Here is a 115,343-nt window from a genome sequence, read left to right as displayed (position 1 = left end):
TCGACGGCTCGTTCTCCGCGCTCGCGCCCTTCGGCCGGCTCGTCGCCTACGGCATGGCCGGCCGGCGCCCGCCGAAGGCCGTGCAGCCGCCGTCGCTCATGGGCACCAGCCGCGGCGTCATCGGCTTCTGGCTGGCGCACTGCTTCAGCCGCCCGGCGATGCTCGACGACGCGATGAGCGACCTGCTGCAGCTCACCGCCGACGGCGCGCTGGAGCCGGTCGGCGGCGGGCGCTACCCGCTGTCCGCCGTCCGCGAGGCGCACCAGGACATCCTGTCCCGCCGCACCACCGGCAAGCTGGTCCTCGACCCGACCCGCTGACACCGCACCTCACGCACCGTCACCGCCCGGAGGGCCCGTCCCTCCGGGCGGTGGCGCGTCTCCCCCCGACGGGTCACGACCACTACACCGTTCCGCTATCCCCTCCCTAGCGTCCCTGGTGACCACTGCTGGGGGTGTGCAACGTCGCCCGGACCCCGGCGATCACCCGGATCGTCCAGGGGAGACCGTGTCCCGACCGACACCCCGTGCCCGCGCGGCCGCGTTCGCGCTCGGCGCGACCCTGCTCGCCGGCCTCACCGGCTGCGAGTGGCCCGACGTCAGCATGAGCCCCGGTCTCGGCGCCGCCGCGGCCGAGACCACCGAGGCCGCCGACCCCACCGACGAGACCGCCGAGGAGACCGCGGCGGAGGAGAGGGCCGCGGAGGAGACGGCGACGACCGACGAGGTCGCCGTCCCGACGCCGGTGCGCCCCGCCGGGGACCTCGACGCGGGTTCGCTCACCCGCGCGCTCCCGGCCGGCGACCGCACCGTGGTCGTCGACTACTGGACCGCCGACCAGGCCACCACCTGGACCGCCGCCCAGGACAAGACCATCCAGATCGCCGCGCACGTCGAGGGCGGGGACGACGAGACCGAGGTCCTCGTCACCCGCTTCGCCGCCACGACCGACGACGGCACCGCCCGCGTCCTCGCCGCCGAGGACCGGGGCGAGTTCGCGCTCATGCCGCCGTTCAGCTACACCACCGCGCTCACCCTCACCGAGGCCACCCCGGCAGCGACGTCGCTGACCGTCACGGTGCAGTTCGACCTGCTGGTCGAGACCGAGCCCGGCGCCCAGCGCTACTTCCGCCAGACCGTGCTCGACACCCTCGAGCTGCCGCTCCTGCAGGAGGACCCCTCGTGACCCAGCTCGTCGTCCACGGCATGCGGCGGTCCACCGACCGCGTGCAGCTGCTCGCCCGCGGCGGTCAGCAGATCCCCGACATCAGCTCGCTGGTGCCTGCCGAGTTCGGCGGCCCGCAGGACAGCGCCGAGGCGCTGCGCCACGCCACCATCAGCTGCGTCATCCCGGCCTACAACGAGGAGTCGACGATCGCCGACGTCCTCACCTCGCTGCTGTCGCAGACCCGGCCGCCGGACGTCGTCCACGTCGTCATCAACAACACCGACGACGACACCCCGGAGATCGCCGGCCAGTTCGTCGGCGAGCACACCCGCGTGGTCAAGGGCGAGACCTACCGGACCACCGTGCACGTGCACGACATCGGCGAGAACCCCGACAAGAAGGTCGGCGCGCTCAACTACGGCTACTTCGTCAGCCGCGGCTACGACTACATCCTCGGCGTCGACGGCGACACCACCCTCGACCGGCGCTGCGTCGAGTGGCTGGAGAAGGAGATGGTCACCGACCCGCGCATCGGCGGGCTGTCGGCCATCTACACCTTCGACAAGTCCAAGGTGCACGGCGCGATGGCGAAGTTCCTCGTCGCCGGCCAGCGCGCCCAGTTCGCCGGCTTCAACATGGACAACCTCGTCCGCGGCCGGAACATGGCCGTCCTCGGCGGCCAGTGCAGCCTCTTCAGCGTCCGCGCGCTGGAGGCCGTCATGTACCGCCACCACCAGTCCGCCCCGTGGGTGCGCGACTCGGAGGTCGAGGACTCCAAGCTCTCCCTGCAGATCAAGGACGCCGGCTTCAGCACGAAGATCAGCGCTCGGGCCCGCGCGTTCGTGGGGCCGATGACCACGCTGCGCGCGCTGCACGGCCAGCAGGTGAAGTGGAACTTCGGCGGCATCGACCTGCTGTGGCCCGGTCAGCGCGGCGACAGCAAGGGCCAGCCGCTGCACCCGAACCTGCGGCTGCGCTGGTACGAGAACATCTCGATGGTCTTCAACATCGCCGCCCGCATGGGCTTCCTGCTGCTGCTGGCGGCGGCGCTGTCGATCGACGCGTTCGTGTTCAACCCGATCTGGCTGATCCCGCCGGCGGTGGCGACGCTGCTGAACCTGCGGATCGCGCTGGCGATGCACGACAAGAGCGCGACGGACCTCCTCTACGCCGCCCTGGTGGCGCCCGCCGAGCTCTACATGTGGGTGCGGATGGGCCACTTCGTCACCGCGTGGGTGCAGTTCTTCGCCCGCGTGGAGAAGGACAACTGGGCGGCGCAGGCGGCGGCCGAGCGCGGCCGCGGGTCCGCCTACGTCATGCCGGCGGTCTGCGCGGCGGTCACCTTCGCGGTGCTGATCTTCGCCTGGAGCCAGCAGAGCATCGGCGTGCAGTCGGCGATCCTGTCGATCGGCTGGCCGGTCCTCTACCTGCTGACCATCCTGCAGACGGTCTTCATGCTGAAGAAGCTGGTGCGCCGTCAGCGCGGCTTCAGCGTCTGACCTCATGACGCGCGCGAGGGGCCCCGGACCTGCTGGTCCGGGGCCCCTCGTGCGTGCGCGGCCGGGCCGCGGTCAGAACAGGCGCTGCAGCCGCCAGGCCGCGAGGCCGAGGCCGCAGGCGAGCAGCAGGGTGGCCACCCGCACGAACCAGTAGGAGACGTCCTGCGGCTCGGTGGTGTAGCCGATCTGGCTGCCCAGGTCGTCGTAGACCGCCTCGAGCTCGGCGCGGGTGCGGGCCTCGTTGTACTGCCCGCCGGTCTCGTCGGCGATCAGCCGCAGCGCCTCGCGGTCGATCGGCACCGGCGTCCGCTCGCCGCCGATGTCGATGGAGCCGTAGTCGGTGCCGAACGCGATCGTCGACACCGGCACCCCGGCCTCCTGCGCCGCGGAGATCGCCTGGGTGTTCTCCCGGCCGACGGTGTTGTAGCCGTCGGACAGCAGCAGGATCCGCGCCGGGGGCAGCGCCTCCTCCGAGCCGACGTCGAGGGTCGACTGGAAGGTGCTGATCGCGGTCAGCGAGGTGAAGATCGCCTCGCCGATCGCCGTCGCCTCCGACAGCTCCAGGTTCGCGATCGCGCCGCGCACCTGGTCGCGGTCGGTCGTCGGGGTCACCAGCGTGGACGCGGTGCCCGAGAACGACACCAGCCCGAGGTTGATCCGCTCCGGGAGGATGTCGACGAAGTCGCTGGCGGCGTCCTTCATCGCCTCGAACCGGCTGGGCTCGATGTCCTCGGCCTGCATCGACAGCGACACGTCGAGGGCCAGGACGACGGTGGCGGTCTCCCGCGGCACCCGCACCTCGGTGCTCGGCTGCGCGAGCGAGAGCACCAACCCGAGCAGCGAGGCGAGCGTCAGCCCGAACGCGACGTGGCGCACCCACCCGGCCCGCTTGGGCAGCAGGCTCGCGGCGAGCCCCGTCTGGGAGAACCGCGCGGCGTACACCCGCCGGCGCAGCTGCTTGACCACGTACAGCGCCGCGAGGGCGACGACGGGCACGAGGGCGATCAGCCACAGCGGTGACTGGAAACTCACGGGCGGGCCCTCCTGGGGTGCGGGGCGCTCACCGCGAGGCCCCGCCGCTGCCGGCGCGCCGGCGGTCGGCGACGAAACGGACGACGTCCATCAGCCAGTCGCGGTCGGTGCGCAGCTGCAGGTGCCCGGCACCCGCGCGGCGCAGGCCGGCCGCGATGGCCCGCCGCTGCTCGGCGGCGCCGGCGGCGTAGCGGGCCCGGAACTCGGGGTCGCCGGTGGGCACCTCGAGCGTCTGGCCGGACTCGGGGTCGCGGACGGTGAGCAGGCCGACGTCGGGCAGCTCGAGCTCACGCGGGTCGACCACCTCGATGGCGAGCAGCTCGTGCCGGGTGCCGAGGCCGCGCAGCGGACGCTCCCAGTCGGCGGTCTCCCCCGCGTCCGACCCGAGGAAGTCGCTGACCACGACGACCAGTCCGCGGCGGCGCGGCGGGCGGCGCAGGGTCTCCAGCGCCGCGGCGAGGTCGCCGCGGCGGCCGGTGGACGCCCGCGGGGTGGCGACGACGGCGCGCAGCAGCCGGTCGGCGGCGAGCCGGCCGGGCTGCGCCGGGTAGCGGTCGACCCGCTCGCCGGTGGTGACGACGGCGCCGAGCCGGTTGCCGCCGCGCACGGTCAGGTGGCTGACGGCGGCGAGCCCGGCGATGGCCAGGTCGCGCTTGTCGCACAGGCCGGTGCCGAAGTCGAGGCTGGCCGACAGGTCGACCACCGCCCACGTCTCCAGCTCGCGGTCGGCGATCGTCTCGCGCACGTGCGGCACCTGGGTCCGGGCGGTGACCGGCCAGTCCATCCGCCGGACGTCGTCGCCCGGGTGGTAGGTGCGCGAGTCGCCGGCCTCGGTGCCCGACCCGGGGACCAGGCCCAGGTGGTCGCCCTGCAGCAGCCCGTCGAGCCGCCGCCGGACGGTGAGCTCGAGCCGCTGCAGCAGGACGTCGGCCGGGCCCTCGCCGAAGTGCGGCGGGGAGCCGTCGCCGTCGCGGGGGTCGATGCCGGAGCCGGGGGTGCCGGAGCCGGGGGTGCCGGAGCCGGGTGTGCCGGCCGCACCCGCGGCGGGTGCCGAATCCGTCGCCGTCCCGGCTGCACCCTCGGCAGCGGCGGCCTCCGCCGCCCGCGCGCGGCCGCGCCGCAGGATCACGCCTGCGGGGTGCCCGGGGCGTGCCCGTTGCCGGCGGGCGCGCCGGGACCGGGCTGGCCGTTCTGCGCCTGACCGGGTGCCTGACCGAGGGCACGGCCGGGCTGCTGGCCGTTCGGCGGGGCGGGCGGCGGGAACGGCGGGCCGTACTGCGGCGCGCCCTGCGGCGGCCCGTACTGCGCCGCCCCGGGCGGGGGCACCTGCGGGCCGCCGGGCGCGGCCGGCCCGAAGCCGCCGGCGCGCTGGCGCGGGGTGACCTGCGGCAGCGGCACGGTCTGCAGGATCCGCTTGACGACGTGGTCGGCGGGCACGCCGTCGGCCAGCGCGTCGTAGGAGAGCACGAGGCGGTGGCGCAGCACGTCGGCGGTGACGTCGAGGACGTCCTGCGGCAGCACGTAGTCGCGGCCGCGGACCAGGGCGAGCGCGCGGCTGGCGGCGATCAGGCCGAGGGACGCGCGGGGGCTGGCGCCGTAGGACACCCAGGAGGCGACGTCGTCCATGCCGTGGTCGCGCGGCTGGCGGGTGGCGACGACCAGCCGCACGACGTAGTCGACCAGCGCGTGGTGCACGAACACCTGGGAGGCGGTGCGCTGCATGCGTCGCAGGTCGTCGGGGCCGAGGACGGTCTCGGCCACCGGCGGCGTCGAGCCCATCCGGTAGATGATCTCGCGCTCCTCCTCCGGGCTCGGGTAGTCGACGAGCACCTTCATGAGGAAGCGGTCGCGCTGGGCCTCCGGCAGCGGGTAGACGCCCTCGGACTCGATCGGGTTCTGCGTCGCGAGCACGAGGAACGGGTCGGGCAGCTTGTGCGTGACGCCGCCGATGGACACCTGCCGCTCGGCCATGACCTCCAGCAGCGCCGACTGCACCTTCGCCGGCGCGCGGTTGATCTCGTCGGTGAGCACGAAGTTGGCGAACACCGGGCCGAGCTCGGTGTCGAAGGCGTCCTGGCCGGCCTTGTAGATGCGGGTGCCGAGGATGTCGGCGGGCACCAGGTCGGGGGTGAACTGCAGGCGGGCGAACTGCCCGCCGACGACCCGCGCCAGCGTCTCGACGGCGAGGGTCTTCGCGACGCCGGGCACGCCCTCGAGGAGCACGTGGCCGCGGGCCAGCAGCGCCACCAGCATCCGCTCGACCAGCCGGTCCTGGCCGACGATGACCCGCTTGATCTCGAACAGGACCCGCTCCAGCCGCGCGGCGTCGGCCGACGGCGGCACCGGAGCACCGCTCGCGGCGGACGCGCCCGCGGGCTTGTCGAGAGGGGTGCTGGCGGCGGTGGTCACGGGGCTCCCTGGATGCCGGTCCGCGGCCGCCGGGCACCCGTCGTCGGGGTCCCGGAGAGGCCGGTGACGGGCCGCTCGCCCGTCCCGGCGCCAGTGTCCCACCCCGACCTGGCACGCCGTCCGGTTCGGCCGTGCGGCGCCCCGCGCGGCGCGTCCGCCCGGACACGCCGCCGCCCCCGGACGCGCGGAGGCGCCCGGTGCGTCCCCCTGCACCGGGCGCCTCTCGGCTGCTAGCGTGGGCGGTGCGTCGGGCAGCTCCCCCCGTGGCTGCCCGACGCCCCACTCCTCCCCCGGCCGGTGTCCCCCTCCCCGGCCCGGGAAGCCTCCTCGGTCAGGCGGTCGGACGGACCGCGCCGAAGTAGTCGCTGCCGAACCACATGGAGCCGGTCCGGACGACGTCGCCGCTCTGCGGGGCGTGGATCACCCGGCCGTTCCCGATGTACAGCGCGACGTGGTAGATCGACGTGTACGAGCTGCCGGAGCCCCAGAAGACCAGGTCGCCGGGGCGCAGGTCGGCGCGGGCCACCGTGGAGCCGCGGAAGCGCCACCACTGGTCGCGGCTGGTGCCGCCGATCCGGATGCCGGCCTGGGCGTAGGCGTACTCGGTGAGCCCGGAGCAGTCGAAGCCCCAGATGCGGGTGTCCGGCGGGATGCCGTAGCCCGGGCCGTTGCTGCCGCCGCCGCCCCAGCTGTAGGGCAGGCCCTGCTGCGACATCGCGGCGTCGATCGCGGTCTCCACCGCCGACGCCGAGGGCGCGCCGGCGGTGGTGGCCGGCGGCGGCGTCGGGTTGCCCGAGGACGCCGAGCCCGAGCCCGACGACGACGAACCGGACGACGAGCCGGACGAGGGCGTGGTCGCCGACGAGCCCGACGAGGACGAGCGGGACGGCGTGCTGGGCGCGGCGGCTCGCGGGGCGGGCGCCGGCGCCGGTGCCGGGCGGGCGGCGGCCCGCGCAGCAGCGGCCGCGGCGGCCTGGGCGGCCTGCTCGGCGGCGGCCTGCTCGGCCTCCAGCTGCGCGACCTCGAGACCCGCGGCCTCCGCCTGGGCGGCGACGGCGTCGCGCTGCTCGGCGACGGCGGCGCGCTGCTCGCGGGCGGCGGACTCCTGCGCCTGCGCGCCGGACAGCGTGACGGCGGCCTCGGCCTGCAGCGTCTCGGCCTGCGCGGAGGCGACCTGCGCCTGCTCCTGCGCGGCGACGGCCTGCTGCTGCAGCACCTCGAGCTCGCCGACGACGTCGACGCGGTGGCTGCCGGCGGCCTCGAGCAGCGCGGCGCGCTCGATGAGCTGGGCGGGGCCGTCGGCCGACATGAGCGCGGCGGCGCCGGGGGCGGTGGTGCCCTGGATGTAGGTCGTGCGGGCGTAGTCGGCGACCTGCGCGCGGCCCACGGCGACGTCGGCGTCGGCCTGCGCGGCGGCGGCCGTGGCGGCGTCGGCGGCGGCGCGGGCGGCCTCGTAGGCGGCCTGCGTCTCCTCGTAGTCCTGCAGCGCGATCTGCGCGTTCTGGTGCGCCGTCTCGGCGGCGGCCTCGGCCTGCGCGAGCTGGGCGCTCAGCACGCCCACCTGCTGCTCGGCGGCGACCCGCTCGGCCTCGGCGGCGGCGATCTCGGCGTCGCTCGGGGCGGCGGCGGCGGTGCCCGGCGTCAGCCCCAGGACGACCAGGCCGGCGACCGCGGTGCCGGCGGCGCGGATGGCCCAGTGGTGATGTCGCGTGCGCGTACCCGTTCCCACGTGCCGACCCCTCCCGGTGCGCCGGCACGCCGGCCGGCGCTCGCTGTGCGGGCGCCCGGGACCGGACGCCACCCAGGCCGGTCATCGACCGGCCCGGGTGACCTCCGGAGTGATCTGCGGGGGATCTCCCCCCATGGGGGTGGGCCTCAGTTCACCTGGCGGCCTCCGGTGGAGGACCAGAACGGCTCGCGCAGCTTGAACTTCTGGATCTTGCCGGTGGCGGTGCGGGCGAGCTCGTCGCGGAACTCGACCCGCTTGGGCGCCTTGTAGCCGGCCAGCCGGGTGCGGCAGTGGGCGATGATCTCCTCCGCCGTCGCCGTCTCCCCCTCGGCGAGCACGACGAGGGCGGTGACCAGCTCGCCCCACTTCTCGTCGGGGATGCCGATGACGGCGACCTCGGCGACCGCCGGGTGGCTGAACACGGCGTCCTCGACCTCGATCGAGGACACGTTCTCCCCGCCGGTGATGATCACGTCCTTCTTGCGGTCGGAGATCGTGAGGTAGCCGCCGTCGTCCACGCTGCCGCCGTCGCCGGTGTGGAACCAGCCGCCCTCCAGCGCCTCGGCGGAGGCGTCGGGGTTCTCCCAGTAGCCGGCGAGCACGGTGTTGCCGCGGGCCAGCACCTCTCCCGACTCGCTGATCTCGATCCGGGTGCCGAGCGCGGGGACGCCGGCCCGCGACAGCCGCCTGGCCCGCTCCTCGGGGTCGAGGTCGTCGAACTCCGCGCGGGGCCGGTTGACGGTCAGCAGCGGTGCGGTCTCGGTGAGGCCGTAGATCTGGTTGAACTCCCAGCCGAGCTCGGCCTCCACGCGGGCGATGGTCCGCGACGGCGGCGGGGCCCCGGCGACGACGATGCGCACCCGGTCGCGGCCCGGGACCTCGCCGTCCCACTCGGCGGCGGCGTCGAGGACGGCGTTCCACACCGCCGGCGCGCCGGACATCATCGTCACGCCGTGCCGCTCGACCCGGCGCAGGATCTCCGCGCCGTCGACCTTGCGCAGCACCACCTGGCGGGCCCCGACGCCGGCCATCGTGTACGGCAGGCCCCAGCCGTTGCAGTGGAACATCGGCAGCGTGTGCAGGTAGACGTCGCGGTCGCTGACCTGCATGTGCATCCCGAAGGTGACCGCGTTGACCCAGATGTTGCGGTGGGTCATCTGCACGCCCTTGGGCCGCGCCGTCGTCCCGCTCGTGTAGTTGATCGTGGCGGTGGCGTCCTCGTCGGGCTCGGCCCACGGCCGCGGCTCGGCGTCGAAGGCCAGCAGCTGCTCGTACTCCTCGCCGGTGCCGAAGCGGTGCTCGGCCTGCACGCCCTTGAGCGAGGTCTCCAGCTCCGGGTCGACCAGCAGCACCCTCGCGCCGGAGTGCCCGACGATGTAGGAGACCTCCTCGGGGTTGAGCCGGAAGTTCACCGGCACCGCCACCCGCCCCGACGACGGCACGGCGAGCAGGACCTCCAGCAGCCGGGCGGCGTTGTGGCTGACGACCGCCACCCGCTCGCCCTCCCCCACGCCCAGGGCGTCGAGCCCCGCCTGCAGCGCGCGGCCGCGGCGGGCGACGTCGCGCCAGCTCACCTCCCCCAGCGACGGGGCCGGCTGGTCCGGCTCGTCGACGATCCCGACCCGGTCGCCGTAGACGAGCTCGGCGCGGTCGAGGAAGTCGCGGGTGGTCAGGGGCACGCGCATGCCGGGCTCCCGGGTGGCCAGGGCCGACCGCGGTCGGCCGCTCGACGTGGTCGGGGTCACGCTATCCGCTGGCGAGCACCAGCCACGCGGCCACGAGCGTGCCCGCCGTCGCGGCCAGCGCCCGGACGGTGTCCACCCGCAGCAGCCGGGCGAGCACCGCCCGGTCGAAGCCCTGCGCCAGGTGCCTGTGCAACGGCACGGCGAGCAGGCCGGTGACCCCCAGGACGACGCCCAGGCAGACGGCGGCCGCGACCACCCCGGGCACCGGCGCGCCGGCCGGGCGGGCGGCGAGAAGCCACAGCACCGTGACGCCCTGCCCGGCGAACAGCGGCCCGACGACGGCGGTGACCCGCCGCTGGTGCGCCTTCTCGTAGGCGGGGAACGCCCCGGCCGGCACCCGCGCGAACTGCGGGTAGACCAGCGCCCGGACGGTCCACTGGAACCCGGCGTAGGCGGCGGTCAGCGCCAGGTGGACGACGAGGAGGGTCACCGCCGCGTCGTCGTCTTCGGCGTCGTCGTCCTCGGCGTCGTCTTTGTCGTCGTCTTCGGCGGCTTGCCGCGCCAGGCCAGGCTCCGCGCGTCGAGCTCGCGCAGCAGCGGGTCGCCCTCGGCGAGCACCCGCTCGGCCATCGCGACCGCCCCGGCGAGCTGGTCGTCGGACAGCTGGGCGAAGGCCGGCGAGCGGCGGCGGTCGAGCACGTCGTACCAGCGCCCGCCGACCGCGTGGTCGAGCACGATCCGGCCGAAGCAGTGGTCGTTCGTGACCACCCAGCGGCCCTCGCGCGCCCGCCGCGGCAGCTCGTGCAGCACCAGCTCGCGGTAGCGGGCCTCGAGGTCGGCGCGGGTCACGCCGTCCCCAGCAGTCGCGGCAGCGCCGTCGAGATGGGCTCGCGGACGACGAGGTCGGCGAGGTCGTCGTAGGGCGTGGGCTCCGCGTTGACGATGACGACCCGGGCGCCGTGCGCGGCGGCGATCTCCACCAGCCCGGCCACGGGGTACACGACGAGCGAGGTGCCGACGGCGAGGAAGACGTCGCAGTCCGCGGCCGCCTCGGCCGCGGCGGCCAGCACCCGCTCGTCGAGCGCCTGCCCGAAGCTGATGGTGGCCGACTTGAGGATGCCCCCGCAGACGCGGCAGGCCGGGTCGTCCTCGCCGGCGTCGAGGCGGGCCAGGGCGTCGTCCATCGACGTGCGGTCGCCGCAGGACAGGCACTCGACGGCGTGCACCGTGCCGTGCAGCTCGAGCACGGTGCCCGGCGGGGAGCCGGCGGCCTGGTGCAGCCCGTCGACGTTCTGGGTGAGCAGCGCGTGCAGCCGGCCCTGCTCCCCCAGCCGCGCCAGCGCCCGGTGCCCGGCGTTCGGGGCGACGTCGGCGGACCGCATCTCCGCCCGCATGCGCCACGCCTTCCGGCGGATCCCCGGGTCGGCGACGTAGTAGGACAGCGTCACGAGCTTCTCGGCGTCGGGGTCGCGGGTCCAGACGCCGTTCGGGCCGCGGTAGTCGGGGATGCCGCTGTCGGTGGAGATCCCGGCGCCGGTGAGCACGGTGACCCGCCGGGCCTCGGCGAGCCAGCCGGGCAGCGGGTCGGGGACGGCGCCGGTCACGCGCCCACGGTAGGCACGCCCCTCGGGCCGGGCACTTCCGCGGAGATTCACCGGCCCCACCCGGTGCGACACAGGTCACCGGGTGAGGGAAGGGTCGCCTTCCCAGCGGCCCGCGCGCGCCACCTGGGATGATGGAGGATGGCATTCAAGCCCGATGGACTCTCGAGGGTGAGGCGCAAGCAGTGGCAGCCAGCAAGGACAGCTTCGGGGCCCGGTCGACGCTCAGCGTCGACGGCACCGACTACGACATCTACCGGCTCGACGCGGTCGAGGGCGCAGGCAAGCTCCCCTTCTCGCTGAAGGTCCTGCTCGAGAACCTGCTGCGCACCGAGGACGGCGCCGACATCACGGCCGACCACATCCGGGCGCTGGCGAACTGGGACCCGTCGGCCGAGCCCGACCAGGAGATCCAGTTCACGCCGGCCCGCGTGGTCATGCAGGACTTCACCGGCGTCCCCTGCATCGTCGACCTCGCCACGATGCGCGAGGCGATGGCCGACCTCGGCGGCGACCCGAACCGGATCAACCCGCTGGCCCCGGCCGAGCTGGTCATCGACCACTCCGTGATCGCCGACGTCTTCGGCACCCCGGAGAGCTTCGAGCGCAACGTCGAGATCGAGTACGAGCGCAACGGCGAGCGCTACCAGTTCCTGCGCTGGGGCCAGGGCGCGTTCGACGACTTCAAGGTCGTCCCCCCGGGCACCGGCATCGTCCACCAGGTCAACATCGAGCACCTGGCCCGCGTGGTCTTCCCGCGCCAGGAGGGCGACCGCGTCGTCGCCTACCCCGACACCTGCGTCGGCACCGACTCGCACACCACGATGGTCAACGGCCTGGGCGTCCTGGGCTGGGGCGTCGGCGGCATCGAGGCCGAGGCCGCGATGCTCGGCCAGCCGGTCTCGATGCTCATCCCGCGCGTCGTGGGCTTCAAGCTCACCGGCGAGCTCCCCGACGGCTCCACCGCCACCGACCTGGTCCTCACGATCACCGAGATGCTGCGCCAGCACGGCGTCGTCGGGAAGTTCGTCGAGTTCTACGGCGAGGGCGTCTCCGCGGTGCCGCTGGCCAACCGCGCCACGATCGGCAACATGAGCCCGGAGTTCGGCTCCACCGCGGCGATGTTCCCCATCGACGAGGAGACCACCGCCTACCTGCGGCTCACCGGCCGTTCCGAGGAGCAGGTCGCGCTCGTCGAGGCCTACGCCAAGGAGCAGGGCCTCTGGCACGACCCGTCGCGCGAGATCGCCTTCTCCGAGTACCTCGAGCTCGACCTCTCCACGGTCGTCCCGTCCATCGCCGGCCCGAAGCGGCCGCAGGACCGGGTCGCCATCACCGACGCCAAGCACGCCTTCCGCGCGGCGCTCGCCGACTACGTCTCGGCCGACGAGACCGGCGGCGACGACCGCAAGCCTGGTGTCCCGCAGAACACCCAGCCCTTCGGCGTCGAGTCCCGCGTCGACGAGGCGTCGTCGGAGTCCTTCCCGGCCTCCGACCCGGCGACCCCGGCTCCGGGCAGCGAGGGCGGCAACGGCACCGCCGGCCAGCCGCACCACTACGAGGACGACCCGGTCTCCGGCCGCCCCTCGAAGCGGACCCGCGTCGTCATGGAGGACGGCACCGAGACGTTCGTCGACCACGGCTCCGTCGTGATCGCGGCGATCACCTCGTGCACCAACACGTCCAACCCGTCGGTGATGATCGGCGCCGCGCTGCTGGCGAAGAACGCCGTCGAGCGGGGCCTGACCACCAAGCCGTGGGTGAAGACGACGCTGGCCCCCGGGTCGAAGGTCGTCACCGACTACTACGAGAAGGCGCAGCTCACCCCGTACCTGGAGAAGCTCGGCTTCTACCTCGTCGGCTACGGCTGCACCACCTGCATCGGCAACTCGGGCCCGCTGCCGGAGCCGGTCAGCAAGGCGGTCAACGAGGCCGACCTCGCCGTCGTCTCGGTGCTGTCGGGCAACCGCAACTTCGAGGGCCGGATCAACCCCGACGTCAAGATGAACTACCTGGCCTCCCCGCCGCTGGTCATCGCCTACGCGCTGGCCGGCTCGATGGACGTCGACCTCAACAACGACCCGCTGGGCCAGGACGCCGACGGCAACGACGTCTTCCTGCACGACATCTGGCCCTCGCCGCACGAGGTGCAGCGGGTCATCGACGAGGCCGTCTCGGCGGAGATGTTCAGCAACGACTACGCCGACGTCTTCGCCGGCACCGAGCAGTGGCAGGCGCTGCCCACGCCCACCGGCGACACCTTCGAGTGGGACGCGCAGAGCACCTACGTCCGCAAGCCCCCGTACTTCGAGGGCATGCAGGACCAGCCGGCCCCGGTCCAGGACATCACCGGCGCCCGCACCCTGGCGGTGCTCGGCGACTCGGTGACCACCGACCACATCTCCCCCGCCGGCTCGATCAAGGCCGACAGCCCCGCCGGCAAGTACCTGTCCGAGCACGGCGTGCAGCGCCGCGACTTCAACTCCTACGGCTCCCGGCGCGGGAACCACGAGGTGATGATCCGCGGCACCTTCGCCAACATCCGGCTGCGCAACCAGCTGGTGCCCGGCACCGAGGGTGGCGTCACCAAGAACCACCTGACCGGCGAGACGACGACGATCTACGACGCCTCGCAGGCCTACCAGGAGCAGGGCATCCCCCTGGTCGTGCTGGCCGGCAAGGAGTACGGCTCGGGCTCGTCGCGCGACTGGGCCGCGAAGGGGACGGCGCTGCTCGGCGTCAAGGCGGTCATCGCCGAGAGCTACGAGCGGATCCACCGCTCCAACCTCATCGGCATGGGCGTGCTGCCGCTGCAGTTCCCCGAGGGCCAGGACCGGGAGTCGCTCGGCCTGACCGGTGACGAGGAGTTCACGATCACCGGGATCACCGCCCTGAACGACGGCGAGACCCCGCGCACCGTGAAGGTCAAGGCCGGGGACGTCGAGTTTGACGCCCGCGTCCGCATCGACACCCCCGGCGAGGCGAACTACTACCGCAACGGCGGGATCATGCAGTACGTCCTCCGCTCGCTGCGGCAGGGCTGATCCCCCGATGGACCTGGGCCTGGGCGGTCGCGGGTACCTGCTCACCGGCGCGAGCCGGGGGCTGGGCCTGGCGACCGCCCGGGCCCTCGTCGCCGACGGGGCGCGCGTCCTCGTCAGCTCCCGCTCCGCCTCCTCCGTGGACGCCGCCGTCGCCGCGTTGGGCGACGGCGCGTCCGGGGCGGTAGCCGACCTCGCCGACCCCGGTGCCGCCGAGCACCTGGTGACGACGGCGCGCGAGCGGCTCGGCACGGTCGACGGCCTGCTGGTCAGCGTCGGAGGCCCCGCGCCGGGCAGCGTGCTGGAGACGCCGGAGGACGCCTGGCGCGCCGCCGTCGACAGCGTGCTGCTCGGCCCGCTGCGGCTGGTGCGGGCGCTGGTGCCGCACCTGTCCGCCGGCGCCGTCATCGGCTTCGTGCTCTCCACGTCGGTGCGCCAGCCGATCGGGTCCCTCGCGATCTCCAACGGCCTGCGCCCCGGCCTGGCCATGACGGCGAAGGCGCTGTCCGACGAGCTGGGCCCGCGCGGGATCCGGGTGCTCGGGCTGATGCCGGGCACCATCGCCACCGACCGGATCACCGAGATCGAGGCCGCCTCCGGGGACCCGGCCGCCGCGCGGGCCCGCACCGAGCGGAGCATCCCGCTGCGCCGCGTCGGCCAGCCCGAGGAGTTCGGCCGGGTGGCCGCCTTCCTGCTCTCCCCCGCCGCGAGTTACGTCACGGGCACGATGGTCGCCGTCGACGGCGGCGTCCTCCGCACCCCGTGACCGCCGTCCCGGACGCTCCGGCCGACGGCCCCGTCCTCGTCGCGTGCGCGCACGGCACCCGCAACCCCGCGGGGCGCCGGCTGGTGGCCGAGCTGGCGCTCGCCGCGCGCCGGCTGCGTCCCGGCCTGGTCACGACGGCGGCCTTCGTCGACGTGCAGCCGCCGACCGTCGTCGACGTGGTCGCCGGACTCGCCGCGGAGGAACGGCCGGCCGTCGTCGTCCCGCTGCTGCTGTCCGGCGGCTACCACGTGCACGTCGACATCGCGGGCGCGGTGGCCGCGCACGAGTCCGCCGTCGCCGCCCGCCCGCTGGGCCCCGACCCGCGGCTGGCCGAGGTGCTCGCCGACCGGCTGGCCGAGGCCGGCGCCGACCCGCGCGACCCGCTCACCGCCGTCGTGCTGGCCGCGGCCGGGTCGAGCGACCCGCGCTCGGTCGCCGACGTCGGCGACACCGCCGACCTGCTGCAGCGCTCCTGGGCGGGCCCGGTGACCACCGGCTACGGCTCGGCCGCGCAGCCCCCGGTCGCCGACGCGGTGGCCGCCGCGCGGCGGGCCGGCGCCGAACGGGTCGTCGTCGCCTCCTACCTGCTGGCGCCCGGGCACTTCCACGGCAAGCTCGCCGAGGCCGGAGCCGACCTGGTCACCGCTCCCCTGCTGCCCGACGCGCGCATCGCCGCGGTCCTGCTCGACCGCTACGACGCCGCCCTGGGCTGAGGAGCCCCCGTGGACCGGACCGCCGCCATCGCCGCCCTGCTGCGGAGCCGCGGCGCCGACGACGTCCCACACCCCGGCGGCACGCTGAGCGCCCACCTCGAGCGGGTGCAGCGGCGGCTGCTCGCGCTCGGCGCCGGTGAGGACGTCGCGCTGGCCGGCCGCGCGCACGCCGTCTACGGCACCGACGGGTTCGACGTCGTCCTGGTCGACCGCGCGGACCGGCGCCTGGTGGTCGAGGCCGTCGGCGAGCGGGCCGAGGCGCTGGTGTACCGCTACGGCGGCTGCGATCGCCGCCGGACGTGGGACTCCCTCGCCGCCACGCGGACGGCGCACGACCGCTGGACCGGCACGGCGGAGGTGCTGGGCGACGACGACCTCCGCGCGTTCGCCGACCTCAGCCTGGTCAACGAGCTCGACGTCGCCGAGCACGACCCGAGCGTCCTGGACCGGTACGGCGGCCTCCTCCGCCGGCTCGCCGAGAGCTGGCGGCCGGTGCTCGGTCCGGCGGTGTACGCAGAGGCCCGGCGCGTCCTCGGCTGACGCCACCGGGCCGCCTCCCGGGGTGGGAGGCGGCCCGGGACGCGGGGACCGGGGGCTCGCTAGCCGACGGCCCCGGCGACGGCGAGCGCCTCGGCGGCCTCCCGCCGCGACACCCGCACGAGGGTCGCGCTCACGACGGCGGCCGCGGCGAGGAAGCCGGCCGCGACGACGAAGCCGATCCCCCAGCCCTCGACGACCGCGGAGACGTACCCCGGCGTCGCGGGCGGCCCCGCGGGAGCGACGGCCTCGGTGCGCGCCACGCTGACCGCGGTCAGGATGGCCAGTCCGAGGGCCCCGCCGACCTGCTGGCCGGCGTTGAGCAGCGCGCTGGCCACGCCCGCGTCCTCCTGCGGGACACCGGCCACCGCCGCGCTGGTGAGCGCCACGAACGTCAGGCCCATGCCGAGGGCGACCGTCACCAGCGAGGGCAGCACGATCGTGAGGTAGGACGCGGTGGGGTCCAGCCGCAGGCCCAGGACGAGCATGCCGGCCGCGGCCAGCGCCGGGCCGCCGACGAGCAGCGGCCGGGGACCGACCCGCCCGAGCAGCTGCGAGGCGATGCCGGCGCCGACGACGATCGCGACGGTCATCGGGAGGAAGGCGAACCCCGCGCGCAGCGGTGACCAGCCGTTGACCTGCTGCATCCACAGCACGAGGAAGAAGAAGACCGCGAAGATGCCGGCGCCCACGAACAGCGCGCCGAGGTCGGCGCCCAGCACGGAGCGCGACCGGAAGAGCCGGAAGTCGACGAGCGGGTCGGCCGACCGGCGCTGTACGACGACGAAGGCACCCAGCAGCGCGACCGCCAGGGCGAGCATCCCGATCGTCTGCCCGGACGACCAGCCGAAGTCGTTGCCCTTCACCAGCGCGTAGACCAGGGCGACGAGCCCGCCGGTGACCAGGAGGGCACCGGGGACGTCGAAGCCGCGGGCGCGGGCGTCGCGGCTCTCCGGGACCACCCGCAGCGCCCCGACGACGGCCAGGACGGCGACGGGGACGTTGACGAAGAGCACCCAGCGCCAGCTGGCGTACTCGGTGAGGACCCCGCCCAGGATGAGGCCGATCGCGGCCCCGCCGGCGGAGATGGCGGCCCAGATGCCGAGCGCCCGGTTGCGCTCCCGGCCCTCCGCGAAGACGACGGTGAGCAGCGACAGGGCCGAGGGGGCCATGAGTGCGCCCGCGAGGCCCTGCAGCAGCCGCGCGCCGACGAGCAGGCCGAGGTCGCCGGCCAGACCGCCGAGCAGGGAGGCGACGGCGAACAGGGCCGTGCCGATGACGAAGACCCGGCGGCGGCCGAGCCGGTCGGCCAGCTTCCCGCCGAGCAGCAGGAAGCCGCCGAAGGTGAGGGTGTAGCCGGTGACGATCCAGGACAGGTCGGCCTGGCTCGCGACGCCCAGGGCGACCGCGATGTCGGGGAGCGCGACGTTCACGATCGACACGTCGAGCACGACCATGAGCTGGCTGATGGCGAGGACGGCGAGGGCGAGGCCCTTGCGGACCTCCCGCCCGTCGGGATGGCTGAGGGGACCTGGCCCGGGAGGCGAGGCGGTGGCGGTCACGAGGACTCCTGACGATGACTCAACGCTCGTGGAGCGACGACTCAACGACCGTAGAGCGACTGCCGGAGATGGTCAACGCCTGTAGAGTGAATCCGTGACCTCAGCCGGTGCCGAGTCCGTGTCGCGCGAGGAACGCCGCCGCCGGACGGAGTCGGTGATCCTCCAGCAGGCCCGCTGCCTGTTCGCCGAGGAGGGCTTCGAGCGGACGACGATCCGTGCCGTCGCCGGCCTGGCGGGGGTCGACCCCGCCCTGGTGATGCAGTACTTCGGCAACAAGGAGGGCCTCTTCGCCGCGGCGATGGAGGGCGCCCACACCGGGGGGACGGCCCGCACGGCGCCGCGCGCGGAGATCCCGGCCGCCGTCCTGCGGGACCTGCTGGCGAAGTTCGAGTCCACGCCGGACCGCGAGGCCGCCGTCACGCTCCTGCGCAACTTCCTCACCCACCACGAGGCGAAGCGCATCATGCGGGACGAGGTGATGTGCGCGGTCATCGGCGACCTGTCGCGCACGATCGGCGGGCCCGACGCCGAGCTCAAGGCGGCCCTGCTGATGTCGTGCATCGCCGGCATGGCGCTCGGCCGCTACGCCCTGGAGCTGCCCGGGCTCGGCGAGGCCGCGCCCGAGGACATCGAGCGGCTCATGCGCCCGGCGCTGGAGGCCCTCCTCGGCGAACCCGAGTAGCCGGCCCCCACCCGGCGACGCTCTCAGCCGGGATCGGGCCCCGTCGCCGCGGGGCGGTCCGGGTCGGCCGACCACTGCGACCACGAGCCCGGCCACAGCGCCGCCTCGATCCCGGCCTCCGCGAGCGCGGCCACCTCGTGGGCGGCGGTGACGCCCGAGCCGCAGTAGACGCCGACCCGGGTCCCCGGCCGCACCCCGAGCGCGGCGAACCGGCCGGCGAGGTCGGCGCGGAAGGTCCCGTCGGGCGCCAGGTTCGCCGCGGTCGGCGCGCTCACCGCGCCGGGCACGTGCCCGGCCCGCGGGTCCACCGGCTCCACCTCGCCGCGGTAGCGCTCGGGGGCGCGGGCGTCGAGCAGCACGCCGCCGGAGGCGGGCAGCGCGGCCGCCTCGTCGGCGGTCAGCGTGGGCATGCCGCCGCCGGTCAGCACCACGTCGCCGGGCTCCGGGACGACGTCGCCGGTCTCCAGCTCTCCGCCCGCGGCTCCCCACGCATCGAGACCGCCGTCGAGCAGCCGCACGTCGGCCAGCCCGCCCCAGCGCAGCAGCCACCAGGCCCGCGCCGCGGCGAGCCCGCCGGTGGCGTCGTAGGCGACGACGGCGCTGCCGGAGCGGATGCCCCACCGCCGGGCCGCGGCCTGCAGGTCGGCGACCGCGGGCAGCGGGTGCCGGCCCTGCGCGGCGGAGGCCGGCGCGGCCAGCTCGGTGTCGAGGTCGGCGAACACCGCGCCCGGCAGGTGGCCGGCCCGGTACCGCTCACGGCCGTGCGGGTCGCCGAGCGCCCAGCGGACGTCGAGCAGCACCGGGCGCGGGCCGGCCAGCAGGTCGGCGGCCCGCACGAGCACGCTCACCGCGGGGCGGCCAGCAGCCCGCGCAGCTCGGCGGTGAGGGCGTCGCGGGCGTCGCGGCGGCCCAGCCAGGCGGCCGGCGTCGCCTGGAACAGCGTCGTCTTCCAGCGCCCGCCGCCCTCGTCGACGGCGACCAGCGTGTGGATGCTGTGCAGCCCCGGGTCGATGTCGTCCTCGCCGGGCGGGATCATCCCGGCGTGGGCCTGCAGCACCGCGACGCCGCCGGCCACCGCGCGCACCGACCGGACCAGCGCCACGTACCGCGCGGTCGGGTGGCTGCCGAACACGCGCCGCAGGTCCGACGCGATCGACAGCCGGCCGCCCACCGTGGTGCCGTCGTAGCCGACCATGTCGCCGTCGTCGGCGAACACCGCGGCGACCGCCGCCCCGCTGCGCTGGTTCCAGCCCTCGATGAACGCGGCGTACAGCGCGCGGATCTGGGCGTCGTGCGGGTGGGCGGACGTCACGGAACTCCTCCTGGTGCAGCTGGGGCAGGAGGAACGCTAGTTGCTACGCGACGGGGACCGTTCGACGCTCGCCGTCGGCGAACTGCGTCCGGTAGAGGTCGGCGTAGCGCCGCCCGAGCGCCAGCAACTCCTCGTGAGTGCCCGACTCCACGACGCGACCGTCGTCGACCACGAGGATCTGGTCGGCGCTGCGGATCGTGGACAGCCGGTGGGCGATGACCAGCGACGTCCGGCCGGCCAGCGCGGTGTCGAGCGCGTGCTGCACCGCCACCTCCGACTCGCTGTCCAGGTGGGCGGTCGCCTCGTCGAGGATGACGATCCCCGGCGCCTTGAGCAGGACCCGGGCGATCGCCAGCCGCTGCTTCTCCCCGCCCGAGAGCCGGTAGCCGCGGTCGCCGACGACGGTGTCCAGGCCGTCGGGCAGCGAGGCGACCAGCGCGGCGATCCGGGCGCCGGTCAGCGCCGACCACAGCTGCTCCTCGGTGGCGTCGGGCCGCGCGTAGAGCAGGTTGGCGCGGATGGTGTCGTGGAACAGGTGCGCGTCCTGGCTGACGACGCCGATCGCGTCGCGCAGCGAGGCGAGCGTGGCCTGCCGGACGTCGACCCCGCCGACCCGCACGGCACCGCTGGTGACGTCGTAGAGCCGCGGCACCAGGTTGACGACCGTCGACTTCCCGGCTCCGGAGTGCCCGACCAGCGCGACCATCTGCCCGGGCTCGACGCGGAAGGACACGTCGTGCAGCACCGCCGTCGGCCCGCCGTGCTCGGGCAGCGACACGTCCTCCAGCGACGCGAGCGACACGTCGGCGGCGGCCGGGTAGCTGAACGAGACGCCGTCGAACTCGACCGACCGGTCCTCGGCGGGCACCGGGACGGCGTCGGGCGCCTCGGCGATCATCGGCGGCAGGTCGAGCACCTCGAAGACGCGGTCGAAGCTGACCATCGCGCTCATCACGTCGACCCGGACGTTGGACAGCGCGGTCAGCGGCCCGTACAGCCGCGACAGCAACAGGGCCAGCGCGACGACGTCGCCCGGCGACAGCGACCCGTCGAAGGCAAGCCACCCGCCGAGGCCGTAGACGAGCGCGGTGGCCAGCGCCGCGACGAGGGTGAGCGCGGTGAAGAAGGTGCGGCCGTACATGGCCGACAGGACGCCGATGTCGCGCACCCGGGCGGCGCGGCCGCGGAAGCTCTCGGCCTCGGCGTCGGGCCGGCCGAACAGCTTGACCAGAAGGGCGCCCGCGACGTTGAACCGCTCGGTCATCGTCGCGTTCATCGACGCGTTGAGCCCGTAGGACTCCCTGGTGATCTCCTGCAGCCGCCGGCCGATGCGGCGGGCGGGCAGCACGAACAGCGGCACCATGACCAGCGACAGCAGGGTGATCTGCCACGACAGCGTCAACATGACGCCGGCGGTGAGCACCAGGCCGATCACGTTGGACACGACGCCGGACAGGGTCGAGGTGAACGCCTGCTGCGCCCCGACGACGTCGTTGTTCAGGCGGCTGACCAGCGCGCCGGTCTGCGTGCGGGTGAAGAACGCGACCGGCATGCGCTGCACGTGCTCGAAGACGCGGGCGCGCAGGTCGTAGATGACGCCCTCGCCGATCCGCGCGGAGTACCAGCGGGTGGCCACCGAGATGAACGCGTCGACGACGGCGAGACCGGCGATGAACAGCGCGATCCGCACGACGCCGCCCGCGGTGCCGTCGAGCCGGGCGATGCGGTTGACGATGTCGCCGGCCAGCAGCGGGGTGACCACGCCGATGACCGAGGACACCACCACCAGCAGGAGGAACCCGGTGAGCTCCCGCCGGTAGGGCCGGGCGATGCCGAGGATGCGGCGGACGGTGCCCTTGGGCAGCTCGCGCGAGGTGACCGACGGGTCGCGGCGGAACGACCGCATCGCCGCCATGGAGGTCATGGGACTGCTCATGCGGTGACCTCCTCTGCCGGGGACGGGGGACCGGCGGCAGCGTCAACAGCCACCGGTCCCCCGCTGTTCCGGTCGCTCAGCCGCCGGCGAGCTCGGTGAGCCGGCGCACCTGGGCCGCCCGCTCGGCGGCGTCCTGGGTGTCCGGGTCGTTGCGGACCGCCGCGCGCACCAGCGCCGCGGTTTCCCGGACGGCGCCCGCCGGCGGGGCGGTGACCGCCGCGGCCAGGGTGGCCACCGCGCCGTCGAGCTCCGCCGCGGGGACGACGACGTTCGCCAGCCCCCACGACAGCGCCTCCGCCGCCGGTACCGGCCGCCCGGTCACGCACACCTCCAGCGCCCGCGCGTAGCCGACGAGCTCGGCCAGCGCGCTGGTGCCGGTCAGGTCGGGCACGAGCCCCAGCGTCGCCTCGGGCAGCCGGATCGAGGCGTCGTCGGTGAGCACCCGCAGGTCGCAGGCCAGCGCCAGCTGCGCGCCCGCCCCGATCGCGTGGCCCGGCACCGCCGCGATCGACACGATCCCGAGTGACCGCAACCAGCGGAAGCCGGCCTGGTACCCCCGGATGCGCTCCTGCGCCCCGTCGGCGCCCAGCCCGCTCAGCTGGCCGAGCCCACCGGGCGTCGACGGGTCGGTGCTGAACAGGCTGCGGTCGAGCCCGGCGGAGAAGGAGCGGCCCTCGCCCCGCACGACGACGACGCGGACGTCGTCGTCGAGGGAGTCGCCGACCGCCCGGAGCGCCGCCCACGTGGCCGGCGTCTGGGCGTTGAGCTGGTCGGGCCGGTCGAGCGTGACGGTGAGGACGGCGCCGTCCCGGCGGGTGCGGACCCAGCCGTCGGCGTCGGCCGCCGTCACGCGGTCTTCTTGCTGTTCCGGTTGGCGCCGCCACGGCTCCGCAGGGTGGCACCGGACTCCGACAGGAGCCGGTGCACGAACCCGTAGGACCGGTTGGTCGAGGTGGCCAGGGAGCGGATGCTCTCCCCGCCGTCGTAGCGCTTCTTCAGCTCGTCCGCGAGGGACGTGCGGTCGCCCCCGGTGATCCGCTTGCCCTTGCCCAGGTCCGCCGTGCTCGAGTCGGCCATGACTCCCCTCCGTCGCCGCCGTCGCGCCGGCCGGAGCCGGCGTGCCCGGTGCTGGTCCGCGTGGTGCCGCCGTCCCCGTGACGCCGGCCTCCCGGACTGATGATCACCCAGCCCCGGCGACCCGGCCACGCGAATGACAACTTCTACGGCGAGCCGCCCCCGCGCAGGACGGCGGACCGGTCGCGGGGCCGGAGGCTCCCGACCGGGACGCCGTGGCAGGGCTCCACGCACCAGGGGGACGGCACGTGGCCGCGGTGTCGGCCGGTAGGCCGACGAGGTGCTACGCCAGTTCCACCAGGTCGGCGAGGTCCTCGCTCCAGGCGTCCTCGGTGCCGTCGGGCAGCAGGATCACCTTGTCCGGGTCGAGCGCGCGGACGGCGCCCTCGTCGTGGGTGACCAGCACGATCGCGCCGGTGTAGGTGCGCAGCGCCTCGAGGACCTGCTCGCGGCTGGCCGGGTCGAGGTTGTTGGTCGGCTCGTCGAGCAGCAGCACGTTGGCGCCGGAGACGACGAGCGTCGCCATGGCCAGCCGGGTGCGCTCACCGCCGGACAGGGTGCCCGTCCGCTGGTCGACGGTGTCGCCGGAGAAGAGGAAGGCGCCGAGGATCCGCCGCAGCTCGGTGTCGGTGCTGTCGGGCGCGGCCGAGCGCATGTTCTCCAGCAGCGACCGGTCCATGTCGAGGGTCTCGTGCTCCTGCGCGTAGTAGCCGACGCGCAGGCCGTGCCCGGGCCGGACCTCGCCGGTGTCGGGCATCTCGGTGCCGGCCAGCATCCGCAGCAGCGTCGTCTTCCCCGCCCCGTTGAGGCCGAGGACGACGACCCGCGTGCCCCGGTCGACGGCGAGGTCGACGTCGGTGAACACCTCGAGCGAGCCGTAGGACTTGGACAGGCCCTGGGCGGTGAGCGGCGTCTTCCCGCACGGCGACGGCGTCGGGAACCGCAGCTTGGCCACCCGGTCCTGCTGGCGCACCGCCTCCAGGCCGGAGGCCAGCCGGGCGGCCCGCTTGTCCATGCTCTGCGCGGCCTTGGCCTTGGTGGCCTTGGCGCGCATCTTGTCCGCCTGCGCGCTCAGCGCGTCGATCTTGCGCTCGGTGTTGGCGCGCTCCTGCTTGCGACGGCGCTCGTCGGTCTCGCGCTGGGCGAGGTAGGCCTTCCAGCCCAGGTTGTAGACATCGACCGTGGCCCGGTTGGCGTCGAGGTGCCACACCTTGTTGACGACGGCGTCCAGCAGCTCGACGTCGTGGCTGATGACGATCAGGCCGCCCTTGTGCGACGCGAGGAACGTCTTGAGCCAGGCGATCGAGTCGGCGTCGAGGTGGTTGGTCGGCTCGTCGAGCAGCAGCGTCTCGGCGTCGGAGAACAGGATGCGGGCGAGCTCGACGCGGCGCCGCTGACCGCCGGACAGGGTGCGCAGCGGCTGGCCCATGACCCGGTCGGGCAGGCCGAGCGCGGTGCAGATGCGGGCGGCGTCGCTCTCCGCGGCGTACCCGCCGAGCGCGGCGAACTGGTCCTCGAGCCGGCCGTAGCGGCGCACCGCGCGGTCGCGCTCGGCGTCGTCGGCGGGCTCGGCCATGGCCACCTGGGCCTTGACCAGCTGCGCCTTGAGGCTGTCGAGGCCGCGGCCGGAGAGCACCCGGTCGGTGGCGGTGATGTCGAGGTCGCCGCTGCGCGGGTCCTGCGGCAGGTAGCCGATCTCGCCGGTGACGTCCACCTTGCCCGCGTGCGGCAGCCGCTCCCCGGAGAGCGTGGTGAGCGTGGTGGTCTTGCCGGCGCCGTTGCGCCCGACCAGGCCGATGCGGTCACCGGCCTGCACCCGCAGGCTGATGTCGCTCAGCAGGATGCGGGCGCCGGCGCGCAGCTCCAGGCCGGTCGTCGTGATCACTGATCCCAGGGTAGGCGCTCCGCGGACGGATCCCGAGCGGATTGCCGGGTGACGTCCACAGCAGCTCTCCGTGTCCACAGCCGGGGTGAGATCGGTTCCGCGGACGCCGGGAGCAGGTCACCATCCGGGCATGAGCACGCCGACCTGGGCACCGCCCTGTCCCGTCTGCGGCACCCCGGCCGTCCCGGCGCCCGCGGCGTGCCCCGTCTGCGGGCTGCCGGCGGTGGCGCAGGCTGCCACGGTGGTGGCCCGGATGGGTGCCACGATCGACGCGTTCGCCCGCGAGCGGGACGCGCTGCTCGCCACGCTGCGCGCGTCGGCCCGCCCGGCGACGACGCCCGCGCCGGTGCCGCCGCCCGTGACGGCGCCGCCCCCGGTCGTGTTCCCGGCCGTCCGCCGGCCGGGCCCCGTCCCGCCGGTGCCGTTCCCCCCGGCGCCCCCGCACCTCCCGCCGCACGTCCCGGCCGCGGCGGGCCCCCTGGCACCTCCTCCCCCGCTGCCCCCGCGGCGCCGGCTCAGTCCGCAGCAGGTGCTGCTCGGCCTGGGCGCCCTGCTGGTGGTCGCGGCCGGCGTGGCCTTCGTCGCGGTCGCCTGGACCCGGCTGGGCGTCGGCTTCCAGGCCGCGGTCATGGCCACGGTCACCGCGGCCGCGGTGGCGACGTCGGCGTGGGCGGCGCGGCGCGGGCTGCGGGCCACCGAGGAGGCGCTGGCCGCCGCCGGCGCGGCGCTGCTCGCCGTCGACCTGGCCGCCGCGCACGCGCTGGGGCTGGGCGGCGCCGACGCGGTGCCGCTGCGGCTGTGGGCCGGGCTGTCGTGCGTCGCCGTCGCGGCGGTCGCCCTGGCCGCCGGCCGGGCCACCCGCAGCACCGTCACGTGGCCGCTCGTCGCGCTGCTCGCGGTCCAGCCGGCCGGCTGGCTGCTGCTGCCCGGCGGGCTGGACCAGGCACCCGCGGCGGTCGCCGTGCTGCTCGGCACGGCGCTGCTCGACGTCGCCCTGCTGCTGGTCCTGCGCCCGGAGCTGCGCCGGGTCGCCGCCGTGTTCGCCGCCCTCGTCGCCGCGGCGGGGGTCCTGCTCGGCGTCCCGCTGGCCTGGTCCGGCGACCCGGCCGACTCGTGGGCCGCCACCGCCGTCCTCGCTCTCGCGGCGGGCGGCGCGGTCGCCCTGCTGCGCGAGCCGCGGCTCGCACCGCGCCTGCCGGAGCCGGACGTCACGGCTCCGGTCGCGGCGGGCGTCGCGGCCCTCGCGCTGACCGGATCGCTCACCGGCGCCGGCCTCGTGGGCACCGTGCTGGCCGGCGGGCTAGGCCTGGTGCTGCTCACCGCGGCGGCGCCGGCCTCGGTGACCGGCCCGCTCGCGGGCGCGCTGCCGGCGGCCGGCGCCGTGCTGGCCGGTGGCGGCGCCGCGGTGCTGGCCGACGGGGGCCAGAACGCGCCCCTCGCGCTGCTCGTGCTCGCCGCGGCGGTGCCGGCCGGCCTGGCCGCGGTGCTGCGGCCGGCGCTCCGGCCGGCCACCACCTCGGTCGCGCTCGCCGCCCCGGCCCTCGCCGCGCTGGTCGCGTGGGAGGGCGGCCTGCTCGGCGCGGTGCCCGCCGCGCTGCTGGTCGCGCTCGTCGGCGCCGCCGCCTTCGCGGTCGCCGCGCCGCGCGCCGGGCACCCCGAGGAGTGGGCCGCGGCGGTCACCGGGACGCTGGCCGGCGCGGTCGCGGGCCTGGTCACCGTGGAGGCCGGCGCCTGGGGGCAGACGGCGGTCGACCTCGCCGTCGTCGGCGCGGCGGCGGGCTGCTACGCGGTCGTCGCGCGGCGCCGCCCGGTGGCCGTGCTGGCGGTGGCCGACCTGGTCGCGGCCGGCTGGATCGCCGCGGCGGGCGCCGAGATCACCACGCCGGAGGTCTACACGCTGCCCGCCGCCGCGGGACTGCTGCTCCTCGCCGTCCCGGCGCTGCGCACCGGCGCCGCCTCGTGGGCGGCCGAGGGCCCGGCGGTGGCCGTCGCGCTGCTGCCCTCGGCGGTGGTGGTGGTCGACGAGCCGACGGCGCTCCGCCTGGCGCTGGTGGTGGCCGCCGCGGCCGGGCTGACCGTCGGCGGCGCGCTCACCCACCGGCAGGCGCCCTTCCTCGTGGGAGCAGGGGCGCTGGTCCTGGTGGTGCTCGGCCGGCTGGCGCCCTACGCACCGCTGGTCCCCCGCTGGGTCACGCTGGCCACCGCGGGGCTGCTGCTCCTCGTCGTCGGCGCCACCTACGAGCGGCGCCGCCAGCAGGCGCGGGAGGCGGTGGCCTGGGTCGCGCAGATGCGCTGACCTGCCCCTAGCGTGGGGAGCGCAGGGCGAGCGGAGGGGGACGGGGATGACCGGCGCACCGCCGCCACCGCTCCCCTACGCCGGCCCGCCCGCCCCCGCGGCCGGAGGCCCGGCACCCGCGGCCGGAGGCCCCGCTGCCCCGTCCCTGGAGTCCCGGCTGCGCCCGCCGCAGGTCCTCCTCGGCGTCGGGGTGGTGCTGCTCGTGGCGGCCGGCCTGGCCGGCCCGTCGCTGGCCGGTGGGGCCGCCCGCCTCGGCCTGCTGCTGCTGGCCCTGGTCGCCGGGTGCGCCTCGGCCTGGGCCGCACGGGCGCGGCTGCGCAGCACGGAGGAGGCGTGCGCGGCCGCCGCCGCGGCGCTGGCCCTCACCGGGGCCGCGTCCGGCGACCGGCCGCTGGACGGCGGCCCGCTGGCGGCGCTGGTGGTGGCGGGCGTGTTCGTCTGCCTGCGGGTGCTGCTCCCCCACCCGCTGAGCTGGCCGCTCGCGGCGTGGGCCGCCGTGCAGGTGGCCGCCCTCCGCTCGGTGGACCTGGCGCCCGCCGGGGTGCCCCGCACCGCGCTGCTGCTCGGCGTCACGCTGGCCGGGCTCGCGGTCGCCCTCACCGCGCGGCGGCCGCTGGCCCGCGTCGCCCTGGTCACCACCGCGCCGTGGTTCGCCGCGGGCGTGACCGGCGGACTGGTCACCGCGACCGGCGCGGAGGGTCCGGCCCGCTGGGTGTCGGCCGCGCTCACCGTCGCCACGGCGGCCGCCCTCCTGCCGGTCCGGCTGGAGCGGGCGGTCGAGCCGCTGCTCGGGCCGCCGCGGCTGGTGCCGGTGGTCAGCGGGCTGGTCGCGGGCGGGGCGGTCGCGGCGGCGCTGTCCACCGACGGTCCCGTGCCGCTGCCGCTGGCCGGCTGGCTCGGCGTGCTGCTGATGAGCGTCGCCGCCGCGCTGCTGACCGGCTGGCGCCGCGGGCTGCTGCTGCCCGCCGCGTACGCCGCCGGGGGCGTCCTCGTGGTGGCGGCGGTGGCCCAGCTGGTCGCGGCCGCGCGGTGGCAGGCGCTGGTCGTGCTCCTGGTGCTCACCGCGCTGCCCGCCGCCGGGGTCGCCGCAGTGCGCCGCGACGAGCGCCCGCAGGCGGTGCCCTCGGCCGTCGCGTGCCTGGCGGGGGCCGCGCTGCTGGCGATCCCGGCGGGGCTGCTGTCCGCGGGCGCCTCCGCGGCGGCGCTGACCGGCCTCTACGCCGTCACGCTGGCGGCGCGCCCCGGCATGGCCGCCGACCTGCGCGGGCCCACCGGCACGGTCGGCGCGCTCGCGGCGGCGGCCGCCCTCGTCGTGGTCGCCGCCCGCGCCGACTGGGGCGCGCTCGCCGTGCACCTGGCCGTGCAGGGCGCGCTGACCTGCGGCTGGGCAGCGTTCCTCACCCGCGCGCGGGGGGACGAGCGGGAGGAGCGGGCGGTCTGGCGCACGGGCGCGGCGGAGCTGGTGGCCGCCGCGTGGACCGGAGCCGCGCTGACCGGCGCGCCCGCGCTCGAGGCCTGGACCCTGCCGGCCGCCGCGGGGCTGTGGCTGGCCGCCGGCCCGCGGCTGCTCGACGGGCCGTCCTGGCCGGCGTGGGGCCCGGGCCTGGTGGTGGCGGCCGCGCCGTCGACGGTCGCGGCGGTCCTCGCGCCGGGCGCGCTGCGGCCGGTGCTCGTGCTGGTGGCCGCGGCGGTCGCCATGGCGCTCGGCGCCCGCACGGCGGTGCGGGCGCCCCTGCTCACCGGTGCGGTCACCGCGGTGGCGCTGGCCGCGGGGCTCGCCGTCCTCGCGCTGCCGCTGCCGGTCGTGGCCGCGCTCGCGGTGGGCGCGGTGCTGCTGGCGCTCGGCGCGCGGCGGGAGCTGCGGCCGGTCGCGGGCTTCGGGGCGCGGCTGTCGGAGATGCGCTGAGGGTCAGGCGCCGAAGAGGCACTCGGCGCCCACCGGCCGGTAGCCCGCGCTGAGGAAGGCACGCAGCGAGGCGGTGTTGGCCGGCGCCACCTGCGCCCACAGCGGCGCCCCGCCGGGCACCAGTGACGGCGCGGCGGCCACCAGCGCGGTGCCCAGCCCGCGCCCGCGGGCGGCCGGGTCGACCTCCACGCTGACCTCCCACCGCCGGGCCACCCCGCGGCCGAGCACCAGCACGGCGCACCCGTCGGGCGTCGTCCACACGCGCACGTCGGTGCGGTGCAGCAGCGCGCGGTCCACGCGCGGGTGGTCGACCTCGGCCGGCACCAGCTCGATCCCCGGCCCCGCGGCGGCCGGCGCGGGCGCCACCAGGACCGCGTCGAGCACGCCCGGCTCGACGCCGGTGCGGTCCGCCAGCGCGGCGAGGAACCGGGCGCCCAGCGGCGCGGCGAGCGGGTCGTGCGCCGTCCGCGCGGTCACCCAGTCCGGGTCGACGTCGGCGGCCACCACGTGCCACGCCGTCCCACCGACGACGACTGCCCGCGCCCCGGGGGGCGCGGGCAGTGTCACGACGCTCGCGTCGGCCGGCGGGTCGTACCCGCCGGCGAGACGAGTGAGGAGATCGGCGAGGCTGCCGTTCAGACCCGGAAGCCGAGCGCGCGCAGCTGCTCGCGCCCGTCGTCGGTGATCTTGTCCGGGCCCCACGGCGGCATCCAGACCCAGTTGATCCGGATGTCGTCGACGAGGCCGGGGCCGGGGCCACCGGTGAGCGCCTGACGCGCCTGGTCCTCGATGACGTCGGTCAGCGGGCAGGCCGCCGAGGTCAGCGTCATGTCCAGGATCGCCACGTTGTCGTCGTCGACGTCGATGCCGTAGACGAGGCCCAGGTCGACGACGTTGACACCCAGCTCGGGGTCGACGACATCGCGCATGGCCTCCTCGACGTCCTCCAGCAGCGCCGACTTGTACGGCGGCAGCTCCGGGGTCGCGTCGGCGGTGGATCCGGCGGCGGGCTCGGTGGGGAGCCCGGTGGTGGGCTCGGTGGTCTCGCTCATGCCTGTCCTCCAGCGGGGGTCGCGGCCAGCGCGCGGGCCGAGGCGTCCTTGAGGGCCATCCAGCTCATCAGGGCGCACTTGATGCGGGCGGGGTACTTCGACACCCCGGCGAAGGCGATCGCGTCCTCGAGCTCGTCCTCCAGGCCCTCGGCCACGGTGGTGTCGCCCTTGGACTGCATGAGCGTCATGAACGAGTCGCCGGTGGCGAGCGCGTCGGTGACCGACCGGCCGACGACGAGGTCGTACATCGCCGAGACCGAGGCCTGGCTGATGGAGCAGCCCATGCCCTCGTAGGACACGTCGGCGATCGTCTCGCCGTCGAGGTGCACCCGCAGCGTCACCTCGTCCCCGCAGGTCGGGTTGACGTGGTGCACCTCGGCCTCGAACGGGTCGCGCAGCCCGCGCCCGTGGGGGTTCCGGTAGTGGTCCAGGATGATGTCCTGGTACATCGACTGCAGCTGCATCAGGCGGTTGCCTCCTCCGGCGTCACTCCGAAGAAACGCTGCGCGGCCCGCACACCTTCCACGAGCGCGTCGACGTCGTCGTAGCCGGTGTGCACGTAGAAGGTGGCCCGGGTGGTGGCCGGCACGCCGTAGCGGCGGACCACCGGCCACGCGCAGTGGTGGCCCACCCGGACGGCGATGCCGAGGTCGTCGAGGACCTGGCCGACGTCGTGCGGGTGGATGCCCTCCACGGTGAAGGAGACCGCGCCGCCGCGGGCGACGGTGTCCGGCGGGCCGATCACCGTGACGCCCGGGATCGCCTGCAGCTGCTCGAGGGCGTAGGCGGTGAGCGCCTCCTCGTGCGCCTGCACCTTCTCCATGCCGAGCGCCTGCAGGTAGTCGACGGCGGCTCCGAGGCCCACGACCTGCGCGGTCATCGGGACGCCGGCCTCGAAGCGCTGCGGCGGCGGCATGAAGGTGCTGCCCTCCATGCGCACGACCTCGATCATCGAGCCGCCCGTCATGAACGGCGGCAGCGCGTCGAGGACGTCGTAGCGGCCCCACAGCACGCCGACGCCGGTGGGCCCGAGCATCTTGTGGCCGGAGAACACGAGGAAGTCCGCGCCGAGCGCGGCGACGTCGACCGGCTGGTGCGGCACCGACTGGGCGCCGTCGACCAGCACCAGGGCGCCGACCTCGCGCGCCCGGGCCACGATCGGCTCGAGCGGGTTGATCGTGCCGAGGATGTTCGACTGCTGGGTGACCGCGACCAGCTTGGTCCGCTCGGTGACCACGGTGTCGAGGTCGGAGAGGTCGAGCCGGCCGTCGTCGGTGAGCCCGAGCCACCGCAGGGTGGCGCCGGTGCGCTCGCACAACTGCTGCCAGGGCACCAGGTTCGCGTGGTGCTCCATCTCGGTCACGACGATCTCGTCGCCCTGGCCGACGGCGTACCGGCGGAAGGACGGCTCCTTGGCCGTGGCGGCGTTGGACAGTGCGTACGCGACGGTGTTGACCGCGTCGGTCGTGTTGCGGGTGAACACGACCTCCTCGACGGCGGCACCGATGAACCCGGCGATCGTCGCCCGGGCCGCCTCGTAGAGGCCGGTGGCCTCCTCGGCGAGCTGGTGGGCGCCGCGGTGCGGGGCGGCGTTGTGGTTCTCGTAGAAGTCGCGCTCGGCGTCGAGGACGCTGCGGGGCTTCTGCGAGGTGGCCCCGGAGTCGAGGTAGACCAGCCGCTTCCCGTCGCGCACGGTGCGCGACAGGATCGGGAAGTCCGCCCGGATCGCCTCGACGTCCAGTGGCAGGGGCGTGTGCGCCCCGGCACCGGGACGCGAGACGGTCTGGGTCATGCCTTCGCGGTCTCCTTCGAGTCCTTCACGTAGGCCGCGTAGCCCTCGGCCTCGAGCTTGTCGGCCAGCTCCTTGCCGCCCTCGTCGACGACGCGGCCGCCCACGAACACGTGCACGAAGTCCGGCTGGATGTAGCGCAGGATCCGCGTGTAGTGGGTGATCAGCAGGACGCCGACGTCACCCTCGCCGCGGGTGCGGTTGACGCCCTCGGACACGATCCGCAGCGCGTCGACGTCGAGGCCGGAGTCGGTCTCGTCGAGGATCGCCATCTTCGGCTTGAGCAGCCGCATCTGCAGGATCTCGTGGCGCTTCTTCTCACCGCCGGAGAAGCCCTCGTTGACGTTGCGCTCGGCGAACGCCGGGTCCATCTCCAGGGCCGACATCTCGTCGCGGACGTCCTTGACCCAGGTGCGCAGCTTCGGCGCCTCGCCCTTGACGGCGGTGGCGGCGGTGCGCAGGAAGTTCGACACCGAGACGCCGGGGACCTCGACCGGGTACTGCATGGCCAGGAACAGGCCGGCGCGGGCGCGCTCGTCGACGCTCATCGCGAGGACGTCCTCGCCGTCGAGGGTCACCGTGCCGCCGGTGATCGTGTACTTCGGGTGCCCGGCGATCGAGTAGGCGAGCGTGGACTTGCCCGACCCGTTGGGGCCCATGATCGCGTGGGTCTCGCCCGACCGGACGGTCAGGTCGACGCCGCGGAGGATCTCCTTGGCGTCGTCGCCCTCACCGACCGTGACGTGCAGGTCGCGGATCTCCAGAACCGACACTTCTTCTCTCGCTCCTCAGTTGCCGGACGCCAGGGGCAGGCGGCCGTCGGCGTCGATGTCGACGAGCACGTCCTCCCCCTCCACGCGCACCGGGTAGACGTCGACCGGCTCGGTGGCCGGCAGGTTGGTGGGCTCGCCGGTGCGCAGGTCGAAGCAGGACCCGTGCAGCCAGCACTCGATCGTGGGGGCGCCGTCGAAGGTCTCGACGTCGCCCTCGGACAGGGGCACCTCGGCGTGGGAGCAGAGGTCCTGCAGCGCGTAGACCTGCCCCTCGAACCGGACGACGGCGACGTCGACGTCGGCGAGCTCGACGCGGAGCGCGCCGTCCTCGGGGACCTCGGAGAGGCCGCAGACCCGCTCGAACGCCATCGGTCAGGCCACCTCGACCGGCTGCTCGTCGAGACCGGGCAGGGCGCCCAGGCGCGTCTCGATGGAGCGCATGAGCCGGTCCTGCAGCGCGTCGACGCCGATGTGCTGGACGACGTCGGCGAAGAAGCCGCGCACGACCAGGCGGCGAGCGGTCTCGGCGTCGATGCCGCGCGAGCAGAGGTAGAACAGCTGCTCGTCGTCGAACCGGCCGGTGGCGCTGGCGTGGCCGGCGCCGACGATCTCGCCGGTCTCGATCTCCAGGTTGGGCACCGAGTCGGCGCGGGCGCCGTCGGTGAGCACCAGGTTGCGGTTGAGCTCGTAGGTGTCGGTGCCGGTGGCCGCCGGGCGGATCCGGACGTCCCCGACCCACACCGTGCGCGCGCCCTCGCCCTGCAGCGCGCCCTTGTAGAGCACGTTGCTGGTGCAGTTCGGGACGGCGTGGTCGACCCAGAGCCGGTGCTCCTGGTGCTGCGTCTCGTCGGAGAAGTAGACGCCGAAGAGCTCCGCGGTGCCGCCGGGACCGGCGTACTGCACGTTGCTGACCAGCCGGACGAGGTCCCCGCCGAGGGTGACCACGACCTGCTTGTAGCTCGCGTCGCGGCCGACGACGGCGTCGAACTGGCCGCCGTGCACTGCGCCGGGCGCCCAGTCCTGCACGGACACGACGGTCACCTGCGCGCCGTCGCCGACGAGCACGGACACGCCGCCGGCGTAGCGGGCGAGGCCCGTGTGGTCGAGGACGACGGTCGCCTTCGCGAACGCGCCGACCTCGACGACGAGCTGGCCCCACACGACGTCGTCGGACCCGGTGCCGGCCAGGCCCAGGGTGAGCGGGCGGTCGAGCTGCGCCTCGGCGGCCACCCGGACCACCGCGGCACCGCCGCTGCGCTGGCGGGCGAGCGCGGCGAGCCGGTCGACCGGCTCGGGCAGGCCCTTGAGCAGCGGGTCGTCGGCGTCGACGCTGGTGAGCTCGGCGCCCTCGGGCAGGTCGGTCGTCCAGGCCAGGTGCGCGTCGGACGCGGCGCCGTCGAGCAGCGCGCGGACGCGGCGCATCGGGGTGAACCGCCACTCCTCCTCGCGGCCGGTGACCGCGCCGAAGGCGTCGGGGTCGGTCGAGGTGAAGCGCTCGGCCGGCGAGCCGGTCGGGGTGGTGCCGCCGTGCGAGTGCGCCCCGGGGGCGGCCTGCCCGGCGGTGCCGGTGCCGGCCGCGGGGACCGCCGGCGGGCCCGCCTGGGTGCCCACCCCCTCGCCGAACAGCTCGCCGGCGAGGGTGGCGGACTCCGTGGTCAGACCGGTGGTGCTGGGGGTGTTCGGGTCGGTCATCAGCCGACGGCACCTTCCATCTGCAGCTCGATGAGCCGGTTGAGCTCGAGGGCGTACTCCATGGGCAGCTCGCGGGCGATCGGCTCGACGAAGCCGCGCACGACCATCGCCATCGCCTCGTCCTCGGACAGGCCGCGGCTCATCAGGTAGAAGAGCTGGTCCTCGCTGACCCGGGAGACGGTCGCCTCGTGGCCCATGGCGACGTCGTCCTCGCGGACGTCGACGTAGGGGTAGGTGTCCGACCGGCTGATGGTGTCGACGAGCAGCGCGTCGCACTTGACCGTCGACTTCGAGCCGTGGGCGCCCTCGTCGATCTGCACGAGGCCGCGGTAGGAGGTGCGGCCGCCGCCGCGGGCCACCGACTTCGACACGATGGTCGAGGAGGTGTTGGGGGCCGCGTGCACCATCTTGGCGCCGGCGTCCTGGTGCTGGCCCTCGCCCGCGAAGGCGATGGACAGGACCTCGCCCTTGGCGTGCTCGCCGGTCATCCAGACGGCCGGGTACTTCATGGTGACCTTGGAGCCGAGGTTGCCGTCGATCCACTCCATGGTCGCGCCCTCGTGGGCGATCGCCCGCTTGGTGACCAGGTTGTAGACGTTGTTCGACCAGTTCTGGATGGTCGTGTACCGGCAGCGCGCGTTCTTCTTGACGATGATCTCGACGACCGCGGAGTGCAGCGAGTCCGACTTGTAGATCGGCGCGGTGCAGCCCTCGACGTAGTGCACGTAGGCGCCCTCGTCGACGATGATCAGCGTCCGCTCGAACTGGCCCATGTTCTCGGTGTTGATCCGGAAGTAGGCCTGCAGCGGGATCTCGACGTGCACGCCCTTCGGCACGTAGATGAACGAGCCACCGGACCAGGTCGCGGTGTTCAGCGCGGCGAACTTGTTGTCGCCGGACGGGATGACCGAGCCGAAGTACTCCTTGAAGAGGTCCTCGTGCTCCTTGAGAGCGGTGTCGGTGTCCAGGAAGAGGACGCCCTGCTCCTCGAGGTCCTCGCGGATCTTGTGGTAGACGACCTCGGACTCGTACTGGGCCGCGACGCCGGCGATCAGCCGCTGCTTCTCCGCCTCGGGGATGCCCAGCTTGTCGTAGGTGTTCTTGATGTCCTCGGGCAGCTCGTCCCACGAGGTCGCCTGGGCCTCGGTCGAGCGCACGAAGTACTTGATGTTCTGGAAGTCGATCCCCGACAGGTCCGAGCCCCAGTCGGGCATCGGCTTGCGGTCGAAGAGCTTGAGCGCCTTGAGGCGGCGCTCGAGCATCCACTCGGGCTCGTTCTTGCGCGCCGAGATGTCCCGGACGACGTCCTCGTCCAGGCCGCGGCGGGCGGAGGCCCCGGCGACGTCGGCGTCGGCCCAGCCGTACTGGTAGCGGCCGAGCTGCTCGATCTGCTCGTCCTGCGTCAGCGGCGTGCCGGTCACCGGCTGCTGGGTGCTGGTCATGCGGGCGTCCTCTCCCGGTCGCTCGTGGGGGTGCTGCGTGCGGTGCTGGTGGACGGGGCGGTGCGCGGGACCCGCGCTGCTCGCTCACCGGGTACAGGGCTCGCGGGGATCGATCTGTTCCCCGCGCGGGTGTGGTCCCGGACGCCGTGGGGCGGCCCGGGGATGTGGGTGGTGCAGACGCCGTCGCCGTGGGCGATCGTCGCCAGCCGCTGCACGTGGGTACCCACGAGCCGGCCGATCACCGCGGTCTCGGCCTCGCACAGCTGCGGGAACTCCGCGGCCACGTGCGCCACCGGGCAGTGGTGCTGGCACAGCTGCCCGCCGCTGGCGATCGCGGAGGCCGAGGCAGCGTAGCCCTCGGCGGTCAGCGCCCCGGCCAGGGCCCGGGCCCGCTCGACCGGCGCCCCGCTGGTGCGGGCGACGGCGTCGGAGGCCCGCCGCTCCAGGCCCGCGAGCTGGGCCTCGGCCACGGCGCGGACGGCGTCGGGCCCGCCCGAGGCGGCGACGTACCGCAGCGCGGTGAGCGCCAGGTCGTCGTAGGCGTGCGCGAAGCCCGAGCGGCCGGCGTCGGTGAGGTGGAAGCGCCGGGCGGGCCGGCCCCTCCCCCGCTGCGTGCCGGGCGCCGCCCGCTCCTCCACGCGCCCGCGGGCGGCGAGCGCGTCGAGGTGACGACGGACGGCGGCGGCGCTCACGCCCAGCCGCGCGGCCAGCTCGCTCGCGGTCTGCGGACCGTGCTCGAGCAGCAGCGCGGTCACGCGGTCACGGGTGCGGACGTCGTCGGCCCGCACCGCCCCCGCCTGTCCCGCGCTGGTTTCCACAACACGATTGTGTCCTATTTCCGGACGCCCGCAAGGAAGGCCGCCCTAAGTCACCCGGCCCCTGACCGCGCAGGTCAGGGGCCGGGTGAGGCAGATCACCAGCGGGTCGTCAGGCCTGGCCGGCCGGGACGGCCGCCTCCTCGACGCGGAGGTCGAGCGCGCCGTCCCGGGCGTCGACGACGACGGTCCGGCCGGGGCCGACGCGGCCGTCGAGCAGCAGCCGGGCGAGGGCGTTGTCGACCTCGCGCTGGATGGCCCGGCGCAGCGGGCGGGCGCCGAACTGCGGCTCGTACCCGCGGTCGGCGATCCAGGCGACGGCGTCGTCGGTGAACTCGACCGCGATGTCCTGGGCCGCCAGCCGGCGCCGCGTCTCGTCGAGCAGCAGCCGGGTGATCTGCTGCAGCTGCTCGCTCTCCAGCTGCTGGAAGACCACGATCTCGTCGATCCGGTTGAGGAACTCCGGGCGGAAGGACTCCCGCAGCCGCCGCATGAGCCGCTCGCGCAGCCCGGCGTCGGCCGCCGCGGCGTCCCCGGTGCCGAAGCCGAGCGGGGCGTTGCGGCCCTGGATCAGCTCCGACCCCAGGTTGCTGGTCATGACCAGCACGGTGTTCGTGAAGTCGACCGTGCGGCCCTGGGAGTCGGTGAGCCGGCCGTCGTCGAGCACCTGCAGCAGGGTGTTGAAGACGTCGGGGTGCGCCTTCTCGATCTCGTCGAGCAGCACCACCGAGTAGGGCCGGCGGCGGACCGCCTCGGTGAGCTGGCCGGCGTCCTCGTAGCCGACGTAGCCGGGCGGGGAGCCGACCAGGCGGCTGACGGTGTGCCGCTCCTGGAACTCGCTCATGTCCAGCCGGACCATCCGGTCCTCGTCGCCGAACAGCGCCTCGGCCAGGGCCCGGGCCAGCTCGGTCTTGCCGACGCCGGTGGGGCCGAGGAACAGGAAGCTGCCGATCGGCCGGTCGGGGTCGCCGAGGCCGACGCGGGAGCGCCGGACCGCCTCGGAGACGACGGCCACGGCGTCGTCCTGGCCGACCACCCGCTGGTGCAGGTGCTCCTCCAGGGCGAGCAGCCGCTGCATCTCCTCCTGGGTCAGCTGGGCGACCGGGATGCCGGTCTGCCGCGAGACGACCTCGGCGATGTCGTCGACGCCGACCTCGGGCACGCCGGGCTGCCCGCCGCCGCGCGCCTCCTCGAGGCGGGCCTGCGCCGCCGTGAGCTGGTCGCGCAGCTCGGAGGCGCGCTCGTACTGCTCGGCCGCGACCGCCTGGTCCTTCTCCCGCTGCAGCCGGTCCACCTCCTGCTCGAGGCCGCGCAGGTCGGTCGGCGGGGTCTTGACCCGCCGGCGCACCCGGGCTCCGGCCTGGTCGATGAGGTCGATCGCCTTGTCCGGCAGGTGCCGGTCGGTCACGTAGCGGTCGGACAGCTCGACGGCGGCCCGGACGGCGTCGTCGGTGAAGCGCACCTGGTGGTGGGCCTCGTAGCGGTCCCGCAGGCCGCAGAGGATCTGCACCGTGTCCTCGACCGTGGGCTCGGACACGAGGATCGGCTGGAAGCGGCGCTCGAGCGCGGCGTCCTTCTCGATGTTGCGCCGGTACTCGTCGAGCGTCGTCGCGCCGACGATGTGGAGCTCGCCGCGGGCCAGGGCCGGCTTGAGCATGTTGCCCGCGCCGCCGGAGCCCTCGGACGCGCCCGCGCCGACGACGGTGTGCAGCTCGTCGATGAAGACGATCACCTCGTCGGAGTGCTCGCGGATCTCGTCCATGACCTTCTTCAGCCGCTCCTCGAAGTCGCCGCGGTAGCGGGTGCCGGCCACCAGGCCGGTGAGGTCGAGCTCGACGAGGCGCTTGCCGCGCAGCGTCTCGGGCACGTCGCCCTCGACGATCTGGGCGGCGATGCCCTCGACGATCGCGGTCTTGCCGACGCCGGCCTCGCCGATGAGCACCGGGTTGTTCTTGCGGCGCCGGGAGAGGACCTCGACGGTCTGCTCGATCTCGGACTCGCGGCCGATCACCGGGTCGATCTGACCGTTGCGGGCCATGGCGGTGAGGTCGCGGCCGTACTCGTCGAGGGTCGGGGTGCTCGACGGTGCCGACGGCCCCGTCCCGCCCTGGCCGGGCCGCCCGCCGCCGGGGGCGCCGCCGCCGGTGGCCGCCTGCTGCAGCGCCTCGGGGGTGACGCCGCGCTCGCGCAGCACCCGCCCGCCGGGCGACTCCGGGTTCACCGCGAGGGCGAACAGCAGGTGCTCCGGGCCGATGTAGGTCGAGCCGAGGGCGCGCGAGACGCGGTGCGCGTCGAGCAGCGCCCGCTTGGCGGCCGGGGTGAGCGAGGGCGCCTCGTCGAGGGGCTCGCCGCGGCGCAGCTGCTCGTCGAGGGCGGCGCGCAGCCGGTCGGGGTCGGTGCCCGAGCGCGCCAGCAGGGTGCGGGTGGTCTCGTCGGCGGTCATCGCCCACAGCAGGTGCTCGGTGTCGAGGTCGGCGCTGCCGGTGGCCACGGCCTGGTGCGCCGCGGCGTTCACCAGCTCGCGGGCCTGCTGGCTGAGGAACTGCGTGATGTCGACCCGCTGCCGCGGCGCGCGCTGCTCGCCGCCGAGGTACCGGGAGAAGAAGTCGTCGAACGGGCTCCCGTAGGGGCCCGGGAAGAACGGGCTGGTCATACCTCACGTCCAAGGGGAGTCGGGGAGGTCGGTGGGGCTCCGGTACCCGCGGAGGCGGTACCGGTACCGGCGCACCGACACCAGGACGGCGTCCCCGCCGCCTGCGTCCTGTCCAGCGCGAGCGCGGGCCCGCCGCTTCCCCGCTCCGCTCCGCCCTGAGCGAACCGGGCGGCCCGCCCGGCGCGGCTAGCATCGGGCCGTGCAGGTCCTGCCCCGCTCGTTCTCCCCCGCCGTCATCAGCCGCCTGGCGCTGGCGAACGTGGTCGCCAACGGCGCGATCGTCGTCACCGGCGGGGTGGTCCGGCTGACCGGATCGGGCCTCGGCTGCCCCACCTGGCCGCGGTGCACCGAGGAGAGCTTCGTCACGACGCCGGAGATGGCCGGCCACGGCCTGATCGAGTTCGGCAACCGGCTGCTCACCTTCGTGCTGACCGCCGTCGCGGTGGCCACGCTGGTCGCGGTGTGGCGCTCGGTCCGGCGCGACCTGCGCCCGCTGGCGGTGCTCACCTTCCTCGGCATCCCGGTGCAGGCGGCGATCGGCGGCGTCACGGTGCTGACCGGGCTGAACCCGTGGACGGTCGCCGTCCACTTCCTCGTGTCGACCGTGCTCGTGGCGCTGGCGACGGTGCTGTGGCTGCGCTCCCGGGAGCCCGGCGTGGGGCAGCCGCTGGTGCGCCGCCCCTTCGCCCTGCTGGTGGGCGGGATCGCCGCGGTGACCGGCGTCGTGCTGGTGCTCGGCACGATCGTCACCGGCTCCGGGCCGCACAGCGGCGACGTCGACGACGACGACGTGCCGACCGGCGACCGGATGGGCTTCGACCCGGAGACCGTGAGCCAGCTGCACGCCGACGCGGTGTTCCTGCTCGTCGGCCTGACCATCGCCCTGCTCGTGGCCCTGTACGCCACCGACGCCCCGGGCCGCGTGCGCCGGGCCGCGCGCGACCTGCTGGTCGTGCAGCTGCTGCAGGGCGTCGTCGGCTTCGTCCAGTACTTCACGCACCTGCCGGTGGCGCTCGTGCTGCTGCACATGCTCGGCGCGGTGCTGACCACGGTGTTCACGGCGCGGCTGGTCTGGTCGGTCCGCGGCCCGGCCAGCGAGCAGCCCCTGGACGCCCCCTCCGCCCAGGTCCCGGCCGCCCGCTGAGCCGCCGCCCGCTGAGCCGCCGCCCGCCGACCCGCCGGGCCGGTGAGGAGCGCCGGGCGGTCGTCACCGCACCCCGGATGACGACCTCCCGGCGCACCTCGCTTCCCGGCGTCAGCCGTGCAGGCGCGCGGTCCAGACCTCGCCGTCCAGCGTGACGACGTAGGCGGTCCGGCCGACGACCTCCATCGACGTCGGTCGGTCGAACGGCCCGGCCACCGGCGCGAGGCCGCCGTCCCGGGTGACCCGCAGCAGCTGCCCGGTATCCGGGTCGGCCGGTGAGCCCTCGATGTTGCCCTCGGTGAACTCGCCCTGCGACAGGGCGAGGACGCCGCCCCAGCCGCGCTCGACGTCGACCAGCAGCCGCCCGCCCGAGGCGACCTCGCGGACGTCGTCGTCCCCCGGCCGGAAGGCGACCACCCGGCCGTTCTCCGGCAGGTGCGGGATCGGCCCGGCCAGCGCGAGCAGGACCCGGTGCCCGGAGGCGGACAGGCCCGTCGGGACGACGTTGCCGAGGGCCAGTACCTCCCTGACGCCGCCGTCGAGGGTCACGTGCAGCACCCGGTTGTGGTGTCCGTCGGTGACGAGGAAGCCGCCGTGCCAGGACTCCATCGCGTACTGGACGCCGGTGGGGACCTCGATCTCGAAGCCCTCCGGTGGGTTCGCCTGCGACCAGGTGCCGATGTCGGCGACGACGGTGCAGGTGTGCGGGCCGTCGACGCGGTACACGCCGACGACGTCGTCCCCGCCGAGGTCGGCGCCGACGAGCGTGACCAGGACGTAGGCGGTGCCGCCCAGGAAGTCGACGTCCATGGCCCCGCCCGGGCCGACCTCCGGCAGCAGGGGCGGCAGGCAGTCCGCGACCGGAGTGGTCGCGCCGGTGCGGCGGTCGATGCGGGTCAGCTCGCCGGAGGCGGGTTCGGTGACATAGAGGTCGCCGCCCGGGCCGATCGCGCTGCCCGAGCCGCCGCCGTCCAGGCCGGTCACGAGCAGCTGGGGCTGGACCGTCGCGGCCGGCGGTGCCGCGCCTGCCGCGCCGGGCGCGGCCACCCCCAGGAGCAGCAGTGCGGCGCCGGCACCGATCACGCGTCGTGGAGTCCCCACGGTGGTCCCCTCTCCCGAGGCGGTCCCCCGCGGCGCGGCGGGGTGACGGGTCGTCACCCCGAACCGCCGCGCACCGGAGGGCCGGTCTACTCCCCCGCCGGGCCTCCGGGCGCCGCCGCCGCCGTCGTGCCCGCGGTCCCCGGCACGGCGGCACGGCTCGTGACCGGATTCAGACGCGCCGCGAACCGGGACACGACGGGGCCCCGGTAGCCAGCGAGCCCGGACCCAGGCGGGTCCGGGCTCGCGGCCGAGCGGGGAGTGTCAGACGAGGACGTCGATGGCGATGGCGATCGACAGCAGCGTCATGTGCGTGATCGACACCGAGAACAGCTTCATCGGCCGGTCGGGCACGCCGGCGCGGATGCGGTCGAGCCACTGGTGGGACTCGGCCACGTACCAGGCGCCGAGCAGCCCGCCACCGATGGCGAAGGCCCAGTCGAGGACCGGCGTGATCGACCCCATGAGCAGGGTGGCACCGAGGGTCGCCCAGGCCCACGCGACCGACTGCCGGCCGACGCTCTCCGGCCCCGCGACCACCGACAGCATCGGGACGCCCGCGCGGGCGTAGTCCTCACGGAAGCGGCTGGCCAGCGCCCAGAAGTGCGGCATCTGCCAGCAGAAGACGACGGCGAAGAAGGCCAGCGCCGGCCAGTCGAGCGAGCCGGTCACCGCGGCCCAGCCGATGAGCACCGGCGCCGCGCCCGGGAACGCCCCGAACACCGTGTTGTGCCGGGTCCGGCGCTTGAGCACCATCGTGTAGACGACGGAGTAGGCCAGGATCGCGACGGCGGCCAGCGCGGTGGCCAGCGGCGTGGTGGCCACCCACAGCAGGGTCAGCGACGCCGCGGCGAGCACCAGGCCGAACACCAGCGCCGCCCGCGGCGACACCACGCCCGACGGGATGGGCCGGTTCGCGGTGCGCGACATGAGCCGGTCGATGTCGCGGTCGTACCAGCAGTTGAACGTGTTGGCCGCGCCCGCGGCGAACATCCCGCCGACCATCGTGGCGCCCACGAGCCGCCAGGACGGCCAGCCGTCGGCGGCCATCATCATCGCCGGCAGCGTGGTGACGAGCAGCAGCTCGACGAGCTTGGGCTTGGTCAGCGCGACGTAGGCACCCACCAGGCCGGTGAGCCGGCGGGCGGAGACGGCCGGTCGCTCGGCGAGCGCCGTCACCTGGTGGCCTCGACCGCGTGCGCGCACGGGCGGCAGGGCACCACCGGGCACGAAGACAGCACGGGGGTCCCTTCGAACCGTGGATGAACGGACCCACTGTAGCCCTCGGGCACGCCCTGGACCGGGCGGGATGACTAGGGTCTGATCACGTTGACGCCGCGCGGACAGCGGGTAGGGCCGTCGCCGACGACGGAGGGTCTCGGGCCATCGCCGCCCCGGGGACACCCGGGCCCAGCCGACCACCGCGCCCGCGTCGCCCGCCCGGGAGCACGGGACACCGGTCCCCGGACGGCCCCGCAACGGCCGATCCTCGAGGAGACAGCGCCCGACATGAGCAGCGACACCAGGAGCACGGAGTCCGAGGCCCCGGCCGAGGCCGCCACCGACTCGCCCACCGGCGACCCGCGCCAGCCGCACCCCACGCTGCCGGAGGACCTCGGCGACCTCGACCGCCGGGCGATCGACACCGCGCGCGTCCTCGCGATGGACGCGGTGCAGAAGGTCGGCAACGGCCACCCCGGCACCGCGATGAGCATGGCGCCCACCGCCTACCTGCTCTTCCACAAGTGGCTGCAGCACGACCCGACCGACCCGAACTGGGTCGCCCGCGACCGCTTCGTGCTCTCGATGGGCCACTCCAGCCTGACGCTCTACGTGCAGCTGTTCCTGTCCGGCTACGGCCTGGAGGTCGAGGACCTGCAGGCGCTGCGCACCTGGGGCTCGAAGACCCCGGGCCACCCGGAGGTCAACCACACCCCCGGCGTCGAGACCACCACCGGCCCGCTCGGCCAGGGCGTGGGCAACGCCGTCGGCATGGCCATGGCCGCCCGCCGCGAGCGCGGCCTGCTCGACCCCGACGCCCCCGAGGGGGAGAGCCTGTTCGACCACACCATCTGGGCCTTCGCCTCCGACGGCGACCTGGAGGAGGGCGTCAGCGGCGAGGCCTCGTCGCTGGCCGGCACCCAGCAGCTCGGCAACCTGGTCCTCGTCTACGACGACAACCGGATCTCCATCGAGGACGACACGACCGTCGCCTTCACCGAGGACGTCGGCAAGCGCTACGAGGCCTACGGCTGGCACGTCCAGCGCGTCGACGACGGCGAGGACCTGGCCGCGATCGACGCCGCGTTCGCCGCGGCCAAGGCCGAGACCTCGCGCCCGTCGATCATCGTGCTGCGGACGATCATCGCCTGGCCCGCCCCGAACAAGCAGAACACCGGCGCCTCCCACGGCTCGGCGCTCGGCGACGACGAGGTGCGCGCCACCAAGGAGGTCCTCGGCTTCGACCCCGAGCGCACCTTCCAGGTCGACGACGACGTCCTCGCCCACGCCCGCTCCGTCGTCGAGAAGGGCCGGCAGGCGCACGCCGAGTGGCAGCAGCGCTTCGACGCCTGGGCGCAGGCCAACCCGGAGGGCGCCGACCTGCTGGCCCGCATGCGCGAGCGCCGGCTGCCCGAGGGCTGGGCCGACGTGCTGCCCACCTTCGACGCCGACCCCAAGGGCGTGGCCACCCGCAAGGCCTCGGGCAAGGTGCTCGCCGCGCTCTACCCGGCGCTGCCGGAGCTGTGGGGCGGCTCGGCCGACCTCGCGGAGAGCAACAACACCGCCGTCGAGGGCGAGCCGTCGTTCCTGCCCGCCGACCGCCAGACCAAGATGTGGAGCGGCGGCCCCTACGGGCGCACCCTGCACTTCGGCGTCCGCGAGCACGCGATGGGCGCGATCATGAACGGCATCGCGCTGCACGGCGGCACCCGCGTCTACGGCGGCACGTTCCTCACCTTCAGCGACTACATGCGCGGCGCCGTCCGCCTGGCCGCGCTCATGCAGCTGCCGGTCACCTACGTGTGGACGCACGACTCGATCGGCCTGGGCGAGGACGGCCCGACCCACCAGCCGATCGAGCACTTCGCCGCGCTGCGCGCGATCCCGGGCCTCGACGTCGTCCGCCCGGCCGACGCCAACGAGGTCTCGGTCGCCTGGCGCACGATCCTCGAGAACAACGACCGGCCCGCCGGCATCCTGCTGTCGCGGCAGAACCTGCCGGTGTTCGACCGGGGCGAGTTCGCCTCCGCGGAGGGCACCGCGCGCGGCGCCTACGTGCTGGCCGACGCCTCGAACGGGCAGCCCGAGGTGATCCTGCTGGGCACCGGCTCGGAGGTGCAGATCGCCGTCGCCGCCCGGGAGCGGCTGGAGGCCGACGGCGTCCCGACCCGCGTGGTCAGCGTGCCGTGCGTCGAGTGGTTCGCCGACCAGGACCAGGCGTACAAGGACGAGGTGCTCCCGCCCTCGGTCCGCGCCCGCGTCAGCGTCGAGGCCGGCGTGCCGCTGGGCTGGCGCGAGTTCGTCGGTGACGCCGGCCGCATCGTGGGCCTGACCCACTACGGCGCCAGCGCGGCGTACTCGGTGCTCTACGAGGAGTTCGGCCTGACCGACGAGGCCGTCGTCGCCGCCGCCCGGGAGAGCATGGAGGCCGCCCGTTCCGGGAACGCCGTCCCCGCCGGCCCGGTTGCAGCCACCGGCGGGCTCCCCCACCCCACCGGCGACCGCTGAGGCCCCGGCCCGGTTCCAACGGAAGGCACTGACATGGCACAGAACGAGAACCTGGCGCAGCTGTCGCAGGCGGGCGTCGCCGTCTGGCTCGACGACCTCTCGCGCGACCGCATCCGCAGCGGCAACCTGCAGTCGCTGGTCGACGAGCGCTCCGTCGTCGGCGTCACCACCAACCCGACGATCTTCGCCGCGGCGATCAGCGGGTCGGACTCCTACGACGACCAGGTGCACGCCCTCGCCGTGCGCAAGGTCAGCGTCGAGGAGGCGCTGCGGACCATCACCGCCGCCGACGTCCGCGACGCCTGCGACCTGCTCGCCCCGGTCGCCCAGCGGCAGCCCGGCGACGGCCGCGTGTCGCTGGAGGTGGCGCCGGGCCTGGCCCACGACACCGACGCGACGGCCGCGGAGGCGGCCCACCTGTGGTGGCTCGTCGACCGGCCGAACCTGTTCATCAAGATCCCGGCCACCGAGGCGGGCCTGGCGGCCATCACGACGTCGATCGCCCGGGGCATCAGCGTCAACGTCACCCTCATCTTCAGCCTCGAGCGGTACCGCGCCGTCATGGACGCCTACCTCTCCGGCCTGGAGCAGCGGCTGGCCGACGACGCCGACGCCGACCTGACCCAGATCGCCTCGGTCGCGTCGTTCTTCGTCTCCCGCGTGGACACCGAGATCGACAAGCGGCTGGAGAAGGCCGGCGCCGACCAGCTCAAGGGCAAGGCGGCGCTCGCCAACGCCCAGCTGGCCTACCAGGCCTACGAGGAGGTCTTCTCCTCCGACCGCTGGAAGGCCCTGGAGGCCAAGGGCGCCCGCCCGCAGCGGCCGCTGTGGGCCTCGACCGGCGTCAAGGACCCGTCCCTCCCGGACACCCTCTACGTCAGCGAGCTCATCGCCCCCGGCACCGTCAACACGATGCCGGAGAAGACGCTGCAGGCCTACGCCGACCACGGCGCCGCGGGCACCCCGGTGCAGCAGACCTACGACGACGCGGCCGCGGTCATGAAGTCCGTCGCGGACGCCGGCGTGGACCTCGACGACGTCTTCCGCGTCCTCGAGGAGGAGGGCGTGCAGAAGTTCGTCGACTCCTGGGACGAGCTCACCGCCTCGGTGAAGAGCGAGCTCGAGGACAAGGCGTGACGCTGCTGTCCCAGCACCCCCTCGACGCAGACTCCTTCGACGCGCTCGGCTGACAGTCCGCCCGGCCGGCACAGCGGTGCCGGCCGGGCGGCTGCGTCCCCCACAGGAGGGCACATGATCCCCAACCCGCTGCGCGACCCGCGGGACCGGCGGCTGCCCCGCGTCCCGGAGCCCTGCGCGCTCGTCGTCTTCGGCATCACCGGCGACCTGGCCCGCAAGAAGCTGCTCCCCGCGGTGTACGACCTGGCCAACCGCGGCCTGCTCCCCACCAACTTCGCCCTGCTCGGCTTCGCCCGCCGGGACTGGGGCGACCAGGACTTCGCCGAGCTCGCCCGCGACGCCGCCCGCAACGCCGCCCGCACCCCGTGGCGGGAGGAGGTGTGGGAGCGCCTGGCGGGCAGCGTCCGCTTCGTGCAGGGCTCCTTCGACGACGACAACGCCTTCGACGAGCTCGCCGCCGCGCTCGGCGACCTCGAGAGCAGCCACGGCATCGGCGGCAACGCCGCGTTCTACCTCTCCATCCCGCCGTCGATGTTCCCGGTCGTGCTCAAGCAGATGGAGCGCACCGGCATGGCCGAGAGCACGCCGGACCGGTGGCGCCGCGTCGTCGTCGAGAAGCCGTTCGGCACCGACCTGGCCTCCAGCCGCGAGCTCAACGAGCTGGTCGACTCGGTGTTCAGCGCCGAGGACGTCTTCCGCATCGACCACTACCTGGGCAAGGAGACCGTCCAGAACCTGATGGCGCTGCGGTTCGCCAACGAGCTGTTCGAGCCGGTCTGGAACGGCCACCACGTCGACTCGGTGCAGATCACCATGGCCGAGGACGTCGGCATCGGCGGCCGCGCGGGCTTCTACGAGAAGACCGGCGCCGCCCGCGACGTGCTGCAGAACCACCTGCTCCAGCTCCTGGCGCTCACCGCCATGGAGGAGCCGGTCGAGTTCTCCGCAGACGAGATCCGCACCGAGAAGCTCAAGGTGCTGCGCGCGGTGTCGCTGCCCGAGGACATGCGCCGCTTCGCCGTGCGCGGCCAGTACGAGCAGGGCTGGCTGGCCGGGCAGCGGGCCAAGGGCTACCGGCAGGAGGAGGGGGTCGACGGCGAGTCGCTCACCGAGACCTACGCCGCCGTCCGCCTCGGCGTGGAGACCCGCCGCTGGGCCGGCGTCCCGTTCTACCTGCGCACCGGCAAGCGGCTGCCGCGCCGGGTCACCGAGATCGCGCTGGTGTTCAAGCGGGCCCCGCACCTGCCCTTCGCCGACACCGACACCGAGGAGCTGGGCAACAACCAGCTCGTCGTGCGCGTGCAGCCCGACGAGGGCGTGACCCTCAAGTTCGGCTCGAAGGTGCCCGGCAGCGTGATGGAGGTCCGGGACGTGTCCATGGACTTCCTCTACGGCGAGCAGTTCACCGAGACCAGCCCCGAGGCCTACGAGCGGCTGCTGCTCGACGTGCTGCTGGGCGACGCGACGCTGTTCCCGCGCAACGCCGAGGTCGAGGCCTCCTGGGCGGTCATCGACCCGCTCGAGGAGTTCTGGGCCGGGACCACGCCGGAGCCCTACCGGGCCGGCGAGTGGGGGCCGCGCGCGGCCGACGACATGCTCGCCGCCGAGGGCCGCCGGTGGCGGCGTCCGTGAGCGGCACCCGACAGGAGGGAACCCCGTGACGACCCTGTGGGACACCACCGGCTCGGCCGTGGTGAAGGAGCTGGCCGCCCAGCGGCGGACCGGCGGCGCGGTGCTCTCGGGCGTCGCGCTGACCCTGGTCGTCGTCGCCGACGAGGCCCGGGTCGCCGAGGCCGAGGAGGCCGCGGCCGGGGCGTCCGAGCAGCACCCCTGCCGGATCCTGGTCGTGGTGCGCCGGCAGATCGACGCGCCGGTCCCCCGCCTGGACGCCGAGGTGACGATCGGCGGGCGCCTGGGCCCCGGCGAGGCCGTGGTCATGCGCATGTACGGCCGGCTCGCGCTGCACGCGGAGTCGGTCGTGCTGCCGCTGCTGGCCGCCGACGCCCCGGTGGTCACCTGGTGGCACAGCGACCCGCCGTCGCGGCTGACCACCGACGCGCTCGCCGTGATCGCCGACCGGCGGATCACCGACAGCGCCTCGGCGGCCGACCAGCTCGCCGCGCTGCGCACCCGGGCGCAGGACTACGCCCCGGGTGACACCGACCTGGCCTGGACGCGCGCCACCGGCTGGCGCGCCACGCTCACCTCGGCGCTGGACTCCGTCCACGGCCGCCGCGGCGACGCCATCCGGGTGCTCGGCGGCCGGATCGAGGGCGATCCGGGCGCGGCCACCGCCCAGCTGCTGGCCGGCTGGGTCGAGTCGCGGGCGGGCGCCCGGCTGGAGGTCGTCCCGTCCGCCCGTCACTCGGGCCCGAGCGGCATCGACTCGGTGGTGCTGCAGCTCGACCAGGACGAGGAGGTGCGGGTGCACGCCGACCGCCGCGGCGGCGCGGTGATCAGCCAGCCCTACCGCTCCGACGCCACGATGGCGCTGCCCGACCGCTCGCTGGGCGACCTGCTCGGCGAGGAGCTGCGGCGCCTGGACCCCGACGAGCCCTACGCCGAGGCGCTGGAGGTCACCACCGGCGTCGGCGGGCTGGCCGGCCGCGCGTCGGTGCGCTCGCACGTCTGGGTCGACCCGGCGGAGCCGCACGGCGCCGCGGCCCCGGCCGCGCAGGTCGGCGACGGCAGCCCGCACGGCGAGGCGCCGACCGTCCCGGCCGACTCCGAGGGCGCCGACGAGGTGGCCGAGCACGGCGAGCACGACACCCCCGACCCGACGGCGCCCGAGAGCCGGCCGGAGCAGCCCGAGGAGTCCGAGTCCGGGGCGGTCCGGTGACCCTCACCCCCGGCGACCGGATCGTCGAGCGGCTGGCGGAGACCACCGAGGGCCCGGTGCCCGACGTCGTGGTCGAACCGGACGCCGAGATGCTGGCGCGGGCCGCGGCCTCGGCGCTGGTGGCGCGGCTGGCCGCCGCCCAGGCGGTGCACGGGACGGCGTCGGTGGTGCTCACCGGCGGCGGCGTGGGCACCGCGGTGCTGCGGCACGTGGCGGAGCTGGCGCAGGAGCCCGCGCCCGGTCAGGACGTGGACTGGACCGCCGTCGACGTCTGGTGGGGCGACGAGCGCTTCGTCCCCGCCGACGACGACGAGCGGAACGAGAAGGGCGCCCGCGGGGCGCTGCTCGACCGGGTCGGCGTGCCGGCCGGACGGGTGCACGCGATGCCCGCCTCCGACGCCGGCTTCACCGAGCCCGAGGAGGCGGCCGAGTGGTACGCCGGGACGCTGGCCGACGCCGCCCGCGACGCCGGCGCCGACGGCCCGCTGCCCCGGTTCGACGTGCTGCTGCTGGGGATGGGCCCCGAGGGCCACGTGGCGTCGATCTTCCCCGGCTCCCCCGCCGTCGCCGACGAGCGGCCGGTGGTGGCGGTGCGCGACTGCCCGAAGCCGCCGCCGACCCGGGTGAGCCTGGGCTTCTCCGCGATCAGCGCCGCCGAGGAGGTCTGGCTGCTGGTGTCCGGGGAGGGCAAGGCGGAGGCGGTGGCGCGGGCCCTGGGCGGCGCCGACCGCAGCGAGGTCCCGGCCGCGGGCGTCCGCGGGCGGCAGGCCACGCGCTGGCTGCTCGACGCCGGCGCGGCCGGGCAGCTCCCCGGAGCCGGGGAGTAGGAACGGGCGCCCGGCGCCGCCCGCGGGCGGCGCCGGGCCGGGGCTCAGGCGCCGCGGCGGGCCCGGAGCTTGGCGAGGGCCTCCTCGAGGAGGGCGTCGCCGTCGGCGTCGCTGCGCCGCTCGCGCACGTAGGCGAGGTGGGTCTTGTAGGGCTCGGTGCGCGGCGCCGGGGGCGGCGCCGCCGAGTCCTGGCCGGCGGGGAGGCCGCAGCGCGGGCAGTCCCACAGCTCGGGCACCTCGGCGTCGGCGGCGAAGGCCACCCGCGTCTCGTGGCCCTGGCTGCACCAGTAGCCGATCCGCAGTCGCGGCGCTGCCTCGCCGCGCTCGGCCTCTCCCATCGGACCCGCACCGACCCGCGTACCCCGGATCGCGTTCCCACCAGCCACGAGCGCCCCCCTCAGGACCGTGCTGCACGCGGTGCGGGACGCACCGCCCGGGCAGTCTATGGCCTCGGGGGTGTTCCCTCGATCACGATTTCGCGGCGGAGGTGGGGCCTCGCGGCCTCAGACCTTGAGCAGGATCCCCAGGGTCACGATGCAGACCACCCAGATGACGCCGGTGAAGACCGTCAGGCGGTTGAGGTTCTTCTCGACCACCGAGGAGCCGGCCAGCTGGGAGGAGACGGCGCCGCCGAACATCGAGGATAGGCCGCCGCCCTTGCCCCGGTGCAGCAGGATCAGCACCACGAGCAGCACGCTGGTGAGGACCAGCAGCACGTTGAGGACGAGCTCGACCATGGCACCAGCGTAACCGGTGGCCTCCCGGCCTCCGGTCAGCGCACGCCCGCGGTGGCCAGGTCGTAGCCGACGTAGGGGCGCATGACGACGGCGTTGCGCAGCCGCTGGCCCGCCAGCAGCTGCACGCGGGACTCCACGAGCGGCACGTAGGCGCCGGTGGCCCGGGCGGCCGTGGCGACGTCGCGCCAGGCGGTGGCGGCGGCCGCGGGGTCGGCCGCCGGGTCGGACGCGGCGCGGGCGGCGTCCACGGCGGCCGACAGGGCCGGGTCGGTGAGCCGCGCGTAGTTGGTGTTGCCGACCAGGCTCACCGAGCGGCCGTCGACCAGCGGCACGAGGAACGAGCCCGGCGTCGGGAAGTCGGCGGTCCAGGTGGCCAGCACGATGCCGTAGCCGTTGCGCGCCACGTTGTCGGGGCTGCCGACGTCGGTGGCGTAGAAGCTGGCCGCCGGCAGCGGGCGCACCTCGGCGGTGATGCCGACCTCGGCGAGCTGGGTCGCGACGGTCTCGGCCACCGCCACGCTGGCCTCCGCGTCGGGCACCGCGAGCACGGTGCGGAAGCCGTCGGGTTGCCCGCAGGCGGCCAGGGCATCGCGCGCCGCGGCGACGTCGGCGCCCGGGTCCTCCTCCTCGGGGCCGGCGGGCAGCGCGGCCGGCCACAGCCTCGAGGTGCGCACCGCGCGCTCCGGGCCGCCGGCGACCTCCTGCACGGCGGTGCGGTCGATCGCGGCGGCCACGGCGGCGCGGCAGTTCGGGTCGGTCATCGGGGCGACGTCGGTGGGCAGCGCCAGCAGCCGGACGGCGCCGCTGGGGACGTCGTCGACCCGGTCGGTCAGCGGCACCTCTCCCCCGGCCCCCTCGGCGAGCCGCGCGCCGGTGGCGAGGTGGACGCCCGAGCCGGAGATGTCCAGGTCGGCGGAGCCGGCGAGCAGGGCCTGGTCGCGCTCCAGGCTCGACAGCCCGGTGCGGACCACGACGCGGTCGGGCAGCGCGGTGCGCACCCCGTCGGTGGCCGGGTCCCACTGCGGGTTGCGGTCGAGCACGATGCCGGTCTCGGCGTCGACGGTGGTGACCGCGTACGGGCCGGAGGAGACCGGGTCGGCGCCGTAGGCCGCGCCCGTGTCGTTCTCGATCGGCACCGGGCTGCTCGAGGGCAGCGCCAGGACGTAGGGGAAGTCGGGGCGGGCGGTGCGCAGCCGGAAGACGATCGTCGCGTCGTCGGGGGTCTCGATCGCGGCCAGCGAGAGCTTCGCCGGGTCCTCGTCCTGGTAGGGCCCCGCATAGGGGTTGGCCGGGTCGTCGAGCAGCTCGACGGTGTAGGTGGGCCCGCCGACGATGACGTCGGAGGCGAAGGACCGCTCGATGCCGTACTTGACGTCGCGGGAGGTGATCGCCCGGCCGTTCTCGAACCGCGCGCCCTGCCGGAGGGTGAACGTCCAGGTCAGGCCACCGTCGGGGGTGCTGCCGAGGTCGGTGGCGAGGTCGGGAGCGAGGTCGGCGGTGGCGCCGGGCTCGGAGGAGTAGGTGACCAGCGTGCGGGCGTAGAGCCGCATGAGGTTCCACACGCCCGGCCGGTAGGAGCGCTGCGGGTCGAGGCTGTCGATCTCCCCCGCGACCACGCGCAGGGTGCCGCCGGTCTCCTCCGACGGCGAGCGCACGTCCTGCACGCCGGCGTCGGGCCCGTCACCGAGGACGGGGACGCCGGCGTCGCCGTCCCCGCCGCCGCTGCAGCTCACCGCGACGGCGACCACGAGGAGGACGACCAGCGCCAGGCCGAGGACGCGGCCGGCGGTGCCGGTGAGCCACCCCGGCAGCCGGGAGGACCGGGGCGGTCGCTGCGGCGTGCTGCCCACCCACCCCACCCCCGCTCGGCCGCCGGGGCTGCTGCTCAGCTGCTCCCGGCGGCGGTCCGACAGATCCGCGCGAACTCGTCGGCGTCGAGGCTCGCGCCTCCGACGAGTGCACCGTCGACGTCCGGCCCGGCCAGGATCCCGGCCGTGTTGGCGGCCTTCACCGACCCGCCGTAGAGGATACGGACGACGGCGGCCGTGGCCGCTCCGAAACGCCCGTCGAGGCGCGACCGGAGTGCGGCGCACACCTCCTGGGCGTCGTCGGGGGTGGCGACCTCGCCGGTCCCGATGGCCCACACGGGCTCGTAGGCGACGACGACCTGCTCCACCTGCCCGGCGTCCAGCCCCTCGAGGGCGGCGTCGAGCTGGGCGGTGGTGTGCGGGACGTGCCGGCCGGCGCGGCGGACGTCCAGGCCCTCCCCCACGCACAGGATCGGCGTGAGGCCGTGCCGCAGCGCGGCCCGCACCTTGGCGGCCACCGTGGCGTCGTCCTCGCCGTGCAGCGCGCGCCGCTCGGAGTGCCCGACGACGACGAAGCCGCAGGCCAGCGCGGCGAGCATCGCGCCGCTGACCTCGCCGGTGTAGGCGCCGGAGTCGTTCGCCGAGAGGTCCTGCGCGCCGTAGCCGACCGCGAGCTGGTCGCCGTTGACCAGCGTCTGCACGCTGCGCAGCGCGGTGAACGGCGGGAGCACGACGACCTCGGCGGCGTCGAGCTCCTGCTCGGTGAGGCTGAAGACGAGCTTCTGCACCAGGCCGATGGCCTCCAGGTGCGTCATGTGCATCTTCCAGTTGCCCGCGATGAGCGGGCGGCGGCCCTCCCGGCGCGGGGCCGGCTGCTGCCGTCGCGCCATCAGCCCTCGCCCCGGTCCGCGAGCACCGTGAGGCCCGGGAGCTCCCGGCCCTCGAGGTACTCCAGGGACGCGCCGCCGCCGGTGCTGATGTGCCCGTAGGCGGACTCGTCGAGGCCGAGCTGCCGGACGGCGGCCGCGGAGTCCCCGCCGCCGACCACCGACAGCCCGTCGACGGCGGCCACGGCCTCGGCGACGCCGCGGGTGCCGGCCTGGAAGGGCGCCAGCTCGAACACGCCCATCGGGCCGTTCCAGAACACCGTGCGCGCGTCGGCGAGCTCGCGGCCGAACGCCTCGACGGTGCGCGGGCCGACGTCGAGGCCCATCCGGTCGTCGGGGATGGCGTCCACCTCGACGACGGAGGTCTCGGCGTCGGCGCTGAACGCGCTGGCCGCGACGACGTCGACGGGCAGCACGATGCGCTCGCCCGCCTCGGCGAGCAGCCGGCGGCAGGTGTCGACCTGGTCGGCCTCCAGCAGCGAGGTGCCGACGCCGTGGCCCTGCGCGGCGAGGAAGGTGAAGCACATCCCGCCGCCGACGAGCAGCCGGTCGACCTTCGGCAGCAGCGCCTCGATGACCGCGAGCTTGTCGCTGACCTTGGAGCCGCCGAGCACGACCACGTAGGGCCGCTCGGGGTCGGTGGTCAGCCGGGTGAGCACCTCGAGCTCGGCGGCTACCAGCCGGCCGGCCACGTGCGGCAGCCGCAGCGCGACGTCGTACACCGACGCGTGCTTCCGGTGCACCGCGCCGAACGCGTCGTCGACGTAGACGTCGGCCAGCGCGGCGAGCCGGTCGGCCAGCGCGCCGCGCTCGGCGTCGTCCTTGCTCGTCTCGGCGGCCTCGAAGCGCACGTTCTCCAGCAGGAGGACGTCGCCGTCGCCGAGGGCACCGGCCCGCGCGACGGCGTCGTCGCCGGCGACGTCGGCGGCCAGCGGGACCTCGGTGCCGAGCAGCTCGCCGAGCCGCGCGGCGACCGGGGCCAGCGAGTACTGCGGGTCGGGCGCGCCCTTGGGCCGGCCGAGGTGCGCCGCGACGACGACGCGGGCGCCGGCCTCGCGCAGCGCCTGCAGCGTCGGCAGGCTGGCCCGGATGCGCCCGTCGTCGGTGATCGCCCGGGTCTGCTTGTCGAGGGGCACGTTCAGGTCGGCGCGCACGAGCACGCGCCGACCCGAGATCCCCTCGGCGAGCAGGTCGTCGAGGGAGCGTGCCATCAGAGGGAGCGGCCCACGAGCTCGACGGAGTCGACCAGGCGGTTGGAGTAGCCCCACTCGTTGTCGTACCAGCCGAGCACCTTGGCCATCGGGCCGAAGACCTTGGTCAGCTGGCTGTCGTAGATGCAGCTGGCCGGGTCGGTGACGATGTCGGAGGAGACGATCGGCGCGTCGGTGTACTTGAGGATGCCGGCGAGCGGGCCCGCGGCGGCCTCCCGGTAGGCGGCGTCGATCTCGTCGGCCGGCACCTCGCGGGACAGCTGCACGGTGAGGTCGGTGGCCGAGCCGGTGGGCACCGGGACGCGGACGGCGTAGCCGTCGAGCTTGCCCTTGAGCTCCGGCAGCACCAGGCCGATGGCCTTCGCCGCGCCGGTGCTGGTGGGCACCATGTTGAGGGCGGCGGCGCGGGCGCGGCGCAGGTCCTTGTGCGGGCCGTCCTGCAGGTTCTGGTCGGCGGTGTAGGCGTGGATCGTGGTCATCAGGCCGCGCTCGATGCCGAAGCTGTCGTTGAGCACCTTCGCGAGCGGCGCGAGGCAGTTCGTGGTGCAGGACGCGTTGCTGATGATCGTCTGGCTGCCGTCGTACTTCTCGTGGTTGACGCCCATGACGATGGTCAGGTCGTCGCCGGTGGCCGGCGCCGAGATGACGACCTTCTTGGCCCCGCCCGCGTCGACGTGCTTGCGGGCGTCGTCGGCCTTGGTGAAGAAGCCGGTGGACTCGACGACGACGTCGACGCCCAGGTCGCCCCACGGCAGGTTGGCCGGGTCGCGCTCGGACAGCACCTTCATGGTGCTGCCACCGATCTTGATGCCCTCGCCGTCGGCGGCGACGTCCTCGCCGAGGACGCCCAGGATGCTGTCGTACTTGAGGAGGTGGGCGAGGACCTCGTTGCTGGTCAGGTCGTTGACCGCCACGATCTCGATGTCCTTGCCGCTGGCCGCGGCCGCCCGCCAGAAGTTGCGGCCGATCCGGCCGAACCCGTTGATCCCCACCCGTACCGTCACTGCTGACCTCCACGGATCCGCGGTGCCGTCCGGCACCGTCGCGTGCGTCGGCCGCGCGGCGCGCGGCTCCGTCGGCGACGACCCTATCGGCCGCGGCACGCGGGTGTCCGGACGAGTCTCAGCCTCCGGGAACGAGCTGCGCCCCGTCGTCCCGCGGGCCGGCCGGCGCGGGGACGAAGGCGGCCGGGCCGGCGGCGACGACGCGGTCGCGGCCGGTGGCCTTGGCCGTGTAGAGCGCGCGGTCGGCGGCCTCGAGCAGGGTGGCCGCGCTCGCGCCGTCGGCGGGGCAGACGGCGACGCCGATGCTGACGGTGACCGTGACCGGCCCGCCGTCGACGTCGTGCGGGGTGGCGGCCACGGTGCGGCGGATCCGCTCGGCGCGGGCCAGCGCCTGCTCCCGGCCGGCGCCGGGCAGCACGAGCACGAACTCCTCGCCGCCGAGCCGGGCGGCGGTGTCGCCCTCGCGGACGGCGCCGGCGAGCGTGCCGGCGACGGCGGTGAGCACGGCGTCGCCCGCGGCGTGGCCGAGGCGGTCGTTGACCCGCTTGAAGTGGTCGACGTCGACGACCAGGACCGACAGCTCGCCGGTGCGCGGACGGGCGGCGAGGCCCGCGCCGAGCGCACGGTCGAGGTGGCGGCGGTTGTGCAGGCCGGTGAGCGGATCGCGGACGGCCTCCTCGGCGAGCTCGGCGCGCAGCCGCTCGATGACCTCCACCTGCTCGGCGAGCTGCCGGTTGAGCCGCTCGACGGCGGCCTGGCGCTCCTGCTGCTCGCTGACGTCGCGGACGACGAGGATGCGGCCGAGCGGCCGCCCCCGCGGGTCGCTGACGGCGGAGTCGCGGACGTCGAGCCACACGCCCGGCCGGACCTCGGCGACGCGGTGGCCGTCGCGGCGCTCGGTGCTGAGCAGCACCCCGACCGCCCGCGGGCCGGCGACGTCGTGGAGGGGCCGGCCGACCAGCTCGCCCTCGAGCTCGGGCCGCAGCTCGTGCAGCATCCGGTCGGCGGCCGGGTTGACGTCGATGAGCAGGCCGGCGGGGTCGACCACGAGCACGGCGTCGGGGACGGTGTCGACGACCTGGTCACGGGCGACGGGCACCAGGCGCAGCAGGCCGCCGCGGAAGATGGCCCAGCAGTCGACCAGCCCGGTGAGCAGGAAGAACAGCGGGGTGAGGTCGCTGCCGGCCCCGTCGAGCTGCGAGCCGACCGACACCACGTTGCCCACGGTGGAGAGCACCGCCGAACCGAGCAGGACGGCGACCTGCCGCCGCAGGACCCCGGTGACGCGGCGGAAGCAGCGGACCAGGTGCGTGTAGGCGACGGCGACGAGGACGTAGGAGTAGGCGGTGTGGGCCAGGAACAGCGGCCCGAAGGTCACCCGGGACTCCCGGGCGCCGTCGGCCGCGCTCAGGTCGGCCATCACCAGGTCCCGGGTGGCCGGCAGCGCGGCGGCCACGACGAGGACCAGCGGCTCGACCGCGAGCAGCAGCGCCGTCCGGCGGGCCGGGCGCCAGGACGGGTCGGCGACGGTTCGGGCCAGCACCCAGGTGCCGACGACGACCAGCCCGACGGAGGCGAGCAGGACCGGCGGGTAGAGGCGGTGCGCGGTCTCGGTGCCGAGCGTGTAGACCAGCGCGTCGGCGGCGGACCAGGCGGCGACGCCGGTCATGGTGGCCGCGAGCGCGGTGGCCGCGGGGGTGCGCCGCCGCCGGCGCCAGGCCAGCACCGCGGTGCCGACGGCGACCAGCGTGGCGCAGCCGAAGACGACGGCCCAGCTCCCCGCGGTCATGCCGCCTCCGCTCCCGTACCGGGCACGCCGGGGACGGCGGCCTCTCACCCGCGCATCGGCGGCAGCGGGCGTGGCCTGCAGCGGGGCGGGCGGGGCCTCACCCCCAGGAGTGACGACGGGGCGCCCCCCGCCGCAGCGGAGGGCGCCCCGTCGGGACGTGCGGGCTCGCGTTACTGGGCGAGCATGTCGTCGGTGACGACCGACTCCGTGTCGGGGATGCCGAGGTCCTTGGCCCGCTTGTCGGCCATCGCCAGGAGACGCCTTATGCGCCCGGCAACGGCGTCCTTGGTCATCGGCGGGTCGGCCCGCTGGCCGAGCTCCTCCAGCGAGGCCTGGCCGTGCTCGAGCCTCAGCCGGCCGGCGACCAGCAGGTGCTCGGGGGCGTCGCCGGCGAGGATCTCCATCGCCCGCTCGACCCGCGCGCTGGCCGCGACCGCCGCCCGCGCCGAGCGGCGCAGGTTGGCGTCGTCGAAGTTGGCCAGCCGGTTGGCGGTGGCGCGGACCTCGCGCCGCATCCGCCGCTCCTCCCAGGCCAGCACCGCGTCGTGGGCGCCCATGCGGGTGAGCAGCGCGCTGATCGCGTCGCCGTCGCGGACGACCACGCGGTCGGCCCCGCGCACCTCGCGGGCCTTGGCGGCGATGCCGAGCCGGCGGGCGGCGCCGACCAGCGCCATCGCGGCCTCCGGGCCCGGGCAGGTGACCTCGAGCGAGGACGAGCGGCCCGGCTCGGTGAGCGAGCCGTGCGCCAGGAACGCGCCGCGCCAGGCGGCCTCGGCGTCGTTGATGCTGCCCGACACCACCGACGGCGGCAGGCCGCGCACCGGCCGGCCGCGCTGGTCGACCAGCCCGGTCTGGCGGGCCAGGCCCTCGCCGTGCTTGGCGATGCGGACCAGGTACCGCACCCCGCGGCGGATGTTGCCGCCGGCGAGCACGCTGACCCCGCTGGTGTAGCCGTACACCTCGCTGATGTCGCGGCGCAGCCGGCGGGCGACCGAGCCGGTGTCCAGCTCCGCCTCGATCACCACCCGGCCGCCCACGATGTGCAGCCCCCCGGAGAAGCGCAGCAGCGCCGTGACCTCGGCCTTGCGCTCGGAGGTGCGTGTGCACTCCACCCGCGACAGCTCGTCCTTGACCATGGCCGTCATCGCCACGACGACCACCCCCTCTGCTGCGGCGCCATGCTCGGCGTCACCTCTCCCCCTCGAACGGTCCGGGTCCATCCGGTCCCGGCGCACCGGCCGGGACCCCTACCCCGTCCCCCGCGACGACCACCGGGGCCAGCGCTGCCGCCAGCCGCGCGGGGTCGTGGCGGGGTGCGCCACCGTGCTCGGCGACCGGGGCCAGCACGAGCTCGGCGCCGCACGCGCGCGCCGCAGACAGGAGACCACAGCGGTCAACCACTGAGTCAACATCCGCGATCACGGTGTGCAGCGCCACTCCGCCGAGATGCGCCTGCAGCACGCGCAGGTGCTCCTCCGGCGAGAAGCCGTCGGTCTCCCCCGGCTGCGGCTCCAGGTTGAGCACGACCACCACCCGGGCGCTGCTGGCCGCCAGCGCGGCGCGCAGCCGCGGCACGAGCAGGTGCGGCAGCACCGAGGTGTACCAGGAGCCGGGGCCCAGCGACACGACGTCGGCCGCGGCGATGGCGGCGAGCACGTCGGGGTGCACCGGCGGGTCGGACGGGGAGACGAGGATGTCGCGCACCCGGCCCGGCGTGCCGGCGATCGCCACCTGGCCGCGGATCGTGCGGGTGCGCGCGGGATCGTCGGGGTCGACGGTCTCCACCCGGGCGACGAGGTCGAGCGGCACGTCGGCCATCGGCAGCACCCGGCCGCGGGCGCCGAGCAGCTCGCAGACGGTGTCGAGGGCGCGCACGGTGTCGCCGCCGTGGAGCTCGACCAGCCCGGTGAGCACGAGGTTGCCCACGGGGTGCCCGGCGAGCACGCCGGTGCCGCCGAGGCGGTGCTGCAGCAGCCGGGCCATCTCGGCGCGGTCGTCGTCGGCCAGCGCCGCGAGCGCCATGCGCAGGTCGCCGGGCGGCAGCACGGGCATCTCCCGGCGGATCCGGCCGGACGAGCCGCCGTCGTCGGCGACGGTGACCACGGCCGTCAGCTCGGGGGTGATCCGGCGCCAGGCGGCGAGCGCCGCCGCGAGGCCGTGGCCGCCGCCGAAGGCGACGACCCTCGGGCCGCCGGACCCGGGCGCCGTGCTGTCGCCCGCCACTACTCGCGGCCCAGGTCGCGGTGGCGCGCGACCGCGTCGATGCCGTCGGCGGCCAGCCGGCGGGCGAACTCCTCGGCGATGGCGACGCTGCGGTGCTTGCCCCCCGTGCAGCCGACCGCCAGCGTCAGGTAGCGCTTGCCCTCGCGCCGGTAACCGGGGATGAGCAGCCGCAGCACCTCGGTGTAGCGGTCGAGGAACGGCCCGGCGTCGGACTGGCCGAGCACGTAGTCGCGCACGTCGGGGTCCTGGCCGGTGTGCGGGCGCAGCTCGGGCAGCCAGTGCGGGTTGGGCAGGAACCGGGCGTCGACGACGAGGTCGGCGTCCAGCGGCAGGCCGTACTTGAAGCCGAAGCTCAGCACGGTCGCCGTCAGCGGCGGGGTGCGGCCCTCGCGGGCGAAGGCGTTCTCCAGCGTCGCCCGCAGCTGGTGCACGTTGAGGTCGCTGGTGTCGACCCACAGGTCGGCCTCTCCGGCGATGCCCGCGACCAGCGCCCGCTCGGCGGTGATGCCGTCGAGGATCCGGCCCGAGCCCTGCAGCGGGTGCTCGCGCCGGTTGGACTCGTAGCGCCGCACGAGCACCTCGTCGCGGGCGTGCACGTACACCACGCGCGGCCGGTGTCCGGCCTCGGCGAGCACCCGGATGGCCTCCAGCAGGTCGCTGGAGAAGGCCCGGCTGCGGACGTCGACGACGGCGGCGAACCGGCGGACGTCGCCGCGCGCACCGAGCTCGACCATCGGCAGCAGCAGCGCCGGCGGCAGGTTGTCGACGACGTACCAGCCGAGGTCCTCCAGCACCCGCCCGGCGCTGTTCTTGCCGGCGCCGGACAGGCCGGTGACGACGACGACCTCGACGGGCGGCGTCTCGGTGCTGGCGGCGTCGAGGCCGGCGGGGACGTCGGCCTGCGGGCCGGCCTGGCCCTCGCGCGCGGCCGTCTCGCCGGTCGGCGCCGGGACGTCCGGTCCGGTCGGCTGCTGCTCGCTCACGAGGCGACCCGGCCGACCTCGGCGGTGGCGCCGGCCCCGGGGCCGGGCGTGCCCCGCTCGGCCGGGCCGGCGGGCGCCGTGGTGCTCTCCACGACCACCTCGGCCGGCGCGGCGTCCGCCGCCACGTCGGCCGGCGCGGGGCCGGCGTCGTCGGCGCCGGCGTCGGCGGCCTTGTCCCCGGCGGGCTCGGCCACCGCCGCCAGCACCGCCTCGGCGGTGCGCCGGCCGATGCCGGGCACGGCCACGAGCTCGTCGACCGTGGCCGCGCGCAGCCGCTTGAGCGACCCGAACTGCTTCATCAGCGCCTTCCGCCGCGTCTCCCCGAGACCCGGGACGTCGTCCAACAGCGAGACCAGCATGCTGACGGACCGCTTCTGCCGGTGGTAGGTGATCGCGAACCGGTGGGCCTCGTCGCGCACCCGCTGCAGCAGGTACAGCGCCTCGGAGGTGCGCGGCAGGATCACCGGGTCGGACTCGCCGGGCAGCCACACCTCCTCCATGCGCTTGGCCAGCCCGCACACGGCGACGTCGACGATGCCGAGCTCGTCCAGCGACCGGGCCGCGGCGGCCACCTGCGGGGCGCCGCCGTCGACGACGAGCAGGTTGGGCGGGTAGGCGAACCGGCGGGGCCGGCCCTCCTCGGCGGCGACGCCCTGCTCGTCGCGGCGGTCGGCCTCCTCCTCGAGGTGCCGGGCGAAGCGGCGGCGGACGACCTCGGCCATGGCCGCGGTGTCGTCGGTGCCGTGCTTGACGGAGAACCGCCGGTAGTCGGACTTCTTCGCCAGCCCGTCCTCGAACACCACCATCGAGGCGACGACGTTGGTCTGCTGCACGTGGCTGACGTCGATGCACTCGATGCGCAGGGGCGCCTCGGGCAGCTCGAGCGCCTCCTGCAGCTCCGAGAGCGCGAGGGACCGGGCGGTGAGGTCGCTGGAGCGCTTCACCCGGTGCCGGGCGAAGGCCTCCTTGGCGTTGCGCTCGACGGTCTCCAGCAGGCTGCGCTTGTCGCCGCGCTGCGGCACCCGCAGCGAGACCCGCGAGCCGCGGAGCTCGGTGAGCAGCTCCTCGTAGACGTCGGCGTCGTCGGGCAGCTCGGGGACGAGCACCTCCCGGGGCACCGTCTCGCCGCCCTCGGTGACCCCCGTCTGCTCGTCGACGCCGCCGTAGACCTGCAGGAGGAACTGCTCCACCAGCTCGCCGGTGGTGACCTCCTCGACCTTGTCGATGATCCAGCCGCGCTGGCCGCGCACCCGGCCGCCGCGGACGTGGAAGACCTGGACGGCGGCCTCGAGCTCGTCCTGCGCGAAGGCGACGACGTCGGCGTCGGTGCCGTCGCCGAGGACGACGGCCTGCTTCTCCAGGGCCCGCCTGAGCGCGCCGAGGTCGTCGCGCAGCCGGGCGGCCCGCTCGTACTCCATCGCCTCGGCGGCCTCGGCCATCTCGCGCTCGAGGCGCTTGACCATGAGGTCGGTGCGGCCGGCCATGAAGTCGCAGAAGTCGTCGACGATCGCGCGGTGCTCCTCGGCGCTGACCCGGCCCACGCAGGGGGCGGCGCACTTGCCGATGTAGCCGAGCAGGCAGGGCCGGCCGATCTGCCCGGCGCGCTTGAAGACGCCGTTGGAGCAGGTGCGGGCGGGGAAGACGCGGGTGAGCGTGTCGAGGGTCTCGCGGATGGCCCAGGCGTGGGCGTAGGGGCCGAAGTAGCGGACGCCCTTCTTCTTCGGCCCGCGCATCACCTGCAGCCGCGGGTACTCCTCGTTCAGCGTCACGGCCAGCGACGGGTAGCTCTTGTCGTCGCGGTAGCGGACGTTGAAGCGGGGGTCGAACTCCTTGATCCAGTTGTACTCGAGCTGGAGGGCCTCGACCTCGGTGCCGACGACGGTCCACTCCACGCCGGCCGCCGTCGTGACCATCTGCCGGGTGCGCGGGTGCAGCCCGGCGACGTCGGCGAAGTAGCTGTTGAGCCGCTGCCGCAGGCTCTTGGCCTTGCCGACGTAGATGACCCGCCCGTTGGGGTCGCGGAACTTGTAGACCCCCGGGCTCTCCGGGATCGAGCCGACCGCCGGTCGGTAGGTGGACGGGTCGGGCACACCTCCACACTAGGTGGACACGCCGACGGTCCGCCGGGGAACTCCACCGGTGTGATTCGGCTCCTCCCGCTCAGGACAGGCGCGCCTCGAGCCAGGCGAGCAGGTCGGCGGTCACCTCGTCCCGGTTGGTCTCGTTGAACACCTCGTGGCGGGCGTCGGGGTAGACGCGCAGGTCCACGTCGTGCCCGCGGCCGCGCACCAGGTCGGCGAGCGCGGCCACCTGGGCGGCGTCCTCCCCGCCCACCGGGTCGCGCTGCCCGGCCAGGAGCAGCACCGGCAGCCCGTCGGGCAGCCCGGCGACGGCCTCCTCGCCCGCCACGCGCGCGGCCAGCGCGAACATCTCCGCGCCGTAGGCGTACGTGGGCGGGACGTCGTCGCCGCAGAGCGGGTCGGCCAGGTAGGCGTCCACCTCGGCGGGGTCGCGGGACAGCCAGTCGTAGGGCGTGCGGGCGGGCTCGAACGGCGCGTTGAAGGCGGTCAGGGCGTCCATCGGCTGCTCCCCCGCCCCGGCGGCGACGGCGGCCCGGAGCTGCTCGGCGGCGGCGGCGAAATGAGGGGCGACGCCGATCGGCCCGGAGAGCACGAGCCCGTCGAGGACGTCGCCGTCGCGCTCGGCGGAGGCCAGCGCGACGACCGAGCCGAGCGAGTGGCCGAGCAGGAACCGCGGGACGCCGGGGTGGTCGGCGGCCAGCCGGGCACCGAGGTCGCGGACGTCGTCGAGGACGGCGTCGCTGCCCGCGCCGGGACCGAAGCCGCCCGGGCCGGTGGAGGCGGCGGTGAGCCCGTGGCCCCGCTGGTCGAGCGCGCCGACCGCGATGCCGCGGGCGGTGAGCGCGGCGGCGAGCCGCGCGTAGCGGCCGGCGTGCTCGGACAGGCCGTGGACGACCTGCAGCACGGCGCGGACCTCGCCGTCGGGGGTCCAGCGGCGCTCGGCGAGGCGGACGCCGTCGGCTGCCTCGGTGTAGGTGGGTGCGGTCACGGGCGCAGCCTGCCGCCCGGCCCGGCCGGGCGCCAGGCGGGACGGTCGGGCGGAGGCGGGGCGGTCGGGCGGAGGCGGCCGGGCAGGAGGCTCAGCCGACGGGGCGCGACCGGTGCACCGCGGGCAGGTGCACGGCGGCGACGGCGCGCTGGCCCAGGCGGACGACGCGGGCGGCGAGCGCCACCGCCGCCATCACCCCGACGCCGCCGGCCACGAACGCCACGACGCCGGGCACCGACCCGCCGGTGACGGCGAGGGTGCCGAGGGTGACCAGGCCGACGAGCACGAGCGTGGAGGTCATGCCGTGCCCGGACCGGGGCTGGCCGCAGTGCGCGAGGTCGGGGTCGCAGTCGGGCGTGAGCGCGCTCATGGGCGTCTCCCTCGTCGAGGCACCGCCACGCCGGTCCGACGGCGTGACGTCCGTCACACGGACGATACGGCCCGGGGCCGGTTCCGCTCAAGTGGTGGTCGCGGGCGGTCCCTTCACGGCGAGGACCGGGCACTCGACGGTGAGCAGGATCCGCTGCGCCGCGCTGCCCATCAGCAGCTTCCCGACGGCGCTGCGCCGGCGCAGGCCGATGACCAGCACCTCCGCGGCGGTCTCGGCGACGGCGTCGGCCAGCTCCTCGGCGACGTCGCGGCCGATCGGCTGGCGCAGCTCGAAGGGGACGCCGGAGACGGTGAGCTCGTCGTGCAGCCGGCGCAGCGGGTCGCCCTGCAGGTACTCCTCGTCGACGAGGGCGTCGCCGCGGCTGCTGTTGACCACCACCAGCCGCGCGCCTCGCCGCTCGGCCTCGGCGAGGGCGTGCTCGAGCGCGGCCCGCCCGCGCGGGGTGGGCACGTGTCCCACCACGACCACCGGCTGCTGCTGGGTCACCGCTCCTCCTCCCCCGGGCCCGCGCCGACGCTCTCGCGGTGCCGCAGCCCCTCCCCCGCCTGGACCTCCTCCGGCGTGGCCCGCCGGCCGCGGACCGCGCGGAGCACGATCGGCACGACGAGGGCCGCCAGGGCCAGGCCGAGCACGGTCCGGCTGAACCAGGTGTCGAGCAGCACGCCGAGGTCGCCGCTGCTGATGGCCAGCGCGCGCCGCAGGTTGGTCTCCGCGACCGGGCCGAGGATGAGCCCGACGATCGCCGGCGCGACCGGCCAGCCGTAGCGGCGCATGGCGAAGCCCAGGAGGCCGAGCACCAGCAGCAGCACCAGGTCCAGCGGGTCGGCGTTGACCGCGTAGCAGCCGAGCGAGGCGAACAGCAGGATCCCGGCGTAGAGGTAGGGCCGCGGGACGCGCAGCACCTGCACCCACACGCGGGCCAGCGGCAGGTTGAGCACCAGCAGCATGAGGTTGCCGACGAGCAGCGCCGCGATGAGCGTCCAGACCAGGGTGGACTCGGTGGACAGCAGCGTCGGCCCGGGCTGGATGCCGTAGCTCTGGAACGCGACCAGGATGATCGCCGCGGTGGCCGAGGTGGGCAGGCCGAGGGTGAGCAGCGGCACCAGCACGCCCGCGGCGGCGGCGTTGTTGGCCGCCTCGGGCCCGGCGACGCCCTCGATGGCGCCGCGGCCGAACTCCTCGGGGTGCTTGGTGAGCTTCCGCTCGGTGGCGTAGGAGAGGAACGTCGGGATCTCCGCCCCACCGGCGGGCAGCGCGCCCAGCGGGAAGCCCAGCGCCGTCCCGCGCAGCCACGGGCCCACCGAGCGGCGCAGGTCGCGGCGGGTGAACCAGGGCCCGGAGGCGGCCATCACCTGCACCGGGCCCCGGCGCAGCCGGGACGCGACGTACAGCGCCTCCCCCACGGCGAACAGCGCGACGGCGACCACGACGACGTCGATGCCGTCGGACAGCTGCGGGATGCCGAGGGTGAACCGCTCCTGCCCGGTGAGCACGTCGGTGCCGACGAGGCCGAGGTACAGGCCGACGCCGAGGGAGGCCAGCCCGCGCAGCGGCGATGAGCCGAGCACGGTGGCCACGGCGACGAAGGCCAGCACGGTGAGGGCGAAGTAGTCGGCGGCGGTGATGCCGATGACCAGGTCGACGACGGTCGGCGCGACGAGGGCCAGCAGCAGCGTGGCGATCGTGCCGGCGACGAACGAGCCGAGCGCGGCGGTGGCCAGCGCGGCGGCCCCGCGGCCGGACTTGGCCATCGCGTTGCCCTCGAGCGCGGTCATGATCGAGCTCGACCCGCCGGGGGTGTTGAGCAGGATCGACGTCGTCGACCCGCCGTACATGCCGCCGTAGTAGATGCCGGCGAACAGGATCAGCGCCGCGGTGGGCTCCAGCGCGTAGGTGATCGGCAGCAGCAGCGCGACGGTCATGGCCGGGCCGATGCCGGGGAGCACGCCGACCGCCGTGCCGAGCAGCACCCCCAGCAGCGCGAAGAGCAGGTTGACCGGGGCGAGGGCGTCGGCGAGGCCGCCGGCCAGGTCGCCGAGGGCGCCCATCAGAACCAGTCCGTCGCGAGCTCGAGCAGGATCCCGCCGGGCAGCGCGACGTCGAGCGCCTTGACGAACACCAGCCAGACGACGACCGACAGCACGCCGCCGGTGAGCAGCGGCCGGACGACGCCGCGGGCCCCGAGCGCCCAGGCCACCAGCGCGAACATCAGCGTGACCGCGAGCGGCCAGCCGACGACGTTGATCAGGAGCGCGTGGGCGAGGAAGCCGACGACGATGACGCCCACGTTCGCCCACGACGTCGGGGCGTCGGGGTCGATGTCCTCGCTCTCGTCGGAGGGCCCCCGGTCGCCGCGCAGCACCCGGAACCCGAGCGCGAGCGCGGTGGCCAGCACGACGCCGCCGACGAGGTAGGGGAAGAAGCGCGGGCCGATGGTGTTCGCGGAGCCCGGGACGGCGATGTTCGCGGCGTCGAGCAACAGGTAGACGCCCAGCGCCCCGAGCAGCACCACCATGGCCAGCTCGCCGCGGCTGATCCCCGTCCGTGGCCGCGGCGGGTGCCGGTGCTCGGCCGCGGCGTGCGACCCGGTGGCGTCGGTGGTCGAGACGTCCGGGTCCGGCGAGACACTCACTGGACCAGCCCGATCTCCCGCAGGATCGCCAGCACCCGCTGCTCCTCCTCGGCGAGGAACTCGCCGTACTCGTCGCCGGTCAGCAGCAGGTCGTCCCAGCCGTTGTCCTCCAGCGCCTGCGCCCACTCCTCGGTGTCGTGGGTGTCCTGGACGAGGGCGATCAGGTCCTCGCGGGCGCCCCCGGACATGCCGGGCCGGGCCATGAGGCCGCGCCAGTTGTCGACCTCGACGTCGAAGCCGGACTCGACCAGCGTGGGGACGTCGGGCACCTGCTGGGAGCGCTCCGCCGTCGACACGGCGAGGCCGACGAGGTCGCCGGTGCGCACCTGCTCGCCGTAGTCGGCGGTGCCGGAGATGCCGGCGGCGACCTGGCCGCCGAGCAGGGCCGCCAGGGACTCGCCGCCGCCGGAGTAGGCGATGTAGTTGACCTGGGCGGGGTCGATGCCGGCGGCCTGCGCGAGCAGGCCGGCGAGGATCTGGTCGGTGCCGCCGGCCGAGCCGCCGGCGATCGGGGTGCCGGCCGGGTCGGCGGCCCAGGCCTCCACGAAGCCCTGGATGTCGGTGTAGGGCGCGTCCGGCGGCGCCACGATCAGCTCGGTCTCGCCGATCAGCCGGGCGATCGGGGTGACGTCGGTCAGGCGGGTGGCGGAGTCGTTGGTGTCGACGGCGCCCACCATGACCAGGCCCATCATCATGAGCAGCGCGTCGTCGGTCTCCCGCGACAGCTGGCCGAGGCCGATCGTGCCGCCGGCGCCCTCGACGTTGAACACCTGCACGTTGCGGGCCAGGCCGCTGCTCTGGATCACCCGCTGCAGCACGCGGGCGGTCGTGTCCCAGCCGCCGCCCGGGCTCGCCGGCGCCATCACCCGCAGCCGGGACAGGTCGCCGGGCTGCACCACCGTGCCGGCGCAACCGCCCAGGGCCCCGGCGGCGGCCGCCAGCGCCGGCGCGGCCACCGCCCCGGCGAGGAACGACCTCCGGCTCAGCGGCACGGGCGGCCTCCCCTCGGGGCGGTGGCGGCGGTCACACCGGACGCTAGACCCGGCCGAACTCGCGGTCCAACGCGAGGTTGAGCGGCAGGACCCGGACGTGCGGCGCCCCGATGAAGCCGAGGTCGCGCCCGGCGGTGGCGTCGTCGACCAGCGCCTGCACCTCCTCCGCCGGGACGCCGCGGGCCTCGGCCACCCGCCGCACCTGGATCGCGGCGTACGCCGGCGAGATGTCGGGGTCGAGGCCGGAGGCGGAGGCGGTCAGCGCGTCGGGCGGCACGTCGGCCGGGTCGACGCCCTCGAACGCGGCCACCGCGGCGCGCCGCTCCTGCACCAGCGCGACGAGCTCGGGTGCGTTCGGGCCGAGGTTGGACCCGCCGGAGGCGGCGCCGTCGTACCCGGACACCGACGGGCGGGCCTGGAAGTACTGCGGCAGCGGGTCGCCGTCGGCGTCGGTGGTCGCCTGGCCGACGAGCGCGGAGCCGACGACCTCGCCGTCGACGGTCACGAGGGAGCCGCCGGCGCGGCCGGGTGCGACCAGCTGGGCGATCCCGGTGACCAGCAGGGGGTAGGCCAGGCCGAGGACGACGGTGGCGACGAGCAGGGCACGGACGGCGGCGAGGAGCACGCGGGGGGACATCAGGCGATCCCGGGGACGAGGGAGACGAGCAGGTCGACGAGCTTGATCCCGGCGAAAGGCGCGACCACGCCGCCGACGCCGTAGACCAGCAGGTTGCGGCGCAGGACCGCCTCGGCCGAGGCCGGCCGGTACCGGACGCCGCGCAGCGCCAGCGGCACCAGCGCCACGATCACCAGCGCGTTGAACACGACGGCGGAGAGGATCGCCGACTCCGGCGAAGCCAGCCGCATCACGTTGAGGGCGTCGAGGCCCGGGAAGGCGCCCGCGAACATCGCCGGGACGATCGCGAAGTACTTCGCCAGGTCGTTGGCGATGGAGAAGGTGGTCAGCGATCCGCGGGTGACGAGCAGCTGCTTGCCGATCGCGACGATCTCGATGAGCTTCGTCGGGTCGGAGTCGAGGTCGACCATGTTGCCGGCCTCCTTGGCCGCGGTCGTCCCGGTGTTCATCGCGACGCCGACGTCGGCCTGGGCGAGCGCGGGGGCGTCGTTGGTGCCGTCGCCGGTCATCGCGACGAGCCGGCCGCCCTCCTGCTCCCGCCTGATCAGGGCCAGCTTGTCCTCGGGGGTGGCCTCGGCGAGGACGTCGTCGATGCCGGCCTCCGCGGCGATCGCCCGGGCGGTCCGCTCGTTGTCGCCGGTGATCATCACCGTGCGGATCCCCATGCGGCGCAGCTCGGCGAACCGCTCGCGCATGCCGTCCTTGACGACGTCCTTGAGGTGGACGACGCCGAGCACCCGGGCGCCGGCGGGGCCGTCCTCGGCCAGGACGAGCGGGGTGCCACCGGAGGCGGCGACCTGGTCGACGACCTCGCCGACCCCGGGCGGCACGACGCCGCCGAGCGCGCGCACCCACGCCGTCACCGCGCCGGCCGCACCCTTGCGCAGCTGCCGGCCGTCGGGCAGGTCCACGCCGCTCATCCGGGTCTGCGCGGTGAACGGCACGAACACCGCGCCCGGGAGGTCGTCGCGGCCGCGCAGCCCGTACCGCGTCTTGGCCAGGACGACGACGCTGCGGCCCTCGGGGGTCTCGTCGGCCAGCGAGGCGAGCTGGGCGGCGTCGGCCATGTCCTGCTCGGACACCCCCGAGGCGGGGACGAACTCCGCCGCCTGCCGGTTGCCGAAGGTGATGGTGCCGGTCTTGTCGAGCAGCAGGGTGTCCACGTCGCCGGCGGCCTCGACCGCGCGCCCGCTCGTCGCGAGCACGTTGCGCTGCACCAGCCGGTCCATGCCGGCGATGCCGATGGCCGACAGCAGCGCCCCGATCGTCGTGGGGATCAGGCAGACGACGAGCGCGATGAGCACGGTCACCGACTGCCCGGCCCCGCTGTACAGCGCCAGCGGCTGCAGGGTGACGACGGCGAGCAGGAAGGCGATCGTCAGGGCGCTGAGCAGGATGTCCAGCGCGATCTCGTTCGGTGTCCGCTGCCGCTGCGCGCCCTCGACCAGGGCGATCATCCGGTCGACGAAGGTCTCCCCCGGCCGGCTGGTGATCTCCACGACGATGCGGTCCGACAGCACCGTGGTCCCGCCGGTGACCGCCGAGCGGTCGCCGCCGGACTCGCGGATGACCGGCGCGGACTCGCCGGTGACGGCCGACTCGTCGACGCTGGCGATCCCCTCGACGACGTCGCCGTCACCGGGGACGACCTGCCCGGCGGTGACGACCACGCGCATGCCCGGGCGCAGGTCGGCCGCGGCCACCTCCGTGCCGTCGAGGAGGTGCGCGACGGTCGTGGTGCGGGCCTTGCGCAGCGTGGCCGCCTGGGCCTTGCCGCGCCCCTCGGCGACCGCCTCGGCGGCGTTGGCGAACAGCACCGTGAGCCACAGCCAGACGGTGACCAGCCAGCCGAACACCGAGGGGTCGAGGACGGCCAGCACGGTGGAGAACACCGAGCCGACCCAGACGACGAAGACGACGGGCTGGCGGACGAGGGCGCGCGGGTCCACCTTGCGGACCGCTGCGCCCATGGCGGGCCCCCACTCGATCCGGGAGCGCCGCGGCGCGCGCGGCCCGGGGGTGCGGACCGGCGCGCGGTCCAGTGCGGTGGTCATGACAGTCCTTCTGCGAGGGGCCCCAGGGACAGGGCGGGGAAGTAGGTGAGCCCGACGACCACGAGCACGGTGACGGCGAGCAGGCCGACGAACAGCGGCTCGTGCGTCGGCAGCGTCCCGGCGGTGACCGGGGTCCGGCCCTGGGCGGCGAGGCGGCCGGCCAGCGCGAGGACGAGCAGGATCGGCAGGAAGCGCCCGAACGCCATCGCGAGGCCCAGCGCCGTGTTGTAGAAGGGCGTGTTCGCCGACAGGCCCGCGAAGGCGGAGCCGTTGTTGTTGCCGGCGGAGGTGAAGGCGTAGAGCGCCTCGGACAGGCCGTGCGGACCCTCGTTGAGCAGCGAGCCACGACCGGTGTCGGTGGCGAGCGCGACCGCGGTGCCCACCAGCACGACGGCAGGCGTGGCGAGGATGTACAGCGACGCGAGGGTCATCTCGCGGCGGCCGAGCTTCTTGCCGAGGTACTCCGGCGTGCGCCCGACCATGAGGCCCGCGACGAACACGGCGACGACGGCGAGCACGAGCATGCCGTAGAGCCCGGAGCCGACCCCTCCGGGCGCGATCTCCCCGAGCATCATGTTGACCAGCACGAGCCCACCGCCGGCCGGCGTCCAGGAGTCGTGCAGCGAGGTGACCGCCCCGGTGGAGCTCAGCGTGGTGGCCGCGCCGAACAGCGCCGACAGCGGCCCGCCGAAGCGCACCTCCTGGCCCTCGGCGGCCGCGCCGGCCAGCTGCAGCGCGGCGCCGCCGGCCCGGGCCTGCGCCCAGGTGGTCAGCGCCAGCGAGGCGGCGGCCAGCCCGGCCATGACGCCGACGATCGCCAGGCCCTGCCGCCGGTCGCCGACCATCCGGCCGAAGGTGCGCGGCAGGCTGAACGGGATCACCAGCATGAGGAAGACCGAGAACAGCGAGGTCCAGGCGGCCGGGCCCTCGAAGGGGTGCGCGGAGTTGGCGTTGAAGAAGCCGCCGCCGTTGGTGCCGAGCTGCTTGATGACCTCCTGCGAGGCCACCGGCCCGCTCGGGAGGTGCTGGGTCGCGCCGGCCAGCGTCGTCGCCTCGGTGCCCGCCGACAGGTCCTGCACCACGCCGCCGAGCACCAGCACCAGCGCGCCCACCACCGACAGCGGCAGCAGCAGGCGGCCGACGGCGCGGGTGACGTCCACCCAGGCGTTGCCCAGCCGGTCGGTGCGGGTGCGGGCGAAGCCGCGCACCAGGGCGACGGCGACCGCGATGCCGACGGCGGCGGACACGAAGTTCTGCACGGCCAGCCCGGCCATCTGGACCAGGGAGCCCATGGTCGACTCGCCGGCGTAGCCCTGCCAGTTCGTGTTGGTGACGAAGCTGACCGCGGTGTTCCAGGCCGACGACGGCTCCACCGCGGCCATGCCGTTGTCCAGCGGCAGCCACTGCTGCACCCGCTGCAGGCCGTAGAGGAGCAGGACGCCGGCCGCGGAGAACGTGAGCACGCTGCGCGCGTACACCGGCCAGCGCTGCTCGGCCGCGGGGTCGACGCCCACCGCCCGGTACACCAGCCGCTCGGCCCGCCCGTGCGTCTCGCTGGTGAAGACGCGGGCCATCCAGTCGCCCAGCGGCCGGTGCGCCGCCGCCAGCGCCGCGACCAGGAGCGCCACCTGCAGCCAGCCGGCCGCGGTGTCGCCCATCAGAACCGCTCCGGGAAGAGCAGGGCGGCCAGCAGGTAGAGGACCAGCCCGGCCGCCACGGCCAGGCCGACCCAGGCCTCGACCCCGGCCCCGGTCACCGGCGTTCCAGTCCGCGCAGCGCGAGCGCCAGCAGGCCGAAGACGGCCAGTGTCAGCGCGATGTGGAGCACGTCGCCCACGACGTCGATCCCCCGATCCGGTCCGAGCGGGCGACCCGTCGTCGTCCGCACCGGGCGGCGACGCTAGGAGCGCGCCGGAGGGGGGCCGCCGTTCGTTGACGGCTCCTTGACGGCCGGGCCCGCGGACCTTGACGGCGTCCTGACGGGCCCGGCCGGCGGGCCTCAGGCGCCGGGCGGCGGCGTCATCTGCGCGATGCGGACGGAGTTGCCGAACGGGTCGCGCAGGCCGAAGTCGATCCCGTAGGGCTGCACGACCGGCTCCTCCGGCAGGTCGACGCCCCGCTCCTTGAGCGTGGCGTGGGTCTTGTGCGCGTCGTCGGTGGTGAAGAACAGGTGCCCGCCGCCGGCGCCCTTGGTGACCAGGTCGCGCACGGTCTCGGCGATCTCCGGGCTGATCGACGGCGGGGCGGGCAGCTCGAGGAGGACGGCGTGGCCGGGGTCGCCGGGCAGCGCGACGGTGAGGAAACGCATCGGGCCGAACTGCTGGTCGGTCTGCACCTGGAAGCCGAGCTTGCCGACGTAGAAGTCCAGCGCCTGGTCCTGGTCGAGGACGTAGAGGGAGGTGATCGAGATGGAGGTCAGCATGGGCAGGACGCTAGGGGCGGGCGTCGTCGCCGGGCTTCTCCGGAACTGCTGTCCTCTCGCTCGGACGCAGCCAGCGCATGCCGAAGCAGCTCGGCACCGGCGCGAGCGGTCCGCGCCGCCGGTACACGCTCGGCGGCTCCCCCACGATCTCCGCGAACACCCGGCTGAACGTGCCGAGGCTGGCGAACCCGACGGCCATGCAGACGTCCGTGACGCTGCGGTCGGTGGTGCGCAGCAGGAACATCGCCCGCTCGACGCGGCGGCGCTGCAGGTAGCGGTTGGGCGTCTCGCCGAAGGTGGCCTTGAAGGTGCGGATGAAGTGCGCCTCGGTGACGTGCGCGATCCGCGCCAGCGTCGGGACGTCGAGCGGCTCGGCGTAGGAGCGGTCCATCTCGTCGCGCGCCCGCAGCATCCGCCGGTTGGAGTCCTCGCTCGCCCGGGTCACGCGGGGCAGCATCGCAGGGTCCCGGGTCGCGGTCTTGACGCGATCCTGACGCCGGCCGGCGCCGCTCCCCCGCCGTCGAGGGTGATCATGGGCGCCGTGAGTCGCGGGACGTTGCGGGTCTACCTGGGCGCGGCGCCCGGCGTGGGCAAGACCTTCGCCGTGCTCGGCGAGGCGCACCGCCGGGCAGAGCGGGGCGCGGACGTCGTCGTCGGGTTGGTCGAGACGCACGGCCGGCCGCGCACCGCCGAGCAGCTCGTGGGCCTGGAGGTGCTCCCCCGCCGGCGGGTGGCGCACCGCGGCGTCGTGCTGGAGGAGCTCGACGTCGACGCGGTGCTCGCCCGCCGCCCCGAGGTGGTCGTCGTCGACGAGCTGGCGCACACCAACGCGCCCGGCTCGCGGCACGAGAAGCGCTGGCAGGACGTCGAGGAGCTGCTGGCCGCCGGCGTCAGCGTGCTGACCACGGTGAACGTGCAGCACCTGGAGAGCCTCACCGACGTCGTCGCGTCGATCACCGGCGTCGTGCAGCAGGAGACGGTGCCCGACGCGGTGGTGCGCCGCGCCGACCAGGTGGAGCTGGTCGACATGTCGCCGGAGGCGCTGCGGCGGCGCATGGCGCACGGCAACGTCTACCCGGCCGAGCGGGTCGACGCGGCGCTCGGCAACTACTTCCGGGTCGGCAACCTGACCGCGCTGCGCGAGCTGGCGCTGCTGTGGCTGGCCGACCGGGTCGACGAGGGGCTGCGCCGCTACCGCGCGGAGCACGCGATCGACGCCGTGTGGGAGGCCCGGGAGCGGGTCGTCGTCGCGCTGACCGGCGGGCCGGAGAGCGAGACGCTGGTGCGCCGGGCCGCGCGGGTGGCCCGCCGCTCGGGTGGGGAGCTGCTCGCCGTCCACGTCGTCGCCACCGACGGGCTCACCGGTGCCTCGCCGACGGCGCTGCGCGGCCTGCGCGAGCTCACCGAGAGCCTCGGCGGCAGCTGGCACCAGGTGGTCGGCGACGACGTCGCGGCGGCGCTGCTGGAGTTCGCCCGCGGCGCCGACGCCACCCAGCTCGTCGTCGGCACCTCGCGGCGCTCGCGGTGGGCGCGGGCGCTGCGCCGCGGCATCGGCGGGTCGGTGGTCACCGACGCCGGCGACATCGACGTCCACATCGTGACGCACGCCGCCGCCGGGTCCCGCGGCTGGCGGCTGCCGCCGCTGACCGGCGCGCTGACGGCGCGCCGCCGGTGGCTCGGCGCGGCGCTGGCGCTCGCCGGCGTGCCGGTGCTGACCGCGCTGTGCCTGGCCGCCGGCAGCGCGGTGTCGCTGCCGCTGGTGCTGCTCGCCTTCCTGCTGCTCGTGCTCGCGGTGGCGCTCGTCGGCGGGCTGTGGCCGGCGCTCGCCGCGGCGGTGCTCGGCGGGCTCGCGGAGAACTGGTTCTTCGTCTCCCCCACCGGCCGGCTGACCGTGACGAGCCCGGACGACGTGCTGGCGCTCGGCGGCGGCCTCGTCGTGGCGGTCGCGGTGGCCACGGTGGTCGACCGCTCGGCCCGGCGGGCCACGGCGGCGGCGCGCTCCCGGGCGGAGACGGCGATGCTGGCGTCGCTGTCGCGGGCGGTGCTGGAGGGCGACGGCGACCTGCCCTCCCTGCTGGAGCGGATCCGCGAGGGGTTCGGGCTGGCGTCGGTGACGATGGTCGAGCGCGGCTCGGTCGTGGGCACGTGCGGCCGGCCGGAGGGGACCGCCGTCGACGAGGTCGCCGTGACCGACGGGCTGGTGCTGCGCTGGTGCGGGCGGGCGCTGCCCGCGGCCGACCGGCGGCTGCTGGTCGCCGTCGCCGAGCAGGCGGCGGTGGCGCTGCAGCAGGGCCGGCTCGCCGCGCAGGCGGCCGAGGCCGACCGGCTGGCCGCCGGCGACGGGATGCGCCGCGCGCTCCTGACCGCGGTGAGCCACGACCTGCGCACGCCGCTGGCCGGGATCAAGGCGGCGTCCTCGGCGCTGCGCAGCGGGCTCGCACTCACCGACGACGACCGCGCGGAGCTGGTGGAGACGGTGGACGAGTCGGCCGACCGGCTGACCGCGCTCGTCGACGACCTGCTCGACATGAGCCGCCTCCAGGCCGGGGTGGTCAGCCCCGCGCTCGCGCCGACCGACCTGCCCGCCGTCGTCGCCCGGGCGCTGGACGAGCTGGAGGACCGCTCGCGGGTGACCTGCGGGTGGCCGGCCGACCTGCCGCCCGCGCTCGCCGACCCGGGGCTGCTCGAGCGGGTGGTGGCCAACCTCGCGGGCAACGCGGTGCGCCACGCCCCGGCCGGGCCGGTGACCGTACGCGCCGACGCGCTCGGCGACCGGGTGGAGCTGCGCATCGCCGACCGCGGGCCCGGCGTGCCGGCGGCCGACCGGGAGCGGGTGTTCGCGCCGTTCCAGCGGCTCGGCGACTCCCCGCGCGGGCAGGGCGTGGGTCTCGGCCTCGCCGTCGCGCGGGGCCTGACCGAGGCGATGGGCGGCACGCTGGTCGCCGAGGACACCCCGGGCGGCGGGCTGACGATGGTGGTGTCGCTGCCGGCGGCGGCCGTGCCGTCCCCGGTGCCCGCGTGAGCCGGGTGCTCGTCGTCGACGACGACCCCCAGCTCGCCCGCGCCCTGCGGATCACGCTGCGCGCGGCCGGGTACGAGGTGGTGCTCGCCTCCGACGGCGCGGCGGCGCTGCGGGAGGCGGCGTCGGCGCACCCCGACGTCGTCGTGCTGGACCTGGGGCTGCCCGACCTCGACGGCACCGAGGTGCTCGCCGGGCTGAGGCCGTGGTTCGCCGGGCCGGTGCTGGTGCTCTCGGCGCGGGCGGACAGCACCGACAAGGTCCGCGCCCTGGACGCCGGAGCCGACGACTACGTGACCAAGCCCTTCGACATGGGTGAGCTGCTGGCCCGGTTGCGGGCGCTGCTGCGGCGCGGCTCCGCGGGCCCGGACGAGCCGGTCGTCGTCACCGGGCACTTCACCGTCGACCTGGCGGCCCGGCAGGTGACCGTGGACGGCGTCCCGGTGCGGCTGACGCCCACCGAGTGGGCGCTGCTCGCCGAGCTGGTGCGCTCACCCGGGCGGCTGGTGGGCCAGCGGCAGCTGCTGCAGTCGGTGTGGGGGCCGGCGTACGAGCGGGAGACGCACTACCTGCGGGTCTACCTCAACCAGCTGCGGCGCAAGCTCGAGCCGGACCCGTCCGCGCCGCGCTACCTGCGCACGGAGCCGGGGATGGGGTACCGCTTCACCCCGTGAGGCGGTCGCACTCCGGGCACCGCTCGGCGGCGTCCGGCGGCCACGGCTCGTCGTGGACGGCGACGATGACGCCGCACAGCGCGACCTCGGGCTCACCGGTGAGCTCCTCGGCGCTGCGGTGCACCTCGACGGCGTGCAGGGCGTCCGCGGCGGCGTCGGGGTGCATCCGACGGGGCCAGCAGGACCGCGGCCGGCCGCAGAGGAGACGGGTGCCGGCCGCGATGGCTGTTCGGTCCGGTGTCACGTGCCCAGGGTGCACCGGATCCGTCCGTCCCGCGGCTCCGCTGACGCGATCCTGACGGTCCACCCGACCGGGCGACCCTCTGTCCGGTCACCCGATCGGGTGACGGTGCACCGCCGCTGACCTGCGATCTCTGTCAGTGGTGCCCCGTAGCTTCCTGGGTGTGGACGACGTGCTGACCGGTGTGGCGCCCGCGCCCCCGGTGGGGTGGGCGCGGGGTCCGCTGGGGCTGGTGCAGGCCGCGGACCGGGAGCTGTCGCGTCAGTCGGCGCTGCGGTACCGGGCGGTGGCGGCGTTCGCGCTGTCCCGTCCTGCGTCGGTGGACCGGCCGCAGGGCACGCGCGGGGCGATGGCGGCGGAGCGGTGGGCGGCGCGGCCGGAGCTGCTGCGGCCGGTGAGCGAGTGGGCCACCCAGGAGCTGTCGATCGCCCTGTCGCTCACCTCTCACGCCGCCGAGACCCTCTTGACCACCTCCCTGACGCTCGTGGACCGGCTCCCGGCCACCCTCGACGCGCTCGAGGCCGGTGCCGTCCACGCCGGGCACGTCACCGCGCTGCTCGACCACGTCGCACCGATCGCCGATGACACGGTCCGCGCCGCGCTGGAGCGGGACCTCCTGGCGTGGGCCACCCGCCGCGGCGCGGTGTGCACCCCGGCGCAGCTGCGGGACAAGGCCCGCCGCGAGGTGCTCAAGCGCACGGCCCGCTCCGCCGCCGACGACCTCGCGCGGGCCATCAAGCAGCGCGGGCTGTCCTGCCGGCCGGACAGCTGTGACGGCATGGCGGTCGTCTCTGCCCTGCTCACGACGCCCGAGGCGGCGGCCCTGATGGCGGCGCTGGGCGCGTACGCCGATGCGCTGCCCGACGACGGCCGCACGCGGGGCCAGAAGATGGCCGACGCCCTGCTCGACCTGGTGCTGCGGCCCGGGGCGAACGGGCTGTCCCCGGTCCAGGTGGTGCTCACCGTGGTCGCTCCGGTCGGCGCGCTGCTCGGTGGTGACCAGCCGTGCGAGATCGACGGCCAGGTCGTCCCGGCCGAGGTGGTCCGGGCCCTGCTCGCCGCCCTGACCGGCGCGCGCACCCCCGCCGAGGAGGCCGCTGCTGGGGACCCCGCCGAGGACGCCATGCCCGAGGACTCCGCGCCGGCCGGCGCGGACACCGCCGAGGGCACCGCCGCGGGTGCGCGACCAACGCCCGGGGACGCGGACGGCCCCGGGGTGGACGACACCGCCACCGAGAATCCTGCCGCGGCCGAGGACGCCGCCGCGGACGCCACGGCCGAGGACACCGCGGGTCCCGCCACGGTCGAGGGCGTCAGCCTGGTCAAGGGCGAGAACCCGCTGCGCGGCCTGAGCGACGCCGCCATCGCCCAGCACATCGCCGAACTGGAGGCCGACGCCGCCTGGTGGGCCGAGATCGAACGCCGGGTCGCCACCGGCGAGCTCTACGCCGACCTCGACCCCGCGCTCGATGACCAGCCCTGGCCACCACCCGGCTGGGCGCCACCCCGGGACGACCTCGATCGCGACAACCACGCCGACCCAACCGACCCAGCCGGCCACGACCCAGACCCACCGCCCGACAACGCCGGCCCACCTGAACCCGACGGCTGGTGGGCCCGCGCCGACGCTGCCGTGAACGACGCCAGTGCCGCGCTGCTCGACGCCGAGCAGGCGATCGGCCGTGCCCGCCGCCTGGTCGCCACCGCCGAGCGGGCTGACACCGCGGACGAGGCCGAGTGGGCGCACGGCCCGGCCGGCCGGGTCTCCGCCGCATCCGACGCAGTGGACGCCCTGACCGCGGCCACCGACGACGCCCGCCTGCACCTGGCCGACCTGCTCGGACGCACCGCCGGCGGCGGCCTCGCCGACCGGCCCCGCATCGCGGTCACCCACGCACTCACCGGCGCCCTGCTCACCCTCACCGACCTCCCCGGCCTCCGCCGCGCCACCCGCGCCGGCACCGGACTCGGAGCACCCGGCGGGACCGACGGCTACCGGCCGGCCGCCGCCCTCGACCGGCACGTCCGCACCCGCGACCGCCGCTGCCGCTTCCCCGGCTGCCGCCGCCCCGTCCCGAGAGAGGGCGAGCTCGACCACGGCACCCCGTGGCCGGCCGGACCCACCTCCGCCGCCAACCTGACCGGCTTCTGCACCGGCCACCACCGCGGCAAGCACCAGGCCCCCGGCTGGACCCACACGCTGCAGCCCGACGGCACCCTCACCGTCACCACACCCAGCGGCCTCACCGCGACCACGGAGCCACCGCCCTACTGAGGTCCGCCGGGAACCCCACGGGCGCCGCGGACGACCAAGGACGTGACGCCTGCAGACCTGGAGATCCCGTGCCACCGCTCGCCGCCCGTCCCGCTCCCGCACTCCCGCGGCTGGCCGCCGTCCTGCTGCTCGGGCTCGGGCTGCTGCTGGTCGCGCCCGGCACCGCCTCCGCGCACACGGGTCTGCGGACCACCGACCCCGCCGCCGACAGCACCGTCACCAGCAGGCCGCAGGCGGTCACCCTGACCTTCAGCGCGAGCGTCCTCGGCGGCGACGTGACCGTCACCGGGCCCGACGGCTCCCCGGTCGGCACCGGACCGGTCGCCCACGACGGCGCCGTCCTCACCGCGCCGGTCGCGCTCACCGCGGCCGGGCGGCACACCGTCACCTGGTCGGCCGTGTCCGACGACGGCCACGCCCTCGACGGAACCTTCGCCTTCGAGCACGCGCCACCGGTCGCGGTGACGCCCTCGCCCACCCCGGCGCCGGCCCCGGCCAGCACCACGCCGGCTCCCGGGAGCGCCGAGCCGAGCGCGGCCACGCGCACCGTCGAGCGGACGGAGGCGGCCGGGCAGGCGGCCGACGAGGCAGCCGAGGACGGCAGCACCCCCGGCTGGCTGCTGCCCGGCGTCGGGGCGGTCGCCGTCGCCGGTGCCGTGGCCGGCGGGGTGGTCATCGGCCGCCGGAGACGCTGACCCGGCGGGACGTCAGCCCGCCTGCGCCCACCGCCGGTCCGGATCGACGCGGCCCTCCGCGAGCCGCGGGAAGTGCGCGCCCACGCCGAGCGTCCGCGGGCCGGCCAGCGCCTGCCACAGCCGGCGCCGGGTGCGGTCGGCGAGCGCGGCGTCCACGTCGCCCATCGAGCGCCACTGCGGCTCGGCGAGCTGCACCGGGCAGGTGATGGCGTCGCCGAGGAGCAGCAGCCGCTCGTCACCGGCGGTCACGGCGACGGACAGGTGCCCCGGCGTGTGCCCGGGCGTCAGGACGGCGTCGATCCCCGGAGCGACGGCGACGTCCTCCGACAGCTCGCGGAGCCGCGACGTCCCGGCCCACCGGCGGAACCCGTCGCGGACGTGCCCGGCCATCTCCCCCGGGCCGTCGACGAAGTGCGCCCGGTCGCCGGCACCGAACCACACGGTCGCGCCGCGGAAGACCGGCTCGGCGTCGAGCCCGAACAGCCAGCCCACGTGGTCGGCGTGCAGGTGCGTCACCACCACGTCGGTGACGTCGTCGGGACCCACGCCGAGTGCCCGCAGGCCGGTGGGCAGCTGTCCGCCGACGAGCAGCATCCGGTCGGGCAGCTGCTGCACCTCCGGGCCGAGCCCGGCGTCGACCAGGACAACCCGGTCGCCGGAGCGCACCACGAAGCAGCCGATCGGCAGCCACGCGGCGCCGTCGCGGTCGAAGACCTCGGGGTGCGCACCGGCCGGCACGTCGGCGCCGAAGTAGCTCGGGCGGGCGACGAACGTCCCGTCCGCGACGGCGTCGACCCGCACCTCGCCGATGCGCATCCCCGAGGTCCCGGTCAGCTGGCGCGCTTGCGCGTGGCCCGCTTCTTCGGCCCGGCCGCGGCCGCCTCGACCGCCGCCGGGTCGAGCAGCGGCACCAGGTACCGGCCGGTGTGCGACTCCGGGATCGACGCCACGAACTCCGGCGGCCCCTCGGCCACCACCGTGCCGCCGCGGAACCCGCCCTCGGGACCCATGTCGATCAGCCAGTCGGCGCTCTTGATGACGTCGAGGTTGTGCTCGATGACGATCACCGAGTTGCCCTTGTCGACCAGGCCCTGCAGCACCATCAGCAGCTTGCGGATGTCCTCGAAGTGCAGGCCGGTGGTCGGCTCGTCGAGCACGTACACGCTGCGGCCGTTGGACCGCTTCTGCAGCTCGCTGGCCAGCTTGACGCGCTGCGCCTCGCCGCCGGACAGCGTGGTGGCCGGCTGGCCGAGCCGCACGTAGCCCAGGCCGACGTCGGTGAGCGTCCGCAGGTACCGCGCGATGCCCGGGATCGCCGCGAAGAAGTCCGCGGCCTCCTCGATCGGCATGTCGAGGACCTCGGCGACCGTCTTGCCCTTGTAGTGCACCTCGAGCGTCTCCCGGTTGAACCGGGCGCCCTTGCACACCTCGCACGGGACGTAGACGTCCGGCAGGAAGTTCATCTCGATCTTCAGGGTGCCGTCGCCGGAGCACGCCTCGCAGCGCCCGCCCTTGACGTTGAAGGAGAAGCGCCCGGGCTGGTAGCCGCGGATCTTCGCCTCCGACGTCTGCGCGAACAGCTTGCGCACCTGGTCCCACACGCCGGTGTACGTGGCCGGGTTGGACCGCGGGGTGCGACCGATCGGCGACTGGTCGACGTGCACGACCTTGTCCAGGTGCTCCAGGCCGGTGACCGTGCGGTGCCGGCCGGGCACCATCCGCGCGCGGTTGAGCTGGTTGGCCAGCACCGTGTAGAGGATGTCGTTGACCAGGCTGGACTTGCCCGACCCGGACACCCCGGTGACGCCGACGAGCATGCCGAGCGGGAACGTCACGTCGACGCCCTTGAGGTTGTGCTCGCGGGCGCCCTTGACCACCAGCTCGCGGCCCGGCTGCGGCTGCCGCCGCACCTTCGGCACGGTGATCTCCATCCGGCCCGACAGGTACTGCCCGGTCAACGAGCGCTCGCTGGCCAGCAGCTCGTCGACGGTGCCGCTGACGATCACCTCGCCGCCGTGCTCGCCGGCGCCGGGGCCGATGTCGACCACCCAGTCGGCGGTCTTGATCGTGTCCTCGTCGTGCTCGACGACGATCAGCGTGTTGCCCATGTCGCGCAGCCGGACCAGCGTCTCGATCAGGCGGGTGTTGTCGCGCTGGTGCAGCCCGATCGAGGGCTCGTCGAGGACGTACAGGACGCCCACCAGGCCCGACCCGATCTGGGTGGCCAGCCGGATCCGCTGCGCCTCGCCACCGGCGAGCGTCGCGGCCGGGCGGTCGAGGGACAGGTAGTCCAGGCCGACGTCGACCAGGAACGACAGCCGCGCCTGGATCTCCTTGAGCACGCGGTCGGCGATGGCCCGCTCGCGCTCGCCGAGCTCGAGGGCGCCCAGCCAGTCCGCGGCCTCGCCGATGGACAGGCCGGTGACCTCGGCGATCGAGCGGCTGTTGAGCTTGACGGCGAGGATCTCCGGCTTGAGCCGGGTGCCGTGGCAGACGGGACAGGGCACGTCGCGCATGTAGCCCTCGTACTTGTCCCGCATGAAGTCGCTGTCGGTGTCCTCGTGCCGCCGCTCGAGGAAGGGCAGCACGCCCTCGAACGCCGCGTAGTAGCTGCGCTCGCGGCCGTAGCGGTTCTTGTAGCGCACGTGCACCTGGTCCGGGGAGCCGTGCAGGACGGCCTTCTGGACCTTGGCCGGCAGCTTCTCCCACGGGGTGTCCATGGAGAAGCCGAGCTGGTCGGCCAGCCCGGACAGCAGCCGCTGGAAGTACTCGTTGCTCATCGAGCCGGCCCACGGGGCGACGGCGCCCTGCGCCAGGCTCTTCTCCGGGTCGGGCACGACGAGGTCGGGGTCGACCTCCTTGCGGGTGCCGATGCCGGTGCACTCGGGGCAGGCACCGAACGGCGAGTTGAAGGAGAAGCTGCGCGGCTCGAGCGCCTCGAAGGACAGACCGTCGTCGACGCAGGCGAGGTGCTCGGAGAACGTGCGCTCCCGCACCGGTTCGTCCTCGGGGAGGTCGACGAAGTCGAGGACGACGAGGCCGCCGGCGAGCCCGAGCGCGGTCTCCACCGAGTCGGTGAGCCGGCGCTTGGCGCTCTCCTTGACCGTCAGCCGGTCGACGATCACCTCGATCGTGTGCTTCTCCTGCTTCTTGAGCTTCGGCGGCTCGGTCAGCGGGTGCATGGTGCCGTCGACCCGGACGCGGGAGAAGCCCTGCGTCTGCAGCGAGCTGAACAGGTCGACGTACTCGCCCTTGCGCGCGCGCACGACCGGGGCGAGCACCTGAAAGCGGGTGCCCTCCTCCATCGAGAGCACCTGGTCGACGATCTGCTGCGGCGTCTGGCGGGCGATCGGCTTGCCGCAGTTGGGACAGTGCGGCTGGCCGGCGCGCGCGTAGAGCAGCCGCAGGTAGTCGTAGACCTCGGTGATGGTGCCGACGGTCGACCGCGGGTTGCGGTTGGTCGACTTCTGGTCGATCGACACCGCGGGCGACAGGCCCTCGATGAAGTCGACGTCGGGCTTGTCCATCTGGCCGAGGAACTGGCGGGCGTAGGCCGACAGCGACTCGACGTAGCGCCGCTGGCCCTCCGCGAAGATGGTGTCGAACGCCAGGCTCGACTTGCCCGACCCCGACAGCCCGGTGAAGACGATCAGGGCGTCGCGGGGCAGGTCGAGATGGACGTCCTTGAGGTTGTGCTCACGGGCGCCGCGGACGACGAGACGGTCCAATGTGATCCCTGTCGGTCAGCCGGGCCGGCCGGTCTCGCCGGGCCCTGCGGGGTGGTGTCGAGATGTCGATACGGGCAACGCCGTGTCCGCCCGTGCGCAATCCGTGACGGTGGCGACGTTGCCGCCGGGAACAGCAGCTCAGGCGGGAGCGGGGGCCGGTGCGCCGGCGGGGTCGAAGACCGGCGCGTGACGGCGCCAGGGCTGCCGGCGTTCCAGCTCCCCGGCCAGCCAGAGTAGTCGCGTCTCGCTGCCCGGGGGACCCACGAGCTGGACCGCCAGCGGCGTCCCCTCCGGCCGCGTGCCGACCGGCACCACGACCGCCGGGACCCCCGCCAGGTTCCACGGCGAGGCCCAGGGCGCCCACCGCGCGTTGGCGGTGACGTTGGCCAGGAAGCCGCGCTCGTGCCAGGGTCGCGCGGGCAGCGGCGGGCCATTGGTGATCGGCGTCAGCAGCACGTCGAGGTCGTCGTCCGCGAAGAACGCCGCCGTCCGCTCGCGGAAGCGCTCGGCCGTGGCCGGGCGGACCAGCCCGGCCCGCCGGACCAGCCGGCCGAGCCGGGCGTGCGTGCGGCTGCGCGGCTGCAGCGCCGTCCGGTCCAGGCCGAGGAACGCGGCGTCGTCCTCCGCGCCGGCGAGCCAGCGGGCGATCCCGCCGACGGCGGCGTCCGGCGGGACCACCGGGTCCCGCTCGACGACGACGTGCCCGGCGCCGCGCAGCAGCCGGGCCGTGCGCTCGACCGCGCCGCGGGCCGCGGCGTCGGGGCGGGCGCCCGGGACCGGGGAGCGGCGGCCGACGGCGACCCGCAGTGGGCGGCCCGGGTCGGGCGACGCCGACCAGTCGAGCCCCGCGTCCTCCCCCGCCAGCACGGCGGTGCCGAGCGCGACGTCGTCGACGGTGGTGGCGAGCACGCCGTTGACGGCCATCCCCGACCAGTCGTCGGCGCCGATGCCGCCGGGCAGCACGCCGCGGCCGGGCTTGAGGGTGACCAGGCCGCAGGCGGCGGCGGGCAGCCGCAGCGACCCCATGCCGTCGTTGCCGTGCGCGAGCGGCACCATGCCGGCGGCGACCGCGGCGGCGCTGCCGCCGGAGCTGCCCGCCGGGGACAGCGCGGTGTCCCAGGGGTTGCGGGTGACCGTGCCCGGCCCGTCGGTGGCCGCGTAGAGACACAACTCGGGCACCCGGGTGATGCCGACGACGACGGCGCCGGCGGCGCGCAGCCGGGCGACGACCTCGTGGTCGGTGCCGACCGGGGTGGCCGCGGCGCAGCCGTCGGTGACCGTCTCCCCCGCGACGCCGACGTTGTCCTTCACCGCGACCGGGACGCCGGCGAGCGGGAGCGACCCGCGGTCGGGCCGGGCGTCGACCTCGGCCGCCTCGGCGAGCGCGGCCTCGGCGCGGACCACGCGGAAGGCGCCGACCCGAGGCTCGACGTCGCCGATGTGCGCCAGGTGCGCGCGCACCACGTCGACGGCGGACAGCTCCCCCGCGCGCACCCGCGCGGCGAGAACGGTGGCGGGCAGGCCGACGACCCGGGCGCCGCCCGGACCTCCGCTAGCGTCCATGACCGCGACCGTAACCGCGGGCGGCGACAGTTCTCGAACGGAGGCCCTATGACCTACACCGGCGACGTCGAGGTGGGCGGCCCGGCCGACCGGCGGGAGCTGCCCGGGCTCACAATCAGCAAGGTCGCGGTGAGCGAGATGGCCAACAACGCCTACCTCCTGCAGGACGCCGCGACGGGCCAGGCGCTGCTCGTCGACGCGGCCGCCGAGCCCGACGTGCTGCGCGCGCTCATCGGCGACGCCGACCTGCGCACCGTCGTCACCACCCACGGGCACTGGGACCACCACCGCGCGCTGCCCGACGTCGTCGCCGCCACCGGGGCGACGACGGTGGCGCACGCCGCCGACGCCGGCGACCTGCCGGTGGCCGTCGACCGGACGGTCGCGCACGGCGACACCGTGGAGGTCGGCGAGCAGGTGCTCGAGGTGGTGCACCTGCGCGGGCACACGCCGGGCAGCATCGCGCTGGTCTGGCGCGGCGGGGACGCCGGCACGCACGTGTTCACCGGCGACAGCCTGTTCCCGGGCGGCGTCGGCAACACCCAGCAGGACCCGGAGCGGTTCACCAGCCTCGTCGACGACGTCGAGCAGCGGCTGTTCGACGTCCTGCCCGACGACACGTGGGTCTACCCCGGGCACGGGAAGGACACGACGCTGGGCGCCGAGCGCCCGTCGCTCCCGGAGTGGCGCGCCCGCGGCTGGTAACTGCTACCGGCGCCTGTTCGGGTCGGATCCGGAGCTCCCGGGTCAACCACGGCCCCGCCGGCACGTCCCGCTCGGGCGTGCGCCACTGCGTGTACTTCATCGTCAACTCGTGGAGGACCCGCGCCTCCTCCTTCGCGTCGCGCATGTCCTGGCGGTCGGCGTCGGTGAACCACCGGATCGTCATGCCCGGAGGCTCCTCGGGTCGGTGACCGGGCGCAACGCCGGACGGACCGGTCACCGCGGGGGCGTTCCCCGTCCTCCGGGGGTCCCGCAGGACCCCCGGAGGACGGGAACGGCTCCCGGAGAGGGAGCTCAGCGGCTCACTTGCGGCCGGGCGTCCAGTCCATGCCCCAGCCGTAGGTGCGGTCGAGCACGTCCTGGCCGCCGTGCACGTAGCGCACCTCGCGGTTGACGACGAGCTCCCCGCCCCGGTTCTCCAGCATCGCGATCGCGCAGATGCGGGCGCGCGGGTCGTGCTCGTCGAGGCGCACCTCGATCTGCGGCCCGTTGGCCGGGAACATCGTGACGACGGCGTCGGCCTGACCCCAGTTCGGCACGCCCTCGTAGATGAGCGCGAAGACGAGCACCCGGCGGATCAGCTGCGTGTGCTGCAGGTTGACCAACAGGTTCTCGCCGCCGCTGTTGGAGCCGGAGCGGTCGTCGCCGTCGAGCCAGACGATCGACTCGCCGTTGCCCATCGTGTGCTGCCCGCGGAAGGCGTTGCCGAGGGCCTGGATGACGCCCTTCGAGCCGTCGGCGTACTCGTAGAGGCAGCCGAGGTCGAGGTCGATGGCCCCGCCGCCGGCCGCCGAGGCCAGGCGCTTGAGGAAGCCGCCGCCCCCGCCGCCGCCACCGGGCCGGGAGTTCCAGTTGAGGTTGACCCGGAGGATGCCGCTGGTGCCGGCCGTCTTGGTCAGCGAGACCGACGGCGCCGACTTCGTCAGCGACACCTTGTTCATGTTGACGCCGCCCTGCTGCGCCGGCGGCTGCTGCTGCTGCGGAGGCGGGTACCCCTGCTGCTGGCCGTACCCCTGCTGGCCGTACGGGTCCTGCGGCGGCGGGTACCCCTGGGGCGGCGGGTAGCCGCCCTGCGGGGGCGGGTACCCCTGCGGCGGCGGGTAGCCGCCCTGCGGGTGGCCCTGCGGCGGCCCGTAGCCGGGCGGCGGCGCCTGCGGCGGCTGGCCGTAGGGCGGCTGGCCGTAGGGCGGGTACGGGGGCTGCCCCCCGTACGGCGGCTGGGCCGGCGGGGGCTGGTGCGGCGGCGGCTGCGGCGGCGCCGGAGGGGTCTCCGGCTGCGGCGGCTGCGCCTTCGGGCGCTTCGTGTAGTCGACCAAGGGAGGCCTCCCCGCGGGTCGCCCGACCGGGCGGACCCGCGCTCTGAGCGGCGGACACGTCCCCTGCGACCCTAGGGGTCGGCACTATCCTCCGGACCGTGCCCCGCGGTGCCCGCCTGCCCTCGCCCACCGTCTCCGGCATCGACCTCGGCACGACGTACAGCTGCCTGGCCCAGGTGGGCGAGGACGGCGTCGCGGAGGTCGTCCCCCTCCTCGACGGCGACCGCACCCTGCCCAGCGTCGTCCTGTTCGTCGGCCCCGACGACTACGTCACGGGCGAGCGCGCCCGCGTGCTGGCCCGCGCGCAGCCCGACGACGTCTGCACGCTGGTCAAGCGGCGGATGGGCGACAGCTCCTGGCGCTTCGTCAGCCACGGCCGCTCCTGGTCGGCGCCGGCGGTCAGCAGCCTGGTGCTCAAGGCCCTGGTCAGCGAGACGGCGTTCGGCGCGGCCGGCCCGGTCCAGGACGTCGTCATCACCGTCCCGGCCTACTTCGGCGACGAGGAGCGGCGCGTCACCCGGCTGGCCGGCGAGTACGCCGGGCTCACCGTCCTCGACGTCATCAACGAGCCGACGGCGGCCGCGCTGGCCTACGGTTTCGCCCGCCTCGACGGCGCCGGCCCCGCCGACCACCTCGAGGAGGTCGCGCTCGTCTACGACCTCGGCGGCGGCACCGTCGACGTCGCGGTGGTGGAGCTGGCCGACCGGCGGCTGGCCGTCGTCGCCACCGACGGCGACCACGAGCTCGGCGGCGCCGACTGGGACGAGAAGCTCGCCGTCCACCTCTCCCGCGCCTTCCTCGCCGCGCACCCCGACGCCGAGGACCCGCTCGACGACAGCGCCGGCGGGCAGGCCCTGGTGCTGGCCGCCGAGCGGGCCAAGCGCGAGCTCAGCGCCAGTGAGAGCGTCGTCGTCCCGGTCGAGCACGACGGGCGGCGCGCCGACGTGCCGGTCAGCCGCGCCGAGTTCGAGCGGCTCACCGCCGGCCTGCTCGACCGCACCATGGAGCTCACCCGCGCCGCCGTCGCCGCCGCCCGCGCCCGCGGGGTCGACCGCATCGACCGGGTGCTGCTCGTCGGCGGCTCCACCCGCATGCCCGCCGTCGCCGCCCGGCTCACCGCCGAGCTCGGCGTGCCGGCCGAGGTGCACGACCCCGACCTCGCCGTCGCCAAGGGCGCCGCCGTCTACGGCCGCAAGAAGCAGCTCGAGCGGCTGCTCACCGCCGACCTGGTCACCCGCGGCGCGCTCGGCCCCGGCACGCCGCTGGAGTACGCGGCCGACGCCGACGTCGACGCCGCCTGCGCCCGCCTCGGCGACGCCGTCGGGCTCACCGCGGCGCAGGTGCGGCGCACGGTGAAGATCCAGGTGCTCAACACCGTCTCCCGCGGCTTCGGCGTGCTGGCGCTCGACCGCTTCGGCGAGCCGGCCACCGTCTTCCTCGTGCACCGCAACGACCGGCTGCCCATCGCCGTCCGCCGCTCGTTCGGCACCGTCCACGACGACCAGCGGGTGGTCACCATCCGGGTGGTCGAGCAGGGCGGCGGCGCGGAGTCGCCGCGGCCGGAGGACGCCAAGCTGCTCGCCGAGGCCTCCATCGAGGACATCCCGCCCGGGTACCCGGCCGGCACGGAGATCCAGGTGGTGCTGCGGATGGGCTTCGACGGGATCCTCGAGCTCACCGCCCTGCACGAGGGCCTCGCCGACCGGCCGCTCACCGTGCGCGTGGAGACCGGCGCCGCGCTCAGCCAGGCCGATGTCGCCCGCGAGCGGGCGCAGGTGGGCCGGGTCCGCCGCCGGCAGGACTGACGCGTGCTCCCTCCCTTCGACGGGAACGGCTACCGCAAGCGGGTCCTCGCCGCCATCGAGGCCCGCGGCGGCGCCGACGCCACCGACCCGTTCGAGGTCTACGACCTCCCCCTCGACGCCGCCGGGCAGCTCACCGACGACGACGTCGCCCGGCAGGTCGACGCCGTCTGGGCGTTCTGGCAGAAGCAGCGCGACCACCCCAAGTACCGCGGCCTGGTCACCGCGCTGCTCGCCTCGCACGACGCCCTCGCCGCGCAGCTGCGCACCGCCGGCGGGCGGCAGTGGCTGGCCGGGCAGACCCGCGCCGAGCGGGCCCGCCGCGACGCCGCCCGGTACGCCGAGCTCGACGCCGCCCTGCAGCGGCTGACCGAGCGCTTCGGCGGGGTGCCGGCCGACAAGGTGGCCGGCCTGCGCGGGATGGCCGCCGCGGCCGGGCTCGACGACGCCGCCTTCGAGGCGCGGCTGCGCGGGCACCGGGTGCTCGGCGCCGAGGCCCCGGCGACACCCGCAGCGCCGGCCGACGCCGCCGTGGTGCTGCGGCAGGTCCGCGACGGCCTCGAGGAGCTCGGGCGGATCGAGGGCGCCCGGGTGCCCAGCCTGCACGCGCTGCTGGAGCTGCCGCCGACCGCCGACCGCGAGACGGTCCGTCGGCGCCGCGACGCCCTGCTCGTGGTCAACCGGCAGCGCCGCCCCGACCGGCGCCGCGCCCTCGTCGACGACCTGCTCGCCGCCGCCGGCACGCTGTTGGTCGACGGCGACCCCGCCGTCTACCTCGACGCCCTGGCCGACGACGTCCGCGCGGCGCTGCGCCCGCGCGTCGCGTCCGCGGTGCTCGTGGAGGACCGGCTCACCCCCGCCGACGCGTACCTGCTCCTGCAGGAGGCGCAGGCCGCCGGCCTGGACCCGCGGCGCGCGGCCGACGTGGTCACCGGCCTGGCCCGCGAGGCGGGCGCCATGGGGGACGTGCCCGCGCCCCCGCCGGCCCGCGTGCCCGGCCGGGCCGACTGGCAGGCCGAGGTGTCCGCCGCCCGCGCCGCGCTGCGGGACGGGCGGCCCGTCGCCGCCCGCCGGCACGTCGACGCCGCGCTGTCCGCCGCGGGCGAGCTGCTGCCGCCGATCCGGGCCGTCCGAGACGAGGTGGCCGAGGCCGCCGCCCGGGCCGAGGCCGCCTGGCGCACGGTCGGGCCCGCGCTGGCGGCCAGGCGGCACGCCGCCGCCGCGACCGCGCTCGAGCAGCTCGTCCCCAGCGCCGCCGACGTCCCCGGGCCGGGCGGGGAGGACGCCGCCGAGCTGCTCCGCCGGTCGCGGGAGGCGCTGGCGCTGGCCGACGCCGTCCTCGCCCCGCCCTGCACCGGCCGCGACCGGGAGGACGCGCTGCTGGCCGCCCTCGACGCCGTCGCCGACCACCCCGCCGCCCGCGCCGAGCTGGCCGCGCTCCCGGTCGCCCCGCCCACCGGCGTGCACGCCGTCCCCGCCCCCGGCGGCGCCCGCGACGTGCGCTGGACGGCCTCGGCGTCGGCCGGCCCGGTCGAGTATCGGGTGCTGCGGGTGCGGCCCGACGGCGGCCGCCAGGTGGTCGGGACGACGACCGGCACGTCGCTGGAGGACGGCGGCCACGGCCCGGTGACCGGCCACGTCGTCGTCGCCTCGCGGCTGGGCGTCGCCTCCGCGGAGGCGGCCACGGGCGAGGCCCCCGGACCCCGCCAGACCCCCGCGCCGCAGCCGGCCCCCGTCGTCGCAGCGCCGCCCGCCGGCTCGCTCACCGCCCTCCCCCACGGCCGCCGGCTCCGGCTGGTCCACGACGTCCCCGCGGCGGAGGTGCGCCGGCTGCCCGCCGGCGCGTCCCCGCCCGCGCCCGGCACCGCCGTCGCCGACCCCGACGCCGTCGGCGCGCTCGTGCCGGCGATGGGCCCGGGGCTCGCGGTGGACGCCCGGCCCTCGGCGCCGGTCACCGAGTACGTCCTCCTCGTCCGCACCGGCCCGGTGGCCGTCGCGGGCCCCAGCGCCGCGTGGGTGGTGCTGCCGCCGGTGTCCGGCGCGGCGGTCGACGGCGACCGGCTGCGCTGGACCTGGCCCGAGGGCTGCACCGAGGTCGTCGCGGTGGTCCGCCCGGACGCGCCGCCGCAGGGCCCCGACGACGGCACCCGCCGCAAGGTCACCAACACCCGCTACGAGATCGACGGCGGCCTGCCGCTGCCCGACGGCGGCGGCCACGTGGCGCTGTTCCCGTGCACGCGGGTCGGCGGGCGGCTGCTGGTGGGCGGCGAGGCGCCGGCGGACGCGCGGGTCCGCCTGGGCTAGTCAGCCGCGCCCACGGGCAGCCAGCGGTCCCACCAGGCGAGCAGGTGCTCGAAGCGGGCCACCCGGTGCCGCGGCCGGCCGGAGCGGGTCAGCTCGTGCCCCTCGCCGGGGAACAGCAGCAGCCCGGTGGGCACCCCGCGCCGGTGCAGCGCCACGAACAGCCGCCGCCCCTGCTCGACCGGGCAGCGCTCGTCGTCCTCGGAGTGCACGACCAGGGTGGGCGTGCGGATCTGCTCGGCGGCGGCCAGCGGGCTCGCCGCGTCCTCGCCGAGGTGGGCGCCGGCGAACCACCAGCCGATGTCGCTGGTGCCGGCGAAGGACACCGGGTCGGTGAGCGCCCGCTCCACGACGGCCGCGGCGAACCGGTCGGTGCGGGTGAGCAGCAGCGCGGTGAGGTAGCCGCCGTAGGAGCCGCCCGCGATGCCCACCCGGCCGGCGTCGAGCGCGGGGTCGGCGAGCGCCGCGTCGAGGAAGGCCAGCACGTCGTCGGCGTCGGGCCCGCCCCACGCCCCGACGACCGCCCGGCCGTGCGCCTCGCCGTAGCCCGACGAGCCGCGCGGGTTGCACTGCACCACCGCGTAGCCGGCCGAGACGTACACCTGCACCTCGTCGAGCAGCGACCACCCCACCTGCGTGAACGGCCCGCCGTGCACCAGCAGCAGCACCGGGTGCGGGCCCTCCCCCGGCGGCACGGTGACCCAGCCGTGCACCGGCGTCCCGTCGGGGGCGGCGGCGGTGCGCTCGGCGGCGCGGTGCAGCCGGCCGGTGGCGCCGAGCGCCGTCCCGAAGCCGGTGAGCAGCCGGCGCCGCCCGGGGGTGAGCGCCACCAGCTCCCCGGCCGAGCGGTCGTGCGCCACGGTGGCGACGACGACCCCGCCCGCCGCGGCGAATCCGCGCACGGTGAACGGGCCGTCGACGAGGGTCTCGGGCCGGCCGCCGTCCAGCGGCACCCGCAACAGCTCCACCCCGCCCCGCCGCTCGACGCCGACCAGCGCGGCCCCGCCGGAGAGCACCGTCGCCGGGGTCTCGTCGCCGCGGCCGTCCTCGGCGGGGTCGAGCACCGGCTCGAGCTCCCCGCCGCCGAAGGAGACCCGGCACAGGGTGAAGGAGCGGGCGGCGACGTCGAGCCCGTCGGGGCCGAGGTCGGGGCGGGCGGTGACGTAGATCGTGGTGCCGGCCGGGTCGAACGCCGGCAGCCGGCACTCGCCGCGGCTGCGGGTCACCCGCCGCGGCCGCCCGCCGGTCACCGGGACGACGAACACGTCGCGCACGCAGTCGCGGTCGGCACCGGGGTGGCGGGCGGAGACGAAGGCCAGCAGCGCGCCGTCGGGCGACCAGGCGACGTCGGCGTCCTCGCCCGACCCGTCGGTGATCCGGCGGGGCTCCGGGACGTCGTCGGCCAGCGGGTCGGCGGGCAGGTCGAGGACGAACACGCAGGAGGGCCGGTCGGCGGTGTACCCGACGTCGTCGAGCCGCGACCGCAGCCGGGTGACCAGCCGCGGCGGCTCGGCCTCCGGCGGCACCACCCGGCCGTCGGCGTCCGGGGTGCCGTAGCGGCCCTCCTCGGGGACGCGCGCCACCCAGGCGAGCCGGCGGGAGTCCGGCGACCACACCGGGGCGCCGGCGCCGAGCGGGGCGCCGGTGAGCCGGCGCGGGGCGCCCCCGGCGGTGGGCAGCAGGTGCACCTGCGGCCGGCCGCCGGGCTCGGCGGACAGGTAGGCCAGCCAGCGGCCGTCCGGGGAGAACGCCGGCGCGGAGTCGCGGGCCCCGGCGGTGAGCGGGCGGGCCGGCGCGGAGCCGTCGGTGGGCACCGCCCACAGCCGCCCGCGGTACTCGTCGGCGTCGACGTCGGGGGCCGTCACGGCCACCACCGCGATCCGCCCGTCGGGCGAGACGGTGGGCACCCCCGGCGTGCGCAGCAGGGCGAGGTCGGCGGGCCGCATGGCCTACCGAGCGTAGTGCAGCGCTCACCCCGGCCGGGTCCGCGCGGGACCCGGCCGGGGTGCGCTCAGTGCTGTTGCTGCGCGCGGGCGACCAGCCGCTGGCCGAGGGACCCGGCCTGGGCGTTGGTGAGCAGCTGGGTCTGCGACTCGACCAGCCGCAGCACCGCCGGGTCCTCGCGGGCGATCTCCGAGGACTGCAGCAGGATCGTGCCCTGCCCGGTGAAGTCGTACTGCCGCTCCTCGCCGGAGGCCCGGCCCAGCGCGCCGGAGATCATCCCGCGGATGTTCTGCGTCATCCACTGCGCGTCGTGGTGCACCGACGGCGAGGGGCAGTCGGCCCAGCCGAGCAGCGCATCGGGGTCGGCCCGGAACGGCGGCTCGACGAAGATCACCGGCCCGTTCGACGAGGCGATGAACTTGCCCGTGCCGATGAGGGTGACGAAGCCCGGCACGATCGACTGTTTGAGCTCCAGCTGCTTGGAGAACGCGCAGAGGTTGCTCGCCTTGATCGTCAGGTTGCCGTCGTCGAGGTCGTAGGCGTTGAGGTCGAAGCCGCGGTCGCCGATGAGCAGCTTGCCGTGCCCCTGGGCGACCACCCAGTCCTGGATGTAGACCGGGCTGGAGAACCGGTTGGCCACCCACGCCTGCACCGAGGAGTACTCCGTGACGGCGTCGAACTGGATGTTGCCGTAGTAGGCCAGCATCGCGCCCTTGCTCATGAACCACTCGCCGTTGAGCGCGATGCAGAACACGTAGGGGTTGACGTTGTCGTCGTCGGGCAGCGACTGCGGGTTCAGCGTGGCCGGCACGCCGCTGGGCGCGCCCTGGGGCGGCGGGCCCCCGTACGGCGGCTGCTGCCCGTAGCCGGGCGGGGGCGGCTGGCCGTACCCGGGCGGCGGCTGGCCGTACCCGGGCGGGGGCTGCCCGTAGCCCGGCTGCGGCTGGCCGTAGGGGTTGCCCGGGGGCTGGCCGTAGCCGGGCTGCGGCTGCCCGCCGTAGGGGTTGCCGCCGCCGTAGGGGTTGCCGGGTGGGTAGGTCATCGTCGCCGCCTCAGAACTTCTGCTCGCTGGCCTGCACGTACACGGTGCCGTGGCCGCTGATCCTCAACTGGAACGCCTCGCCGGACCCGCGGCCGACGACGTCGCGGAAGCCCACCTTGGCGGCGAGGTCCACCGACAGCTGGCCGACGTGGCCGACGTAGGCCTGCGGGTCGACGCCGACCTGCTGCCCGTTGAGCTGCAGCGGGAACGCCCCGCCGTGCGAGAGCACCGCGACCGAGCCGCGGCCGTGGACGTTGGTGGTGAACAGGCCCTGGCCGGTCATCGCGCCGCTGATCGCCTGCTTCATGCCGCCGGAGCCGAGGAACTGGACGCTGGTCTGCAGGTTCGCGTCGTGGGCGAGCAGCCGGTCGGCCTCGCAGACCAGGGGCGCGCCGCCGTCGAGCTCGAGGACGGTGACGTGCAGGCCCTTGTAGCCGTAGAGCACCTGGCCGGTGCCCTCGGTGGCCATCATCGCGTTGGACTCCCCGGACATGGCCGCGCCGACCATGCCGCCGATGCCGCGGCCCTGGCCGTGCACCGGCCGGAAGGTGACCTGCCCGGAGTAGCCGAGCATCGCGCCGCGGCGGGCCAGCACCGGCGTCGACGCGCTGACGTGGGCGCGCACGACCTTGCTGTTGACGGTCTCGAAGCTCACGGGTCAGCGCTCCGCGGACTGGACGAGCACCAGGCCGTGCCCGGTGAAGCGGAGGGAGAAGGGCTCGCCGGAGCCCTCGCCCACGAGGGACTTCCAGGAGACGCCGGAGACCAGGTTCATCGACAGCTGGCCGCGGGAGCCGACGTAGGCGTCGGGGTCGACGACGAGGTCCGCGCCGGGGGCGACCTCCAGCGCCATGACCGGGCCCTCGGACACCAGGGCGACCTGGCCGTGGCCGGAGACCGTCGTCGTCGCCAGGCCCTGCCCGCTGGTGACGCCGCGCAGCCCGGAGAACTGGACGTCGAGGCGCAGCTGCTCGGTGTGGGCGAGGATGTGCTCGCTCTCCACGGTGAGCGTGTCGCCGGCCAGGTCGACGACGAGGACGTCCATCGCGTCCAGCGCGAGGTACACCCGGCCGGAGCCGGAGCAGTCCATCAGCGAGATGCTCTCGCCGGCGACGGCGCGCTTGAGCGCCGCCCGCATGCCGCCGCCCCCGCCCATGCCGGAGCTCTTGAAGTCGACGTTGCCCTCGACGGCGACCATCGAGCCGCTGGCGGCCCGGATGCGGTCGCCGTGGAGGTCGGCGTGCAGGACGCGTTTGTGGGCGGTGAGCTGAGCCACGGATGCCTCTCGGGACGGGTGCGGGGACCGGCCGGACCGTATCCGCGAAGTCCCGGCCGGCGGTAGGTCCCCCGCCCCGGCCTCCCCGGACGCACCAGCGGCCCCGGGGCGGGTGCCCCGGGGCCGCTGGAGAGCCGGTGCGTCAGCGCCGGCCGGCGGTCACCTCGTCGCGCTGCTCGGCGGTGCCGGCGGGCACCTCCGCGGCCTCGCGGCGGCTGGCCACGATGCTGCTGATCACCGCGGCGACGATGAACAGCAGGCCGGTCAGGCCGGTGACGTACTCGCTGATGTGGAACCGCAGCTCGAGGATCATGATCACGGCCAGGAAGCCGATGGCCCACATGGCGCCGTGCTCGAGGTAGCGGTACTCGTCGAGGGTGCCCTTGTCGACCATGTAGATGGTCAGCGACCGCACCCAGAAGGCGCCGATGCCCAGGCCCAGCGCGATGATGAAGATGTCGCTGCTGATGGCGAACGCGCCGATGACGCCGTCGAAGGAGAACGACGCGTCGAGCACCTCGAGGTAGAGGAACGCGGCCGCACCGGCGCCGGCCACGGCCTTGGTCGCCGCCCCGGCCGCGTTGCCGCCGGAGGTCGTCCCGCCGGTGGCGTCGACGTCCTCGTCCTCGTCGGTCTCCGGGGCCTCCATGAGCTCGTTGAGGCCGCCGATGAGCAGGTAGGTGAACAGGCCGGCGAGACCGGACATCAGGACGGTCGCGTACTTGTCGTCGTCGGCGATCTGCGAGCCGACGTAGATGGTGGCCAGCGCGATGACGATGGCGAGGTAGGGCAGCTTGCCGGCCTTGGCCAGCGGGCGCTCCAGCCACGACAGCCAGTGGATCTCCCGGTCCTCGTCGAAGAGGAAGTTCAGGAAGATCATCAGCAGGAAGATGCCGCCGAAGGTGTAGATGGCCTCGGCGGCGTCCTCGACGGCCGAGCCGTAGGCCTCCTGGTCGCTGAGCGCCAGGTCCCAGACCTCGGGGATCGACAGCGAGGCGGTCACCGACACCAGCACGATCGGCAGCAGCAGGCGCATGCCGAACACGGCGATGAAGATGCCGACGTAGAGGAACAGCTTCCGCCACAGCGGGCTCATCCGGCGCAGCACCTTGGCGTTCACCACGGCGTTGTCGAACGAGAGGCAGACCTCGAGGACGCCGAGGACCGCGACGGCCAGCAGGGCCGCCGGCCCGCCGAACACCACCGCGGTGACGAGCGCGGCCACCGTCAGACCGACGGAGAAGCCGAAGTAGCGGAGCATCAGGTTTCCTTTCCGGCGCCTGGTCGACCAGGCGGCGACGACGGGCCCGCGCTCACCGGGCCGGATCGGCCGGGACGCGGGCCCCGGTTACCAACGGGAGGGGCGCGGTTGCGGTTCCCGCCGCCCTCCGGCGGGCGACGGGCGGGACGGGCTCAGCCGACCGGGCGGTCCGGGCCGCCCGTCCGGGGGCGGCCGGTCCCGACGTGGTAGGCAGACCGCGCCGGGGCGCGACCGCCCCGGTCGCGCGGGAGGAGTCGGACGTGGGCGGGCTCGGTGGTGCACCCGCTCCCCGCTGGTGGCGCCGCGACCGCGACGCCGGTCTGCGGGAGGCCGCGGCCGCGCGCGAGGCGGCGGCCGCCGCGATGCTCGACCTCGACGTCGCCCTGGCGGACCTGCCCGACGCGGTCGCCGCGGCCGAGGAGGCCGGCGCGGCCCCGGCACGGGGGACGGGCGGACGACGGGCTCAGCACCGCATCCCCGCTCCCGACTCGTTGGCCCGTGACTGGCGGGATCTCTCGACCCACGCCGACGCGGTCATTGGACACTATCTGCAGGCGCTTTCCAACAACGCCGCCGACGGGCCGGGCGCGTCCGACCCCACCCGCGCCGCCGCCGACCTGGGCGCCGCCGCCACCGCGCTGCGCGAGGTCCACGCGCAGGTGCTGCGCTTCCGCGAGCAGTACGGCGAGGTGCTCGCCTCCGCCGCCCGCACCCGGGCCGCGGCCGCCGCCGAGGTGACCGCGGCGCGGGAGGCCCGCACCGCGGCCGCCGCCGCGCGGGACGGGCTCGCCGGCACCGGGCTCGCCGACGCGGGCGTCGCGCCCCTGCTCGGGGAGGCCGACGCCGCCCTCGCCACCGCGGCGGCGGCGCTGGCCGAGCGCCGCGCCGCCGACGCCGCCGCGGCCGCGTCCCGGGCCCGCCGGGCCGCCGACGCCGCCGCCGAGCGGCTGCGCGGGCTGGGCGACCGGGCCGACGCGGTGCGCCGGGGCGCGGCGTCGGTGCGCACCCGCCGGGAGGCACTCGGCACCCGGCACGAGCGGCTGGCGCCGGTGATGAGCGAGCTGCGGCGGCGCTACCCGCTGTCGGCGTGGTCCGACGTCGAGCGGGCGCCGCAGCGGGCGGCCGAGGAGCTGGCCGAGGCCGACGCGGCCCTGGCGGCGCTGACCGCGGCGCTGCGCGAGCCCCCGCTCGACGTGCCGGAGGCCGAGGCGCTGCTGGCCCGGGTCCGTGCCGCGGCCGGCCGGGTCGACGACGAGGTGCGCGCCGCGACCGGCCGGCTGTCCCGTCTGGACGCCGTCGCCGCCGACCCCGGGTCGCTGCTCGGCGAGGTGCAGCGCGCCGTCGTCGACGCCCGGCGCTTCCTCGGCGGGCTGCCCGAGGAGCGGGCCCGCCGCTTCCGCCGGACCTTCGAGGACCTCGCGCGCCGGCTGCCGGCGCTGGAGTCGGCCGCCCGAGGCGAGCGGCCGGACTGGGGCGCGGTGCTGCGCGAGGCCGAGTCGATCGAGCGGGGCCTGGCCGCGCTGGTGCGCACCGCCCGCGCGGACTAGCCGCCGAGTCAGGCGCCGAGCCGGGCGAGCAGCCAGGCGTCGCGCTCCGCGCGGGCGGCGCGGGCCATCGCCGTCGGGTGCCCGGTGAAGCCGTGCGGCTGCTCCGGGTAGACGCGGACGTCGACGTCGACGCCCGCCGCGGCCAGCCGGTCGGCCATGGCCAGGTCGTCGTCCAGCAGGACGTCGTGCTCCCCGACGACGAGCAGGACCGGCGGCAGCCCGCGCAGGTCGCCGAAGGCGGGCGAGACGTCGGGCAGGGTGCGGTCGGGCACCGCCCCGGCGTACGCCTCGAGGAACCACTCGCCGGCGATCCGCCGGCCCGCGGGCGTGGCGCCGCTGAGGTCGAAGGTGCCGTACTCGAGCACCGCGCCCGCGAACGCCCCGGCGAGGCCGGCGTCGCGGAGCCGGAGCAGCGTCGTCGTGGCGAGCGTGGCCCCGGCGGAGCTGCCGGCGACCGCCAGCGCGGAGGTGCCGAACCGGGCCGGCGCGTGCTCCAGCAGCCAGCGCGCGGCGGTCTCGCAGTCGTCCGGCGCGGCTGGCCACGGGGACTCGGGCGCGAGCCGGTACCCGGGGACCACGACGGCGACGCCGAGCGACCGCGCCGTCTCCGCAGCCCGCGCCAGCCCGGCCGCCGTCGGCCCGAGGGTGAACCCGCCGCCCGGGACGTCCAGGACGGCGCCGCGCGCCGCGCCGTCCGGCTCGTGGACCCACAGCGGGACCGCGCCGGCGTGCGCGTCGGGCGGGCGCACCGGCGGCAGCTGCGCGCGGACGGCGCGCAGCTCGTCGGCCGAGGCCGGCCCGCGCCGCTCCCCGCGCGCGGCGTAGAAGGCTCGGGTCTCCGGCACCAGCCCGGCCAGGTCCGCCCGGACCGGCACGGTCAGGCCCGCGCAAGCAGCCAGCGCACGATCTCCTCGCCGGCCGCCGCGCCCGTGGCGTCGGTGACCGCGACCCGGGCGCCGGTCCAGCCCTGCTCGTGCAGCTCGCCGTGCGCGGGGCGGACGGCGGCGTCGGCGGCCAGCAGCATCGGCGCGTCGAGCAGGCTGTCGCCGGCGCACAGCAGCCGCGGCGCGGGCCCCTCCCCCGCGAGCAGCCGGCGCAGCCGCAGCAGCCCGGCGGCCTTCGACAGCCCCGCGGGGACGACGTAGACCTTGCGGCCCTGGACGCTCAGCGTGGCGCCCGCGGCCGTGGCGGCGTCGGTGGTGGCGGCCAGCCAGTCCTCCGGGATGCCGTCGCGGGAGTGCGCGACGAGGTACCCGAACAGGCCCTCGGCCGCGCGCACCGTGCGCACCCACGGCTCGCCGGCCACCGCCTCCAGGGGCGCGAGCAGCTCGGGCAGCGGCGCGGCCTCCGCGGCGGTGGCGGCCGCCCAGGCGTCCCACTCCGGGTCGCGGACGCCGTCGGCGAGCAGCACGCCACCGTTGCCGCACAGCGCGTACCGGGGCACGACCGGCAGCAGCACCCGGCCGTACTGGGCCTCGGTGCGGGTGGTCACCGGGACCAGGACGGCGCGGCGGGACAGCTCGGCCAGCAGCTCCCAGGACGTCGGCGTGGCGGAGCTGAGCGGGGCGCCGTCGAGGTGCTCGACCACCTGCAGGCCCTCGGTCGTCCCCGCCGCGGACGCCGAGTAGATGAGCGTGCGGTCGAGGTCGACGGCGGCCACGGTGGTCGGCCCGGTGGCCGGCAGGACGGCGGTCACCGGCCCACCGGCCGGATCAGCCCGACGCACGAGTACGGCAGGTCGGGGACCTCCACCAGCGGCACCCCGCGGGCCCGCGCGAGCGCGACGACGTGCCGCAGGTCCTCCGCGCGGTCCGGGCGCACCAGCACCTGCCAGGGCACCCGGCGCAGCAGCACGCGCGTGGTCTCCCCCACCCCGGGCTTGACCAGGTTGACGTCGGCGATGCCGAACCCGGCGGCGATCGCCTCGACGGCGGCCCACCCGGCCCAGGTCGGCCGGCGCTCGGCGGGCGGGACGTCGTCGGCGGGCGGGGTCGCGGGGAACGCGGCGGCGACGGTGTCGACGAACAGCGCGGAGACGTCGGCGCCGGCGAGCTCGGCGTAGTACTTCGCGCCGTGGAACATGCCCGGGCCGATGAGGTCCTCGCGCAGCACCGTGCGGCTGACCAGGCCCGACACCGTGCTGTTGAGGCAGGCGCTCGGGACGAGGAAGTCGTCGCGGGTGCCGTACAGCTCGGTGCAGACGCCGGGGTCGGCGAGGACGGCGAGCCGGTCGTCCAGCGCGGCGTCCTCCGGGTGCGCGGCGGCCCAGGCGGCGACGGCCTCGGTGAGCTGCCGCTGGATCGCGCCCTTGCCGGTCCAGCCGTCGACGAAGCGCACCGCCGCCGCCGGGTGCCGCGCGAGCACGTGCGCCATGGCCACCTGGTCGATGCCGCGGCCCCGGATGATCGAGACGGTGTAGTGCGGCACCTCCACGCCGCGCGAGGCGAGGAACCAGCGGCGCAGCAGCACGCCGATCGGCGTCCCGGCGCGGGCGAGGGAGACCAGCACCGGCGTCTGCCCGGACGCGGCCGCGGCGTCCCAGACCAGCTCGCCGACCCGGGCGACGGCGTCGGCCAGGCGCTGCGCGGAGGCCTCCAGCGCGGCGGTGAAGAGCGCGAGGTACGCCTCGTCGGGCTGGTACTCGACCGGCAGCATCTCCGAGTAGTGGGTGCCCGACTGGATGGCCTCCTCGCGGTCCTCCGTGCCGCGCTCGAGCGCGACCGAGGACAGGTCGGTGAGCAGCCAGGTCACCTCCTCGGGCGCGTAGGAGCCGAACCGGCCGGGGACGGCGGGCGCGAGGCCCGGCTGCAGCGCGGTCACGGGGCCGGCTCTGAGAGCGGCACGGGCACCAGGTGCACGGCGCGGGCGGCGAAGGGGCGCAGCGCCTCGGCCAGCGGAGCGGCGTCGGCGGCCGGGGCGTCGACGACGACCACGACGTCGGCGGCGCGCAGGTCCGACCAGCGCCCGGCCGGGACGGCGGCCGGGTCGGCGAGGTTGTGCACGAGCGAGGTGCGCGACGGCTCGTCGGGCGCGGGGAAGGCGAGGCTGCGGCGCAGGGCGTAGCCGGGGTCGTCGGCGGCGTGCACGGGGCTCCGGGTGGTCGACTGGGTGGTGACGGGGACGCCGGCGAGCCGGCCGGCCAGGGCGGCGGCGAGCACGGTCGGCGCGTACATGAGCTCCTCGGTGCCGAGCACGAGGACGCCGCGGCTGCCGGCGAGCGCCGGGGCGAGCGCGGCGGCGGCCTCCGCGGCGGCCCGCTGCAGCGCGGCGGTGCCGGCGGCCGTCAGGCCGTGCCGGGCGGTGGTCGGCGCGCCGGCCGGCCAGAGCCCGGCGTGCACGCGCACCGCACCGGGCGCCCCGGACGGCGGCGGCGCCGGGGCGGGCAGCGCGGCGCGCGCCGCGGCGGCCCGCGACAGCACGTCGTCCGGCAGGTCGAGCGACGTCCCGAGGACGGCGGCGACGTCGACCCGCACCCCCAGCTCGGCGGCGCGCTCGGCGAACGCGGCCCGGGCGGCCGGCGGGCGGGCGTCGAGCAGCGTGGCGACGACGTAGCGCTCCCGCGGCCAGCGGGCCTGCAGCTCCGCGACCGTGTTGAGCACGGTGCGGCCGCTGGTCAGCTCGTCGTCGACGAGGACGAGGGGGCCGGGGGCGTCCAGCGACACCGCACCGGCGGGCTGCAGCGCGTGCGCGACGGCGTGCGAGTGCTCCTCCTCGAACGCCGCGGCCACCGGCACGCCCGGGTGCACGCGGCGGGTGGTCGACAGCGCCGGCGCCCCGAGCCGGGCGGCGACGGCGTGCCCGAGGCCCGTGGCGGTCTCGCAGTAGCCGACGACCAGCCCGGGCGTCCGCCCGCCGAGCAGGGCGGCCACCTCGTCGCCGAGGGCGTCCGCGGCGGCGATCACGTCGGCCGGCGGGACCGGCACGTGCTTGCCGAGCACCCGGGAGACGACGAGGTGCGCGCGGCGCGGGTTGTCGCGCAGCGCCAGGCCGCACAGCGCGGCGAACGGGCTGGGGTCGGCGGGCCGCACGTCGAGCAGGCGGGAGACGGTGCCGCCGATCCCTGCGGCGACGACGTCCCCGCCGGGTCCTGCTGCACCGGAGAGCGTGGCCGTCACGCGCGCCGCGCCTCCCCCGCCGCGAACACCTCGGCCAGCCGGCGGCTGCCGGCCGCCAGCAGCTCGACCAGCGCGGCCTCGTCGGCGACGACGCCGTAGACCGCGGCGCGGCGGCTGATCAGCTCCGCCCACAGCGCGTGCGGGCCGATCTCGTTCATCCGCCCGTGCTCCGACACCGCGATGCCGCCCCGGCCGCGGGCGGTCAGGATCTCCAGGGCGTCGTCGTACTCGGTGCGGGAGACGGTGAGCAGGGCGTTGACCACCGACACGTGCGCCGGGTGGATGACGGTCTTGCCGAGCACGCCGTTGGCCTTGTCGAGGGCCACCTCGCGCACCAGGCCGTCGAGGTCACCGGCGATGAGCTGCTGCCGCAGCGGGCCCTCGTCCTGCTGGGTGAAGGGCGACTGGCGCAGCTGCGGCTTGAAGAGGCGCTGCCCGGGGATGTGCTCCCACACCGCGCCGGTGACCACGTGCTCGCCGCCCCGGGTGAACCGGTTGACGACGTCCGCGAGGCAGTCGCGGACGACGGCGACGTCCCAGATGGTGGTGTCGCGGTCGCGGCGCAGGCCGAACAGCCCCGACAGGTCGGTGCCGCCCACCCGCAGGCACAGCACGATCTCGCGGTACGCCTCGACGACCGCGGCGAGGGAGGCCAGCGCCTCGGCGCGGGTCTCCCGCCAGGCGAGGTCGGGCGTCTCGAGGATCGGCATGCCGTACAGCGGCAGGCCGGTGGCGGCGCCCACCTCGGCGATCGCCTCGAGCATCGGGCCGAGGGTGGCGCCGGTGGCCTTGGGCAGGCTGAAGCCGGTGAGCCGGGCCAGCGCCGGACCGGCGGCCAGCGCGATCGAGCGGATCTGCCCGGGAGTGCGGACCCGCACGAAGACCAGCGGCAGCGGCGCCGGGTCGCCGTCGGCCGCCCGGCGGTCGAGGCGCTGGAGGGCGGCGACGACGTTGGCCTCGGCCTCGCCGACCGCGGCGTGCGGGATGGCGTCCTCCAGGCACCAGACGGTGCTCGTGGCGCCGACCGCGGCGGCCCGGACGGCGTCGGCGTCCAGGGCCGGCCGGGTGCCGGGGCTGTAGAGGGTGGCGCCGAGGGCCAGGGCGAGCTGGGCCCGTGGCGTCGCCGGGCCCACGTCCCCGGGTGGGACGGCGAACAGCCGGGCACGCTCGACGTCGGTCAGGTAAGCGAAGTGGCGCACGTCAGATCCCTCTCACCCTCTGCTGGATGCGGGCTGGCCGCCGTCGGAACGGCAGGTGTCGGGCCGGGAACGGTCAGGGACGGTGCGACTCAGGGACGGAGCAGGCCCTGCGCGCGGGCCCGCTGGAGCCAGCCGGGGTACTCCGTCATGAGCCGGTCGAACAGCGCGTCGTCGCTGATCGGCCGGCGGCCCATGAGGTCGTCCTGGTCGACGGCGAAGAAGTCGGCGTTGTCGGTGTAGCGGCCGTCGAGGTCGTCGAGCCGCTGCAGGTAGGAGAACTGCCGCTCCGGGCCGATGCCCATGAACTGCCAGAACACCGGCTCGTAGGACGCCGCCTTGATCTGCCGGGTGGCCACCGACTTGTCGCTCGGGGCGCCGTCGGTGAGGAACATGACGTAGACGGGCACCTGCGCGGGCTGCGGCTCGACCCGCTCGCGGCTGTCGCCGAAGTACGCCTGCCGGACGGCGGCCATCGCGGCGCCGTAGCGGGTGTCGTACTCCAGCGGGTACTGCCGGGTGAGGTCGGCGATGTACTGCTGGTGGCCCTCCAGGCGCAGGCCGGGCTCGGGCCGGTGCACGTCCTTGCCGAACAGGAAGACGTCGACGACGCCGTCGTCGTCGAACCGCAGGCCGAGCGCGAGCACCCGCTCGGCGAGCCGCTGGACGGCGCCGGCGCGGTAGAGCGCGGCCATGGAGCCGGAGATGTCGAGCACCAGCGCGACCCGGGCGGTGTGCTCGCCGAGGCCCCGCTTCTCCAGGCTGACCCCGGCGGTCTTGACCAGGCTGAGCATCTGCGGCGCGGAGGTCGCGAGCTTCTTCTCGAGGTCGACCAGCCGGCGCTTCTCCATGCTGACCGGCGGCGCGGCCGGTGCGGCGGGCGGCGGCGGGGCGGCGGCAGGCGCCGCGGCTGCCGCGGCGGGCGCGGCAGCGGGCTCGTCGTCGACGCTGACGCCGACGTCGGTGGCCAGGCCGGCCAGGCCGTTGGTGTAGCCCTGCCCGACGGCGCGGACCTTCCACTCGGCGCCGCGGCGGTACACCTCGGCGAACACAAGCGCGGTCTCGGGCCCGGCGGCGAGTTCGCAGCGCACCGCGGCCGGACCGCCGCCCTCGGCGCCCACCTCGACGGCGAGCCCGGACAGCCCGCCGAAGGTGCCGGCGCCGTCGAGCGAGGCGCCGATGACGACCTTCTCGACGTCGGCCGGGAGCGCCGCGGGGTCGATGCGCACCTGGTCGACGGTGGCGCCGCCGCGGGCGGACTTGCCGAGGTGGCGCACCGCGCCGCCGGCCCCCGCGGGCTGGTTGTAGAAGACGAAGTCGTCGTCGCTGCGGACCCGGCCGGCGCCGGTGGTGAGGAACGCCGAGAGGTCGGCGTCGACCCCGGGCGCGGGCTTCCAGGTCAGGGTGACGACGACGGGGCCGGTCAGGCCGGCCTGGGCGAGGCCGACGTTGCCGCCCCGGGTGAGGACGTGGACCACCGGGCGGCTCAGGCGGGGTGCGCCGGGAGGCGGCGGGCGGGTGCGGACACGGCGGGTCCTCCGGGTCTCGGGGGGCTCGGGGTGCGGCGGGCGGGGTCCCCGCCGGCCGGGGCGCCGGACCCGGACGCGGTGGCGTCCGGGCCCGGCGGGGGGTGCGGCAGGTCAGCCGACGTTGACGCCGAAGTCCTGGGCGATGCCGCGCAGGCCGGAGGCGTAGCCCTGGCCGACGGCGCGGAACTTCCAGTCGGCGCCGTTGCGGTACAGCTCACCGAAGACCATGGCGGTCTCGACCGAGGCGTCCTCGGTGAGGTCGTAGCGGGCGATCTCGGAGCCGTTCGCCTGGTTCACGACGCGGATGAACGCGTTGCGGACCGCGCCGAAGTTCTGCTTGCGGTTGTCGGCGTCGTAGATCGACACCGGGAAGACGATCTTGTCGACGGTCGGCGGGACACCGGCCAGGTTGACCTGGATGACCTCGTCGTCGCCCTCGCCCTGGCCGGTGAGGTTGTCACCGACGTGGACGACGGAGCCGTCGGCGCTGCGCAGGTTGTTGAAGAAGATGAAGCCCGAGTCGTCCGGGGTGACCCGTCCGCCGGCGTCGAGCATGATCGCCGACGCGTCCAGGTCGAAGTCGCCGCCGGAGAACGTGTTGACGTCCCAGCCGAGGCCGACGTTCACGGCGGTCAGACCCGGCGCCTCCTTGGTCAGCGAGACGTTCCCGCCCTTGGAGAGGCTGACACCCATCTGTTGAGCTCCCATGACTGTCGTCGAGCGCCGCGGCGGTCGCCGCTGCGCAGCGCACCGGCGGGCCGGTGCGACCGGGGGACGCGGGCGCGGGCGCCCGGCACCGTCCCCCGGCACCGCCGCACCGGGTGCCGGTCGGGCACCCGGCGGAGCGGACGTGTCTCGGATACTGCCGCACGGTCACCCGGGTGAACAGGTGCCGCGACCCGGGTGCCGGGCGGGGCCGGGCGGGAGCCGCCCGAGCACCCGCCCGGCCCGGCCGGGTCAGGAGGAGCGGTGCCCGCCGCGCTCGTCGGCACGCACCGCAGGCGAGACGTCGCCGTCGGTGCGGACGGTCGGGGTCCCGGTCTCCCCGGCGACGGCGGCCGCGTCGTGGCCCGCGCTGGGCTCCGGGGCGCCCACCGCGGCGGCCTCGCGGGCATCGCGGCGGCTGCGCGCCAGGCTCGCCACCGTGGTGACGGCCAGCGTGACGACGATGACCAGGAGCGACAGCCAGGTCGGGATCTCCGGGATGGCGGTGACGTGCTCGCCGCCGTTGATGAAGGGCAGCTCGTTCTCGTGCAGCGCGTGGATGAGCAGCTTGATCCCGATGAAGCCGAGGATGACCGCCAGGCCGTAGTGCAGGTAGACGAGGCGGTCGAGCAGGCCGTCGATGAGGAAGAACAGCTGGCGCAGACCGAGCAGCGAGAAGGCGTTGGCGGCGAAGACGAGGAAGGTCTCCTCGGTCAGGCCGAAGATCGCCGGGATCGAGTCGACGGCGAAGAGGATGTCGGCGCTGCCGATGGCGACCAGGGCGATGGCCAGCGGGGTGATGAAGCGCTTGCCGTCGAGCTTCGTGGTCATCCGGTCGCCGTGGTAGTCCGACGTCGTCGGGACGACCCGGCGGACCAGGCGCAGGAAGCCGTTCTCCTTGAACTCCTCGTCGTCGTCGCCGCCGGCCCGCGCCTGCGCGACCGCGGTGTAGATGAGGAAGGCACCGAAGAGGTAGAAGACCCAGCTGAAGTTCTCGATCGCCGCGGCGCCGAGGAAGATGAAAACCGTCCGCAGGATCAGCGCGAACGCGATGCCGAACAGCAGCACCTTCTGCTGCAGCTCCCGGGGCACCGCGAAGCTGGCCATGATCAGGACGAAGACGAAGAGGTTGTCGACCGACAGGCTCTTCTCGGTGATGTAGCCGGCGAAGTACTCACCGCCGTACTGGCCGCCGGCGAAGATCCACACCCCGATGCCGAACACGACGGCGATGGCGACGTAGGCCGCCGACCAGGTGGCCGCCTCCCGCAGCGAGGGCGCGTGCGGGGTGCGCACGTGCCCGACGAAGTCGAACGCGATCATCGCGATGATCGCGCCGACGGTGATCGCCCACACCCAGAAGGGGACGTCCATACGGTGGTACCTCCGGTCCACTGGCAGTTGTCAGCACCGGAGGTCTCTCCCACCGACCGCATCGCGGTCGGCCGGTGGCGCCGGGGTCCTGCGGCCCGTGCTGACGACGCCACCGCGGCGGGATACTCCCCTCCACGCAGGACCCGGTCCGCGAGGCGCAGGAACGTCGCACGGGTGGATCCAGGACGCTCAACGGGCGGCGGGGCGCGGCGGGTTCCCGACTCGGGCAGACGGTTGCGTCCGTCTCACCCGGAGGCGTCCGCGGGCCGCCGGGCCCGGCGCACGGTCCGCGGGGCCGGCGCACCGGCCGGCCCCGCGCGCCCGGTCAGGCGTGCGCGGCGTCGAGCTGGCGCAGCTCCTTCTTGAGCTCGGTCAGCTCGTCGCGCAGCCGGGCGGCCACCTCGAACTGCAGCTCGCGGGCGGCGGCCAGCATCTGGTCGTTCATCTGGCTGATCAGGTCGGCGAGCTCCGCGCGCGGCAGGCCCTGGACGTCGATCGCCCCGGCCTTGCCCTTCGCCTTCGTCTTCGACGACAGCCCCGGCACCGGCGCCTTGCCGCGCGACTGCTGCCGGCCCGACCCGCCGACGAGCTCGGCCCCGCCGTCCTCCGCCTCGCGGTAGATCCCGTCGAGGAGGTCGACGATCTTCTTGCGCAGCGGCTGCGGGTCGATCCCCCGCTCGCGGTTGTAGGCGATCTGCTTCTCGCGGCGCCGGCTGGTCTCCTCGATCGCCGTGGCCATCGAGGGCGTGATCGTGTCGGCGTACATGTGCACCTGGCCGGACACGTTGCGGGCGGCGCGGCCGATCGTCTGGATCAGCGACGTGCCCGACCGCAGGAAGCCCTCCTTGTCGGCGTCGAGGATGGCGACCAGCGACACCTCGGGCAGGTCGAGGCCCTCGCGCAGCAGGTTGATGCCGACCAGCACGTCGTACTCGCCCTGCCGGAGCTCCCGCAGCAGCTCGACCCGGCGCAGCGTGTCGACCTCGGAGTGCAGGTACCGGACCTTGATGCCGAGCTCGAGCAGGTAGTCGGTGAGGTCCTCGGCCATCTTCTTGGTCAGGGTGGTGACCAGGACCCGCTCGTCCTTGTCGGTGCGCTCGCGGATCTCGCCCACCAGGTCGTCGATCTGGCCCTTGGTCGGCTTGACGACGACCTCCGGGTCGACCAGGCCGGTCGGGCGGATGACCTGCTCGACGACGTCGCCCTGCACGCGGCCCAACTCGTAGGGGCCCGGGGTGGCCGACAGGTAGACGGTCTGGCCGATCCGGTCGGTGAACTCCTCCCACTTCAGCGGGCGGTTGTCCATCGCCGAGGGCAGCCGGAAGCCGTGCTCGACGAGCGTCCGCTTGCGGCTCATGTCGCCCTCGTACATGCCGCCGATCTGCGGGACGGTCACGTGCGACTCGTCGATGACCAGGAGGAAGTCGTCGGGGAAGTAGTCGATGAGACAGGCGCCCGCGGAGCCCGGCGCCCGGCCGTCGATGTGCCGGCTGTAGTTCTCGATGCCCGAGCAGAAGCCGACCTGGCGGATCATCTCGATGTCGTAGGTGGTGCGCATGCGCAGCCGCTGCGCCTCCAGCAGCTTGCCCTGCTTCTCGAGCTCCGCCAGCCGCCCCTCGAGCTCGGCCTCGATGGTGCCGATCGCCCGCTCCATCCGCTCGGGACCGGCGACGTAGTGGCTGGCGGGGAAGACGAACAGCTCCTGGACCTCGCGGACGACCTCGCCGGTGAGCGGGTGCAGGTAGTACAGCCGCTCCACCTCGTCGCCGAACATCTCGATCCGGACGGCGAGCTCCTCGTAGACCGGGAAGACCTCGATCGTGTCGCCGCGCACCCGGAACGTGCCGCGGGTGAAGGACAGGTCGTTGCGGGTGTACTGCTCGGTGACCAGGGTGCGCAGCAGCTCGTCGCGGTCGCGCTCCTCCCCCACCGAGATCCTCAGCGCCCGCTCGACGTACTCCGACGGCGTGCCCAGGCCGTAGATGCAGGAGACGGTGGAGACCACGACGACGTCGCGCCGGGTGAGCAGGCTGTTGGTGGCCGAGTGCCGCAGCCGCTCGACCTCCTCGTTGATCGAGGAGTCCTTCTCGATGTAGGTGTCGGTCTGCGGGACGTAGGCCTCGGGCTGGTAGTAGTCGTAGTACGAGACGAAGTACTCGACGGCGTTGTCGGGCAGCAGCTCGCGGAACTCGTTGGCCAGCTGGGCGGCGAGGGTCTTGTTCGGCGCCATCACCAGCGTGGGCCGCTGCACCTGCTCGATGAGCCAGGCGGTGGTGGCCGACTTCCCGGTGCCGGTGGCGCCCAGCAGCACCGAGTCCTGCGTGCCGGCGTTCACCCGCTCGGCGAGGGCCTTGATGGCGGCCGGCTGGTCACCCGAGGGCTGGAACTCGCTGACGACGCGGAAACGCCCCTGGGTGGGCCGGATGTCGGTGGTCGCGCGCACGGGGACGACGGTACGACCGGCGTGCGACAGAAACCGCTGGGACGGGACGTGCGACTGCGCCGGGCGGGACGGACGGGACCGTGCCGGTGGGCCGGGAGGGGCCTCGGTGCTCGTCCCGGCGCGCCGTCCCCGCTAGCGTGTCGCCTCGCAGGAGCGCGCAGGGACCAGTGCCACCCGGACAGGGCGAGGTCGGACCCGGCGCCGCTCCCCGGCCGCCGGACAGGCGCCGCCGGACCTGCGCACGACGCCCCCCGCGGCCCCGCCGTGGGGGGCGTCGTCGTCGCGGCGCCGGGACCACCGGGACCGCCGGGACGGGCGGGACGTGACCTGCACCGCGGCAGGTGTGGGCCGGGCCGGATCGGGCAAGGGACGGGCGGGCAGCCCGTGCCCAGACCCCCTGCCGACGGCCGTGGCGGGGGGCCACCGCGTCCCGGACCCCCGCCCGGGGCGCCCCCTGCAGGAGGAACGACGTCCATGACCCAGCCCCGGACCCAGGTGTGGCCCGGTTCCGCCTACCCCCTCGGCGCCACCTACGACGGCACCGGGACGAACTTCGCCATCTTCAGCGAGGTCGCGGAGAAGGTGGAGCTCTGCCTCTTCGACGAGGCGGGCAACGAGGAGCGGATCCGGCTCCCCGAGATGGACGGCTACGTGTGGCACGCCTTCCTCCCCGGCATCCAGCCCGGGCAGCGCTACGGCTTCCGCGTGCACGGCCCCTACGACCCGGAGAACGGGCAGCGCTGCAACCCCAACAAGCTGCTGCTCGACCCCTACGCCAAGGCCATCGACGGCAACATCGACTGGGACGAGGCCTGCTTCGGCTACCGCTTCGGGTCCGGCGAGCGCAACGACGACGACTCCGCGCCGCACATGCCGAAGTCCGTCGTCGTCAACCCGTACTTCGACTGGGGCGTGGACCGCCCGCCGCGGACGCCCTACAACAAGACGGTCATCTACGAGGCCCACGTCAAGGGCCTGACGATGACCCACCCGCGCATCCCGGAGGAGCTGCGGGGCACCTACGCCGGCATCGCGCACCCGGCGGTCATCGAGCACCTGCAGTCCCTGGGCATCACCGCGATCGAGCTCATGCCCGTGCACCAGTTCGTGCAGGACGACACGCTGCTGCAGAAGGGCCTGCGCAACTACTGGGGCTACAACACGATCGGCTTCTTCGCGCCGCACAACGAGTACGCGCAGCAGACCGACGGCCAGCAGGTCCAGGAGTTCAAGGGCATGGTCCGGACGCTGCACGAGGCCGGCATCGAGGTCATCCTCGACGTCGTCTACAACCACACCGCCGAGGGCAACCACATGGGCCCGACGCTGTCGTTCAAGGGCATCGACAACCGGACCTACTACCGGCTGGTCGAGGGCGACGAGCAGTACTACATGGACACGACGGGCACCGGGAACTCGCTCAACGTCCGCACCCCGCAGGCGCTGCAGCTGATCATGGACTCGCTGCGCTACTGGGTGACCGAGATGCACGTCGACGGGTTCCGTTTCGACCTCGCCTCCACCCTGGCCCGCCAGTTCCACGAGGTGGACCGGCTCTCGGCGTTCTTCGACCTGGTCCACCAGGACCCGATCGTCAGCCAGGTCAAGCTCATCGCCGAGCCGTGGGACATCGGTGACGGCGGCTACCAGGTCGGCAACTTCCCGGCGCTGTGGACCGAGTGGAACGGCAAGTACCGCGACACCGTCCGCGACTTCTGGCGCGGCGAGGACGCCACGATCGGCGAGTTCGCCAGCCGGATCTCCGGGTCGGCCGACCTCTACAAGCACTCCGGCCGCCGGCCGGTGGCGAGCATCAACTTCGTCACCGCGCACGACGGCTTCACGCTCAACGACCTCGTCTCCTACAACGAGAAGCACAACGAGGCCAACGGCGAGGACAACAACGACGGCGAGAGCCACAACCGCAGCTGGAACTGCGGCGTCGAGGGCGAGACCGACGACGCCGAGGTGCTGGAGCTGCGGGGGCGCCAGCGGCGCAACTTCCTCGTGTCGCTGATGCTCAGCCAGGGCGTGCCGATGCTGCTGCACGGCGACGAGCTCGGCCGCACGCAGGGCGGCAACAACAACGGCTACTGCCAGGACTCCGAGCTGACCTGGATCGACTGGGACTCGGTCGACGAGGGGCTGCTGGAGTTCACCAAGCTGGTCACCCGGCTGCGCACCGAGCACCCGACCTTCCGCCGCCGCCGGTTCTTCCACGGCCGCCCGGTGCGCCGCGAGGAGGGCGACCCGGTGCAGGACGTCGCCTGGTTCACCCCGGCCGGTGAGCTCATGAGCGACGAGGACTGGGACGCCGGGTTCGCCAAGTCGCTGGCCATGTACCTCAACGGCCACGGCATCCGGGAGACCGACGAGCGCGGCGAGGACGTCGTCGACGACTGCTTCTACCTGGCCTTCAACGCCCACCACGAGCCGATCGAGTTCACCGTGCCGCCGGGCGAGTACGCCGAGGGTTGGACGGTCGTCGTCGACACCGCCGAGATGGGTGCCGTCGAGCCGGTGCAGGTCAAGGCCGGCGACACCGTCCGGGTCGAGGCGCGCGCCACCGTCGTCCTGCAGGCCGCCCCGTGACCGAGGCGACCGACGGCGACGCCGCTCGCCGGAGGGCCGTCCCGACGGCGACCTACCGGCTGCAGGTGACCGCCGACTTCACCCTCGACGACGCCGCGGCCGTGGCCGGCTACCTGGCCGACCTCGGCGTCAGCCACGCGTACTCCTCCCCGCTGTTGCGCTCGGCGGCGGGGAGCACGCACGGCTACGACACCGTCGACCACGCGCACGTCGACGAGACGCGGGGCGGGCAGGAGGGCTTCGACCGGCTCGTCGCCGCGCTGCACGGGTCCGGCCTGGGCCTGGTGCTCGACCTCGTGCCCAACCACATGGGCGTGGCCGACCCGGCCGAGGCGCCGTGGTGGTGGGACGTGCTGCAGCACGGCCGCGACAGCGCGCACGCGTCGGCGTTCGACGTCGACTGGGACTTCGGCGGCGGGCGCGTGCGCATCCCGGTGCTCGGCTCGGCCGACGACGTCGAGAAGCTGGAGGTGGTGGACGGGGAGCTGCGCTACTACGACAACCGCTTCCCCCTCGCCCCCGGCACCGGCGACGGCACCCCGCAGGAGGTGCACGACCGGCAGCACTACGAGCTGGTCGACTGGCGGCGCGCGGACGCCGACCTCAACTACCGGCGGTTCTTCGCCATCAACACCCTCGCCGGGCTGCGGGTGGAGGACCCGGAGGTCTTCCGCGCCACCCACGAGCTGGTGCTGCGGATGGTCGAGGACGGTGCCGTCGACGGGCTGCGGATCGACCACCCCGACGGCCTCGCCGACCCGAAGGGCTACCTCGACCGGCTGGCCGAGGCCTCGGGCGGGCGCTGGACCGTGGTCGAGAAGATCCTCGAGCCCGGCGAGGACCTGCCCGAGAGCTGGCGCACCGCCGGCACCACCGGCTACGACGCGCTCGCCGAGGTCGGCGACGTCCTCGTCGACCCGGCCGGCGAGGCGGGCCTGACCGCGCTCGACACCGAGCTGGCCGGCCGGGAGGTCGACTACGCGCAGCTGGTGCACGACTGCAAGCGCGAGGTGACCGACGGGATCCTCGGCTCCGAGGTCGCCCGGCTGGTCCGCGTGATCGGCGAGCTGCCGGGCGTCGACGCCGCGACGCAGACGGAGGCCCTGGCCGAGCTGCTGGCCACCTTCTCGGTCTACCGCAGCTACCTGCCCGACGGGCGCGAGCACCTCGACGCCGCGGTGGCCGCCGTGCGCGACCGCCGGCCCGACCTGGTGGCGGCGGTCGACGCGCTGCACCCGGTGCTGGCGCAGGCCGGCACCGAGGCGGCCACCCGCTTCGAGCAGACCAGCGGCCCGGTGATGGCCAAGGGCGTCGAGGACAGCGCCTACTACCGGTGGGCGCGGTTCGTGGTGCTCAACGAGGTCGGCGGCGACCCGGCCCGCTTCGGCGCCACCGCCGACGAGTGGCACGAGGCGCAGGCCCGGCGGCTCGCGCGCAAGCCCGAGTCGATGACCACCCTCACCACGCACGACACCAAGCGCAGCGAGGACACCCGGGCCCGCCTGGCCGTCCTCGCCGAGGTCACCCCCGAGTGGGCCGACCTGGTGCGCGGCTGGCTGTCGCGCCACCCGCTGCCCGACCGGCCGCTGGCGCACCTGGTGTGGCAGAACCTGGTGGGCGCCTGGCCGCTCTCCCGCGAGCGGGCGCACGCCTACGCGGAGAAGGCGGCCCGGGAGGCCGGGCTGTCGACGACGTGGACCGACGTCGACGAGGAGTTCGAGGCCGCGCTGCACGCGATGGTCGACGCCGCCTTCGACGACGCGACGACCCACAGCGAGATCGAGGCGTTCGTCGCGCGGATCGCGCCGGCCGGGCGGTCGAACGGGCTGGCGCAGAAGCTGCTGCAGCTGACGATGCCCGGCGTCCCCGACGTCTACCAGGGCACCGAGTTGTGGGACCACTCGCTGGTCGACCCGGACAACCGCCGGCCGGTCGACTACGACGCGCGGCGCGCGCTGCTGGCCCGGCTCGACGGCGGGGAGGTGCCGGAGGTCGACGACACCGGCGCGGCGAAGCTGCTCGTCACCTCGCGGGCGCTGCGCCTGCGCCGGGACCGCCCGGAGCTGTTCACCGGCTACACGCCGGTGCGGGCGACCGGCAGCGCGGCCGGCCACGTCGTCGCCTTCGACCGCGGGTCCGCAGAGCAGGGTGGCGCGGTCCCCGTGGCGACGCGGCTGCCCGTGGCGCTGGCGGCGTCGGGTTGGGGCGACACCGCGCTGGCGCTCCCCACCGGCGCCTGGCGGGACGTCCTGACCGGCACCCGGGTGGTCTCCGACGCCGGCGGGACGCCGGTGGGCGAGCTGCTCGCCCGGCTGCCGGTGGCGCTGCTCGTCCGCGACTGACGGGCGGCTGCGGCTGGGGCGCGTGAGGCGTCGCGTGACCTGACCGTTACCGTGGCCCGGCGCTCTCCCACACCGGGAGGGCGCCGGAGCCGGCCCGCCGAACCCCGTCCACCGGCCTCCGCACCTCTGCACAGCCAGGACGGGGGTGGGGGACCCATCTCGGCGTCTGCGCCGTGGTCACGGGGGGACCGGACCAGCGCCTGGGGGTGAAGCCGCACGTCCGTGCGGCCGGGGCACCGATCGCTCCGAACCCGACAGCTCACCTCGCAGGCGGCGGATCGGAGTACCCCCATGCGCACGTCCACGTCCCTGCTCCGCCGTGCCCTCGTGACCACCGGCGCGGCCGCGGTCGCGCTCGGCGTCGCCGCCGGCCCTGCCTCGGCCGCCGCCCCCAACGACTGGGACGCCGTCGCCGCGTGCGAGTCCAGCGGCAACTGGTCGATCAACACCGGCAACGGCTACTACGGCGGGCTGCAGTTCAGCCAGAGCACCTGGGAGGCCTTCGGCGGCCTGTCCTACGCGCCGCGCGCGGACCTGGCCACGAAGGAGCAGCAGATCGCCGTCGCCGAGCGCACGCTCGACGTCCAGGGCCCGGGCGCCTGGCCCACCTGCGGCAAGGCCCTGGACCCGTCGGCGCCCGAGGCGGGGTCCCCCGCCGCGGCACCGGCCCCGGCCCCCGCGGCGGCCCCCGCCGCCGCGCCCGCCACCTCCGGCGACACGCACACCGTCGTCCGCGGCGAGACCCTCGCCAAGATCGCCCGAGCCGAGGGCGTCCACGGCGGCTGGCGGGCCCTGTGGGCCGCCAACCGCGCCGAGGTGCCGAACCCGAACCGCATCTCGGTCGGCCAGGTGCTGCAGCTGCCGTGACCCGCGTGGGGGGGGCCGGGGGCCCCCCGCCGCCCCCCCCGGGGTTTGGGGGCCCCACCCCGGGCCAAAACGGCCCGTCACCCCCCCACCCCCCCGGGGGTGACCCCCATTTC

Annotated in this window: 97 protein-coding genes and 1 riboswitch (1 of these 98 running past the window's edge); of the genes, 27 read left to right on the top strand and 70 right to left on the bottom strand. The window is 75.4% G+C overall.

Annotation, left to right across the window (positions count from 1 at the left end; genetic code table 11):
• From ACI78R_RS13625 to ACI78R_RS13615, 3 genes are all read left to right on the top strand, one after another.
• A protein-coding gene (locus ACI78R_RS13625; protein WP_457041104.1) for a quinone oxidoreductase family protein crosses the window boundary here: on the top strand, positions 1-320 show its final stretch. Its footprint begins 652 nt before the window's first position; the window shows 320 of its 972 coding nt (coding positions 653-972); its start codon lies beyond the left edge, outside the window; its stop codon occupies positions 318-320.
• 187 nt (positions 321-507) lie between these two features.
• Entirely contained in the window at positions 508-1,185 is a 678-nt protein-coding gene (locus ACI78R_RS13620; protein WP_457041103.1) for a hypothetical protein, read from the top strand.
• Positions 1,182-2,666, top strand: coding sequence for a glycosyltransferase family 2 protein (locus tag ACI78R_RS13615; RefSeq protein WP_073420246.1), 1,485 nt, complete (start codon positions 1,182-1,184; stop codon positions 2,664-2,666). The genes ACI78R_RS13620 and ACI78R_RS13615 overlap by 4 nt, the downstream gene beginning before the upstream one ends.
• 72 nt (positions 2,667-2,738) lie before the next feature.
• Here ACI78R_RS13615 and ACI78R_RS13610 read toward each other — a convergent pair whose 3' ends face one another.
• The 8 genes from ACI78R_RS13610 to ACI78R_RS13575 all read right to left on the bottom strand — a co-directional run bounded on the left by ACI78R_RS13610 (position 2,739) and on the right by ACI78R_RS13575 (position 11,125).
• Positions 2,739-3,698, bottom strand: coding sequence for a VWA domain-containing protein (locus tag ACI78R_RS13610; RefSeq protein ID WP_336027437.1), 960 nt, complete (start codon positions 3,696-3,698; stop codon positions 2,739-2,741).
• A gap of 28 nt (positions 3,699-3,726) precedes the next feature.
• Positions 3,727-4,827, bottom strand: coding sequence for a DUF58 domain-containing protein (locus tag ACI78R_RS13605; protein WP_457041102.1), 1,101 nt, complete (start codon positions 4,825-4,827; stop codon positions 3,727-3,729).
• The gene (locus tag ACI78R_RS13600) at positions 4,824-6,107 is read right to left on the bottom strand and encodes an AAA family ATPase (RefSeq protein ID WP_457041101.1); all 1,284 of its coding nucleotides are present in this window, start codon (positions 6,105-6,107) and stop codon (positions 4,824-4,826) included. The genes ACI78R_RS13605 and ACI78R_RS13600 overlap by 4 nt, the downstream gene beginning before the upstream one ends.
• Positions 6,108-6,438: 331 nt before the next feature.
• The gene (locus ACI78R_RS13595; protein WP_457041100.1) at positions 6,439-7,836 is read right to left on the bottom strand and encodes a C40 family peptidase; all 1,398 of its coding nucleotides are present in this window, start codon (positions 7,834-7,836) and stop codon (positions 6,439-6,441) included.
• 146 nt (positions 7,837-7,982) lie between these two features.
• On the bottom strand, positions 7,983-9,521 hold the full coding sequence (locus ACI78R_RS13590; protein WP_073420768.1) for an AMP-binding protein: 1,539 nt from the start codon (positions 9,519-9,521) through the stop codon (positions 7,983-7,985).
• Positions 9,522-9,582: 61 nt separating this feature from the next.
• Positions 9,583-10,011 (bottom strand): DUF1772 domain-containing protein, encoded by a 429-nt coding sequence (locus ACI78R_RS13585; RefSeq protein WP_457041099.1) that lies wholly within the window; start codon positions 10,009-10,011, stop codon positions 9,583-9,585.
• Positions 10,008-10,370 (bottom strand): hypothetical protein, encoded by a 363-nt coding sequence (locus ACI78R_RS13580; protein ID WP_457041098.1) that lies wholly within the window; start codon positions 10,368-10,370, stop codon positions 10,008-10,010. Before ACI78R_RS13580 ends, ACI78R_RS13585 begins: the two co-directional genes overlap by 4 nt.
• On the bottom strand, positions 10,367-11,125 hold the full coding sequence (locus ACI78R_RS13575; RefSeq protein ID WP_457041097.1) for an SIR2 family NAD-dependent protein deacylase: 759 nt from the start codon (positions 11,123-11,125) through the stop codon (positions 10,367-10,369). The genes ACI78R_RS13580 and ACI78R_RS13575 overlap by 4 nt, the downstream gene beginning before the upstream one ends.
• 182 nt (positions 11,126-11,307) lie before the next feature.
• On the opposite strand from ACI78R_RS13575, the gene ACI78R_RS13570 reads away from it, so the two are divergent.
• The 4 genes from ACI78R_RS13570 to ACI78R_RS13555 are packed head-to-tail and all read left to right on the top strand — an operon-like array spanning position 11,308 to position 16,182.
• Complete coding sequence (locus tag ACI78R_RS13570) at positions 11,308-14,166, top strand: aconitate hydratase (protein ID WP_217651212.1); 2,859 nt, start codon at positions 11,308-11,310, stop codon at positions 14,164-14,166.
• Positions 14,167-14,173: 7 nt separating this feature from the next.
• Positions 14,174-14,929 (top strand): SDR family oxidoreductase, encoded by a 756-nt coding sequence (locus ACI78R_RS13565; protein WP_073420250.1) that lies wholly within the window; start codon positions 14,174-14,176, stop codon positions 14,927-14,929.
• Positions 14,926-15,642, top strand: a complete 717-nt coding sequence (locus ACI78R_RS13560; protein WP_457041096.1) for a sirohydrochlorin chelatase — start codon at positions 14,926-14,928, stop codon at positions 15,640-15,642. The genes ACI78R_RS13565 and ACI78R_RS13560 overlap by 4 nt, the downstream gene beginning before the upstream one ends.
• A 9-nt stretch (positions 15,643-15,651) precedes the next feature.
• Positions 15,652-16,182: a DUF6817 domain-containing protein gene (locus tag ACI78R_RS13555; RefSeq protein WP_457041095.1), complete on the top strand. Its 531-nt coding sequence runs from the start codon at positions 15,652-15,654 to the stop codon at positions 16,180-16,182.
• 59 nt (positions 16,183-16,241) lie between these two features.
• Here ACI78R_RS13555 and ACI78R_RS13550 read toward each other — a convergent pair whose 3' ends face one another.
• Complete coding sequence (locus ACI78R_RS13550; RefSeq protein WP_457041094.1) at positions 16,242-17,741, bottom strand: DHA2 family efflux MFS transporter permease subunit; 1,500 nt, start codon at positions 17,739-17,741, stop codon at positions 16,242-16,244.
• Between the two features lie 94 nt (positions 17,742-17,835).
• Here ACI78R_RS13550 and ACI78R_RS13545 point away from each other — a divergent pair, with 94 nt between their 5' ends.
• Positions 17,836-18,423 carry a TetR/AcrR family transcriptional regulator gene (locus ACI78R_RS13545; protein WP_457041093.1) on the top strand — a complete coding sequence of 196 codons (588 nt, stop codon included), beginning with the start codon at positions 17,836-17,838 and terminating at the stop codon, positions 18,421-18,423.
• Between the two features lie 23 nt (positions 18,424-18,446).
• On the opposite strand, the gene ACI78R_RS13540 is transcribed toward ACI78R_RS13545, so the two are convergent.
• From ACI78R_RS13540 to ACI78R_RS13515, 6 genes are all read right to left on the bottom strand, one after another.
• A complete protein-coding gene (locus tag ACI78R_RS13540; RefSeq protein ID WP_457041092.1) occupies positions 18,447-19,271 on the bottom strand; it encodes a sulfurtransferase in 825 nt (274 codons plus the stop codon).
• A complete protein-coding gene (locus ACI78R_RS13535) occupies positions 19,268-19,735 on the bottom strand; it encodes an SgcJ/EcaC family oxidoreductase (protein WP_073420255.1) in 468 nt (155 codons plus the stop codon). Before ACI78R_RS13535 ends, ACI78R_RS13540 begins: the two co-directional genes overlap by 4 nt.
• A 43-nt stretch (positions 19,736-19,778) precedes the next feature.
• On the bottom strand, positions 19,779-21,671 hold the full coding sequence (locus ACI78R_RS13530; RefSeq protein WP_457041091.1) for an ABC transporter ATP-binding protein: 1,893 nt from the start codon (positions 21,669-21,671) through the stop codon (positions 19,779-19,781).
• Positions 21,672-21,747: 76 nt separating this feature from the next.
• Positions 21,748-22,521: an enoyl-CoA hydratase/isomerase family protein gene (locus tag ACI78R_RS13525; protein WP_457041090.1), complete on the bottom strand. Its 774-nt coding sequence runs from the start codon at positions 22,519-22,521 to the stop codon at positions 21,748-21,750.
• Positions 22,518-22,748 carry a helix-turn-helix domain-containing protein gene (locus ACI78R_RS13520; protein ID WP_073420258.1) on the bottom strand — a complete coding sequence of 77 codons (231 nt, stop codon included), beginning with the start codon at positions 22,746-22,748 and terminating at the stop codon, positions 22,518-22,520. The genes ACI78R_RS13525 and ACI78R_RS13520 overlap by 4 nt, the downstream gene beginning before the upstream one ends.
• A 280-nt stretch (positions 22,749-23,028) precedes the next feature.
• Positions 23,029-24,630 (bottom strand): ABC-F family ATP-binding cassette domain-containing protein, encoded by a 1,602-nt coding sequence (locus tag ACI78R_RS13515; RefSeq protein ID WP_457041089.1) that lies wholly within the window; start codon positions 24,628-24,630, stop codon positions 23,029-23,031.
• 130 nt (positions 24,631-24,760) lie between these two features.
• Between ACI78R_RS13515 and ACI78R_RS13510 the strand changes: the two genes are divergently transcribed.
• Together ACI78R_RS13510 and ACI78R_RS13505 are read left to right on the top strand one after the other, a co-directional pair.
• Complete coding sequence (locus ACI78R_RS13510) at positions 24,761-26,926, top strand: SCO7613 C-terminal domain-containing membrane protein (RefSeq protein WP_457041088.1); 2,166 nt, start codon at positions 24,761-24,763, stop codon at positions 26,924-26,926.
• A 46-nt stretch (positions 26,927-26,972) separates the two neighbouring features.
• Positions 26,973-28,832: an SCO7613 C-terminal domain-containing membrane protein gene (locus ACI78R_RS13505; RefSeq protein WP_457041087.1), complete on the top strand. Its 1,860-nt coding sequence runs from the start codon at positions 26,973-26,975 to the stop codon at positions 28,830-28,832.
• A 3-nt stretch (positions 28,833-28,835) separates the two neighbouring features.
• Here ACI78R_RS13505 and ACI78R_RS13500 read toward each other — a convergent pair whose 3' ends face one another.
• From ACI78R_RS13500 to ACI78R_RS13455, 10 genes are all read right to left on the bottom strand, one after another.
• On the bottom strand, positions 28,836-29,399 hold the full coding sequence (locus tag ACI78R_RS13500) for a GNAT family N-acetyltransferase (protein ID WP_457041086.1): 564 nt from the start codon (positions 29,397-29,399) through the stop codon (positions 28,836-28,838).
• A 68-nt stretch (positions 29,400-29,467) separates the two neighbouring features.
• Positions 29,468-29,884: a metal-sulfur cluster assembly factor gene (locus tag ACI78R_RS13495; protein ID WP_073420262.1), complete on the bottom strand. Its 417-nt coding sequence runs from the start codon at positions 29,882-29,884 to the stop codon at positions 29,468-29,470.
• Positions 29,881-30,348 (bottom strand): Fe-S cluster assembly sulfur transfer protein SufU, encoded by a 468-nt coding sequence (gene sufU, locus ACI78R_RS13490; protein WP_073420263.1) that lies wholly within the window; start codon positions 30,346-30,348, stop codon positions 29,881-29,883. Before sufU ends, ACI78R_RS13495 begins: the two co-directional genes overlap by 4 nt.
• Positions 30,348-31,676 (bottom strand): cysteine desulfurase, encoded by a 1,329-nt coding sequence (locus ACI78R_RS13485; RefSeq protein ID WP_457041085.1) that lies wholly within the window; start codon positions 31,674-31,676, stop codon positions 30,348-30,350. The genes sufU and ACI78R_RS13485 overlap by 1 nt, the downstream gene beginning before the upstream one ends.
• Positions 31,673-32,446 carry a Fe-S cluster assembly ATPase SufC gene (sufC, locus tag ACI78R_RS13480; RefSeq protein ID WP_457041084.1) on the bottom strand — a complete coding sequence of 258 codons (774 nt, stop codon included), beginning with the start codon at positions 32,444-32,446 and terminating at the stop codon, positions 31,673-31,675. Before sufC ends, ACI78R_RS13485 begins: the two co-directional genes overlap by 4 nt.
• 15 nt (positions 32,447-32,461) lie before the next feature.
• Entirely contained in the window at positions 32,462-32,815 is a 354-nt protein-coding gene (locus ACI78R_RS13475; RefSeq protein ID WP_073420266.1) for a non-heme iron oxygenase ferredoxin subunit, read from the bottom strand.
• Positions 32,816-32,818: 3 nt separating this feature from the next.
• Positions 32,819-34,138: a Fe-S cluster assembly protein SufD gene (gene sufD / locus ACI78R_RS13470; RefSeq protein ID WP_139252930.1), complete on the bottom strand. Its 1,320-nt coding sequence runs from the start codon at positions 34,136-34,138 to the stop codon at positions 32,819-32,821.
• Entirely contained in the window at positions 34,138-35,580 is a 1,443-nt protein-coding gene (sufB, locus tag ACI78R_RS13465; protein WP_073420267.1) for a Fe-S cluster assembly protein SufB, read from the bottom strand. Before sufB ends, sufD begins: the two co-directional genes overlap by 1 nt.
• Entirely contained in the window at positions 35,577-36,398 is an 822-nt protein-coding gene (locus tag ACI78R_RS13460; protein WP_073420268.1) for a helix-turn-helix transcriptional regulator, read from the bottom strand. The genes sufB and ACI78R_RS13460 overlap by 4 nt, the downstream gene beginning before the upstream one ends.
• Before the next feature lie 109 nt (positions 36,399-36,507).
• Positions 36,508-39,048 carry an ATP-dependent Clp protease ATP-binding subunit gene (locus ACI78R_RS13455; protein WP_457041083.1) on the bottom strand — a complete coding sequence of 847 codons (2,541 nt, stop codon included), beginning with the start codon at positions 39,046-39,048 and terminating at the stop codon, positions 36,508-36,510.
• Positions 39,049-39,247: 199 nt separating this feature from the next.
• On the opposite strand from ACI78R_RS13455, the gene ACI78R_RS13450 reads away from it, so the two are divergent.
• Positions 39,248-40,192, top strand: coding sequence for a COX15/CtaA family protein (locus ACI78R_RS13450; protein WP_073420270.1), 945 nt, complete (start codon positions 39,248-39,250; stop codon positions 40,190-40,192).
• Between the two features lie 111 nt (positions 40,193-40,303).
• Here ACI78R_RS13450 and ACI78R_RS13445 read toward each other — a convergent pair whose 3' ends face one another.
• Both ACI78R_RS13445 and ACI78R_RS13440 read right to left on the bottom strand, forming a co-directional pair.
• Positions 40,304-41,293, bottom strand: coding sequence for a hypothetical protein (locus ACI78R_RS13445; RefSeq protein WP_457041082.1), 990 nt, complete (start codon positions 41,291-41,293; stop codon positions 40,304-40,306).
• A 261-nt stretch (positions 41,294-41,554) separates the two neighbouring features.
• The gene (locus ACI78R_RS13440; RefSeq protein ID WP_457041081.1) at positions 41,555-42,496 is read right to left on the bottom strand and encodes a heme o synthase; all 942 of its coding nucleotides are present in this window, start codon (positions 42,494-42,496) and stop codon (positions 41,555-41,557) included.
• A gap of 303 nt (positions 42,497-42,799) precedes the next feature.
• Here ACI78R_RS13440 and tkt point away from each other — a divergent pair, with 303 nt between their 5' ends.
• The 5 genes from tkt to pgl all read left to right on the top strand — a co-directional run bounded on the left by tkt (position 42,800) and on the right by pgl (position 49,822).
• On the top strand, positions 42,800-45,019 hold the full coding sequence (gene tkt / locus ACI78R_RS13435; protein ID WP_457041080.1) for a transketolase: 2,220 nt from the start codon (positions 42,800-42,802) through the stop codon (positions 45,017-45,019).
• Positions 45,020-45,052: 33 nt separating this feature from the next.
• On the top strand, positions 45,053-46,156 hold the full coding sequence (tal, locus tag ACI78R_RS13430; RefSeq protein ID WP_073420274.1) for a transaldolase: 1,104 nt from the start codon (positions 45,053-45,055) through the stop codon (positions 46,154-46,156).
• 114 nt (positions 46,157-46,270) lie between these two features.
• Positions 46,271-47,788, top strand: coding sequence for a glucose-6-phosphate dehydrogenase (zwf, locus tag ACI78R_RS13425; protein ID WP_457041079.1), 1,518 nt, complete (start codon positions 46,271-46,273; stop codon positions 47,786-47,788).
• A 25-nt stretch (positions 47,789-47,813) separates the two neighbouring features.
• Positions 47,814-48,995, top strand: a complete 1,182-nt coding sequence (locus ACI78R_RS13420) for a glucose-6-phosphate dehydrogenase assembly protein OpcA (protein WP_457041078.1) — start codon at positions 47,814-47,816, stop codon at positions 48,993-48,995.
• A complete protein-coding gene (pgl, locus tag ACI78R_RS13415; protein WP_457041077.1) occupies positions 48,992-49,822 on the top strand; it encodes a 6-phosphogluconolactonase in 831 nt (276 codons plus the stop codon). The genes ACI78R_RS13420 and pgl overlap by 4 nt, the downstream gene beginning before the upstream one ends.
• Before the next feature lie 44 nt (positions 49,823-49,866).
• Here the strand turns inward: pgl and ACI78R_RS13410 are convergent, their stop codons facing one another.
• The 24 genes from ACI78R_RS13410 to ACI78R_RS13295 form a co-directional block, all read right to left on the bottom strand.
• Entirely contained in the window at positions 49,867-50,208 is a 342-nt protein-coding gene (locus ACI78R_RS13410) for an RNA polymerase-binding protein RbpA (protein WP_073420277.1), read from the bottom strand.
• Between the two features lie 117 nt (positions 50,209-50,325).
• Positions 50,326-50,559: a preprotein translocase subunit SecG gene (gene secG, locus ACI78R_RS13405; RefSeq protein ID WP_073420278.1), complete on the bottom strand. Its 234-nt coding sequence runs from the start codon at positions 50,557-50,559 to the stop codon at positions 50,326-50,328.
• Positions 50,560-50,594: 35 nt separating this feature from the next.
• Complete coding sequence (locus ACI78R_RS13400; protein ID WP_457041076.1) at positions 50,595-52,409, bottom strand: ABC transporter substrate-binding protein; 1,815 nt, start codon at positions 52,407-52,409, stop codon at positions 50,595-50,597.
• Between the two features lie 35 nt (positions 52,410-52,444).
• Positions 52,445-53,257 (bottom strand): triose-phosphate isomerase, encoded by an 813-nt coding sequence (gene tpiA / locus ACI78R_RS13395; protein WP_336027502.1) that lies wholly within the window; start codon positions 53,255-53,257, stop codon positions 52,445-52,447.
• The gene (locus ACI78R_RS13390) at positions 53,257-54,465 is read right to left on the bottom strand and encodes a phosphoglycerate kinase (protein ID WP_457041075.1); all 1,209 of its coding nucleotides are present in this window, start codon (positions 54,463-54,465) and stop codon (positions 53,257-53,259) included. The genes tpiA and ACI78R_RS13390 overlap by 1 nt, the downstream gene beginning before the upstream one ends.
• Positions 54,465-55,469, bottom strand: coding sequence for a type I glyceraldehyde-3-phosphate dehydrogenase (gene gap, locus ACI78R_RS13385; protein WP_457041074.1), 1,005 nt, complete (start codon positions 55,467-55,469; stop codon positions 54,465-54,467). The genes ACI78R_RS13390 and gap overlap by 1 nt, the downstream gene beginning before the upstream one ends.
• 118 nt (positions 55,470-55,587) lie before the next feature.
• Positions 55,588-57,258 carry a histidine kinase N-terminal 7TM domain-containing diguanylate cyclase gene (locus ACI78R_RS13380; protein WP_457041073.1) on the bottom strand — a complete coding sequence of 557 codons (1,671 nt, stop codon included), beginning with the start codon at positions 57,256-57,258 and terminating at the stop codon, positions 55,588-55,590.
• 170 nt (positions 57,259-57,428) lie between these two features.
• A complete protein-coding gene (gene whiA, locus ACI78R_RS13375) occupies positions 57,429-58,418 on the bottom strand; it encodes a DNA-binding protein WhiA (protein ID WP_457041072.1) in 990 nt (329 codons plus the stop codon).
• Positions 58,419-58,446: 28 nt separating this feature from the next.
• Positions 58,447-59,481 (bottom strand): gluconeogenesis factor YvcK family protein, encoded by a 1,035-nt coding sequence (locus ACI78R_RS13370; protein WP_083628566.1) that lies wholly within the window; start codon positions 59,479-59,481, stop codon positions 58,447-58,449.
• Positions 59,481-60,464 carry an RNase adapter RapZ gene (gene rapZ / locus ACI78R_RS13365; protein ID WP_336027510.1) on the bottom strand — a complete coding sequence of 328 codons (984 nt, stop codon included), beginning with the start codon at positions 60,462-60,464 and terminating at the stop codon, positions 59,481-59,483. The genes ACI78R_RS13370 and rapZ overlap by 1 nt, the downstream gene beginning before the upstream one ends.
• Positions 60,461-62,554 carry an excinuclease ABC subunit UvrC gene (gene uvrC, locus ACI78R_RS13360; RefSeq protein ID WP_457041071.1) on the bottom strand — a complete coding sequence of 698 codons (2,094 nt, stop codon included), beginning with the start codon at positions 62,552-62,554 and terminating at the stop codon, positions 60,461-60,463. The genes rapZ and uvrC overlap by 4 nt, the downstream gene beginning before the upstream one ends.
• Positions 62,555-62,624: 70 nt before the next feature.
• Positions 62,625-63,533 (bottom strand): alpha/beta fold hydrolase, encoded by a 909-nt coding sequence (locus tag ACI78R_RS13355; protein WP_457041070.1) that lies wholly within the window; start codon positions 63,531-63,533, stop codon positions 62,625-62,627.
• Between the two features lie 91 nt (positions 63,534-63,624).
• Positions 63,625-63,903: a hypothetical protein gene (locus tag ACI78R_RS13350; RefSeq protein ID WP_457041069.1), complete on the bottom strand. Its 279-nt coding sequence runs from the start codon at positions 63,901-63,903 to the stop codon at positions 63,625-63,627.
• A gap of 87 nt (positions 63,904-63,990) precedes the next feature.
• Positions 63,991-64,410: a universal stress protein gene (locus ACI78R_RS13345; RefSeq protein WP_454554851.1), complete on the bottom strand. Its 420-nt coding sequence runs from the start codon at positions 64,408-64,410 to the stop codon at positions 63,991-63,993.
• Complete coding sequence (locus tag ACI78R_RS13340) at positions 64,407-65,972, bottom strand: tripartite tricarboxylate transporter permease (RefSeq protein WP_457041068.1); 1,566 nt, start codon at positions 65,970-65,972, stop codon at positions 64,407-64,409. The genes ACI78R_RS13345 and ACI78R_RS13340 overlap by 4 nt, the downstream gene beginning before the upstream one ends.
• Positions 65,972-66,556, bottom strand: coding sequence for a tripartite tricarboxylate transporter TctB family protein (locus ACI78R_RS13335; RefSeq protein ID WP_457041067.1), 585 nt, complete (start codon positions 66,554-66,556; stop codon positions 65,972-65,974). Before ACI78R_RS13335 ends, ACI78R_RS13340 begins: the two co-directional genes overlap by 1 nt.
• Positions 66,553-67,548 carry a Bug family tripartite tricarboxylate transporter substrate binding protein gene (locus ACI78R_RS13330; protein WP_457041066.1) on the bottom strand — a complete coding sequence of 332 codons (996 nt, stop codon included), beginning with the start codon at positions 67,546-67,548 and terminating at the stop codon, positions 66,553-66,555. Before ACI78R_RS13330 ends, ACI78R_RS13335 begins: the two co-directional genes overlap by 4 nt.
• 43 nt (positions 67,549-67,591) lie before the next feature.
• A complete protein-coding gene (kdpC, locus tag ACI78R_RS13325; RefSeq protein ID WP_457041065.1) occupies positions 67,592-68,185 on the bottom strand; it encodes a potassium-transporting ATPase subunit KdpC in 594 nt (197 codons plus the stop codon).
• A complete protein-coding gene (gene kdpB / locus ACI78R_RS13320) occupies positions 68,185-70,239 on the bottom strand; it encodes a potassium-transporting ATPase subunit KdpB (protein WP_457041064.1) in 2,055 nt (684 codons plus the stop codon). The genes kdpC and kdpB overlap by 1 nt, the downstream gene beginning before the upstream one ends.
• Complete coding sequence (gene kdpA, locus ACI78R_RS13315; RefSeq protein ID WP_457041063.1) at positions 70,236-71,897, bottom strand: potassium-transporting ATPase subunit KdpA; 1,662 nt, start codon at positions 71,895-71,897, stop codon at positions 70,236-70,238. The genes kdpB and kdpA overlap by 4 nt, the downstream gene beginning before the upstream one ends.
• Entirely contained in the window at positions 71,897-71,995 is a 99-nt protein-coding gene (gene kdpF / locus ACI78R_RS13310) for a K(+)-transporting ATPase subunit F (protein ID WP_073420294.1), read from the bottom strand. The genes kdpA and kdpF overlap by 1 nt, the downstream gene beginning before the upstream one ends.
• Entirely contained in the window at positions 71,992-72,126 is a 135-nt protein-coding gene (locus tag ACI78R_RS13305; RefSeq protein ID WP_281248080.1) for a hypothetical protein, read from the bottom strand. The genes kdpF and ACI78R_RS13305 overlap by 4 nt, the downstream gene beginning before the upstream one ends.
• 111 nt (positions 72,127-72,237) lie before the next feature.
• Positions 72,238-72,660 carry a VOC family protein gene (locus tag ACI78R_RS13300; RefSeq protein ID WP_073420295.1) on the bottom strand — a complete coding sequence of 141 codons (423 nt, stop codon included), beginning with the start codon at positions 72,658-72,660 and terminating at the stop codon, positions 72,238-72,240.
• A gap of 10 nt (positions 72,661-72,670) precedes the next feature.
• Positions 72,671-73,105: a helix-turn-helix domain-containing protein gene (locus tag ACI78R_RS13295; RefSeq protein ID WP_073420776.1), complete on the bottom strand. Its 435-nt coding sequence runs from the start codon at positions 73,103-73,105 to the stop codon at positions 72,671-72,673.
• Between the two features lie 87 nt (positions 73,106-73,192).
• Here ACI78R_RS13295 and ACI78R_RS13290 point away from each other — a divergent pair, with 87 nt between their 5' ends.
• Positions 73,193-75,682 carry an ATP-binding protein gene (locus ACI78R_RS13290; protein ID WP_457041062.1) on the top strand — a complete coding sequence of 830 codons (2,490 nt, stop codon included), beginning with the start codon at positions 73,193-73,195 and terminating at the stop codon, positions 75,680-75,682.
• The gene (locus ACI78R_RS13285) at positions 75,679-76,353 is read left to right on the top strand and encodes a response regulator (protein ID WP_073420297.1); all 675 of its coding nucleotides are present in this window, start codon (positions 75,679-75,681) and stop codon (positions 76,351-76,353) included. Before ACI78R_RS13290 ends, ACI78R_RS13285 begins: the two co-directional genes overlap by 4 nt.
• On the opposite strand, the gene ACI78R_RS13280 is transcribed toward ACI78R_RS13285, so the two are convergent.
• On the bottom strand, positions 76,343-76,519 hold the full coding sequence (locus tag ACI78R_RS13280) for a hypothetical protein (RefSeq protein WP_175562850.1): 177 nt from the start codon (positions 76,517-76,519) through the stop codon (positions 76,343-76,345). The genes ACI78R_RS13285 and ACI78R_RS13280 overlap by 11 nt on opposite strands.
• Before the next feature lie 238 nt (positions 76,520-76,757).
• Between ACI78R_RS13280 and ACI78R_RS13275 the strand changes: the two genes are divergently transcribed.
• The gene (locus tag ACI78R_RS13275) at positions 76,758-78,869 is read left to right on the top strand and encodes a DUF222 domain-containing protein (protein ID WP_457041061.1); all 2,112 of its coding nucleotides are present in this window, start codon (positions 76,758-76,760) and stop codon (positions 78,867-78,869) included.
• Between the two features lie 68 nt (positions 78,870-78,937).
• On the top strand, positions 78,938-79,564 hold the full coding sequence (locus ACI78R_RS13270) for a copper resistance CopC family protein (protein ID WP_457041060.1): 627 nt from the start codon (positions 78,938-78,940) through the stop codon (positions 79,562-79,564).
• A gap of 12 nt (positions 79,565-79,576) precedes the next feature.
• Here the strand turns inward: ACI78R_RS13270 and ACI78R_RS13265 are convergent, their stop codons facing one another.
• The 3 genes from ACI78R_RS13265 to ACI78R_RS13255 all read right to left on the bottom strand — a co-directional run bounded on the left by ACI78R_RS13265 (position 79,577) and on the right by ACI78R_RS13255 (position 84,855).
• Positions 79,577-80,380, bottom strand: a complete 804-nt coding sequence (locus ACI78R_RS13265) for an MBL fold metallo-hydrolase (protein ID WP_457041059.1) — start codon at positions 80,378-80,380, stop codon at positions 79,577-79,579.
• Positions 80,381-80,394: 14 nt separating this feature from the next.
• Positions 80,395-83,292: an excinuclease ABC subunit UvrA gene (gene uvrA, locus ACI78R_RS13260; RefSeq protein WP_457041058.1), complete on the bottom strand. Its 2,898-nt coding sequence runs from the start codon at positions 83,290-83,292 to the stop codon at positions 80,395-80,397.
• 138 nt (positions 83,293-83,430) lie between these two features.
• Positions 83,431-84,855 (bottom strand): amidase, encoded by a 1,425-nt coding sequence (locus tag ACI78R_RS13255; RefSeq protein ID WP_457041057.1) that lies wholly within the window; start codon positions 84,853-84,855, stop codon positions 83,431-83,433.
• A gap of 48 nt (positions 84,856-84,903) precedes the next feature.
• Between ACI78R_RS13255 and ACI78R_RS13250 the strand changes: the two genes are divergently transcribed.
• Complete coding sequence (locus ACI78R_RS13250; RefSeq protein WP_457041056.1) at positions 84,904-85,560, top strand: MBL fold metallo-hydrolase; 657 nt, start codon at positions 84,904-84,906, stop codon at positions 85,558-85,560.
• Between the two features lie 320 nt (positions 85,561-85,880).
• On the opposite strand, the gene ACI78R_RS13245 is transcribed toward ACI78R_RS13250, so the two are convergent.
• On the bottom strand, positions 85,881-86,894 hold the full coding sequence (locus ACI78R_RS13245) for a TerD family protein (protein WP_457041055.1): 1,014 nt from the start codon (positions 86,892-86,894) through the stop codon (positions 85,881-85,883).
• 98 nt (positions 86,895-86,992) lie between these two features.
• On the opposite strand from ACI78R_RS13245, the gene ACI78R_RS13240 reads away from it, so the two are divergent.
• Together ACI78R_RS13240 and ACI78R_RS13235 are read left to right on the top strand one after the other, a co-directional pair.
• Entirely contained in the window at positions 86,993-88,699 is a 1,707-nt protein-coding gene (locus ACI78R_RS13240) for an Hsp70 family protein (protein WP_457041054.1), read from the top strand.
• Positions 88,700-88,702: 3 nt separating this feature from the next.
• On the top strand, positions 88,703-91,000 hold the full coding sequence (locus tag ACI78R_RS13235) for a hypothetical protein (protein WP_457041053.1): 2,298 nt from the start codon (positions 88,703-88,705) through the stop codon (positions 90,998-91,000).
• On the opposite strand, the gene ACI78R_RS13230 is transcribed toward ACI78R_RS13235, so the two are convergent.
• The 5 genes from ACI78R_RS13230 to ACI78R_RS13210 all read right to left on the bottom strand — a co-directional run bounded on the left by ACI78R_RS13230 (position 90,997) and on the right by ACI78R_RS13210 (position 96,520).
• Positions 90,997-92,943 carry a prolyl oligopeptidase family serine peptidase gene (locus ACI78R_RS13230; RefSeq protein ID WP_457041052.1) on the bottom strand — a complete coding sequence of 649 codons (1,947 nt, stop codon included), beginning with the start codon at positions 92,941-92,943 and terminating at the stop codon, positions 90,997-90,999. The two genes, ACI78R_RS13235 and ACI78R_RS13230, sit on opposite strands and share 4 nt — an antisense overlap.
• Before the next feature lie 65 nt (positions 92,944-93,008).
• A complete protein-coding gene (locus ACI78R_RS13225; RefSeq protein ID WP_457041051.1) occupies positions 93,009-93,983 on the bottom strand; it encodes an AIM24 family protein in 975 nt (324 codons plus the stop codon).
• 10 nt (positions 93,984-93,993) lie between these two features.
• Complete coding sequence (locus tag ACI78R_RS13220; RefSeq protein WP_073420305.1) at positions 93,994-94,638, bottom strand: AIM24 family protein; 645 nt, start codon at positions 94,636-94,638, stop codon at positions 93,994-93,996.
• 3 nt (positions 94,639-94,641) lie between these two features.
• Positions 94,642-95,259 (bottom strand): AIM24 family protein, encoded by a 618-nt coding sequence (locus tag ACI78R_RS13215; RefSeq protein ID WP_336033257.1) that lies wholly within the window; start codon positions 95,257-95,259, stop codon positions 94,642-94,644.
• Positions 95,260-95,401: 142 nt separating this feature from the next.
• Positions 95,402-96,520 carry a DUF475 domain-containing protein gene (locus ACI78R_RS13210; RefSeq protein ID WP_217651216.1) on the bottom strand — a complete coding sequence of 373 codons (1,119 nt, stop codon included), beginning with the start codon at positions 96,518-96,520 and terminating at the stop codon, positions 95,402-95,404.
• A 260-nt stretch (positions 96,521-96,780) separates the two neighbouring features.
• On the opposite strand from ACI78R_RS13210, the gene ACI78R_RS13205 reads away from it, so the two are divergent.
• Positions 96,781-98,067: a hypothetical protein gene (locus ACI78R_RS13205; protein WP_457041050.1), complete on the top strand. Its 1,287-nt coding sequence runs from the start codon at positions 96,781-96,783 to the stop codon at positions 98,065-98,067.
• Between the two features lie 8 nt (positions 98,068-98,075).
• Here the strand turns inward: ACI78R_RS13205 and ACI78R_RS13200 are convergent, their stop codons facing one another.
• From ACI78R_RS13200 to uvrB, 9 genes are all read right to left on the bottom strand, one after another.
• Positions 98,076-98,942, bottom strand: a complete 867-nt coding sequence (locus ACI78R_RS13200) for an alpha/beta hydrolase fold domain-containing protein (protein WP_457041049.1) — start codon at positions 98,940-98,942, stop codon at positions 98,076-98,078.
• Positions 98,943-98,944: 2 nt separating this feature from the next.
• The gene (locus ACI78R_RS13195; protein WP_457041048.1) at positions 98,945-99,763 is read right to left on the bottom strand and encodes a hypothetical protein; all 819 of its coding nucleotides are present in this window, start codon (positions 99,761-99,763) and stop codon (positions 98,945-98,947) included.
• Positions 99,760-100,887, bottom strand: a complete 1,128-nt coding sequence (locus ACI78R_RS13190; protein WP_457041047.1) for a cysteine protease StiP family protein — start codon at positions 100,885-100,887, stop codon at positions 99,760-99,762. The genes ACI78R_RS13195 and ACI78R_RS13190 overlap by 4 nt, the downstream gene beginning before the upstream one ends.
• Complete coding sequence (locus ACI78R_RS13185) at positions 100,884-102,182, bottom strand: phosphoribosyltransferase domain-containing protein (protein ID WP_457041046.1); 1,299 nt, start codon at positions 102,180-102,182, stop codon at positions 100,884-100,886. The genes ACI78R_RS13190 and ACI78R_RS13185 overlap by 4 nt, the downstream gene beginning before the upstream one ends.
• A complete protein-coding gene (locus ACI78R_RS13180) occupies positions 102,179-103,381 on the bottom strand; it encodes an HpcH/HpaI aldolase/citrate lyase family protein (protein WP_457041045.1) in 1,203 nt (400 codons plus the stop codon). The genes ACI78R_RS13185 and ACI78R_RS13180 overlap by 4 nt, the downstream gene beginning before the upstream one ends.
• Before the next feature lie 89 nt (positions 103,382-103,470).
• Positions 103,471-104,856 carry a VWA domain-containing protein gene (locus ACI78R_RS13175; RefSeq protein WP_457041044.1) on the bottom strand — a complete coding sequence of 462 codons (1,386 nt, stop codon included), beginning with the start codon at positions 104,854-104,856 and terminating at the stop codon, positions 103,471-103,473.
• A gap of 162 nt (positions 104,857-105,018) precedes the next feature.
• Complete coding sequence (locus tag ACI78R_RS13170; RefSeq protein ID WP_281248082.1) at positions 105,019-105,615, bottom strand: TerD family protein; 597 nt, start codon at positions 105,613-105,615, stop codon at positions 105,019-105,021.
• 249 nt (positions 105,616-105,864) lie between these two features.
• Entirely contained in the window at positions 105,865-106,986 is a 1,122-nt protein-coding gene (locus ACI78R_RS13165) for a TerC family protein (RefSeq protein WP_336033247.1), read from the bottom strand.
• 325 nt (positions 106,987-107,311) lie between these two features.
• A complete protein-coding gene (gene uvrB, locus ACI78R_RS13160) occupies positions 107,312-109,429 on the bottom strand; it encodes an excinuclease ABC subunit UvrB (RefSeq protein ID WP_457041043.1) in 2,118 nt (705 codons plus the stop codon).
• A gap of 474 nt (positions 109,430-109,903) precedes the next feature.
• Here uvrB and glgX point away from each other — a divergent pair, with 474 nt between their 5' ends.
• The 3 genes from glgX to ACI78R_RS13145 all read left to right on the top strand — a co-directional run bounded on the left by glgX (position 109,904) and on the right by ACI78R_RS13145 (position 115,230).
• A complete protein-coding gene (gene glgX / locus ACI78R_RS13155; RefSeq protein WP_457041042.1) occupies positions 109,904-112,021 on the top strand; it encodes a glycogen debranching protein GlgX in 2,118 nt (705 codons plus the stop codon).
• Entirely contained in the window at positions 112,018-114,363 is a 2,346-nt protein-coding gene (treY, locus tag ACI78R_RS13150; protein ID WP_457041041.1) for a malto-oligosyltrehalose synthase, read from the top strand. The genes glgX and treY overlap by 4 nt, the downstream gene beginning before the upstream one ends.
• 159 nt (positions 114,364-114,522) lie before the next feature.
• A riboswitch (cyclic di-AMP (ydaO/yuaA leader) is annotated at positions 114,523-114,649 on the top strand.
• Positions 114,650-114,654: 5 nt separating this feature from the next.
• Entirely contained in the window at positions 114,655-115,230 is a 576-nt protein-coding gene (locus ACI78R_RS13145) for a transglycosylase family protein (protein ID WP_457041040.1), read from the top strand.
• Positions 115,231-115,343 lie beyond the last annotated feature (113 nt).

This window comes from Geodermatophilus sp. SYSU D01106, assembly GCF_054049995.1.
The sequence above is the reverse complement of the archived record's forward strand: the minus strand, read 5'-3'. Positions and strand labels throughout refer to the sequence as shown.

Excerpts from the sequence above, each read along its gene's own strand:
- ACI78R_RS13590 (WP_073420768.1), bottom strand. The coding sequence starts at position 9,521 with ATGCGCGTGCCCCTGACCACCCGCGACTTCCTCGACCGCGCCGAGCTC.
- ACI78R_RS13565 (WP_073420250.1), top strand. The coding sequence starts at position 14,174 with ATGGACCTGGGCCTGGGCGGTCGCGGGTACCTGCTCACCGGCGCGAGC.
- ACI78R_RS13530 (WP_457041091.1), bottom strand. The coding sequence starts at position 21,671 with ATGAGCAGTCCCATGACCTCCATGGCGGCGATGCGGTCGTTCCGCCGC.
- ACI78R_RS13520 (WP_073420258.1), bottom strand. The coding sequence starts at position 22,748 with ATGGCCGACTCGAGCACGGCGGACCTGGGCAAGGGCAAGCGGATCACC.
- ACI78R_RS13510 (WP_457041088.1), top strand. The coding sequence starts at position 24,761 with ATGAGCACGCCGACCTGGGCACCGCCCTGTCCCGTCTGCGGCACCCCG.
- ACI78R_RS13505 (WP_457041087.1), top strand. The coding sequence starts at position 26,973 with ATGACCGGCGCACCGCCGCCACCGCTCCCCTACGCCGGCCCGCCCGCC.
- ACI78R_RS13495 (WP_073420262.1), bottom strand. The coding sequence starts at position 29,884 with ATGAGCGAGACCACCGAGCCCACCACCGGGCTCCCCACCGAGCCCGCC.
- sufU (WP_073420263.1), bottom strand. The coding sequence starts at position 30,348 with ATGCAGCTGCAGTCGATGTACCAGGACATCATCCTGGACCACTACCGG.
- ACI78R_RS13485 (WP_457041085.1), bottom strand. The coding sequence starts at position 31,676 with ATGACCCAGACCGTCTCGCGTCCCGGTGCCGGGGCGCACACGCCCCTG.
- ACI78R_RS13475 (WP_073420266.1), bottom strand. The coding sequence starts at position 32,815 with ATGGCGTTCGAGCGGGTCTGCGGCCTCTCCGAGGTCCCCGAGGACGGC.
- sufD (WP_139252930.1), bottom strand. The coding sequence starts at position 34,138 with ATGACCGACCCGAACACCCCCAGCACCACCGGTCTGACCACGGAGTCC.
- sufB (WP_073420267.1), bottom strand. The coding sequence starts at position 35,580 with ATGACCAGCACCCAGCAGCCGGTGACCGGCACGCCGCTGACGCAGGAC.
- ACI78R_RS13455 (WP_457041083.1), bottom strand. The coding sequence starts at position 39,048 with ATGACCAGCCCGTTCTTCCCGGGCCCCTACGGGAGCCCGTTCGACGAC.
- tkt (WP_457041080.1), top strand. The coding sequence starts at position 42,800 with ATGAGCAGCGACACCAGGAGCACGGAGTCCGAGGCCCCGGCCGAGGCC.
- tal (WP_073420274.1), top strand. The coding sequence starts at position 45,053 with ATGGCACAGAACGAGAACCTGGCGCAGCTGTCGCAGGCGGGCGTCGCC.
- zwf (WP_457041079.1), top strand. The coding sequence starts at position 46,271 with ATGATCCCCAACCCGCTGCGCGACCCGCGGGACCGGCGGCTGCCCCGC.
- secG (WP_073420278.1), bottom strand. The coding sequence starts at position 50,559 with ATGGTCGAGCTCGTCCTCAACGTGCTGCTGGTCCTCACCAGCGTGCTG.
- tpiA (WP_336027502.1), bottom strand. The coding sequence starts at position 53,257 with ATGGCGCGACGGCAGCAGCCGGCCCCGCGCCGGGAGGGCCGCCGCCCG.
- ACI78R_RS13390 (WP_457041075.1), bottom strand. The coding sequence starts at position 54,465 with ATGGCACGCTCCCTCGACGACCTGCTCGCCGAGGGGATCTCGGGTCGG.
- ACI78R_RS13380 (WP_457041073.1), bottom strand. The coding sequence starts at position 57,258 with ATGACCGCGGGGAGCTGGGCCGTCGTCTTCGGCTGCGCCACGCTGGTC.
- ACI78R_RS13350 (WP_457041069.1), bottom strand. The coding sequence starts at position 63,903 with ATGAGCGCGCTCACGCCCGACTGCGACCCCGACCTCGCGCACTGCGGC.
- ACI78R_RS13340 (WP_457041068.1), bottom strand. The coding sequence starts at position 65,972 with ATGGGCGCCCTCGGCGACCTGGCCGGCGGCCTCGCCGACGCCCTCGCC.
- kdpC (WP_457041065.1), bottom strand. The coding sequence starts at position 68,185 with ATGTCCCCCCGCGTGCTCCTCGCCGCCGTCCGTGCCCTGCTCGTCGCC.
- kdpB (WP_457041064.1), bottom strand. The coding sequence starts at position 70,239 with ATGACCACCGCACTGGACCGCGCGCCGGTCCGCACCCCCGGGCCGCGC.
- kdpA (WP_457041063.1), bottom strand. The coding sequence starts at position 71,897 with ATGGGCGACACCGCGGCCGGCTGGCTGCAGGTGGCGCTCCTGGTCGCG.
- ACI78R_RS13300 (WP_073420295.1), bottom strand. The coding sequence starts at position 72,660 with ATGCTGACCTCCATCTCGATCACCTCCCTCTACGTCCTCGACCAGGAC.
- ACI78R_RS13290 (WP_457041062.1), top strand. The coding sequence starts at position 73,193 with ATGGGCGCCGTGAGTCGCGGGACGTTGCGGGTCTACCTGGGCGCGGCG.
- ACI78R_RS13280 (WP_175562850.1), bottom strand. The coding sequence starts at position 76,519 with ATGCACCCCGACGCCGCCGCGGACGCCCTGCACGCCGTCGAGGTGCAC.
- ACI78R_RS13265 (WP_457041059.1), bottom strand. The coding sequence starts at position 80,380 with ATGCGCATCGGCGAGGTGCGGGTCGACGCCGTCGCGGACGGGACGTTC.
- ACI78R_RS13255 (WP_457041057.1), bottom strand. The coding sequence starts at position 84,855 with ATGGACGCTAGCGGAGGTCCGGGCGGCGCCCGGGTCGTCGGCCTGCCC.
- ACI78R_RS13250 (WP_457041056.1), top strand. The coding sequence starts at position 84,904 with ATGACCTACACCGGCGACGTCGAGGTGGGCGGCCCGGCCGACCGGCGG.
- ACI78R_RS13230 (WP_457041052.1), bottom strand. The coding sequence starts at position 92,943 with ATGCGGCCCGCCGACCTCGCCCTGCTGCGCACGCCGGGGGTGCCCACC.
- ACI78R_RS13225 (WP_457041051.1), bottom strand. The coding sequence starts at position 93,983 with ATGACCTACCCACCCGGCAACCCCTACGGCGGCGGCAACCCCTACGGC.
- ACI78R_RS13210 (WP_217651216.1), bottom strand. The coding sequence starts at position 96,520 with ATGCTCCGCTACTTCGGCTTCTCCGTCGGTCTGACGGTGGCCGCGCTC.
- ACI78R_RS13170 (WP_281248082.1), bottom strand. The coding sequence starts at position 105,615 with ATGGGAGCTCAACAGATGGGTGTCAGCCTCTCCAAGGGCGGGAACGTC.
- ACI78R_RS13165 (WP_336033247.1), bottom strand. The coding sequence starts at position 106,986 with ATGGACGTCCCCTTCTGGGTGTGGGCGATCACCGTCGGCGCGATCATC.
- glgX (WP_457041042.1), top strand. The coding sequence starts at position 109,904 with ATGACCCAGCCCCGGACCCAGGTGTGGCCCGGTTCCGCCTACCCCCTC.
- ACI78R_RS13145 (WP_457041040.1), top strand. The coding sequence starts at position 114,655 with ATGCGCACGTCCACGTCCCTGCTCCGCCGTGCCCTCGTGACCACCGGC.